General features: G+C 57.4%; 105 protein-coding genes. 66 read left to right on the top strand and 39 right to left on the bottom strand.

The annotated features are described in order from the left end of the window. Positions 1–74 precede the first annotated feature (74 nt). Entirely contained in the window at positions 75–314 is a 240-nt protein-coding gene (locus tag ABLU87_RS02930; protein ID WP_014227825.1) for a DUF1435 domain-containing protein, read from the bottom strand. A gap of 264 nt (positions 315–578) precedes the next feature. Between ABLU87_RS02930 and ABLU87_RS02925 the strand changes: the two genes are divergently transcribed. After that, positions 579–1625 carry a GGDEF domain-containing protein gene (locus ABLU87_RS02925; RefSeq protein ID WP_014227824.1) on the top strand — a complete coding sequence of 349 codons (1047 nt, stop codon included), beginning with the start codon at positions 579–581 and terminating at the stop codon, positions 1623–1625. Between the two features lie 108 nt (positions 1626–1733). Beyond that, on the top strand, positions 1734–2522 hold the full coding sequence (fhuF, locus tag ABLU87_RS02920) for a siderophore-iron reductase FhuF (RefSeq protein ID WP_025106870.1): 789 nt from the start codon (positions 1734–1736) through the stop codon (positions 2520–2522). Positions 2523–2568: 46 nt separating this feature from the next. On the opposite strand, the gene ABLU87_RS02915 is transcribed toward fhuF, so the two are convergent. Then, positions 2569–3912 carry a PTS sugar transporter subunit IIC gene (locus tag ABLU87_RS02915; RefSeq protein ID WP_025106871.1) on the bottom strand — a complete coding sequence of 448 codons (1344 nt, stop codon included), beginning with the start codon at positions 3910–3912 and terminating at the stop codon, positions 2569–2571. 340 nt (positions 3913–4252) lie between these two features. Here ABLU87_RS02915 and ABLU87_RS02910 point away from each other — a divergent pair, with 340 nt between their 5' ends. After that, positions 4253–4711: a YbaK/EbsC family protein gene (locus ABLU87_RS02910; RefSeq protein ID WP_014227821.1), complete on the top strand. Its 459-nt coding sequence runs from the start codon at positions 4253–4255 to the stop codon at positions 4709–4711. Between the two features lie 13 nt (positions 4712–4724). Here ABLU87_RS02910 and bglJ read toward each other — a convergent pair whose 3' ends face one another. The 4 genes from bglJ to pobA form a co-directional block, all read right to left on the bottom strand. Further along, positions 4725–5405 carry a DNA-binding transcriptional activator BglJ gene (gene bglJ / locus ABLU87_RS02905; RefSeq protein ID WP_025106872.1) on the bottom strand — a complete coding sequence of 227 codons (681 nt, stop codon included), beginning with the start codon at positions 5403–5405 and terminating at the stop codon, positions 4725–4727. Next, on the bottom strand, positions 5366–6088 hold the full coding sequence (locus ABLU87_RS02900; RefSeq protein ID WP_014227819.1) for a LuxR C-terminal-related transcriptional regulator: 723 nt from the start codon (positions 6086–6088) through the stop codon (positions 5366–5368). The genes bglJ and ABLU87_RS02900 overlap by 40 nt, the downstream gene beginning before the upstream one ends. A 278-nt stretch (positions 6089–6366) precedes the next feature. Then, positions 6367–7236: a helix-turn-helix domain-containing protein gene (locus ABLU87_RS02895; RefSeq protein ID WP_014227817.1), complete on the bottom strand. Its 870-nt coding sequence runs from the start codon at positions 7234–7236 to the stop codon at positions 6367–6369. A gap of 22 nt (positions 7237–7258) precedes the next feature. After that, a complete protein-coding gene (gene pobA / locus ABLU87_RS02890; RefSeq protein WP_032747826.1) occupies positions 7259–8443 on the bottom strand; it encodes a 4-hydroxybenzoate 3-monooxygenase in 1185 nt (394 codons plus the stop codon). 283 nt (positions 8444–8726) lie between these two features. Between pobA and ABLU87_RS02885 the strand changes: the two genes are divergently transcribed. The 6 genes from ABLU87_RS02885 (at position 8727) to opgB (ending at position 14464) form a co-directional block, all read left to right on the top strand. Then, a complete protein-coding gene (locus tag ABLU87_RS02885; protein ID WP_025106875.1) occupies positions 8727–9503 on the top strand; it encodes a threonine/serine exporter ThrE family protein in 777 nt (258 codons plus the stop codon). After that, positions 9494–9967, top strand: coding sequence for a threonine/serine exporter (locus tag ABLU87_RS02880; protein ID WP_004098364.1), 474 nt, complete (start codon positions 9494–9496; stop codon positions 9965–9967). Before ABLU87_RS02885 ends, ABLU87_RS02880 begins: the two co-directional genes overlap by 10 nt. 108 nt (positions 9968–10075) lie before the next feature. Then, on the top strand, positions 10076–10615 hold the full coding sequence (gene dnaT, locus ABLU87_RS02875) for a primosomal protein DnaT (RefSeq protein WP_122117898.1): 540 nt from the start codon (positions 10076–10078) through the stop codon (positions 10613–10615). A gap of 2 nt (positions 10616–10617) precedes the next feature. Next, positions 10618–11355, top strand: a complete 738-nt coding sequence (dnaC, locus tag ABLU87_RS02870; protein WP_014227813.1) for a DNA replication protein DnaC — start codon at positions 10618–10620, stop codon at positions 11353–11355. A gap of 65 nt (positions 11356–11420) precedes the next feature. Next, on the top strand, positions 11421–11915 hold the full coding sequence (locus tag ABLU87_RS02865; RefSeq protein WP_116280471.1) for a DUF2501 domain-containing protein: 495 nt from the start codon (positions 11421–11423) through the stop codon (positions 11913–11915). 257 nt (positions 11916–12172) lie between these two features. Further along, positions 12173–14464: a phosphatidylglycerol--membrane-oligosaccharide glycerophosphotransferase gene (opgB, locus tag ABLU87_RS02860; RefSeq protein WP_049102741.1), complete on the top strand. Its 2292-nt coding sequence runs from the start codon at positions 12173–12175 to the stop codon at positions 14462–14464. A gap of 53 nt (positions 14465–14517) precedes the next feature. On the opposite strand, the gene ABLU87_RS02855 is transcribed toward opgB, so the two are convergent. The 10 genes from ABLU87_RS02855 to ABLU87_RS02810 form a co-directional block, all read right to left on the bottom strand. Next, positions 14518–15468, bottom strand: coding sequence for an Rpn family recombination-promoting nuclease/putative transposase (locus ABLU87_RS02855; protein ID WP_025106877.1), 951 nt, complete (start codon positions 15466–15468; stop codon positions 14518–14520). Positions 15469–15607: 139 nt separating this feature from the next. Then, the gene (locus tag ABLU87_RS02850) at positions 15608–16618 is read right to left on the bottom strand and encodes an SIS domain-containing protein (RefSeq protein WP_183129343.1); all 1011 of its coding nucleotides are present in this window, start codon (positions 16616–16618) and stop codon (positions 15608–15610) included. Positions 16619–16635: 17 nt separating this feature from the next. After that, on the bottom strand, positions 16636–17697 hold the full coding sequence (locus ABLU87_RS02845; RefSeq protein WP_049069993.1) for an SIS domain-containing protein: 1062 nt from the start codon (positions 17695–17697) through the stop codon (positions 16636–16638). Between the two features lie 12 nt (positions 17698–17709). After that, positions 17710–18561, bottom strand: coding sequence for a PTS system mannose/fructose/sorbose family transporter subunit IID (locus tag ABLU87_RS02840; RefSeq protein WP_014227807.1), 852 nt, complete (start codon positions 18559–18561; stop codon positions 17710–17712). After that, entirely contained in the window at positions 18539–19318 is a 780-nt protein-coding gene (locus ABLU87_RS02835) for a PTS mannose/fructose/sorbose/N-acetylgalactosamine transporter subunit IIC (protein WP_025106880.1), read from the bottom strand. Before ABLU87_RS02835 ends, ABLU87_RS02840 begins: the two co-directional genes overlap by 23 nt. Before the next feature lie 18 nt (positions 19319–19336). Next, positions 19337–19807: a PTS sugar transporter subunit IIB gene (locus tag ABLU87_RS02830; RefSeq protein ID WP_014837345.1), complete on the bottom strand. Its 471-nt coding sequence runs from the start codon at positions 19805–19807 to the stop codon at positions 19337–19339. Positions 19808–19821: 14 nt separating this feature from the next. Continuing rightward, positions 19822–20244: a PTS sugar transporter subunit IIA gene (locus ABLU87_RS02825; RefSeq protein WP_025106882.1), complete on the bottom strand. Its 423-nt coding sequence runs from the start codon at positions 20242–20244 to the stop codon at positions 19822–19824. Between the two features lie 99 nt (positions 20245–20343). Beyond that, positions 20344–23109 (bottom strand): sigma-54-dependent transcriptional regulator, encoded by a 2766-nt coding sequence (locus ABLU87_RS02820; RefSeq protein ID WP_049083206.1) that lies wholly within the window; start codon positions 23107–23109, stop codon positions 20344–20346. Between the two features lie 343 nt (positions 23110–23452). Further along, the gene (locus ABLU87_RS02815; RefSeq protein ID WP_064375503.1) at positions 23453–24898 is read right to left on the bottom strand and encodes a tagaturonate reductase; all 1446 of its coding nucleotides are present in this window, start codon (positions 24896–24898) and stop codon (positions 23453–23455) included. A gap of 11 nt (positions 24899–24909) precedes the next feature. After that, positions 24910–25932: a zinc-binding alcohol dehydrogenase family protein gene (locus ABLU87_RS02810; protein WP_025106885.1), complete on the bottom strand. Its 1023-nt coding sequence runs from the start codon at positions 25930–25932 to the stop codon at positions 24910–24912. Positions 25933–26071: 139 nt separating this feature from the next. On the opposite strand from ABLU87_RS02810, the gene ABLU87_RS02805 reads away from it, so the two are divergent. Then, positions 26072–26986, top strand: coding sequence for a GntR family transcriptional regulator (locus ABLU87_RS02805; RefSeq protein ID WP_025106886.1), 915 nt, complete (start codon positions 26072–26074; stop codon positions 26984–26986). Between the two features lie 179 nt (positions 26987–27165). After that, positions 27166–28527 carry an MFS transporter gene (locus ABLU87_RS02800; protein WP_196942124.1) on the top strand — a complete coding sequence of 454 codons (1362 nt, stop codon included), beginning with the start codon at positions 27166–27168 and terminating at the stop codon, positions 28525–28527. A 3-nt stretch (positions 28528–28530) separates the two neighbouring features. On the opposite strand, the gene ABLU87_RS02795 is transcribed toward ABLU87_RS02800, so the two are convergent. Next, the gene (locus tag ABLU87_RS02795) at positions 28531–29367 is read right to left on the bottom strand and encodes a GNAT family N-acetyltransferase (RefSeq protein WP_348865965.1); all 837 of its coding nucleotides are present in this window, start codon (positions 29365–29367) and stop codon (positions 28531–28533) included. Positions 29368–29399: 32 nt separating this feature from the next. Between ABLU87_RS02795 and ABLU87_RS02790 the strand changes: the two genes are divergently transcribed. Both ABLU87_RS02790 and ABLU87_RS02785 read left to right on the top strand, forming a co-directional pair. Further along, a complete protein-coding gene (locus ABLU87_RS02790) occupies positions 29400–29933 on the top strand; it encodes a GNAT family N-acetyltransferase (protein WP_029946908.1) in 534 nt (177 codons plus the stop codon). 70 nt (positions 29934–30003) lie between these two features. Further along, positions 30004–30867: a MurR/RpiR family transcriptional regulator gene (locus tag ABLU87_RS02785; protein ID WP_014227796.1), complete on the top strand. Its 864-nt coding sequence runs from the start codon at positions 30004–30006 to the stop codon at positions 30865–30867. On the opposite strand, the gene ABLU87_RS02780 is transcribed toward ABLU87_RS02785, so the two are convergent. The 5 genes from ABLU87_RS02780 to ABLU87_RS02760 form a co-directional block, all read right to left on the bottom strand. Next, positions 30864–31466, bottom strand: coding sequence for a 2-dehydro-3-deoxy-6-phosphogalactonate aldolase (locus ABLU87_RS02780; RefSeq protein WP_048262633.1), 603 nt, complete (start codon positions 31464–31466; stop codon positions 30864–30866). The genes ABLU87_RS02785 and ABLU87_RS02780 overlap by 4 nt on opposite strands. Next, positions 31453–32325, bottom strand: coding sequence for a 2-dehydro-3-deoxygalactonokinase (locus ABLU87_RS02775; protein ID WP_122117445.1), 873 nt, complete (start codon positions 32323–32325; stop codon positions 31453–31455). Before ABLU87_RS02775 ends, ABLU87_RS02780 begins: the two co-directional genes overlap by 14 nt. Positions 32326–32335: 10 nt before the next feature. Further along, entirely contained in the window at positions 32336–33823 is a 1488-nt protein-coding gene (locus ABLU87_RS02770) for a sodium:solute symporter family protein (protein ID WP_064406246.1), read from the bottom strand. 184 nt (positions 33824–34007) lie between these two features. Further along, positions 34008–34400: a RidA family protein gene (locus ABLU87_RS02765; RefSeq protein WP_004098320.1), complete on the bottom strand. Its 393-nt coding sequence runs from the start codon at positions 34398–34400 to the stop codon at positions 34008–34010. A 10-nt stretch (positions 34401–34410) separates the two neighbouring features. Continuing rightward, positions 34411–35850 carry a D-aminoacylase gene (locus ABLU87_RS02760; RefSeq protein WP_122117444.1) on the bottom strand — a complete coding sequence of 480 codons (1440 nt, stop codon included), beginning with the start codon at positions 35848–35850 and terminating at the stop codon, positions 34411–34413. A 201-nt stretch (positions 35851–36051) separates the two neighbouring features. Here ABLU87_RS02760 and ABLU87_RS02755 point away from each other — a divergent pair, with 201 nt between their 5' ends. Continuing rightward, positions 36052–37266, top strand: coding sequence for an amino acid deaminase (locus ABLU87_RS02755; protein WP_014227791.1), 1215 nt, complete (start codon positions 36052–36054; stop codon positions 37264–37266). A 121-nt stretch (positions 37267–37387) separates the two neighbouring features. On the opposite strand, the gene hpaR is transcribed toward ABLU87_RS02755, so the two are convergent. Next, on the bottom strand, positions 37388–37825 hold the full coding sequence (hpaR, locus tag ABLU87_RS02750; protein ID WP_014227790.1) for a homoprotocatechuate degradation operon regulator HpaR: 438 nt from the start codon (positions 37823–37825) through the stop codon (positions 37388–37390). A gap of 285 nt (positions 37826–38110) precedes the next feature. Between hpaR and ABLU87_RS02745 the strand changes: the two genes are divergently transcribed. The 16 genes from ABLU87_RS02745 (at position 38111) to ABLU87_RS02670 (ending at position 53643) form a co-directional block, all read left to right on the top strand. Beyond that, on the top strand, positions 38111–38743 hold the full coding sequence (locus ABLU87_RS02745; RefSeq protein ID WP_014227789.1) for a fumarylacetoacetate hydrolase family protein: 633 nt from the start codon (positions 38111–38113) through the stop codon (positions 38741–38743). Beyond that, entirely contained in the window at positions 38740–39504 is a 765-nt protein-coding gene (locus ABLU87_RS02740) for a fumarylacetoacetate hydrolase family protein (protein WP_042944235.1), read from the top strand. The genes ABLU87_RS02745 and ABLU87_RS02740 overlap by 4 nt, the downstream gene beginning before the upstream one ends. Further along, entirely contained in the window at positions 39501–40967 is a 1467-nt protein-coding gene (gene hpaE / locus ABLU87_RS02735; protein WP_064358762.1) for a 5-carboxymethyl-2-hydroxymuconate semialdehyde dehydrogenase, read from the top strand. Before ABLU87_RS02740 ends, hpaE begins: the two co-directional genes overlap by 4 nt. A gap of 1 nt (position 40968) precedes the next feature. Then, positions 40969–41826: a 3,4-dihydroxyphenylacetate 2,3-dioxygenase gene (gene hpaD, locus ABLU87_RS02730; protein WP_004098307.1), complete on the top strand. Its 858-nt coding sequence runs from the start codon at positions 40969–40971 to the stop codon at positions 41824–41826. A gap of 12 nt (positions 41827–41838) precedes the next feature. Beyond that, entirely contained in the window at positions 41839–42219 is a 381-nt protein-coding gene (locus ABLU87_RS02725; RefSeq protein ID WP_004098305.1) for a 5-carboxymethyl-2-hydroxymuconate Delta-isomerase, read from the top strand. Positions 42220–42318: 99 nt separating this feature from the next. Then, the gene (hpaH, locus tag ABLU87_RS02720; protein ID WP_122117324.1) at positions 42319–43122 is read left to right on the top strand and encodes a 2-oxo-hept-4-ene-1,7-dioate hydratase; all 804 of its coding nucleotides are present in this window, start codon (positions 42319–42321) and stop codon (positions 43120–43122) included. 10 nt (positions 43123–43132) lie between these two features. Next, positions 43133–43924, top strand: a complete 792-nt coding sequence (hpaI, locus tag ABLU87_RS02715; protein WP_122117325.1) for a 4-hydroxy-2-oxoheptanedioate aldolase — start codon at positions 43133–43135, stop codon at positions 43922–43924. A 43-nt stretch (positions 43925–43967) separates the two neighbouring features. Beyond that, positions 43968–45344: a 4-hydroxyphenylacetate permease gene (gene hpaX / locus ABLU87_RS02710; RefSeq protein ID WP_014227785.1), complete on the top strand. Its 1377-nt coding sequence runs from the start codon at positions 43968–43970 to the stop codon at positions 45342–45344. Positions 45345–45353: 9 nt separating this feature from the next. Then, positions 45354–46244: a 4-hydroxyphenylacetate catabolism regulatory protein HpaA gene (gene hpaA / locus ABLU87_RS02705; RefSeq protein WP_122117326.1), complete on the top strand. Its 891-nt coding sequence runs from the start codon at positions 45354–45356 to the stop codon at positions 46242–46244. 362 nt (positions 46245–46606) lie between these two features. After that, entirely contained in the window at positions 46607–48169 is a 1563-nt protein-coding gene (gene hpaB / locus ABLU87_RS02700) for a 4-hydroxyphenylacetate 3-monooxygenase, oxygenase component (RefSeq protein ID WP_004128599.1), read from the top strand. A 19-nt stretch (positions 48170–48188) separates the two neighbouring features. Continuing rightward, positions 48189–48701, top strand: coding sequence for a 4-hydroxyphenylacetate 3-monooxygenase reductase subunit (locus tag ABLU87_RS02695; protein ID WP_004098296.1), 513 nt, complete (start codon positions 48189–48191; stop codon positions 48699–48701). A gap of 297 nt (positions 48702–48998) precedes the next feature. Beyond that, entirely contained in the window at positions 48999–51149 is a 2151-nt protein-coding gene (btsT, locus tag ABLU87_RS02690) for a pyruvate/proton symporter BtsT (protein ID WP_014227784.1), read from the top strand. A 109-nt stretch (positions 51150–51258) separates the two neighbouring features. Beyond that, positions 51259–51462 (top strand): YbdD/YjiX family protein, encoded by a 204-nt coding sequence (locus tag ABLU87_RS02685; protein ID WP_004098292.1) that lies wholly within the window; start codon positions 51259–51261, stop codon positions 51460–51462. A gap of 11 nt (positions 51463–51473) precedes the next feature. Continuing rightward, positions 51474–52430 (top strand): GTPase, encoded by a 957-nt coding sequence (yjiA, locus tag ABLU87_RS02680; protein WP_014227783.1) that lies wholly within the window; start codon positions 51474–51476, stop codon positions 52428–52430. A gap of 347 nt (positions 52431–52777) precedes the next feature. Then, complete coding sequence (locus tag ABLU87_RS02675) at positions 52778–53323, top strand: YfaZ family outer membrane protein (RefSeq protein ID WP_004098290.1); 546 nt, start codon at positions 52778–52780, stop codon at positions 53321–53323. Further along, entirely contained in the window at positions 53323–53643 is a 321-nt protein-coding gene (locus ABLU87_RS02670) for a hypothetical protein (RefSeq protein WP_004098289.1), read from the top strand. The genes ABLU87_RS02675 and ABLU87_RS02670 overlap by 1 nt, the downstream gene beginning before the upstream one ends. A 44-nt stretch (positions 53644–53687) precedes the next feature. Here the strand turns inward: ABLU87_RS02670 and ABLU87_RS02665 are convergent, their stop codons facing one another. Beyond that, positions 53688–55058 carry an NAD-dependent succinate-semialdehyde dehydrogenase gene (locus tag ABLU87_RS02665; RefSeq protein WP_122117327.1) on the bottom strand — a complete coding sequence of 457 codons (1371 nt, stop codon included), beginning with the start codon at positions 55056–55058 and terminating at the stop codon, positions 53688–53690. Between the two features lie 178 nt (positions 55059–55236). Continuing rightward, a complete protein-coding gene (locus tag ABLU87_RS02660) occupies positions 55237–56163 on the bottom strand; it encodes an Rpn family recombination-promoting nuclease/putative transposase (protein WP_049082909.1) in 927 nt (308 codons plus the stop codon). 208 nt (positions 56164–56371) lie between these two features. Here ABLU87_RS02660 and ABLU87_RS02655 point away from each other — a divergent pair, with 208 nt between their 5' ends. Then, on the top strand, positions 56372–57187 hold the full coding sequence (locus ABLU87_RS02655) for an AraC family transcriptional regulator (protein ID WP_064375515.1): 816 nt from the start codon (positions 56372–56374) through the stop codon (positions 57185–57187). 46 nt (positions 57188–57233) lie between these two features. Continuing rightward, complete coding sequence (locus ABLU87_RS02650) at positions 57234–57875, top strand: LysE family translocator (protein ID WP_047724601.1); 642 nt, start codon at positions 57234–57236, stop codon at positions 57873–57875. A gap of 88 nt (positions 57876–57963) precedes the next feature. On the opposite strand, the gene ABLU87_RS02645 is transcribed toward ABLU87_RS02650, so the two are convergent. Beyond that, positions 57964–58398, bottom strand: a complete 435-nt coding sequence (locus ABLU87_RS02645) for a hypothetical protein (protein WP_046877824.1) — start codon at positions 58396–58398, stop codon at positions 57964–57966. A 300-nt stretch (positions 58399–58698) separates the two neighbouring features. Here ABLU87_RS02645 and ABLU87_RS02640 point away from each other — a divergent pair, with 300 nt between their 5' ends. Together ABLU87_RS02640 and mdtM are read left to right on the top strand one after the other, a co-directional pair. Then, positions 58699–59988 carry a DUF445 domain-containing protein gene (locus ABLU87_RS02640; protein WP_074189036.1) on the top strand — a complete coding sequence of 430 codons (1290 nt, stop codon included), beginning with the start codon at positions 58699–58701 and terminating at the stop codon, positions 59986–59988. A gap of 163 nt (positions 59989–60151) precedes the next feature. Further along, the gene (gene mdtM, locus ABLU87_RS02635; protein ID WP_032719294.1) at positions 60152–61393 is read left to right on the top strand and encodes a multidrug efflux MFS transporter MdtM; all 1242 of its coding nucleotides are present in this window, start codon (positions 60152–60154) and stop codon (positions 61391–61393) included. A gap of 10 nt (positions 61394–61403) precedes the next feature. On the opposite strand, the gene ABLU87_RS02630 is transcribed toward mdtM, so the two are convergent. Both ABLU87_RS02630 and ABLU87_RS02625 read right to left on the bottom strand, forming a co-directional pair. Further along, positions 61404–62030, bottom strand: coding sequence for a ParB/RepB/Spo0J family partition protein (locus ABLU87_RS02630; RefSeq protein ID WP_014227775.1), 627 nt, complete (start codon positions 62028–62030; stop codon positions 61404–61406). Next, complete coding sequence (locus ABLU87_RS02625; RefSeq protein WP_032693014.1) at positions 62030–63241, bottom strand: DUF3440 domain-containing protein; 1212 nt, start codon at positions 63239–63241, stop codon at positions 62030–62032. Before ABLU87_RS02625 ends, ABLU87_RS02630 begins: the two co-directional genes overlap by 1 nt. A gap of 374 nt (positions 63242–63615) precedes the next feature. On the opposite strand from ABLU87_RS02625, the gene ABLU87_RS02620 reads away from it, so the two are divergent. The 4 genes from ABLU87_RS02620 (at position 63616) to ABLU87_RS02605 (ending at position 66116) form a co-directional block, all read left to right on the top strand. After that, positions 63616–63855, top strand: coding sequence for a DUF2164 domain-containing protein (locus ABLU87_RS02620; protein WP_009652824.1), 240 nt, complete (start codon positions 63616–63618; stop codon positions 63853–63855). Positions 63856–63937: 82 nt separating this feature from the next. After that, a complete protein-coding gene (locus ABLU87_RS02615; RefSeq protein WP_049082919.1) occupies positions 63938–65089 on the top strand; it encodes a double-cubane-cluster-containing anaerobic reductase in 1152 nt (383 codons plus the stop codon). An 8-nt stretch (positions 65090–65097) separates the two neighbouring features. Further along, on the top strand, positions 65098–65865 hold the full coding sequence (gene yjiL, locus ABLU87_RS02610) for a putative 2-hydroxyacyl-CoA dehydratase activator YjiL (protein WP_122117328.1): 768 nt from the start codon (positions 65098–65100) through the stop codon (positions 65863–65865). After that, positions 65862–66116: a DUF3343 domain-containing protein gene (locus ABLU87_RS02605; RefSeq protein WP_014227770.1), complete on the top strand. Its 255-nt coding sequence runs from the start codon at positions 65862–65864 to the stop codon at positions 66114–66116. Before yjiL ends, ABLU87_RS02605 begins: the two co-directional genes overlap by 4 nt. A 59-nt stretch (positions 66117–66175) precedes the next feature. Here ABLU87_RS02605 and ABLU87_RS02600 read toward each other — a convergent pair whose 3' ends face one another. The 3 genes from ABLU87_RS02600 to ABLU87_RS02590 are packed head-to-tail and all read right to left on the bottom strand — an operon-like array spanning position 66176 to position 68443. Beyond that, the gene (locus ABLU87_RS02600) at positions 66176–67279 is read right to left on the bottom strand and encodes a M20 peptidase aminoacylase family protein (RefSeq protein ID WP_049102131.1); all 1104 of its coding nucleotides are present in this window, start codon (positions 67277–67279) and stop codon (positions 66176–66178) included. A 20-nt stretch (positions 67280–67299) separates the two neighbouring features. After that, positions 67300–67767 (bottom strand): YjiG family protein, encoded by a 468-nt coding sequence (locus ABLU87_RS02595; protein ID WP_004128539.1) that lies wholly within the window; start codon positions 67765–67767, stop codon positions 67300–67302. After that, the gene (locus ABLU87_RS02590; RefSeq protein WP_014227768.1) at positions 67760–68443 is read right to left on the bottom strand and encodes a nucleoside recognition domain-containing protein; all 684 of its coding nucleotides are present in this window, start codon (positions 68441–68443) and stop codon (positions 67760–67762) included. Before ABLU87_RS02590 ends, ABLU87_RS02595 begins: the two co-directional genes overlap by 8 nt. A 312-nt stretch (positions 68444–68755) precedes the next feature. Between ABLU87_RS02590 and ABLU87_RS02585 the strand changes: the two genes are divergently transcribed. After that, positions 68756–69670, top strand: a complete 915-nt coding sequence (locus ABLU87_RS02585) for a LysR substrate-binding domain-containing protein (protein WP_025108161.1) — start codon at positions 68756–68758, stop codon at positions 69668–69670. Between the two features lie 2 nt (positions 69671–69672). Here ABLU87_RS02585 and ABLU87_RS02580 read toward each other — a convergent pair whose 3' ends face one another. The 4 genes from ABLU87_RS02580 to ABLU87_RS02565 all read right to left on the bottom strand — a co-directional run bounded on the left by ABLU87_RS02580 (position 69673) and on the right by ABLU87_RS02565 (position 72909). Beyond that, the gene (locus ABLU87_RS02580; protein WP_004098265.1) at positions 69673–70737 is read right to left on the bottom strand and encodes a DUF2955 domain-containing protein; all 1065 of its coding nucleotides are present in this window, start codon (positions 70735–70737) and stop codon (positions 69673–69675) included. Further along, the gene (locus ABLU87_RS02575) at positions 70727–71794 is read right to left on the bottom strand and encodes an HlyD family secretion protein (protein WP_032693019.1); all 1068 of its coding nucleotides are present in this window, start codon (positions 71792–71794) and stop codon (positions 70727–70729) included. The genes ABLU87_RS02580 and ABLU87_RS02575 overlap by 11 nt, the downstream gene beginning before the upstream one ends. A 6-nt stretch (positions 71795–71800) precedes the next feature. Continuing rightward, entirely contained in the window at positions 71801–72265 is a 465-nt protein-coding gene (locus ABLU87_RS02570; RefSeq protein ID WP_014227766.1) for a MarR family transcriptional regulator, read from the bottom strand. A 479-nt stretch (positions 72266–72744) separates the two neighbouring features. Further along, entirely contained in the window at positions 72745–72909 is a 165-nt protein-coding gene (locus tag ABLU87_RS02565) for a DUF1127 domain-containing protein (protein ID WP_064507003.1), read from the bottom strand. 177 nt (positions 72910–73086) lie between these two features. Here ABLU87_RS02565 and ABLU87_RS02560 point away from each other — a divergent pair, with 177 nt between their 5' ends. From ABLU87_RS02560 to ABLU87_RS02550, 3 genes are all read left to right on the top strand, one after another. After that, complete coding sequence (locus tag ABLU87_RS02560) at positions 73087–74511, top strand: PLP-dependent aminotransferase family protein (RefSeq protein WP_122117627.1); 1425 nt, start codon at positions 73087–73089, stop codon at positions 74509–74511. A 561-nt stretch (positions 74512–75072) separates the two neighbouring features. Continuing rightward, positions 75073–75984, top strand: coding sequence for an acetamidase/formamidase family protein (locus ABLU87_RS02555; protein ID WP_122117628.1), 912 nt, complete (start codon positions 75073–75075; stop codon positions 75982–75984). Beyond that, a complete protein-coding gene (locus ABLU87_RS02550; protein ID WP_004128506.1) occupies positions 75981–77324 on the top strand; it encodes an APC family permease in 1344 nt (447 codons plus the stop codon). Before ABLU87_RS02555 ends, ABLU87_RS02550 begins: the two co-directional genes overlap by 4 nt. A 283-nt stretch (positions 77325–77607) precedes the next feature. On the opposite strand, the gene ABLU87_RS02545 is transcribed toward ABLU87_RS02550, so the two are convergent. Together ABLU87_RS02545 and ABLU87_RS02540 are read right to left on the bottom strand one after the other, a co-directional pair. After that, complete coding sequence (locus ABLU87_RS02545; RefSeq protein WP_064375701.1) at positions 77608–78051, bottom strand: FosA family fosfomycin resistance glutathione transferase; 444 nt, start codon at positions 78049–78051, stop codon at positions 77608–77610. Continuing rightward, positions 78045–78953, bottom strand: coding sequence for a LysR family transcriptional regulator (locus tag ABLU87_RS02540; protein WP_122117629.1), 909 nt, complete (start codon positions 78951–78953; stop codon positions 78045–78047). The genes ABLU87_RS02545 and ABLU87_RS02540 overlap by 7 nt, the downstream gene beginning before the upstream one ends. 87 nt (positions 78954–79040) lie before the next feature. Here ABLU87_RS02540 and ABLU87_RS02535 point away from each other — a divergent pair, with 87 nt between their 5' ends. The 21 genes from ABLU87_RS02535 (at position 79041) to trpS (ending at position 97869) form a co-directional block, all read left to right on the top strand. Beyond that, the gene (locus ABLU87_RS02535) at positions 79041–79823 is read left to right on the top strand and encodes an NAD(P)H-dependent oxidoreductase (protein WP_122117630.1); all 783 of its coding nucleotides are present in this window, start codon (positions 79041–79043) and stop codon (positions 79821–79823) included. A gap of 147 nt (positions 79824–79970) precedes the next feature. Next, positions 79971–80555, top strand: a complete 585-nt coding sequence (locus ABLU87_RS02530; RefSeq protein ID WP_004098242.1) for a TetR/AcrR family transcriptional regulator — start codon at positions 79971–79973, stop codon at positions 80553–80555. A gap of 17 nt (positions 80556–80572) precedes the next feature. Continuing rightward, positions 80573–81373 (top strand): winged helix-turn-helix domain-containing protein, encoded by an 801-nt coding sequence (locus ABLU87_RS02525; protein WP_014227752.1) that lies wholly within the window; start codon positions 80573–80575, stop codon positions 81371–81373. Continuing rightward, positions 81370–81888, top strand: a complete 519-nt coding sequence (locus ABLU87_RS02520; protein ID WP_004098240.1) for a FidL-like protein — start codon at positions 81370–81372, stop codon at positions 81886–81888. The genes ABLU87_RS02525 and ABLU87_RS02520 overlap by 4 nt, the downstream gene beginning before the upstream one ends. Before the next feature lie 404 nt (positions 81889–82292). Then, positions 82293–82571 carry a BMC domain-containing protein gene (locus ABLU87_RS02515; RefSeq protein WP_004098239.1) on the top strand — a complete coding sequence of 93 codons (279 nt, stop codon included), beginning with the start codon at positions 82293–82295 and terminating at the stop codon, positions 82569–82571. A gap of 17 nt (positions 82572–82588) precedes the next feature. Further along, on the top strand, positions 82589–82873 hold the full coding sequence (locus ABLU87_RS02510; RefSeq protein WP_004098238.1) for a BMC domain-containing protein: 285 nt from the start codon (positions 82589–82591) through the stop codon (positions 82871–82873). A gap of 15 nt (positions 82874–82888) precedes the next feature. Continuing rightward, positions 82889–83167, top strand: coding sequence for a BMC domain-containing protein (locus ABLU87_RS02505; RefSeq protein ID WP_002442217.1), 279 nt, complete (start codon positions 82889–82891; stop codon positions 83165–83167). A 53-nt stretch (positions 83168–83220) separates the two neighbouring features. Beyond that, positions 83221–84816, top strand: a complete 1596-nt coding sequence (locus tag ABLU87_RS02500; protein WP_122117595.1) for an acetaldehyde dehydrogenase (acetylating) — start codon at positions 83221–83223, stop codon at positions 84814–84816. Positions 84817–84842: 26 nt separating this feature from the next. Beyond that, entirely contained in the window at positions 84843–85100 is a 258-nt protein-coding gene (locus ABLU87_RS02495; protein WP_004098229.1) for a EutN/CcmL family microcompartment protein, read from the top strand. A 15-nt stretch (positions 85101–85115) separates the two neighbouring features. Continuing rightward, positions 85116–86270, top strand: a complete 1155-nt coding sequence (locus ABLU87_RS02490) for a 1-propanol dehydrogenase PduQ (RefSeq protein ID WP_122117594.1) — start codon at positions 85116–85118, stop codon at positions 86268–86270. A 25-nt stretch (positions 86271–86295) separates the two neighbouring features. Then, entirely contained in the window at positions 86296–89682 is a 3387-nt protein-coding gene (gene cutC / locus ABLU87_RS02485; RefSeq protein WP_122117593.1) for a choline trimethylamine-lyase, read from the top strand. 56 nt (positions 89683–89738) lie between these two features. Next, positions 89739–90686 carry a choline TMA-lyase-activating enzyme gene (cutD, locus tag ABLU87_RS02480; RefSeq protein WP_014227748.1) on the top strand — a complete coding sequence of 316 codons (948 nt, stop codon included), beginning with the start codon at positions 89739–89741 and terminating at the stop codon, positions 90684–90686. Between the two features lie 12 nt (positions 90687–90698). Further along, a complete protein-coding gene (locus ABLU87_RS02475; RefSeq protein ID WP_004098223.1) occupies positions 90699–91121 on the top strand; it encodes a BMC domain-containing protein in 423 nt (140 codons plus the stop codon). After that, positions 91118–91738, top strand: coding sequence for a phosphate propanoyltransferase (locus tag ABLU87_RS02470; protein WP_014837302.1), 621 nt, complete (start codon positions 91118–91120; stop codon positions 91736–91738). The genes ABLU87_RS02475 and ABLU87_RS02470 overlap by 4 nt, the downstream gene beginning before the upstream one ends. 12 nt (positions 91739–91750) lie before the next feature. Then, complete coding sequence (locus ABLU87_RS02465; RefSeq protein WP_049078876.1) at positions 91751–92437, top strand: hypothetical protein; 687 nt, start codon at positions 91751–91753, stop codon at positions 92435–92437. A gap of 19 nt (positions 92438–92456) precedes the next feature. Further along, entirely contained in the window at positions 92457–92870 is a 414-nt protein-coding gene (locus ABLU87_RS02460; RefSeq protein WP_014227744.1) for a multidrug efflux SMR transporter, read from the top strand. Positions 92871–92887: 17 nt separating this feature from the next. Then, positions 92888–93217 carry a multidrug efflux SMR transporter gene (locus ABLU87_RS02455; RefSeq protein ID WP_004108688.1) on the top strand — a complete coding sequence of 110 codons (330 nt, stop codon included), beginning with the start codon at positions 92888–92890 and terminating at the stop codon, positions 93215–93217. 240 nt (positions 93218–93457) lie between these two features. Then, entirely contained in the window at positions 93458–93553 is a 96-nt protein-coding gene (gene tnaC, locus ABLU87_RS02450) for a tryptophanase leader peptide (RefSeq protein WP_004098218.1), read from the top strand. A gap of 123 nt (positions 93554–93676) precedes the next feature. Then, entirely contained in the window at positions 93677–95065 is a 1389-nt protein-coding gene (tnaA, locus tag ABLU87_RS02445) for a tryptophanase (protein ID WP_004128455.1), read from the top strand. A 333-nt stretch (positions 95066–95398) separates the two neighbouring features. Further along, on the top strand, positions 95399–96655 hold the full coding sequence (gene mtr, locus ABLU87_RS02440; protein WP_025108468.1) for a tryptophan permease: 1257 nt from the start codon (positions 95399–95401) through the stop codon (positions 96653–96655). A gap of 206 nt (positions 96656–96861) precedes the next feature. After that, positions 96862–97869: a tryptophan--tRNA ligase gene (gene trpS / locus ABLU87_RS02435; RefSeq protein ID WP_014227742.1), complete on the top strand. Its 1008-nt coding sequence runs from the start codon at positions 96862–96864 to the stop codon at positions 97867–97869. Between the two features lie 278 nt (positions 97870–98147). Here trpS and ABLU87_RS02430 read toward each other — a convergent pair whose 3' ends face one another. Continuing rightward, the gene (locus tag ABLU87_RS02430; RefSeq protein ID WP_048262575.1) at positions 98148–99545 is read right to left on the bottom strand and encodes a diguanylate cyclase; all 1398 of its coding nucleotides are present in this window, start codon (positions 99543–99545) and stop codon (positions 98148–98150) included. A gap of 533 nt (positions 99546–100078) precedes the next feature. On the opposite strand from ABLU87_RS02430, the gene ABLU87_RS02425 reads away from it, so the two are divergent. From ABLU87_RS02425 to ABLU87_RS02415, 3 genes are read left to right on the top strand one after another with little or no spacing between them, the layout of a single operon-like run. After that, positions 100079–101146 (top strand): HlyD family efflux transporter periplasmic adaptor subunit, encoded by a 1068-nt coding sequence (locus ABLU87_RS02425; RefSeq protein ID WP_004098195.1) that lies wholly within the window; start codon positions 100079–100081, stop codon positions 101144–101146. Beyond that, positions 101143–103872, top strand: coding sequence for a ribosome-associated ATPase/putative transporter RbbA (gene rbbA / locus ABLU87_RS02420; protein ID WP_025108467.1), 2730 nt, complete (start codon positions 101143–101145; stop codon positions 103870–103872). The genes ABLU87_RS02425 and rbbA overlap by 4 nt, the downstream gene beginning before the upstream one ends. Next, entirely contained in the window at positions 103872–104996 is a 1125-nt protein-coding gene (locus ABLU87_RS02415) for an ABC transporter permease (protein ID WP_032719924.1), read from the top strand. Before rbbA ends, ABLU87_RS02415 begins: the two co-directional genes overlap by 1 nt. 39 nt (positions 104997–105035) lie before the next feature. Here the strand turns inward: ABLU87_RS02415 and ABLU87_RS02410 are convergent, their stop codons facing one another. After that, on the bottom strand, positions 105036–105353 hold the full coding sequence (locus ABLU87_RS02410; RefSeq protein WP_014837296.1) for a hypothetical protein: 318 nt from the start codon (positions 105351–105353) through the stop codon (positions 105036–105038). Positions 105354–106017: the final 664 nt, after the last annotated feature.

The following is a 106017-nucleotide window of genomic DNA, read 5'->3' as shown; positions in this document are numbered from 1 at the left end:
TTCAGGTGTTAGTGTCCTTACGGACGTGGGGGTTCAAGTCCCCCCCCTCGCACCAATATTCTTACCCTTCCGTTTTATCCCATCAGCTTCAAATTCATTATTACCAGCATCATCCCACTGACCAGCGCCACGCATGATGGCAGCAGAACAAAGTGCCTTAGCTGACGGTGCCAAATCATCACCGCTGACATGAGCATTCCCAGCGTCACCAATCCGCGCCAGGCATCTACCGACAAATCGGCAAACCCGAGGACGGCAATCAGTACGCCAGGGATCAACACGCCCCACCCACTCCCTAAAGTTCGCTGCAACATGTTTTCGCCTCTCACAACGATAATGATAACCAATATCATATGATAATTTTTATCATTTGTCATCCCGGGAAAATAGCGCGTCCTTATTCTTTACGTTTGTGGTAATGACATACATTCATGAAGGTGATAAATTAAGCGGCAAAAAAATAATATATTAAATTATCTGATTATTTCGTAAAAACCTTATTTTGCGCACTGTTTTTTATTATTCACTTCAAACTAACATCACATTGAATTTTAACGATTAATAATGACAACTCCGACATGACTGCACAATCCTGGCGCTCCCATTACGAACAGAAATATCAGTATTCCTTACGGCTATTTTTACTGCTTAATTTAGTTTCATCCGTCTTATCCCTTGTCAGCCCGCTCTTTACCGTCATCACTTTTACATTACCCTGTTTTCTGATAGTTGCCTGCAGCACGGTCCTGCTGCTATGGCACTGTAAATTCTCTCAGCACAAAATAAATATTCCGGTTATTTCTCTGCTATTTGGCCTGCTTTGGGCGTGGCACGTTGCGCTAAAAGCAATGGTGATGGGGCCGCCGCATTTTAACTACCTGGTGATCGCCTTATTAAGCGTGTTATTTATTGGCACCATTGCTTTTTCCAGCAATATCATTGGCTTTACTTTGCACTCTTTACCCACATACCTTATCTGCCTGATTCTTGGCGGAGGAGAACAATGGCTGCGCATGTCCTGGTGCTTTCTGTTGCCTATTGCCGGTATCACCCTGCAAAGCCTTATTCAGAAACGCAGCGATGTATTCACGCAGGGGCTCATGGATAAGCTGCTGAAGGAGCGCAATACCCTTAACGATCTCAGTATGTTGGATCCGCTTACCGGTTTGTATAATCGCCGGGGCTTACAAAACCGGCTGGACACCATTCTTTCTCTCGACGGCGCCGGGCATTACGTTCTGCTACTGGACATTGATCATTTCAAAGCCTACAACGACCACTACGGGCATATGATGGGCGACCAGGCTTTGATTCAGGTCTCCGCCGCCATTCGTAACGCCGTGCGCTCGCGCGACATCGTTGCCCGCTTTGGCGGCGAGGAGTTTATGGTGCTGTTGACCAGCAGCAGTGCGGAAAACGCCCTTCAGGCCGCAGAGCGCATCCGCCAGCGGGTCTACGATCTGAAAATCCCGCATATGTTTAATGAAAGCGTCGCGACCAACGTGACCATCAGTATCGGCATGACGCCGCTGATGGATGCGGATATCGACAGCGCGCTGAAACGGGCGGACAACGCGCTCTACGAAGCCAAAAATATGGGACGTAACATTATTCTCACCAGCTAGGCCTTTACCGCGCGGCAGGCGTCGCCGCGCGGACAAATCTCTTGCCAAGCCGGTGCTGCGGCATTAGTATCAGAAATCATTATCATTTAGATTTGTATCTGGCACCCGATGGCTTACCGTTCACTCGCATTCAACAATGAGATCATCTGGCGGGCTCCGCTCCCTTCGGCTGAGCGTGAACTGGCGAACGCAATACGGGACAAAATTACCGCGTTACGTCCGCATTTGCTGGATTTTATCCGTCTGAATGAAGAAGCCCCTCATCATGCCCTCACCCTGGCTGAGTGGTCGCAGCCCGCGACGCTGAGTTCGTTAATCGCGACGTATTCTGACCATATTTATCGCAACCAGCCCGGGCAAGCCCGTGAGCAAAAACCGCTGCTATCCCTCTGGGCACAATGGTACATCGGTTTACTGGTGCCCCCTTTAATGCTGGCGCTGTTGAGTGAAGAACGCGCCGTTAGCCTGGCGCCGGAGCATTTTCGCGTCGAGTTTCATGAAACAGGCCGTGCCGCCTGTTTCTGGATTGATATCCATTCAGCAGGTACTTCCTCGGCAGAATCCGCGCAGTCCCGGATGGAAAAGCTGGTCACCACCGCTTTGCAACCCGTGGTGCAGGCGCTTGAAGCCACTGGCGATATCAATGGCAAACTTATCTGGAGCAATACGGGTTATTTGATTAACTGGTATCTCGGGGAAATGAGAACCCTGGTCGGAGATGAAAAAGTGGCCGCGCTGCGTCAGCTCTTCTTCTTCAACAAACAGCTATCAGGCGGTGAGGATAACCCGCTGTGGCGTACGGTGGTTTTACGTGAAGGGCAGCTCGTGCGCCGCACCTGCTGCCAGCGCTATCGCCTGCCGGACGTACAGCAGTGCGGGGACTGTACGCTGAAATAATCGATGGTGAAAACAAACGGGCGGCTATTCAGCCGCCCGTTTGTTTTTATGCCGTTTGCTGACTCTCTTCCGCCATGCGCTGCGCCTCTTCGGCCTCCTGCGCGAGCAGCTGTTTCTCGTACACCTTGAAGAACGGGAAGTAGATAATCGCCGAAACGCAGGCCAGGACGACCACCAGAATCGCCGCCCGGAAATCCCACCCCAGCGCCCACGCGCCGCCAATCGGCGCCGGAGCAGTCCACGGAACAACCGAAATCACCCGGCCGATAAGATCCAGCTTCATTGCCGCCCAGGCCAGTACGGCGTTAACCATCGGCGCCAGCAGGAAGGGAATAAAGAACACCGGGTTCATCACGATAGGGGTGCCAAAAATAACCGGCTCGTTGATGTTAAACAGGCTTGGCACCACGCTCAGACGGCCAATCGAACGCAGATGCGCGGAGCGGCTGCGCAGATAGCAGAATACCAGCCCCATCGTCGCCCCTGAACCGCCAATCACAATAAAGAATGTCCAGAACGCTTCCATAAAGATATGCGGCAGCGGAGCCCCCTGAGCCAGGGCCTGCTGGTTCATGCCGAGGTTAGTGAGCCAGAACATTTGCAGCATGCCGGAAACAATGGCCGCACCGTGGATCCCCGCAAACCACAGCAGGTGGCCCACCAGAACCGCCAACAAAATTGCGGGTAAGGAGTCCGCTGCGGAAACCAGCGGCTTAAAGATAGCCATAATCGCCTGAGGGATCAGCATATCGAAATGATGCTGAATAAGCAGGCTCAGGGGATAGAGCGTCAGGACGACAACCAGTACCGGGATCAACAGATCAAACGAGTTTTTGATCATCGGCGGCACCTGATCCGGCAGGCGAATACCGATATTATGCGCCTTCAGGAAGCGCATCATTTCAACGCAGTAGACCGCCACCAGAATCGCCGTAAATATGCCCGTTCCTCCCAGGCTATCTACCGGCAGGTTGCCGTTCGTTTTTGGCGCCGCCACCAGCAGGAAGGCCATGATCGACAGCATGGCGCACATAAAGGGGTCGAGCTGATTGGTTTTTTCGTAATGCTTGCCGAGGTTATAGGCGATCGCGGCACAAATGTAGATCGACATAATGCCCATCGTCATATCGAACGGCGTCAGAATTCGCCCTTCAAACTCTTTTGCCAGATCCAGCCAGGCGCGGGCAAATCCCCATGTGGTATCCGGTGAAAACGGCGGATACGCAAATACCAGCAGAAAAGAGCCGACAATCATAAACGGCATGGCGGAGATAAAACCGTCGCGGATTGCCATAACGTGGCGCTGAGACGAGATGCGTCCAGCGACAGGGCTGATGTAATTTTCTACGAAGCGAAATATCAGATTAAATGCAGCATGGTTAGCAGACATAGCAGCCCTCCTGACAGGCTAGATGAACAGGCCCAACAACGATTATCTTGCCGTTATGATGAACCCGCTTCGGCGAGAGGGTTACCCAATCGGATAGCCTGCTGGCCCGACTGCTCAACCAGGTTCGATTCATCTTCGGCTCTTTGTTATAGGTGACGCAGGGAAGTTACCTTGTCAGTATTCCTGTCTCTGTGAATAACCGCAACCGGTTACAGTAACCGGTTGCGGTGAATGTGAAGGAGATCCAGAAATTAAAAAGAATCTTGATTCTCTACCATGGATATTTACACTTTGCGAAGCTTGTGACAGATTTTTAACAAGCCTTAATCAGGAGATTCCAATGAGTCTGCAGTCCGTGCGGCAGTTTTTTACTGACCACGCCCCCGATATCGAAATCATCGAACTTACTCAGAGCACGGCCACGGTAGCGTTAGCCGCAGCGGCGCATAACGTTGAACCCGGGCAAATCGCCAAGACCCTGTCTTTAAAAATAAAAGAAAGGGTTGTTCTCGTTGTCGCGAAAGGCGATGCGCGCCTGGATAATAAAAAGCTAAAGGAAGCCTTTGGCGCTAAAGCCCGTATGCTAAGCAGCGATGAGGTCATTACGCTAACGGGACACCCCATTGGCGGCGTCTGCCCATTTGGCCTGGAAGTTCCGCTGGCTGTGTACTGCGATATCTCACTGAGGCAGTACCCGGAAGTGCTGCCAGCAGCAGGTTCAATATATAGCGCCGTTCGTATTTCACCTGAACGGTTGGCGCAGCTGACTGATGCTAAGTGGATTGACGTGTGTCTTTAACAGACCGCTGAGGTTACTGAGCAAGGCGCATCACCGTGGCATCATCATTATTCGCCGACAGGCGCATGAGTATGTCTGCCGCGCTCAGTAGTCCCATATCAGAACTGACGCCGAGCTTGGTCATGGCGTTAAACTTATGGGCCCGGATCGTTTTGATATTGCGTTCCAGCTGCGTCGCTATTTCCGGCAACGAGTAGCCATAAGACATATATCGCAGGATGGTATGTTCCGTTGGGCTCAAAAGTTGGCTATAGATACTCTGCTTTTGGCTTAACGAGCTCTCATTCGCCGGATAGCTACGATCGAGAAGCTGAAGCAAGCACTCCTGCAGCTGTAGCCGACAGGCCGATTTATTCAAAATACCGTGTAAGCGAGAAGGCGTCAGATGGCTGACCAAACGCATTTCCGCTTCATCATTAGCTAAGATAATTCTTTGCGTGTCGGGACAATAACGCGCGATCTCATGGAGAAAGAGCAAGCTTTCAAGTCGGGATCTGCGGTTACCTGAAAGTGAAAAAATAATCGCAGAAAAATCTCTCGCCTGAAACTCCCGTTTTAATGCCATCGTATCTTTAAAGAACTGAATACGATAATTCTTACCACTTTCATTAATTAATATGTGGCGAAGCGCCACTTCTGTCATCGCACATTTCTCTACGATAGCGACATATCTTGTTGTGAGGTCTTTTTCCATTCTGTTTGATCTCCATAGGCTGAATAAATATTCAGCTCCTTCATTCCCTGTGCACTATTAATCCAGGCATACATCTCTGCATTACTACGCAAAGATAAGCGGCGCATAGCACTATTTTTCTGCGCACTTATGGTTTTATTGCTCTTCTTCAATAAAGCAGCAATTTGATTAATTCCCCATCCTTTTGCAAGAAGCCTCAACACCTTACGCTCAGAAAGAGTCAGAATAACCAGCTTTTGCGGTTCTTCATCGATGCGTTCTACCTCAGGAGAGAACAACGTCTGGCTAATTCGTTCAGCGGCAAGTCCACCCGCGCGCACAACCTCAATGAGACGTTTTACCGGCTCGCTGTCCGAAATTAATGTACTTTCAGGACGCATTAATAATTGAACAGCTAACGGAAAACAGGCGTTACCTACCATAAAGACCCAGTGTATATCCCTGTATTGAGTCATTAAAGAGTAGTAATGTTCGCAAATATTTCTTGGATGCTCTATTTCACCGGACAAGTCAGCAATGACTAACACTGCACGACGCAGCTGCAGCAGGGTTAGCTCATCCTGAGAACGACAAAAACTCAATTCATAATCAGGGAGATGCTCCCCAACGATGGCTTTTAAGCCGGACTGCATAACCGGTATTCTGCTGATAATAATGCCGAACTTACCTTGTCCTGGTAACATAAACCCTCCGCTTCCTGTCGAAGACTCACCGCCGGCGGAAAAACAATTGGATGCATAATTTAATAGTCATCGTAATTATTTTGCCCAAATGAATCTTTATCATCCCTGGCGGGTGCGCGATATCGCACCCTAAAGCCAACTTAATAATGAGGAGTAACATATTGCTGTTATCCATACCAATGATTAACATTAACACAGGTAGTTGTCATCAATAAATTAGAAATGGTTAACATCGTCGTTAGATACGCTAACTTAAGATATATTAAATAAAGATTTATTTATTTTATTTTTTTCCTAAATACTTTTGGTGATTCACCGCTATAGCGGCGAAAGAAGCGAGAAAAATAGGCCGCATCAGTAAACCCTAAGTAATCAGAAAGTTGAGCGATAGTCATGCTGGTGTACTGCAGGTTGCGACGCGCCTCAAGCATCAACCTTTGATGTAAAACTCCCAGTGCGCTGCAGCCATAAAATTCATGACACAAATAATTCAAATGAGTCGCAGACACCCCCACCTCCCTGGCATACCCGGCTAATGGCATATGTTCACGATAGTGGCTTTCGATAAGGCGCGAGAAATGACGCATGACGCTCCGCTTACGTTCCGCTTTGTCCTCCGTTATGAGCTGCGGTTGATATTGCCGATTCAGCCAGACCAACAGCGCTCCCAGCAGTGAATGAAGCATCATTTCGCGCGCATCGTAATCTTCGCGGTACTCCTCTTGCAAAGCGGTAAACAGCGCCCGGATATGGCCCCGGGAGCTCTTCACCGGCACGCAACGCGGGTGGCCGAGCACATCCAGCTGACTGCCAAACTGATTTTCAAGGCTTCCGAGCAGCGGCAGCGCCAGCGACAAAACGTAGCCCTCCGTACCCGGCGAAAAGCGAAATCCATGAATACATAGCGCCGGAACCACCTGAATACAGGACTCCGTCATCACGGTCGTCGCGCCTTCGATTTCAATCTCCGCCCGCCCTTTATGCAGATACAGTAGCTGCACCAGCTCTGCGTGCTGATGCACGCGGATATGCCATTCATAAAGATGGCTGCGCTGGAGTATGGACTCACAGTGCAGAAGATCGGGCGTTGGCCAGCCCTGATCTTCGCCATACAGTTTGAAAACGGGAATGGTACTCGCTGCCTGCATCACGACTCCAGAGCCTTTTCTATTACGCCACGCGTTCCATCGGCAGACCCACATAGTTTTCAGCGATAGTGGTTAACCCGGCGCGTGATTCAAGATAGTAGCGACGATCCGCCGCCTGCATTTTTCTGTCGAACTCGCTTTGTTGCGGAAAATCATGCAGCAGACGCGTCATAAACCAGCTGAATCGCTCACCTTTCCACACCCGATCCAGCGCCAAACGCGAGTAGCTTGCTAAGAGGTCAATACGGCCATGGTGATAATACTCACGCAGGATCCGCCAAAGATAGTTCACATCGGACGCCGCGAGATTCAGCCCCTTCGCCCCGGTAGGCGGTACGATATGCGCCGCATCTCCCAGCAGAAATAGCCTCCCGTACTGCATCGGCTCCACTACATAGCTGCGCAGCGGCGCGATACTCTTCTCAAGTGAGTGACCGGTTACTAACTTATTGGTCAGCTCATCAGGGAGACGCCGCTTGAGCTCAGTCCAGAAGCGTTCATCAGACCACTCCTCCACCTTTTCGCTAAGCGGTACCTGCAGATAATAGCGGCTTCGAGTTAGTGAGCGCTGACTACAGAGCACAAACCCCCGCTCGTGGTGGGCGTAAATCAGCTCCGGGTTCACCGGTGGCGTATCGGCCAGCAGCCCGAGCCAGCCAAACGGCCAGACGCTCTCGTACTCTTTCAGCACCCCTGCCGGGATGCTCTGACGGGACACGCCGTGAAAGCCGTCGCAGCCGGCAATAAAGTCGCACTCAAGGCGGCAGTTTTCGCCATTGCTGATAAAAGAGACCGACGGTCGATCGCTTTTTGCCTCATTAATGGTGACATCGCTGACGCCATAAATCGTCGCTGCCCCGCATGCCTCCCGCGCCGCCATCAAATCCCGCGTCACTTCGGTCTGGCCATACACCATCACGCTTTTGCCTGCCGTCAGTTCCGTCAGCGGAACCGGTACGCGCTTGCCCTCAAACAAAAATTCGACGCCGTGATGGATCAGCCCTTCCGCATCCATTCGCCGGGCCGCCCCGGCTTCGCGCAGCAGTTCTACCGTTCCGCTTTCCAGAATTCCCGCACGGATCCTCCCCAGCACATACTCAGGCGTCTGTCGCTCAAGGATGACGGTCTGAATCCCGGCGTGATGTAATAACTGCCCCAGCAGGAGTCCCGACGGGCCCGCTCCGATAATCGCCACCTGTGTTTTCATCGCATCGCCTCAGCATGGTTAATTATTTGTTTGTTTTTTGTTTATTAAAAGTTTGAATTTGCATTTTTGATAACTCTGATGGGAAAAAGAAGGGAGAAACGGGTGCAAAAATTGGACTTTTCACCAATCTTGCGGAAGTGTGGCAGAGTTCAAATTTCAGGGTTCCCGTAGAGCGGGTGGTTTTTTACACATTGTTTGATCCTGACCGCTCAGCTAAAACAAGACTTCAGGTAAAAGTAACGCCAGACACTACGGCAACGGGCATCACGGACAGCAGGTATTTATGCAAGCAGATCGGGCAACTCAGCGCGCTATCACGCGATTGTGTATTCAATGTGGTCTTTTCTTATTACAACACGGCGCGGAAAGCGCGCTGGTTGAGGAGCTCTCAACCCGTCTGGGTCTGGCCTTAGGGATGGATAGCGTGGAAAGCGCCATCTCTTCGAATGCGATTGTTCTCACCACCATTAAGGATGGGGAGTGTCTGACCTCAACGCGAAAAAACACCGATCGCGGCATCAACATGCACGTCGTCACGGAGGTTCAGCATATTGTGATTATGGCAGAGCATAAGCTGCTGGATTATAAGGATGTCGAAAAACGATTCGCGCAAATCAAGCCGCTGCGCTATCCGCGCTGGCTGCTGGTTTTCATGGTCGGCCTCTCCTGCGCCTGCTTTTGCAAACTTAACAACGGCGGCTGGGACGGTGCGCTGGTCACCTTCTGCGCCAGTACGGTAGCCATGTATATTCGCCAGGTACTCACCCATCGTTCAATGCATCCGCAAATCAACTTTTGCCTCACCGCCTTCGTCGCAACGACTATCTCCGGGCTGATGCTGCGCCTGCCGGCTTTCGCCAGCACGCCGACGATCGCGATGGCCGCCAGCGTGCTGCTGCTGGTACCCGGTTTTCCGCTGATCAACGCCGTTGCCGACATGTTTAAGGGGCATATCAACACCGGTCTGGCGCGCTGGGCCATTGCCAGCCTGCTGACGCTCGCCACCTGTATCGGCGTGGTGATGGCGATGACGATGTGGGGGCTACGCGGATGGGCATAATTTTCTATCTCTACGAACTGGCGCTGGATATGATGCTGGCAGCCATTCCCGCCGTCGGGTTCGCCATGGTGTTCAACGTCCCGCAGCGGGCGCTGCGCTGGTGCGCGCTGCTGGGCGCTATCGGCCACGGCTCGCGCATGGTCATGATGACGGCGGGCTTTAATATTGAGTGGGCGACGTTTATGGCGGCACTGCTGGTTGGCAGCATCGGTATCCAGTGGTCCCGCTGGTATCTGGCGCACCCGAAGATTTTTACCGTAGCGGCGGTGATCCCGATGTTCCCAGGCATCTCCGCCTATACCGCGATGATTTCAGCGGTGAAAATCAGCCATTTCGGCTACTCGGAAGAGATGATGATTATGCTGCTGAGCAACTTCCTTAAGGCTTCATCGATCGTTGGCGCATTATCCATTGGCTTGTCTATCCCCGGGCTTTGGCTGTATCGCAAGCGTCCGCGCGTCTAGCTAATCGCGCCGCCGGGTCGCCCGCGGCGCTCCTTCCTGAGCGACCTCTATGCTACTATGTGTGCAGCTACCCCTCTCTTTTTAGTTGTTCAGAGTTGAGATTGATTTATGTCTTCACGAATATTAACTACCGATTTTAGCGGTCTGGATGACTTCATGCAGGATCACGCTGCGGTACTGGCAAAATCGGCCAGCGGCGCCGTCGCCGTATTTGCCAACAACGCCCCCGCATTCTATGCGCTGACGCCGGAGCGTCTGGCGCAGCTGCTGGAGCTGGAAGCAAAACTCGCGCGTCCTAACAGCGATATTGCGCTGGACGCGCAGTTTTTTGACGAGCCGACGGCGACCCCGGTTGCGGTTCCGATGGGGAAATTTCCGATGTACACCGACTGGCAGCCGGATGCGGATTTTCAGCGCCTGGCCGCGCTGTGGGGCATCGCCCTGAGCCAGCCCGTTACGCCGGAAGAGCTGGCGGCATTTGTCGCTTACTGGCAGGCTGAAGGTAAAGTCTTTCATCATGTCCAGTGGCAGCAGAAGCTGGCGCGCAGCGTACAGATTGGCCGGGCCAGCAACGGCGGCCAGCCGCGCCGGGACGTCAACGCGATTAGCGAACCTGATAATCACATTCCACGAGGATTCCGAGGATGAGCATGAAAAATGTCGGCGATTTAATGAAGCGCCTGCAAAAGATGATGCCAGCCCATGTCGAACCCGCGTTTAAGACAGGTGAGGAGCTGCTGGCATGGCAAAAAGAACAGGGCAAGCTGCGTTCTGAGGCGCTGGAACGCGAAAACCGGGCCATGAAAATGCAGCGAACCTTTAACCGCTCCGGCATCCGCCCGCTGCATCAAAACTGCTCGCTGGATAACTACCGGGTGGAGTGTGAAGGCCAGATGATTGCGCTGTCCCGAGCGCGCCAGTACGTCGAGGAGTTCGACGGCAATATTGCCAGCTTTATCTTCTCCGGCAAACCGGGTACCGGAAAAAACCATCTCGCCGCCGCTATCTGCAACGAACTGCTGCTTCGGGGTAAGTCGGTGTTGATTATCACCGTCGCCGATATCATGTCAGCGATGAAAGATACCTTTGGCAACCGGGAAACCAGCGAAGAGCAGCTGCTCACCGACCTGAGCAAGGTGGACCTGCTGGTGATTGACGAAATCGGCATGCAAACGGAATCACGCTACGAAAAGGTGATTATTAACCAGATCGTCGATCGCCGCTCTTCGTCAAAGCGCCCTACCGGTATGCTAACCAACAGCACCATGGACGAGATGAACAAGCTGCTCGGCGAGCGCGTGATGGACCGGATGCGGCTGGGCAATAGCCTGTGGGTTAACTTCAACTGGGACAGCTACCGCGATCGCGTAACCGGAAAAGAGTATTAAGATATTTCTGAACCCCGCCGGCGTTATAATCAGGGGATTATTCAGTCACGGCGAAGAGTACGTCTATGAAATCTGCAAAAACGTTGTTCCGCACGGCAATGGTGGCCGGCGCTTTATTGACCTTTGGCGCGCACGCCACCTCCTGGCAGGATTCGCTCTCCAGCGCCGCTAACCAGCTCAGCAGTCAGAGCGGAAGCCAGCAAAGCGGCGGTATGTCCCTCTCTTCGCTGACCGGTTTGCTCAACGGCGGCAGCCAGTCGTTGACTTCCAGCAGCATGAATAATGCCGCCGGGATTATGTCTTACTGCGCGAAACAGAAGCTGGCTTCGGTTACCAATACCGAAAACGTTAAAAATCAGGTTCTGGATAAGCTGGGTCTCAGCACGCCGGAAAAACAAAAAGAGGACACCAACTATCTTGAGGGCCTTCAGGGCTTGCTGACCAGTAAAGACGGCCAGCAGCTGAATCTGAACACCCTTGGCAGCAGCCCGCTGGCGGAAAAAGTGAAAACCAAAGCCTGCGATCTGGTCTTAAAACAGGGCGTGAGCTTCCTCTCCTGATTTTATCCTCTTAATGCCGCGTTTGGCGCGTTACCCTGGCCTGCGCGGCGGCAACGTCTGTTTTTTAACATCTTTCCCCCAAATCCCCTGGCTGACTGGATGTGAGGCAGTTCAAAAACGGCGATTTCTAAACCAATTCTGAACCACAGCACAAATTCATGACGATACAATTGCGGCAATATTGCGCTGCAATTACAGTGTAGCGTGAAAAAAGATCTATCTGGCCAGCCGACAGCTGGCGTGAATGAGGATGAGCTGTGTCAGAGTTGTTATCCATCGCCCTGTTTCTTGCTTCGGTGATGATTTACGCATTAAAAGCCGGTCGTAATACCTGGTGGTTCGCCGCCACCCTCACGGTGCTGGGCCTGTTCGTTGTTCTGAATATTACCCTCTACGCCAGCAATTACTTCACCGGCGACGGTATCAATGACGCGGTACTTTATACGTTGACCAACAGCCTGACGGGCGCCGGCGTGGGCAAATATATTCTGCCGGGCGTGGGGCTGGTCGTCGCGCTGGTCGCGGTATTTGGCGCACTCGGCTGGGTGCTCCGCCGTCGCCGGCATCATCCTCATCACTTTGGTTACAGCCTGGTGGCGCTGGTTCTGGCGCTGGCGTCAGTGGATGCCAGCCCCGCCTTCCGCCAGATTAGCGAGTTGGTTAAATCCCAGTCCCGCGATGGCGATCCTGACTTTGCGGCTTACTACAAAGAGCCGTCAAAAAGCATCGCCAACCCGAAACTGAACCTGGTGTACATTTACGGCGAAAGCCTTGAGCGCACTTATTTTGATAACGATGCGTTCCCGAACCTGACCCCAGAGCTCGGCAAACTGAAAAGCGAGGGGCTGGACTTCAGCAACACCGCCCAGCTCCCCGGTACCGACTACACGATTGCCGGAATGGTCGCCTCCCAGTGCGGGATCCCGCTGTTTGCGCCGTTTGAAGGCAACGCCTCGGCCTCGGTTTCCAGCTTTTTCCCGCAGAATATCTGCCTTGGAGATATCCTGAAAAACTCGGGTTACGAGAACTACTTTGTGCAGGGCGCTAATCTGCGCTTCGCCGGAAAAGACGTTTTCCTTAAATCTCACGGCTTCGATCATCTGTACGGCGCGGAAGAGCTAAAAACCACCGTCGCCGATCCGACCTATCGTAACGACTGGGGGTTCTACGATGATACGGTTCTTGATGAAACCTGGAAAAAATTCGAAGCGCTTTCGCAGTCAGGAAAGCGCTTTTCGCTGTTTGCGCTGACGGTCGATACCCATCATCCGGATGGCTTTATCTCCCGCACCTGCCAGCGTAAAAGCTACGATATGGACGGTAAAAAGAATCTTTCGTTCAGCGCCGTCTCCTGTAGTCAGGAGCATATCGCGGCGTTAATCGAGAAGATTAAAGCTTCGCCGTGGTTCAAAAATACGGTCATCGTGGTGTCATCCGATCACCTGGCAATGAAAAACAGCGCCTGGGACTATCTGAATAAGCAGGATCGCAGCAACCTGTTTTTCGTTCTGCGCGGCGATGAGCCCCAGCAGGATACGCTGGCCATCAAGCGTAATACCATGGATAACGGCGCGACGGTGCTCGATATCCTCGGCGGCGATAACTTTATTGGCCTTGGCCGCAGCAGCCTTTCCGGCGAGTCGCTCTCCGCCGTGTTCCTCAATATGAAAGAGAAGGTGCTGGCGTGGAAGCCGGATATCATCCGCCTGTGGAATTTCCCCAAAGAGATGAAGAATTTCACCGTGGATTCACAGAAGAATATGATCTCCTTCTCCGGCAGCCATTTCCGCCTGCCGCTGCTGCTGCGTATCTCCGATAAGCGCGTTGAGCCGCTGCCGGAAAGCGAATACTCCGCGCCGCTGCGTTTCCAACTGGCCGATTTCGCGCCGCGCGATAACTTCGTCTGGGTCGACCGCTGCTACAAGATGGGTCAGCTGTGGTCGCCGGAAGTGGCGCTCTCCACCGACTGGTGCGTCTCGCAGGGCCAGCTGGGGGGCGAACAGAAAGTCCAGCGCGTCGACAAAGCCCAGTGGCAAGGTAAAACCGCGTTCAAAGATACCCTTATCGACATGGAGCGTTATAAAGGCAACGTCGATACGCTGAAGATCGTCGATAACGATATTCGCTATAAAGCCGACAGCTTCCTGTTTAACGTCGCCGGCGCGCCGGAAGAGGTGAAGCAGTTCAGCGGCATCTCCCGACCGGAAACCTGGGGGCGCTGGTCTAATGCCCAGCTCGGCAGTGAAGTGAAAATTGAATATAAAGAGCCGCTGCCGGAGAAATTCGATCTGGTGATTACCGCCAAAGCCTACGGGCCGAATGCCAATAAGCCGATTCCGGTACGGGTGGGCAACAGCGAACAAACGCTAACGCTGGCCAATGATGTCACCACCACTACCCTGCATTTCGATAATCCGTCGCGCAGCAGTACGTTGACGATTGCGCCGCCGGACCCGCAGTCCACGAACGAGGGCAATATTCTCGGCCACTCTCCCCGTCAGCTGGGCATCGGCATGGTTGAAATCAAAGTGGTGAAAAGCGAAGGATAAGCCATCGTGCCCGGCGGCTTTTTGCGCCGGGCCGTGGTGACGGTGGGTGGAAATTAGCCATGCAGCGGCTTTAGCTCATCCGCCGACAGTCCGGTAATCCGCTGTACCGTCTCGGTATCTAAACCGTTCTGCAGCATACTGCCGGCAATGCGCAGCGCTTCCCGCCGGCTCCCTTCCTGCAGGCCTTCCTGTATCCCTTCCTGCCTCCCCTCCTGGCGACCTTCTTGCCTGCCCTCTTGCCGACCTTCCTGCTTGAGCTTTTGAGCGATAGACATCAACCTCTCCTCATAGTGTGGCAGACGGCGGGCCAACCGGCGGAGAAACACGCTCGGATCGGCGCTATTGCCGTACTGCAGCATATAATGAAACAGCACTCTTAACTGCCTGCGGTTAGTGTATCCCAGCATCACAAGGGTCGCCAACGACTCCGTAATCCCGCTGAGATCGCGCTGACGAATATGCTTTTGCATCAGCTCCAGCAGAGCGACCCGCCGGTGCTGAACGATTTCATCGTCCGGCATCACCGTTACGTCAACCAGCGGAAACGGGCAGGCGTACAGCGTCCTCGCCATCTGCGGGTCGGCAAATTCGTCCAGCCAGTTCAGGGAAAAGGGATAAGGACTGGTCGCGCCGTGATAAAAAAGCATCGGCACTACCAGCGGCAGCGTTTTGTGCCCGGCGTCGAGGTGCCGCTGCATCGCGGCAATCGCATAGCGCATCAGGCGAAAAGCCATATGGTTATCCGGCGAACTCTGGTGCTCTATCACCACATACACATATCCCAGGCCGCAGGGGGTTTGTACCGACCACAGTACGTCCGAATACCAGGCGCGCAGATCTTCATCAATAAAGCTCGCCGGCTCCAGCCGTAGGGTAGAAAAATCACACCGCTGGCGGATCGCTTCCGGCAGGTGCAGCGTGAGAAAATCATTCGCCGTCTCCGGGTGGCGAAGAAATCGCTTAAAGACCGCATCGTGCGGCGTTGAGGTCATCCGTTTTTTCATGGCCGTCCGCTTGCCTGAAAGAGAAGGAAAGCCGGACTCTACCATCGGTTTTTACTTCGTTGGTTTTGGCGATGATTTTATGGGAAGCGCCTCGGAGAATCGCGCAGCGGCCAGCCCGGCTGGCCGCCATCAGCAAAGCTTAGTAATCAAACTGACGGTAATAACGGCGGATATTAAGGTCATGCCCGGTATGGTGTTCAAAATGGGCCGCCAGCCTGTCCACCAGCAGGGTGGAAACCACGCACGGCGCCATAATCCAGCGGAAAGCCTCATCAATGCCGTTCAGCGGATAGTCGCGCGGGTCAATCACCACCAGATGGTCGGTGATCTTCTCAGCGAAGCGTTCAACGCGCTCATCCAGCGCCCGGCATTTACCCTCGCCTTTGACCAGGAACAGCGGGACCTCTTTTTCCAGCAGCTCCAGGGTGCCGTGGAAAAACTCGGCTGAACTCACCGATTTGGTCCGCTTCCACTGCATCTCTTCGAGAATACACATTGAGAACAGATAGACCTCACCCCACATTTCCGCCCCGCCGATCCACATCATATAGTCGCAGCCGTGATACTGAGCGGCGATTTTATCCGCCTGCGGATCGAACTGGCGTTTGGCCTGCAGGAGATTCTCCGGCAGCAACTCCAGCTGGCGGGCAAAACGATCGTAATCGGAAAATTCGCCGTGACGATAAATGACGCGGAAGAATAACCAGTAGAGCAGCATATATTCATATTCCACGCCGTTCTTGTGGCACATCGGAATATGCCAGCTCGCCGCCTCGGCTAATGGCGAATCGGCGTTACGGGTGATGGCCACCACGCGAATCCCCTGCGCTTTGCACCATTCGGCAATGGCTACCGACTCTTTGGTATCGCCGGACTTGGATAACGTCACCACCACCGCATCTTTATTTAATTTTTTATGTCCGCGATGGATTAATTCCGCCGCCTGCTCAAGGTAAACCGGCACGCTGGTTAATTCTTTTGCAAACTCATTTATTGCCATCATCGGCGCCAAAGAACCGCCCACCGAGGCGAAAAATAAGGCGCTACAGCCGCTCTGATAAATATCATCGGCAACGGTTTCCGCCTGTTTGCGCGCAGCGATGATCTCGCGAGCACTGGTCAGGTACTCGTCCTGATTAAAACCCAACATAGTTTTCTCCTGAATAATCAGATTTTACTTTTTAAGACGCGATCAAAATCGTCAAAAATACGTTTAGCCAGATCGATACCTTTCAGGCCGGCGGTATGCCAGGCCAGCATCTGGACGGGAACAATCAGCAGCAGCGGCGCCAGGTGATGTTCACACGGGCAGCTTAGCGCCAGCGTCTGCGCATCCTCTTCGTCGCTCAGCGTCAGCGTAAAGGCGCGGGCAATGGACGGCGCCATATAATCCCGCAGCGCCCGGCTCCGCGCATCCGGCGCATCTTCAATAAACAGCATCACATGGCGGGCATTGGCTTCCAGATAGGGGCCGTGCATATAGGCCTCAAGTTCAAAACCGCTGGAAGGCACGCGTACCGTTTCGGTAAATTTGGTTTCGAACTCCTTCGCGACGCCCACCAGCGCGCCATAGCCGGTGGCGACAAAGCGCTCGCCGCCCCGCAGCGCTTCGCCATGCCTGTCGATAAACCGCGAGGTGCGGTCAATGACATCCGGGATCGCCGCCGCCAGCCGCTGCAGTTCGGCAAGATAGCGCTGCTCCTCGGCCTCGCTGGCTTTCCCCTGGGCACGGGCAATCATCAGCGCCATCAGCAGCAAATTCAGCACCGTCGCGCTAAACCCGCGGGTGACAAACCCCACGCTCTCAATCCCGGTATTGATATCCAGTATCCCGTCGCAGGCCCGGGCGATCGGGCTTTGCGGATCGGAGGTCAGCGCAAAAACCGGCAGGCTCAATGCCTGCACCTTACGCATCGCCGCCAGCGTCGAGGCGCTTTTACCGCTCTGCGAAATCGCCACCACCAGATCGGTATGCGGATCGACCGCCTCGTAGTGCGTAAAGTTGTACGGCTCTTTAATCTCAACCAGGACGCCGAAGCGCTGCTCAAAGAAATAGCGCGCGCACAGGGCGGCGTTCAGCGACGAGCCGGTCGCCAACAGCAGAATGCGGCGCACCGGGTGCTGGCGGGCAAAGGTCTCAATCGCCGCCAGCTTTTGCCGGTAGTCGCGCAGGATCTGCGTCAGACAGGCCGATTCTTCGCTGATATAGGTCATCATCGTTGGTACCATTTTCGACTCCCGTTAAAATAAACCTATCCACGACCCCAGAATGCCCACCAGCGCCATTCCGCCGATAATAGAAAGCGGTTTAACCTTGCGCCCCAGCAGCCAGTAAACGATGCCAAAACTCACCAGCGGCAGCATGCAGGGCAGGATGTCGTTGATAATGTCCTGCACCTGGGTTTTCGCCTCTCCGGCGCCGAATGAGAGGGGGATGGTGATATCAATCATTGAGGCGGTCATCGCCCCGACCACCATCAGGCCGATAATCGACGCGCCGTAGGTCAGGCTCTCCATCATTCCGCTCTTCTGGATCCGCTGCAGTACCCCGGTACCCAGCACATAGCCCCAGCGGGTAAAGAACCAGCGCACCAGGATGTGCGGCACGTTGAACACCAGCAGAAACAGAATGGGACCGAGAATGTTGCCCTTTAACGCCAGGCTGGTGCCGATGCCGGTAGCGATCAGGCGCAGCGTGCCCCAGAAAAAGGAGTCCCCCAGCCCGGCCAGTGGCCCCATCAGCGACGCTTTGACGTTATCAATCGCGTTGGCGTCCATGTTCTTCTGCTGGCTATTCTTCTCCTCCATCGCCGTGGTGATCCCCAGCAGCAGGGTGACGATATGCGGCGTGGTATTGAAGAACACCAGATGCCGTTTCAACGCCCCGGCCAGCTCCTCTTTGCGCGGATAGAGCTTTTTCAGCACCGGAATCAGCGCGTAAACAAAGGCGAGATTCATCTGCCGCTCATAGTTCCACGAAAACTCCATCTGGAAGGAGCGCCAGAATACCCGGCGTAGATCGCGCGGCGTGATACGGGCCTCTTCCTGCGCCTGCGGTTGCAGAGTTTCTTCAGAAATCATCTTCGTCGTCATCGCTGACTCCTTGTTCTGTCGTCGTACGAGGTGAGCTCAGCGCGGTGACGTTAACCATCACCACCGCCACGATAGCGCCGAGAATAGCGATGCCGGTCACCGGGATTTTCAGGTAGGCCATCAGCACAAAGCCGAGGAAAAAGTACGGCGCGACTTTTTTATTAATCAGCAGCCTGGCGAGCATTGCGAAGCCGAGTGCCGGAATAATGCCGGTAGCGACGCTGAGCCCGTGTTTGATAAATTCCGGGATGGTATCGAGCAGGGATTTCACCGCATTGCTGCCGACCAGGAATGAGATAGTCACCACCGTGGCGAGCATCAGCGACAGCCCGAAGCCGGCAATCAGATGCATGCGCTCAATGCCGCCCGTATCCGCCCGCTCCGCGTAGCCGTCAGCCTTCTGGCTGAGCATCGGGATAAACATCCCCAGATAGACGTTTTTCAGGATCAGCGTCAGGGTAGCGATGGGCAGGCCAAGCAGCAGCGCCGTTTCCGTTCCCGCGCCGGAGGTAATGGCGAACGCCACGCCGAGAATACCGCCGGTTACCACATCAGGCGGGATCGATGCGCCGACGGAGAAAGAGCCGATAAACGCCAGCTCGAGCGTCGCGCCCATGATGACGCCGGTCTGGACATCCCCCAGCACCAGCCCGGTCAGCAGCCCGGTGACGATTGGCCGCGAAATCAGCGACGTCCCCAGGGCATATTCCGATTGCGCGATAAACGCCACCAGACCCAGTAAGAGAGCCTCTACCATAATCTGTCCTCCGCGGAGTTAAACGCATTGCGCAAAAAGCTGTTTGCGATCGTTAGGGACCTGGCGGATCTCAACTTCGACGCCTTTCCCGACCAGCTGCTGCAGTTGTTCAATTTCTTCCGGCAGTAAATTAATCGCCTTAGAAATATTTTTACTGCCCGCTTTGGCTTTTATTCCGCCGAGATTAATACTTTTTATCCCCTCGACGGCGCTGGCAATCCGCCAGGCGTCATTGACCGATTCCACGACGATAAAAAGATGATATTTATCCGTCACGCCGCTTTTTATCGATTCGATAGCGTCGTTAATATTTTTAATCACCAGTTTTACCGAAGGCGGTTTAGCGAGCTTAATTGTGGTTTTCCGCAGCTCATCTTCAGGGACATTATCGTTGGCGATTAAAATGCAATCGGCGCCGACATACTGGGTCCAGGAAAAGGCCACCTGGCCGTGAAGTAATCGATGGTCAACCCTTAATAGCGTAATCATGGTGTTCCCTCATTTCAGAAGTCTTTATCAATAGTCATCGCACTGGCAATCGTCTGATTGCAGTACTGAATGCTCTCTTTGGCGCTTGTTAATGCTTCAGAAATTAATTTCTCGGTATTTTCTTCGCCTGCGGAAATAAGTAAATCAATAATCAGCGGCAGGTTTAAACCGGACAATAAATGAAAATTAGGGCGCGATAAAAAACGCACAAACTCATTATTGACGCTACCGGCGAAAATATCCGTAATGACAATCAGCTCATCCTGGGTGGGGAAACGCGCCAGCAGCGTCTCCACCTGCTGCGTCAGATCGGCCTCCTCTTCGACGTAGGCGCAGAGAGTATAAATATCCGGCTGCTTACCGAGGATCAGCTCCACGGAGTTCAGCAAACCGTTAGCAAAGGTGCCATGGCTGGCAAAAATATAGTGTCGTTTCATCCTTACCTCGAAAGCGCATTCCACTGCTTTCTTAATTGCAACCGGCGTGCCAGAAACAGTGGCGTGCCGGTTAGCGCAAGGACGAACCGATGAAGAGTCTTAAAACTCTTGATCTTCCTGAATAAATTCCGTTTCTCGCGTCAGGATATCGTGAATGTAATACAGCTCAACGGCGGGGATTTTGACACTATATCCGTTCTCAATGACACTAAAGGCCTCGCGCAGAATAACCAGCTCGCTCTCCGGACACTGTTTGCCGGAATAATGGGATGGCGAAGCGTTACGGATCAGGCGTTCTATCAGACAGCTGATATGCACGTACAGCGCCACCTTGCGATCGTTAGGCACATCGCAGCCGGCCAGATGCTCATAGCGCAGTAAAAACTGCTCGACCTGATTGATCACTTTACCGGTATCGAGGATCGTCACCGACTCGATCACCCGGCGCAGCGAGAAATTTTTCAGGATCAGGTTATTGATCTCGCTGACCTGCTCAGCGGAGGCCAGTTCGCCGAAGATACGCATCAGCGGGCGGCTTCCTTCGCCGGAAATCAGCGAATCCAGCGAGATCCACGGCAGATCGGCGAGATGCGGATCGAGGGTGCCGACGATCGCCAGCACCTCATAGCGGCTGAGCATCGGCGCCCGCCGCGCGGGATCGGCGAGGGTTTCCACATCGCATGCCACAATATCGATGCCGAGCGTCTCAGGAATGCTGGCTTTTAACAGCGCCGACAGATTCGCCGCCGCCCCCAGACCGGTGGCGCAGGTTGTAAGAATCGCCCGCGGTTTGTCCGTTTGCGGGTAATAGAGCTGATGCTCAACCGCGAGGTCATTGCCTATCTCCCGGACGATATCTTCCAGCATATCGCCCTGCAAAACCCGCTCCCCGACGTACATCGCCATCCCGGTCGAGACGTTATTAATAATCGCCATCGGCGTGGACAGCCGGCGGTTGAAGTGGCTGTGAATGGCGTTCAGCGATCCCATGTCGACCAGGATGATCAGCCCGGAGGCCAGCGCGTGGCTCTCAATCCAGGCCATCACCTGATCGGCGATAGCCTCCGGCGTCACGTCGAGCGGCATATCGAATGACTCAAACAGCTGGCTTTTCAGCAACCGATTCGCCACGTTGGCGATGCTGCTGGCGGTGGCGTAACCGTGGGCGAGGATAACTGCCCGGATCACCTGCTGCTGGCTAATGGCGCCATTTTTCTGTAACCACAGCACCAGCAGCAGCAGGTCAATGCGTCGGGGTTCAATATCCAGCTTCAGCGCCAGCGCGGCGAGGATCTCTTCACAAAAGCGATACAGCAGCGGGTATTTCTGCGCCAGGAAATCCTCCAGCTGGCGGCTTTTCTCATTGCTCATCGTCGACTGCGCCTGGCGAGAACGATGAATCAGGTAGTGGCTCAGGGCGTAGATACAGTTGCCGTTAAACTGAATATTGAAGCGCTTTTCAAGGCGATAAAACTCCTCCCGCACCTGATGGGTTATCAGCAGCAGCAGATGCGAGCTGTTGGCATCATGATTATCGAAAATCAGCCGATCGAAGAGGGTTTCCATTTCCTCGCCCATGCTTTTTTGCGCCTCTTCCCAGACCGTTTTTTTACTCAGCACCGCCTCATACAGCGCGAGAACGCGGCACTGAGCATCATAGATCAGCCCCTGAACCGGGTCGCGCGCGCGCAGCAGCCAGACCAGGCTGGTCTGCGGTTCAATAAGCAGCGGCTCCTGCTGGCCCATCGGTTCGCTAAGCGCCGGCGTCGCGGCCATGATATTTTCCGGCAGATCGTGCAGCGTGACGTTTAGCCTCTCGCTGCCCGGAGACCTGGCCCACGCCGACGCGACGGCGTACTTGACGACATTCTTCAGCTCACCGACGTTGCCGCGATAAACGTAGTGCGTCAGCACCTGTAAAAGCCGGGGCGTCAGCTGCAGCCGGGCGGACAGCGTGCGGGCCTCCTGCCAGAAAAACTGCAGCGTTAACGCTTCTTTCTCGCCGCGGCTGCGGTTTTGTAAATCAGGCAGGCTAATGAGGATCGGGATACGACGAATAAAGGTGGTCAGAAACGTGCTGTGAATATCTTCGGTGGTGGCAAACACCAGCCGCAGCGAAATCGGCATCCCCTGCGCCGTCTCTCCCACCCGATAGATCTCTTTGCGGTCCAGCCAGGTGAAGAGCTTCTCCTGGCCCTGCGCATCGAGGCGGTGGACTTCATCGAGAAACAGCACGCCGCCGTTTGCCGCTTCAAACGCCCCGGCCTTATCGCCCTGCGCGCCGGTAAACGCGCCTTTGACGTAGCCAAACAGGTTGGCGGCCAGCAGCTCCGGGTTGCTGGCGTACTGGGCGCAGTTGAAGCAGACAAAGGGCGCATCGGGCGCCAGCAGTCCCTGGGCGATAGCAAACTCGTGCATCAGCTCCGCCATATAGCTTTTGCCGGTTCCGCTGTCGCCGACGATCAGCAGCGGCAGCCCGCCGTTGGGATAAAACAGCGCGGTTTTCATCTGTTCGATAGGCTTGCGCAGGCTACCGTCATGGCCGGTAAGCAATGAAAAATGATCCGCCTGTTCCGGCTGCCGGTCGCTCTCCGCGAGCAGCTCCGCCATACTGGCGTACTCGCTGCGGGAAAGGGGGAAAAACTGCTGGCAGAAGGCGGCCTTATGCAGGAAATAGACCGGACGGGTATTAATCTTCACCAGCACATCCTGGGCCACCAGCTGATTCAGATAGTGGCTGGCGGTGTTTCTTTGCATCGCAAAACGCCGGGCCAGGTAGCCGGCGGTGAAGACCTCGCTCAGGTTATCCGGATCAAAAAAATCGGTCTGATTTTGCAGAAAAGCCAACAGTTCCGTTTTACGCATCGCATCCCCCATCAATGCCATCATAGGTACTTAGAGCCTCTTCCAGTAGGCGTTATTGGCGCAGGCAGTTTGAACACGGCCAGCGCGGAAGAACCGGAGCGTACACGTAGTACGTGAGGATTATTCGCTACGCTCCCCCTCCAGGCCGCCCTGAGGGCGTTCAAAACTCTGCGAGTTTTGTCTGAGCACTGCCCAGGTTCAAAATGGCAAGCAAAATAGCCCTAATGGGATAGGCTCTTATGATGCGGGAAATCCACCAACCGTTGGCGCTTAATTTATTTTTTGCGGTTCAGAGCACAAAAAAAACGGCGCCCAAATCCGCGGGCGCCGCACAACAAACCGACTACAGCCGCCTCAGGGCCTCCCGCATCCCCGCGCTCAAAATGACTTCCAGATACCGCGTGACCTGTTCGGCAAGCCCCGGTATTGCCGTCAGATCTTCACCCCAGTGCCCGGTATCCTGCAGGACTTCGGTGACCAGTTCATGCAGCGGGCGGCCTTGCGCCACCTGCGCCCATCCTGCGGCAAAACGGCTTAGCCAGACATCATCATCCTGCAGCGGATACGCCTGCCCGTCGCGCTGCCCGCGATAGAAGGCGATGAGCGCCGCCAGGGCGAACGTTAGCCGCGGCGGGATTGCGCCGTGCTGGCGGATATGCGTCAGCAGCTGCGGCAGGATCCGGGTGCGAAATTTGGTCATGCCGTTCAGGGCGATAGAGAGCAGCTGATGGCGAATCCAGGGATTAAGAAAGCGCCCGGTCACGGCATCGGCAAACTGCCTCAGCTCATCGGCCGGTAAATCCAGCGCCGGAATAATCTCCTCGTCGATAGTTTGCTGCACATAATGGCGAATGGCTTCGTCCTGCATCGCTTCGCCAACGGTATCGACGCCGCACAGCCACGCCACCGGCACCAGCGCGGTGTGCGCGCCGTTAAGAATGGCGACTTTGCGCTCTTTATAGGGCCGGATATCCTCTACGAGACGGATATTGAGCGGGTAACGTTCGAGCCGCAGCGTCTTCGCCAGCGCCTGCGGCCCCTGGATAACGAACAGCCAGAAGTATTCGGCGGTATCCAGGAAAGCATCATGGTAGCCCAGCTCCGCTTCGAGCTTTTCCGCTTCCTCGCGCGGGTAGCCGGTGACGATGCGATCAACCAGCGTTGAACAAAACGTATTGGCGGTCTCAACCCAGTCGCGAAAAGCCGCGGGCAATTGCCACTCTTCGGCATAGCGCAGCACCAGCGCCTTCAGCGCTTCGCCGTTGTAGTCGATCAGCTCACACGGAATCATCGTCCATCCCTTATCCGCTGCGCCGTTGAAATGGCGGAACCGTTCGAACAGCAACTGGGTCAGCTTCGCCGGAAAGCTGACCGGCGGCTTATCGTCAGGCCGGTCTCCGGCGTGATAGCTGATGCCCGCTTCGGTGGTATTTGAAAATACGAACGCGATCGCCGGATTACGAGCCAGCGCCAGATAGCCGGCAAAATCCTGCCACGGGTTGATCTCGTTATTCACCGATCGAATAATCCGCGCCTCGCTCACCGCCTCGCCGCGTTCGTCCAGCCCGCGGATCGCCGTGGTGTAGAGTCCGTCCTGGATATTAAGCGACGGCGGAAACTCGGTGTTGATCGGGCGAATGATGGTCACGCCTGCCGCCAGATCGGTTTGCTCATTCAGCAGGTCCAGCTGCCAGTCGATAAACGCCCGCAGGAAGTTGCCTTCGCCGAACTGAATCACGCGCGTCGGGTACCGCGGCCCGGGAAAATCTTTTCTGTTTAACGATTTCATAGCCTTTCCTGCTAAAAATGAATGACGCCTTTGATAAGCTGGCGATTGTTAATCACGTCGTTTTCGTAAATCTCAGCCAGCGACCTGAAATCGTAGCGGTGGGTCAGCATCATCCCGGCGGTCACTTTCCCCTCGGCCATCAGCCGCCCGACTTTGGCAAAATCCTCTTCCGTCGCATTACGGCTGCCCATCATGGTCGTCTCTTTCTTATGAAACTCCGGGTCCGGGATCTGCAGCTCACCTTTAAACAGGCCAACAAAGATGATGCTGCCGCCGTGGCGGATTAAATTCACCGTATTGTTCATCGCCTGCTGATTCCCCGTGGCGTCGATCACCTTCTGCGCCAGCGAACCACCAAACGCGGCACACAGCCGTTCGGTGAACTGCGGGTCGGAAGGGTCGAGCGTGGCCAGACCAAGGTGCTGCGCCACGTGGTCGCGCCGCGCCGGGCTGGTATCCGCCACCACCACCTGCGCCCCGTCGGCTTTGGCGATCGCCGCCGCCCCGAGACCAATGGGGCCCGCGCCGACCACCAGCACCTGCTCTCCCGGCTGGATAGCGGCGCGACGCACCGCGTGGGCGCTGATGGCAAAAGGCTCAATCAGCGCCGCGGCTTCCGGCTCGACGTCATCCACCACCAGCAGATTTTTTACCGGCACGCAGAGGTACTCGCTAAACCCGCCGTCCCGATGTACGCCGATCACGGAAATTTTCTCGCAGCAGTTTGTCCGGCCGCTCAGGCAGGCCGGACACTGACCGCAGGCGACGTAGGGTATGACGGCAACCTGCTGTCCGCTTTTCAGATTAAGAATATTTTTACCCAGACCGATAATCTCACCGCATATTTCATGACCGAGTACGCGCGGATAGCTAAAAAAAGGTTGATTCCCTCCCCAGGCATGAATATCCGTACCACAAATCCCCACCGTTTTTATTTTAATAAGTACTTCATCATCGCCGGGAATGGGAATCTGGCGTTTTTCCCAGCGCAATATTTTGGGTTCCTGACACACTAATGTATTCATCGACGTCATAATAATTTCCTCCGTATTTGTTTGTTTAGATATCGATGAAAAACAGAGGTGAGAATAAATTCATTGCAAAAACTGTGAAATCTCACGCACAAAACTGTTTTAAATCCGGCTTTAATAGCTAAAAAAATGGAGATGCATAATGAGCCGCTCGCAAAATCTTCGTCACAACGTCATTAACCAGGTCATTAACGATATGGCGCGCGGCTTTCTTCCGTCGCCGCTGCCCTCACAAAGCGCGCTGGCGGAGATGTACAACATCAGCCGCACCACCGTGCGCCATATCCTCAGCCACCTGTGCGAGCGCGGCGTGCTGCGCCAGAGCGGTCAGGACTACCAGATCCTTCGCCAGCCGGAGATGCAGGACGGCTTCGATGGCTCCAGCGCCTCGCTGGCCGAACAGAACCGTCTCTTCGAGCAGGCGTTTTACACCATGATTAACCAGCGCCAGCTGCGCGCCGGAGAGATATTTTCCGAGCTACAGCTGGCGCGTGCTGCCGGCGTCAGCCCGGTCGTGGTCAGGGAGTTTTTGTTGAAATTCAGCCGCTACAACCTGATTGAAAGCGAAAAGCGCGGCCAGTGGAATATGAAGAAGTTTGAGCAATCCTGGGCCGAGCAGCTGTTCGAACTGCGGGAAATGCTGGAAACCCACGCGCTACAGCACTTCCTCAACCTCCCGGACAACGACGCCCGCTGGCTGCAGGCGAAAACCCTGCTTGAGCGCCATCGCGCCCTGCGTGACAGCATCGGCGACAGCTTTCGTATGTTTTCCCAGCTCGATCGCGACTTTCATTCTCTGCTCCTGTCCGCGGCTGAGAATATATTTTTTAATCAATCACTTGAGATTATTTCCGTGATTTTTCACTTTCACTATCAGTGGGATGAGAGCGACCTTAAACAGCGCAATATCATCGCCATTGATGAACATATGACTATCCTGAGCGCGCTCATCTGCCGCAGCGATCTGGACGCCAACCTGGCGCTGCGTAACCACCTGAACTCGGCGAAGCAATCAATGATTAACTCGCTCAGGCAGAGCGAATCCCTGGCTTATTAAGTACCGATTAAAAACAGAAAATGATAATCAGCAGCACAGATCTCAAAACATAAACCAGCGCCAGAAAAAAGGTTATTTATGCTGAAAACAAGTCGACTTACTTTACTGTGAAATAGGTGGGTGGGGTTTAAACCATTCGATGTCACTTGTCGTTCAAATAGAATAACCAGGAGTCAGGCGTGGAATCACGAAATATCACTATCGACCCGCAGACAACCTTTGATAAAGGAAAGGCGGAGACGATGACTGTTCCGTTAGATAATACGTTAACGCGTAGTACTCGCATTAAAAAAATTCAGACAACGGCAATGATCCTGTTATTTCTGGCGGCGGTGATTAATTACCTCGACAGAAGTTCATTGTCCGTCGCGAACTTAACGATTCGCGAGGAGCTGGGGCTCAGCGCCACCGAAATCGGGGCGCTGCTGTCCGTTTTCTCGCTGGCCTACGGCATCGCCCAGCTCCCCTGCGGGCCGCTGCTGGACCGTAAAGGTCCGCGCATCATGCTGGGGCTGGGGATGTTTTTCTGGTCGCTGTTTCAGGCGGTCTCGGGGATGGTGCACAGCTTTACCCAGTTCGTGCTGGTGCGTATCGGCATGGGGATCGGCGAAGCGCCGATGAACCCCTGCGGCGTCAAGGTGATCAACGACTGGTTTAATATCAAAGAGCGCGGCCGCCCGATGGGCTTCTTTAACGCCGCCTCGACGATTGGCGTCGCGATCAGCCCGCCTATCCTTGCCGCCATGATGCTGATGATGGGCTGGCGCGGGATGTTTATCACCATCGGCGTGCTGGGGATCTTCGTCGCTATCGGCTGGTATATGCTCTATCGCAACCGGGAAGATATCTCTCTCACCGCCGATGAGCAGGCCTACCTTAACGCCGGAAGCGTCAACGTTCGCCGCGACCCGCTGAGCTTTTCCGAATGGCGCAGCCTGTTTAAAAACAAAACCATGTGGGGAATGATGCTGGGCTTCAGCGGCATCAACTATACCGCGTGGCTGTATCTGGCCTGGCTGCCGGGCTACCTGCAAACGGCGTATAGCCTCGATCTGAAAAGTACCGGTTTTATGGCCGCCATTCCGTTCCTGTTCGGCGCCGCCGGTATGCTTATCAACGGCTACGTCACCGACTGGCTGGTTAAAGGCGGCATGGCGCCGATCAAAAGCCGTAAAATTTGCATTATTGCCGGGATGTTCTGCTCCGCCGCGTTTACGTTAATTGTGCCGCAGGCCACTACCTCTATCGCCGCGGTGCTGTTAATCGGTATGGCGCTGTTCTGCATCCACTTTGCCGGCACCTCCTGCTGGGGGTTGATTCACGTCGCGGTGGCCTCGAGAATGACCGCGTCCGTCGGCAGCATCCAGAACTTCGCCAGCTTTATCTGCGCCTCCTTCGCGCCGGTGGTGACCGGGTTTATCGTCGATACCACCCACTCATTCCAGCTGGCGCTGATTATCTGCGGCTGCGTGACCGCCCTCGGCGCGCTGGCCTATATTTTCATGGTTCGTCAGCCGATTAGCGACCCGCGTAACGGCTGAATCTCAACGCCCTGCTGGCGGCGGGGCGCTCAACGTTGCGCTCATTTCATACTGTTTTAATGCCATGGGCGTATAGCCGGCGGCGTGAAACAGCGGCGTAAAGCGCTCCGGGATGGTCACCGAGGTCCCGAGCCCCGGAAAGCGTTTGGCGAGCTCCATCAGCATTTCCCGTCCCAGCCCGCGCCCGCGGGCGGCGGGATCGACCCATAAAAACTGCAGCTGCGGCCTGCTGGTTAAGGTCGCCAGCACGGCGAAAGCCTGTTGATGTAGGCTCAGCGCCCGGCACGGCAGGGTGCTGAAGGTGAGCGGGTCCATCAGCCACGGCAGCTGGCCGTTAATCTCGGCGCCGGCCCTGCGCGTCAGCGCCAGCACGTCATACTCCTGCAATACGGATGACTCCTCGCTCGCGGCCTGCGCGCTCAGATAGCCGCACAGCCCGTGCCGCACCTCGAAGCCCAGCGATTGATACAGCGCCACCGCGGCGTGGTTGTCGCGGATAACCTCCAGCCACATCCGCCGTACGCCCTGCTCGCGCAGCGCGTCGATAAGCGGCGACATCAGCCGGCGGCCAACGCCCTTTCCGCGATACGCAGGCCGCACCGCGAACGCCGCCAGCCTGGCTTCATCGCCGCGTCGGACGACGACCGCCATCGCCGCGGGGACATCTCCATCCAGCCAGACGCAGGAATCCAGCAGGCTCAGCCCTTCGGCGCTAAAACGCTGGACAAAAACCTCTACCGATAGCGTGACGGGAACCAGGTAATCTTCGAAACAGTCGCAAAGGATCGTCGTCAGCTGCGCGACGCTGAACTGGGTGGCGGAAACGGCGGTAAGCTCCATACATTTCTCCCGGAGGCTGCTATGCTGAGGTGATGAAAACTAACACTATAACCGCCGCCGCGACGTTACGCCTGACTGAGGAGAGAGACATCCCTCTTCTGCCCGCCATTGAGCGCTCGGCGGCCCAGGCTTTTCGCCAGATCCCGGCGCTGGCCTGGCTGGCGGAAAGCGAAGTGATAAGCCCCGAGCGCCACCGGCTGTTTCTTGAAACTGACCACAGCCTGCTGGCCGTGGCCGATGACCAACCGATAGGCTTCCTGCTGAGCGAACCGCTGGACGATGCGCTGTTTATCGTGGAGATCGCCGTTCATCAGGCGTGGCAGGGACGAGGCGTTGGCCGCATGATGCTGGAGCAGGTTATAGAGACAGCCCGCCAGGCGGCGTATCCGGCGGTCACGCTCACCACCTTCCGCGATGTGCCGTGGAACGCGCCGTTTTACACGCGCCTGGGGTTTTCAATGTTAAGCGAGCTAAGGCTACCGGCAGGGCTGGCGGCGAAAAGGGAGCTGGAAACGGAACACGGCCTGCCGCCGGAAACGCGCTGCGCCATGCGCTTAGCGCTGTAGCCTCCGGCGCTGATTTCAGCGGCGGAATATGGTACAAAGTACCATTCAAAACTTACCCGTTGATACCCGTATGTCCTGGTCAATCGATATCATTTCCTGCATTACCGATCGCTTTGTGGAACTCACGGCGACCGAAAAACGCATCGCGCAGTTCATTCTCGATGATGTCGCGGCGGCGGCGGAGCTGCCCATCGCGGAGATGGCGCGCCTGACCCACACCAGCCAGGCCTCGGTCACCCGCTTTGCCCGGGCGCTCGGCTGCAAAGACGTCCGCGAACTGAAGATGAAGCTCGCGCAATCCCTGGCGGTCGGGCAGCGATTTATCCTCGATGTTCCGGACCTTGAGGGCGTGCAGGGGATCTACGAGTCGATCATCGGCGTGCTGGAAACCAACCGCCGGGCGCTGGACATTGAAGCGCTGAAGCGCGCGGTGAGCTGGCTGAGCGACGCGCGGCAGATCCTGGCCCTCGGGATGGGCGGCGGCTCCACCATCTGCGCCCAGGAGATCCAGTACCGTCTGTTTCGCCTCGGCCTGCCGGTGGTCAGCCAGAACGACGGCCTGCTGGTGCGCATGATGAGCTCGGCGGTGACGCCAAAGGATGTGGTTATCGTGCTGTCGCTGGGCGGCTATACCCAGGAAATTATTGAGAGCGCGGCGATTGCCAGGCAGTACGGCGCAAAGGTCATTGCCATCACCCCCGCCGGAACGCCGCTGGCGGAGCAGGCGGATCTGGTGCTGCCGCTGCTGGTGCGCGAAAACGACTATATCTTCAAGCCCAGCACTTCACGCTATGCGATGCTGGCGATGGTTGACGTGCTGGCCACCGAACTGGCGATGGCCAACAAAACCCAGGCAAAGGGCAGGCTGCGCCGGATTAAGCTGGCGCTCGACAGCCATCGCGGCGGCGTCGACAGGCAGCCGCTGGGCGATTAACCGCTGCGGGCGGCGGCGATAAACCTCTCCGCCTGCTGACGGGTACGCTCCACGGCCTGCCCGGCGCGATACAGATCGCTTCCCAGACCGGCGCCGGCGCATCCCGCCTCGACCCAGCTCTCCAGATTCTCCGGCGTCACGCCGCCGACCGCCAGCACCGGCACCTCCGGCGGCAGCACCGCTTTCAGCGCCCGAATATAGTCCGGGCCGAAGGTGGAAGACGGGAAAATCTTCAGCCACTGCGCCCCGGCGTCCAGCGCGCTAAACGCCTCGGTCGCGGTAGCGCATCCTGCGCAGACCCGCATTCCGCGCGCCACCGCCCGGCGGATGGTCGCCGGCTGAGTATTCGGCGTCACGATAAGCTTCGCCCCGGCATCGGCCAGAAAATCGACCTGCTCCACCTTAAGCACCGTTCCCGCGCCAATCACCGCCTGCTCGCCGAAGCGCGCGGCCATCTGCGGAATGCTCTGCTGCCAGTCCGGTGAATTGAGCGGAATTTCGATATAGCGAAATCCCGCCTTTATCAGCGTCTCAATATGCTCCGCCGCCTCAGCGGGGCGAATACCGCGTAAAATCGCTACCAGTTTAATCTTGTCCATGCATTATCCTCGCCATGCCGCCCAGCAGCGCCTCATCGCCGTTACAGCTGTTAACCGTCATTCCGCGCGCCCTCATCGCCCGGCTGTAGCGGGCATTCAGCGCCGGGTCGCCAACCAGCGTGACGCCGGAGGTACGGTAACGCTGCCCGAGGGTCGCCACCTCCGCGCCAATCAGCAGCCCGGAGAGATAGTCGCTGACCGAGGTTGCCGCCAGCGCCCCGAGTACCCGGGCAGCTCTGGCAACAAACAGTTCGCTAATCAGCGACGGCTGCGCCAGCCCTTTTTCCAGCCCCTGTTCAAACGCCGCCTCGTCCGCCTGCTGGGCCGGCAGCCCTTTGCCGATCAGCGATTGCGTCATCAGCAGATGGTGCAGTTCGCCGGTCATCGCCGTGGCAAAATGACGCACCATGCCGTCCGTCACCTGTACCCATTTGCAGTGGGTGCCCGGCAGCACGTAGCACTCCGCTGGCGCCAGCTCCATAGCCCCCAGCAGCTGCGTCTCTTCGCCGCGCATCACGTTGAACTCCCCGTCCCGGGCAATCTTGAGCCCGGGAATAATCCACACGCCTTCAGCCACGGCGCATCGCTGCTGCCCCGGCGCGTCGATCGCCGCCGGGCAGGCCACATACGGCACCGCTTGCCAGCCCGCATCGCTGCCGATCATCCCGGCCATCAGCACCGGCAGCATTTCGGCGCCGCGCCAGGGGGCCACATGCTCCGCGAATACGTCAGCGGGCGATCGTCCGTTCAGGCGGGTGATGCCCAGCGGCAGCTGCTTCGTTCCGACGCACTGGCCGTTGCGAATCAGCCAGCCGCGCAGCTGGGTAGAGCCCCAGTCGACGGCAATATAGTTTTTGATTCCCATCTGCTTAGCCCCGCGACGTATTGCGTTTGCCAATGGGTAGCGGCGGCGCAGAGGGTCGACTTTCACGTTCGCGGGTGATCGTCTCAAGCGCTTCTTCACGGCTCATGCTGCTGGCCGGCGTCACCAACGTCACCAGCACAGAGGCGACCAGGCTGGTCAGGACCGATGGAATACACGGATTGCCCCAGAAAGCCAGCCAGTCGCTGTCCATCAGCACCACTACCGAGGCTCCTGCCCCACCGGCCAGCGCGGCAACCGCGCCCTGCCAGTTAAAGCGAATCCAGAAGCGGCCAAGCATGGTACAGATAAACATCCCCGACATGATCATCGAGATCATTTTGGTGATATAGCTGATGATGTCGTTGGAGGTCAGTGCGAACAGCAGCGCCAGGGCGATAACCAGCACGAGGAACATCCGGGACAGGCGAATCGCTTTTTCCGGCGCAGGCATATGTCCTGTCGTCAGGGTATAGAGGTCGCGAAGCATAATAGAGACCGCAGCAATGGCATCAGAGCTACCTGAAGACATATTGGCCGACATGCCGGCAATCAGAATCGCCATCGCCAGTACCGGTGGCAGCACCTGCGTGGCAAACAAGAAGGCGAAACCGCTATTTTCCAGATTGGCATTCATTGTCCACACCGCCATACCGATAATCGCCGGCAGGAAGGAGAAGCCGAGATACAGCAGACCCGTGATGGTGAAGGACTGACGTACCGAGGAGACGGTCTTCGCCGAATAGATTCGCTGGCGATAAGAAGGTGTCGCCAGCACGCCGACGCCAATCACCATCGCCAGGGAGAACGCGGGGAGTATGCCCAGCTTATCAACGGCAAATAAACTTTGTGCCGCCGGATCAACCGTCTGCTGAATATGGCTCCAGCCGCCGACGTGATGTACCGCCAGAATCGCCATCAGGATAAAACCGACGAACAGAACAATCGACTGAATAGTATCGATCCAGACGACCGCAGAGTAACCGCCGATACCGACATACACCACAAAGGCCAGCGCAATAATAATTTTGGCCATATTAATATCGATACCGCTGGCCCAAGCGAGATACAGACCGCCACCTAAAATATGCGCACCGAGCCACCCGATAGAGGCAATAAAAATAAGAATAGCGACCAGGTTTTTAATAATCTTACTGCCGCCGGTGTAATAAGACATTTCTTCGCTCATGGTCATGAAGCGAAATTTACGCACCGGCGCAAATAGCCACGCCACCAGCAGGATACCGATCGCACCGCCAAGGCCATATAGCATCCCCGCCCAGCCGTTAGTGTAGCCAAACCCGACGGCACCGACGCTGGAGCCGGTGCCCACCATGGTACCGACGGTTGATCCCAGAGTCAGAATCATCGGCAGTGAACGACCACCCAGTAAAAAATCTTCGCCGGTTTTTTGCTTACGCGATACATACCAACCTAACGTAATCATCGCGCAGGCATAAATCGAAAACCAAATCAGAAATGACATATTATTCATTGCTCACATCCAGACGTAATAAATAATACTCGTACTGCTGAATATTATAAGTTGATAGAAACAATGCCTGAAAAAAGGCAAAGAGACACCGCTGGCGTCATTCTGTTTATTCAGTCTGGCGCCAATATCACATTTTTTCTTATTCCCCTCCGGGCGGAGGGGATGCCATTTTTCGCGCTCGGATTTACACGCGAGCCGCGTTATAACAGGTCACATCTACTTCGACTTTACAATCCACCACCAGGTCCGCGACGCAGCAGATACGGGCGGGCGGGTTGTCGCCAAAGAACTCGCGGAACACTTTATTGAAAGACTGGAAATAGCGCGCATCGGTGAGGATCACCTTGACGTGCACCACGTCGGCCAGGGTGTAGCCCGCTTCGGTCATGATATCCACGCAGTTCTGAATCGCCAGACGCGCCTGGTCGACAATTCCGCCTTCCACCACTTCACCGTCCTTCATCGGCGTCTGGCCGGAAACGTACAGCCAGCCCCCCGCCTCCACCGCGCGCGCGAACGGCAGATGCTGCCCGCCGGTGCCGGTACCGCCTTCTACGCCATAACGTTTAATACTCATTTTGCACTCCTTAGTTCATTTGGCGGCGCAGGAAACGCCCCGCGCGCCCGATAATCTTTTTGTCGCTGCCGTAGCTCATCACGCCGTTGACCATCACCGCCTCGATCCCCTCCGCCGGTTGTTTCGGGTCGGAGAAGCTGGCGACATCGCGCACCGTCTGCGGATCGAACAGCACCAGATCGGCAAAGTAGCCCACTTTCACCAACCCACGATCCGCCAGCTGGAAACGCGCCGCCGACAGCCCGGTCATTTTGTGGATAGCTGTGGTCAGCGGAAACAGCCGTTCATCGCGGCAGTAGTGGCCCAGGACTCGCGGGAACGCGCCCCACAGCCGCGGATGCGGCATCGGGTCGTTCGGCAGACCGTCGGAGCCGATCATGGTCACCGGGTAACGCAGCACCCGCCGCACGTCCTGCTCGTCCATGTTGTAGTAGATGGCGCCTGCGGGCCTCAGCCGCGCCGCCGCCTCGTGCAGGCTAACCTGCCAGCCGTCGGCAATCTGCCGCAGGGTTTTCCCGGCCTGCTCGGGCTGCGCTTCCGACCAGGTGATGACGATATCGAACTCATCGGTCACCTGCTTCATATCCAGCGTCGATGAGCTGGCGGAGTAGGGATAGCAGTCGCAGGCAATCTCCTGGCGCTGGCGCATCTCATCGAAGAAGGCCAGCGTCTCGCGGGTGCGGCCCCAGTTTTTCGCGCCGGCGCACTTATGATGCGAGACCACCACCGGCACGTTGCCGTGGCGGCCAATGCGGAACGCCTCGTCGAGCGCCTCCAGAATCGGCTCGAACTCAGAACGCAGGTGGGTGGTATAAATTCCCCCCTCCGCCGCCAGCTCCTCGGCCAGCGCCATCACCTCTTCGGTGGTGGACTGAAACGCGCTGGCGTAGGCTAGCCCGCTGCTCAGACCCAGCGCCCCCTGGCGCAGCGCGTCGCGCAGCTGCACCCGCATTCCGGCGATCTCGGTGTCCGTCGCCGGACGGAACAGATCGTCCATATGGTTATTGCGCAGCGCGGTATGGCCAATCAGCGTGCCGACGTTCAATGACGGCTTCGCCGCCTCCACCGCCTGGGCGTAAGCGTCAACGGTGGGGTAAACAAAGTGCTCCTGCTCGCCCAGCAAGTTCATCGGGTCAGGCACGCCGTCGCGCAGGGTCGCCGTCGCCGCGCTGATCCCGCAGTTGCCGACAATCACCGTCGTCACCCCCTGACTCAGCTTGGGCAAATAGGCTGGCATACGAATGACGTTGATGTCGTCATGGGTATGCACATCGATAAACCCGGGCGCCAGCACGCGCCCCTGCCCGTCAATCACCTGCTCCGCCGGCAGGTTCAGCGCCGGGGCCATATCTACAATCCGATCGCCCTTCACCGCCACGTCGCCGCGAAACTGCGGTCCGCCGCTGCCGTCAATGACCGTGACGTTTTTGAAAAGCCAGTTAACTTTCATCGCAATGACTCCCTTTCAACTCTGTCGACAAGTTAACCATTTACAAGGCGGAAAAACAGTGGAAAACTACGCAAAAACCAGATCAAATTGCGATACTTTTATTCACAAACAATAAAAATCACATATTAAATTTATATTTTTCAATTAATTAAAATTGATACTCAGCTTTATTCCGAGCATAAACCCTAAAAGGATAGTGTTATGAAATACCACTCCGATACGCTTATTCCGCACAAAGCCGCCGTGATGGCCGCTCCGGCAAATCTGCTGGCGGAGGAGGTCTGCCTCCCCGCCGCGCTGCTGAAAAAAACGGCGCTGGAAAATAACATCGCCTGGATGCAGCGCTACGCCGACGCGCGCGGCGTCTCGCTGGCGCCGCACGGTAAAACAACGATGACGCCGTGGATTTTTCAGGCCCAGCAGCGGGCGGGCGCATGGGGAATCGGCGTGGGCAGCGCCTGGCAGGCCAGCGCGGCGATGGCCAGCGGCGTTGAGCGCGTTCTGATGGTCAATCAGCTGGTCGGCAGGGCGAATATGCAGGCGGTATCGCGCCTGAAGGCGCATTACCGGGCGGCGGAGTTTATCTGCTGCATCGATAGCCTCGCCAACGCCCGCGCGCTGTCGGCCTTTTTCAGCGAACGGCGGCAAACGCTGGACGTGCTGATTGAACTGGGCGTGGCCGGCGGGCGCTGCGGCTGCCGCAGCGTTGAGGATGCGCAGGCCCTGGCGGAGGCCGTCGCGGACCTTCCGGGCCTTAAGCTGCGCGGACTTGAGCTGTATGAAGGGGTGTTGCACGGCGACGATCCGCAGCCGCAGGTGGAAGCTCTGCTGCACCAGGCCGCCGATTTGGCCTGCCGGATGGCGCATCTGGTTGAGGGGGAGTTTGTGCTGACCGGCGCCGGTACCGTCTGGTATGACGTGGTGTGCAATATCTGGCTGGCGGCGAAGAAACCGGCGCGGTGCCGGATCGTTATCCGCCCCGGCTGCTATATCACCCACGATCGGGGGATCTACGATATCGCGCAGAAAGCGCTGGCGGCGCGCGATCCGATCGCCTGCGATCTGGGCGGTGATTTAACCTCGGCGCTGGAGCTGATGGCGATGGTCCAGTCGGTGCCGGAAGCGGATCGCGCGGTGGTCAACTTCGGCAAACGCGACTGCGCCTTCGACGCCGGACTGCCGCAGCCGATCGCTCGCTATCGCAACGGCGCGCAGCTGTCTGCGGCGGGGATCGAGAGCGTGGGGATTATGGATCAGCACTGTATGCTGCGCCTCGCGCCGGGCAGCGACGTGCAGGTTGGCGATATTCTGGTGTTCGGCACCTCGCATCCGTGCCTGACGTTTGATAAATGGAAAACCCTGCTGCTGGTGGACGAGCAGTATAACGTGCTGGAAGAGCTCGATACCCTGTTCTGACCGGCCGGGAATTCCCCGGATGGCGGCTGGCGCCTTATCCGGGCTACGGGATGGCACCGGCCCGTAGCCCCGGTAAGCACAGCGCGACCGGGGAAATATTTCTAGCTTCACGGAAGGAAAATTACGCCTCTTCCTCTCCACCCACCCCATTCCCCAGGGCGATAAACTCCTCCAGCAGCGCGGTAAGCTGACGCATTTTTTCGACGGTAAATTGGGCTTCTATCTGGCGATAGGCTTCTTCGACCTGGGCCTGGGCGCTTTCATACAGCTTCAGGCCCGCAGGCGTCAGCGAAACGTACAGCTTGCGCTGATCGTTAACCGGTTTTAAACGCAGCACCAGGCCGTCGCGCTCCATGCGGGTCAGAATACCGGTCAGGCTCGGACGTAAAATACAGGCGCGAAAGGCCAGATCGTGAAAATCCATCGACGGATTTTCGGCGAGGATACGCACGATACGCCACTGCTGCTCGGTCAGATTGTGGCGTTTAACGATGGGCCGAAAGTGGGCCATCGCCGCTTCCCGCGCCTGCAGCAGCGCGATAGTTAACGAATCATGCATCACATACCTCTGAAATAAATCCCCAATCTGTTAATAAGTTAATAATTAGCGCTAATTCCTTATGAAGGCAACCGGTTTCTGCCTCTGAAAAGTACCAGAAGGTACAATAAAATTAATTATCTAATTGATTAACAACAAATAAAAAACATAACTGTAAATTTATTGTTAATCAGATCACAAAACATTCACTTCTGTTTGCCAAACCTTTCCGCAAAGCATAAAAGATGATCATTAACATATTAATGAATTAACTAACTTCCTAATTCCGTAGCAGAGGAGTGGTCAATGAAAGGCACCATCTTCGCCGTGGCGCTTAACCACCGCAGCCAGCTCGACGCCTGGCGCGAAGCGTTCCAGCAGGCCCCGTATAAAACCCCGCCGAAGACCGCGGTCTGGTTTATCAAACCGCGCAACACCGTTATCGGCGACGGCGAGAGCATTCCCTATCCACAAGGCGAAACCGTGCAGAGCGGCGCCACCGTGGCGCTGATCGTCGGTAAAACCGCACGCAAAATCGCCGCGGAAGACGCCGCGGCTTATATTGCCGGCTACGCGCTGGCGAACGACGTCAGCCTGCCGGAAGAGAGCTTCTATCGTCCGGCCATCAAAGCCAAATGCCGCGACGGCTTCTGCCCGCTTGGCGCGCTCGCGCCGCTCAGCAACGTCGATAACCTGACCATCATCACCGAAATCAACGGTCGCGAGGCGGACAGCTGGAATACCGCCGATCTCCAGCGCTCCGCCGCCGAGCTGCTGAGCGCCCTGAGTGAATTCGCCACCCTCAATCCCGGCGATGCGATTCTGATCGGTACGCCCCACTCCCGCGTTACGCTGCGCCCCGGCGATCGCGTACGCATTCTCGCCGAGGGCTTCCCGGCGCTGGAAAACCCGGTGATTGATGAAGGAGAGCTGGCATGAGGCAAGCACGTATTGAGTGGCAGGGACAGCGGCACGATGTCCAGGTTGATGAACGCGGGCAGGTCCAGCTCGCCAACGGCAGGTTACTTCAGGAAGGCGAGTTTCGCTGGCTGCCGCCCGCCGACGGCACCCTGTTCGCGCTGGGCCTGAACTACGCCGATCACGCCAGCGAGCTGGCGTTTACGCCGCCAACCGAGCCGCTGGTGTTTATCAAAGCGCCCAACACCTTTATCGGCCATAGGCAAGAGTCGGTGCGCCCGGATAACGTCGAGTACATGCACTACGAGGCTGAACTGGTGGTGGTGATCGGCAAAACCGCGCGTAAGGTCGCCGAAGCCGACGCCATGGCGTACGTGGCCGGATACACCGTCTGCAACGACTACGCCATCCGCGACTACCTGGAAAACTACTATCGTCCCAACCTGCGGGTCAAAAGCCGCGACACCCTGACGCCGATAGGCCCGTGGATCGTCAGCAAAGAGACGATCCAGGATCCGCATAACCTGGCGCTGCGCACCTGGGTCAACGGCGAACTGCGCCAGCAGGGCACCACCGCCGATCTGATCTTCAGCATTCCGTTCCTGATCGCTTACCTCAGCGAATTTATGACCCTGCAGCCGGGCGACATGATCGCCACCGGCACGCCGAAGGGGCTGTCGGACGTGGTGCCGGGCGATGAAGTGATCGTCGAAGTGGAAGGCGTCGGCCGCCTGGTCAACCACATCATTAGCCAGCAGGCATATGAGGAGAAGCTGTCATGAAAAAAATTAACCACTGGATCAACGGCCAAAACGTCGCCGCCGCGGAATATTTCCATACCACTAACCCGGCGACCGGCGAAGTGCTGGCGGAAGTCGCCTCCGGCGGCGCCGACGAGGTGAATCAGGCGGTGGCGGCGGCGAAAGAGGCGTTCCCGAAATGGGCCAATCTGCCGATGAAAGAGCGCGCGCGTCTGATGCGCAGGCTGGGGGATCTGATCGACCAGAACGTCCCGGAGATCGCCGCCATGGAGACCGCTGATACCGGCCTGCCGATCCACCAGACCAAAAACGTGCTGATCCCGCGCGCCTCGCACAACTTCGAATTCTTCGCCGAAGTGTGCCAGCAGATGAACGGCAAGACCTACCCGGTTGACGACAAGATGCTCAACTACACCCTCGTGCAGCCGGTGGGCGTCTGCGCGCTGGTGTCGCCGTGGAACGTGCCGTTTATGACCGCCACCTGGAAGGTGGCGCCGTGCCTCGCGCTGGGCAATACCGCGGTGCTGAAGATGTCCGAGCTATCGCCGCTAACCGCCGACCGTCTTGGCGAGCTGGCGCTGGAAGCGGGTATTCCGCCGGGGGTGCTGAACGTGGTTCAGGGCTACGGCGCGACGGCGGGCGATGCTCTGGTCCGCCACCATGACGTACGCGCGGTCTCGTTCACCGGCGGTACCGCCACCGGGCGCAACATCATGAAAAACGCCGGGCTGAAAAAGTACTCCATGGAGCTGGGCGGCAAATCGCCGGTGCTGATTTTCGAAGACGCCGATATTGAGCGCGCCCTCGACGCCGCGCTGTTCACCATTTTCTCGATCAACGGCGAACGCTGCACCGCCGGCTCGCGCATCTTCATTCAGCAGAGCATCTACCCCGAGTTCATTAAACGCTTCGCCGAGCGGGCTAACCGCCTGCGCGTCGGCGACCCCACCGACCCGAATACCCAGGTGGGCGCGCTGATTAGCCAGCAGCACTGGGAGAAAGTCTCCGGCTATATCCGCCTCGGCATTGAAGAAGGAGCGACCCTGCTGGCCGGCGGCGCGGATAAGCCCGCCGATCTGCCCGCCCATCTGAGAAACGGCAACTTCCTGCGGCCAACGGTGCTGGCGGACGTCGATAACCGCATGCGCGTGGCGCAGGAAGAGATTTTTGGCCCGGTAGCCTGTCTGCTGCCGTTTAAAGACGAGGCGGAAGGTCTGCGCCTGGCCAACGACGTGGAGTACGGCCTCGCCTCTTATATCTGGACCCAGGACGTCAGCAAGGTGCTGCGCCTGGCGCGCGGCATCGAAGCCGGAATGGTGTTCGTCAACACCCAGAACGTCCGCGACCTGCGTCAGCCGTTCGGCGGCGTGAAGGCCTCCGGTACCGGCCGCGAAGGCGGCGAATACAGCTTTGAAGTGTTCGCTGAAATGAAAAACGTCTGCATCTCGATGGGCGACCATCCGATCCCAAAATGGGGAGTCTGATATGGGAAAGTTAGCGTTAGCAGCAAAAATCACTCACGTACCGTCGATGTATCTTTCTGAACTGCCGGGTAAAAACCACGGCTGCCGCCAGGGAGCCATCGATGGGCATAAAGAAATCGGCAAGCGGTGCCGCGAGCTGGGCGTGGATACCATCATCGTCTTTGATACCCACTGGCTGGTTAACAGCGCCTACCACATCAACTGTGCCGACCATTTCCAGGGCGTCTACACCAGCAACGAGCTGCCGCATTTTATTCGCGACATGACCTATGACTACGACGGTAACCCGGCGCTCGGCCACCTGATCGCCGACGAAGCGGTCAAGCTCGGGGTCCGCGCCAAAGCGCATAACATTCCAAGCCTGAAGCTGGAGTACGGCACCCTGGTACCGATGCGCTATATGAACAGCGATAAGCATTTCAAAGTGGTCTCTATCTCGGCGTTCTGTACCGTTCATGATTTTGCCGACAGCCGCAGGCTGGGCGAAGCCATTCTTAAGGCTATCGAGAAATATGACGGCACCGTGGCGGTCTTTGCCAGCGGCTCGCTGTCGCACCGTTTTATCGACGACCAGCGCGCCGAAGAGGGGATGAACAGCTATACCCGCGAGTTCGATCACCAGATGGACGAACGGGTCGTGAAGCTGTGGCGCGAAGGCAAATTCAAAGAGTTCTGCACCATGCTGCCGGAGTACGCCGACTACTGCTTCGGCGAAGGCAATATGCACGACACGGTGATGCTGCTGGGCCTGCTGGGCTGGGACAAATACGACGGCAAAGTAGAGTTTATTACCGAGCTGTTCGCCAGCTCCGGCACCGGTCAGGTCAACGCCGTCTTCCCGCTGCCGGAAACGGCGTAAGGAGCACGCAGAATGCCGCATTTTATCGCTGAATGTACCGACAACATCCGCGAGCAGGCTGATTTACCGGGCCTGTTCGGCAAAGTGAACGCCGCGCTGGCGGCCACCGGCATCTTCCCCATCGGCGGCATTCGCAGCCGCGCCATCTGGCTGGATACCTGGCAGATGGCCGACGGCCAGCACGATTACGCCTTTGTGCATATGACGCTGAAAATTGGCGCCGGACGCAGCCTGGAGAGCCGCCAGGACGTGGGCGATATGCTGTTCACGCTGATCAAAGCCCATTTCGCCGCGCTGATGGAGAGCCGCTATCTGGCGCTGTCGTTTGAGATTGATGAACTGCACCCGACGCTGAACTACAAGCAGAACAACGTGCACGCCTTGTTTAAATAGCGTGCGGCCGGTCAGGCCCTCTCCCGCCGGGAGAGGGTGAAACGACGCCGGCTTTTATTTCCGGCGCAGCAGCACCGAATGACGTAACAGGAAGCAACTATGCTCGATAAACATACCCATACCCTGATCGCCCAGCGGCTAAACCAGGCGGAAAAACAGCGTGAACAGATCCGCGCTATTTCGCTGGATCACCCGACGATCACTATCGAAGACGCCTACGCGGTACAGCGCGAATGGGTAAATATGAAAATCGCCGAAGGCCGCGTGCTGAAAGGACATAAAATCGGCCTGACCTCAAAAGCAATGCAGGCCAGTTCGCAAATCAGCGAACCGGATTACGGCGCGCTGCTGGACGATATGTTTTTCCACGACGGCGGCGATATTCCTACCGACCGCTTTATCGTCCCGCGTATCGAAGTGGAGCTGGCCTTCGTGCTGGCCAAACCGCTGCGCGGCCCCCACTGCACCCTGTTCGACGTCTACAACGCCACCGACTACGTGATCCCGGCGCTGGAGCTGATTGACGCCCGCTGCCACAACATCGACCCGGAAACCCAGCGCCCGCGCAAAGTCTTCGACACCATCTCCGATAACGCCGCCAACGCCGGGGTGATCCTCGGCGGCCGCCCGATTAAACCCGACGAGCTGGATCTGCGCTGGATCGCCGCCCTGCTCTATCGCAACGGCGTGATTGAAGAGACCGGCGTCGCCGCGGGGGTGCTGAATCACCCGGCCAACGGCGTGGCCTGGCTGGCGAACAAGCTGGCGCCGTACGACGTCCAGCTGGAAGCCGGGCAGATTATTCTCGGCGGCTCCTTTACCCGTCCGGTACCGGCGCGCAAGGGCGACACCTTCCACGCCGACTACGGCAACATGGGCGCGATTAGCTGCCGCTTTGTCTAGGAGAAACATGATGCATAACGCCTTTAAAGACGCCTTAAAAGCGGGTCGTCCGCAGATTGGCCTGTGGCTGGGGCTGACCAGCAGCTACAGCGCCGAGCTGCTGGCCGGGGCCGGGTTCGACTGGCTGCTGATCGATGGCGAGCACGCGCCAAACAGCGTGCAGACGATACTGACCCAGCTACAGGCGATCGCCCCCTACCCCAGCCAGCCGGTGGTGCGGCCGTCGTGGAACGACCCGGTGCAGATTAAACAGCTGCTGGATATCGGCGCGCAAACCCTGCTGGTGCCGATGGTGCAGAACGCCGACGAAGCGCGGCTGGCGGTGAAAGCCACCCGCTACCCGCCGGCGGGCATTCGCGGCGTCGGCAGCGCGCTGGCCCGCGCCTCGCGCTGGAACCGCGTCCCGGATTATCTCCATCAGGCCAACGACGCGATATGCGTGCTGGTGCAGATCGAAACCCGCGAAGCGCTCAACAATCTGCCGCAGATCCTCGATGTCGAGGGCGTGGACGGCGTGTTTATTGGCCCGGCGGATCTGAGCGCCGATATGGGCTTCAGCGGCAACCCGCAGCATCCGGAAGTGCAGGCCGCCATTGAGCACGCCATCAGGCAAATTCGCGCGGCGGGCAAAGCGCCGGGGATCCTGATGGCCAGCGAGCCGCTGGCGAAGCGCTACCTGGAACTCGGCGCGCTGTTTGTCGCCGTCGGCGTCGATACCACCCTGCTGGCCCGCGGCGCGGAAGCGCTGGCGGCGCGATTTGGCGAGGAAAAAACCGCCCAAGGTTCGTCAGGCGTCTATTAATACCCGCAGTACCCTACAAAATTCCCATTAGAGGAAAATGATAATGAGCGATACATCATCTGCCATCCCGGAAAAGTTCGATCCGGCTAATCAGCACAAGCAGCTGACGGCGCAGCAGCAGTCGGTTATCAACAAGCTCTTTCGCCGCCTGATCGTCTTTTTGTTCGTGCTGTTTATCTTTTCGTTTTTAGATCGCATCAATATCGGTTTTGCCGGGCTGACCATGGGGCAGGATCTGGGCCTTAACGCCACCATGTTCGGTCTTGCCACCACCCTGTTTTACGCCACCTACGTGATATTCGGCATTCCCAGCAACGTGATGCTCAGCATCGTTGGCGCTCGCCGCTGGATCGCCACCATCATGGTGCTGTGGGGCATCGCCTCCACCGCCACCATGTTCGCGACCGGACCGAACAGTCTTTATATCCTGCGGATGCTGGTAGGCATCACCGAGGCCGGTTTTCTGCCCGGCATTCTGCTCTATCTGACCTACTGGTTCCCGGCCTTTTTCCGCGCCCGCGCCAACGCGCTGTTTATGATCGCGATGCCGGTGACCACCGCGCTGGGGTCGATCGTCTCCGGCTATATCCTGTCGATGGACGGCCTGCTGAATCTGCACGGCTGGCAGTGGCTGTTCCTGCTGGAAGGCTTCCCGTCGGTGCTGCTCGGTATTATGGTCTGGTTCTGGCTTGATGATTCGCCGTCGAAGGCCAAATGGCTGACCGCGGACGATAAAAAATGCCTGCAGGAGATGATGGATAACGACCGCCTGACGCTGGTCCAGCCGGAAGGGGCGATCAGCCATCACGCCATGCAGCAGCGCAGCCTGTGGCGGGAAGTGTTCACGCCGATCGTGCTGATGTACACCCTGGCCTACTTCTGCCTGACCAATACGCTCAGCGCGATCAGCATCTGGACGCCGCAGATCCTCAAAAGCTTTAACGAAAGCAGCAGCAATATCACCATCGGCCTGCTGGCGGCGATCCCACAGATTTGTACCATTCTGGGGATGATCTACTGGAGCCGCCACTCCGATAAACATCAGGAGCGTAAGCACCACACCGCCCTGCCGTTCCTGTTCGCCGCCGCGGGCTGGCTGCTGGCGTCGGCCACCGATCACAACCTGATCCAGCTGCTCGGGATCGTGATGGCCTCCACCGGATCGTTTAGCGCAATGGCCATTTTCTGGACCACGCCGGATCAGTCGATCAGCCTGCGCGCCAGAGCGATCGGTATCGCGGTGATCAACGCGACGGGTAATATCGGATCGGCGCTCAGCCCCTTTATGATCGGCTGGCTGAAGGATATTACCGGCAGCTTCAGCAGCGGCCTGTGGTTCGTCGCCGCCCTGCTGGTCATCGGCGCGATGATTATCTGGGTGATTCCGATGAAAGGAACGCGTCCGCGCGCGACGCCGTAAGGAGCCGCCATGTGCCAGAGCCCGATAGCCAATATCGATATTAATAAAGAGTACGATGAGAGCCTGGGGACGGAAGATGTACATTATCAATCGTTTGCCAGGATGGCGGAGTTCTTTGGCCGCGATATGCAGGCGCACCGTCACGACCAGTATTTTCAGATGCACTTTCTCGATACCGGGCAGATTGAGCTGCAGCTCGACGATCATCGCTATTCGGTGCAGGCGCCGCTGTTTGTCCTGACACCGCCCTCGGTGCCGCACGCTTTTATCACCGAGTCCGATAGCGACGGTCACGTGCTGACGGTGCGCGAGGATTTGGTCTGGCCGCTGCTGGAGGTGCTCTATCCCGGCACGCGGGAGGCTTTCGGTCTGCCGGGCATCTGCCTGTCGCTGGCCGACAGGCCCGAGGAGCTGGCGGCGCTGGCGCACTACTGGCGGCTGATTGAACGGGAATCGACGTCGCAGCTGCCGGGGCGGGAACATACCCTGACGCTGCTGGCGCAGGCGGTGTTCACCCTGCTGCTGCGCAACGCGAAGCTTGACGATCACGCGGCCAGCGGGATACGCGGCGAGCTCAAGCTGTTCCAGCGGTTTAACCAGCTGATCGACGGCCACTACCATCAGCACTGGACGGTGCCGGATTACGCCAGCGAGCTGCATCTGACCGAATCCCGGTTAACCGATATCTGCCGCCGCTTCGCCAACCGGCCGCCCAAACGGCTGATTTTCGACAGGCAGCTGCGCGAAGCCAAGAGGCTACTGCTCTTTTCCGACAGCGCGGTCAACGAGATAGCCTGGCTGCTGGGCTTTAAGGATCCGGCCTATTTTGCCCGCTTTTTTAACCGCTTAGTCGGCTGCTCGCCGAGCGCGTTCAGAACGCAAAAAGTACCGGTATCATAAGACCTTACCGGGGACGGCGCGGCGAGTTCGCAGCCGTCTGAGAGGCGGTAGCCCGGGCAAAGCGCGTCAAGCGCCGCCCCCGGGAGCAGAGCGCAGAGTCGCTGAATTTCCCGGAGGCGATGCTGCGCATCTGTCCGGGCTACAAATTCAAAACCCGCCCTGGCTTGTCGTCGGTTCACCGGGGAGCCAGGCCGGAAAATAGAAAAACCAACCCCCGATCACATAACCCAACCCCGCCTGAAAAGTACCGACCGTTGACCTAAAAGTCTCTTCACGAAAGCCGCGTTAACCGCTTCAATTGAACAACAAAAACAAAACATAAATTTAACATCGCATTCCGATTAATACTGAAGAGGTCACCTATGAAACCTGAAAATTTCCGTGCCGACGCTAAACGCCCGTTAACCGGTGAAGAGTACCTGAAGAGCCTGCAGGACGGCCGCGAAATCTATATCTACGGCGAACGCGTTAAGGACGTGACCACCCACCCGGCGTTCCGCAACGCCGCCGCCTCCGTCGCCCAGATGTACGACGCGCTGCATAAACCCGAGCTGCAGGATACCCTGTGCTGGGGCACCGATACCGGCAGCGGCGGCTATACCCACAAGTTCTTCCGCGTCGCGAAAAGCGCCGACGATCTGCGCCAGCAGCGCGACGCCATCGCTGAATGGTCGCGCCTGAGCTACGGCTGGATGGGACGTACACCGGACTACAAAGCCGCATTCGGCTGCGCGCTCGGCGCAAACCCGGCGTTTTATGGCCAGTTTGAACAAAACGCCCGTAACTGGTACACCCGCATCCAGGAAACCGGCCTCTACTTTAACCACGCCATCGTCAATCCGCCGATCGACCGCCATAAGCCGGCCGACGAAGTGAAAGACGTCTATATCAAGCTGGAGAAAGAGACCGATGCCGGGATCATCGTCAGCGGCGCAAAAGTGGTGGCCACCAACTCGGCGCTCACCCACTACAATATGATTGGCTTCGGCTCGGCGCAGGTGATGGGCGAAAACCCGGACTTCGCGCTGATGTTCGTCGCGCCGATGGACGCCGAAGGGGTCAAGCTTATCTCCCGCGCCTCCTATGAGCTGGTCGCCGGAGCAACCGGATCGCCCTACGATTATCCGCTCTCCAGCCGCTTCGACGAAAACGATGCGATCCTGGTGATGGATAATGTGCTGATCCCATGGGAAAACGTGCTGATCTATCGCGACTTCGATCGCTGCCGCCGCTGGACGATGGAGGGCGGCTTCGCCCGCATGTATCCGCTGCAGGCCTGCGTGCGTCTGGCCGTGAAGCTCGACTTTATCACCGCCCTGCTCAAGCGCTCGCTGGAGTGCACCGGCACCCTGGAGTTCCGCGGCGTGCAGGCGGATCTCGGCGAAGTGGTGGCCTGGCGCAATATGTTCTGGGCGCTGAGCGATTCGATGTGCGCCGAAGCCACGCCGTGGGTTAACGGCGCGTATCTGCCGGATCACGCCGCGCTGCAAACCTATCGCGTGATGGCGCCGATGGCCTACGCCAAAATCAAAAATATTATTGAGCGCAACGTCACCAGCGGCCTGATCTATCTGCCGTCCAGCGCCCGCGATCTCAATAATCCGCAGATCAACGAATACCTGGCGAAATACGTGCGCGGATCGAACGGCATGGATCACGTCGAGCGCATCAAGATCCTCAAACTGATGTGGGACGCCATCGGCAGCGAGTTTGGCGGCCGTCATGAACTGTACGAAATCAACTACTCCGGTAGCCAGGATGAGATTCGCCTGCAGTGCCTGCGTCAGGCGCAGAGCTCCGGCAACATGGACAAAATGATGGCGATGGTGGATCGCTGCCTGTCCGAGTACGACCAGAACGGCTGGACGGTGCCGCATCTGCACAACAATACCGATATCAACATGCTGGATAAGCTGCTGAAGTAACCGGCAGCGGGAGGTCACAATGCAATTAGATGAACAACGTCTGCGTTTTCGCGATGCCATGGCCAGTCTGTCGGCCGCCGTTAACGTCATCACCACCGAAGGCGAGGCGGGCCGCTGCGGTATCACCGCCACCGCGGTCTGTTCGGTGACCGATACGCCGCCGTCGGTAATGGTCTGCATCAACGCTAACAGCGCGATGAATCCGGTGTTCCAGGGCAACGGCAAGCTGTGCATCAACGTGCTGAACCACGAGCAAGAGGAGATGGCCCGCCACTTCGCCGGCATGACCGGGATGACGATGGACGACCGTTTCGGCCTCAGCGGCTGGCAAAAAGGCGCGCTGGGCCAGCCGGTGCTGAAAGGCGCGCTGGCGAGCCTTGAGGGCGAGATTAGCCAGGTGCAGACCATCGGTAGCCACCTGGTCTATCTGGTGGAAATCAGGAACATTACCCTGAGCCAGCAGGGCCACGGGCTGATCTACTTTAAGCGCCGCTTCCATCCGGTGATGATGGAGATGGACGTCGTGGCGTAGTTTTGCCTTCCCCTCTCTCGCGGGAGAGGGGATTACCTCGCTTCCCACCATCGTCACGGCGGGAATATTCCTGTGATCTCAATCACATATTTACGGACACCCGTTCTTATCCCCAACCGCTTACCCTCGCAAGTGACCGCTTAACCCCGGATATAACCACTCACAGATTTACCCAACTTTACGCGCGCGACGTTCTGGCAAGATGGTCCCCAGCATAGCTAATCAATGCCTCCTCAAACACTAACTAAACCCAGACGGCTTCGGCCCATTATTCATCTTATTAAGCCAGGTTTTACTATGGATACTAAAAAGTTATTCAAGCACATACCCTGGGTGATTCTTGGAATCATCGGGGCATTTTGCCTCTCGGTCGTCGCTCTGCGCCGCGGCGAGCACGTCAGTGCGCTGTGGATCGTGGTGGCCTCGGTTTCCGTCTACCTCGTCGCCTACCGTTATTACAGCCTGTACATTGCGCAAAAGGTCATGAAGCTCGACCCTACGCGCTCCACGCCTGCGGTGATTAATAACGATGGCCTGAACTACGTTCCGACCAACCGCTACGTGCTGTTCGGCCACCACTTTGCCGCGATTGCCGGCGCCGGTCCGCTGGTGGGCCCGGTGCTCGCCGCGCAGATGGGCTACCTGCCGGGTACCCTGTGGCTGCTGGCGGGCGTCGTGCTGGCAGGGGCGGTGCAGGACTTTATGGTGCTGTTCATCTCCTCGCGCCGTAACGGTGCCTCGCTGGGGGAAATGATCAAGCAGGAGATGGGTCCGGTGCCGGGTTCCATCGCGCTGTTCGGCTGCTTCCTGATAATGATCATCATCCTTGCGGTGCTGGCGTTAATCGTGGTGAAAGCGCTGGCGGAAAGCCCGTGGGGCGTCTTCACCGTCTGCTCGACCGTGCCGATCGCCCTGTTTATGGGGATCTACATGCGCTTCCTGCGCCCGGGCCGCGTAGGCGAAGTATCGGTGATTGGTATCGTCCTGCTGGTAGCGTCGATTTACTTCGGCGGCGTGATTGCCCACGACCCGTACTGGGGCCCGGCGCTGACCTTTAAAGACACCACCATTACCTTTACCCTGATTGGCTACGCGTTTATCTCGGCGCTGCTGCCGGTCTGGCTGATTCTGGCGCCGCGCGACTACCTGGCGACCTTCCTGAAAATTGGCGTTATCGTCGGCCTGGCGCTGGGCATTGTTATCCTCAACCCGGACCTGAAAATGCCGGCGGTGACCCAGTACATTGACGGTACCGGTCCGCTGTGGAAAGGCGCGCTGTTCCCGTTCCTGTTTATCACTATCGCCTGCGGCGCGGTCTCCGGCTTCCACGCCCTGATCGCCTCCGGCACCACGCCGAAGCTGCTGGCTAACGAAACCGACGCCCGCTTTATCGGCTACGGCGCAATGCTGATGGAGTCCTTCGTGGCGGTGATGGCGCTGGTAGCGGCCTCAATTATCGAACCGGGCCTCTACTTCGCGATGAACACCCCGCCGGCGGGTCTGGGCATCACCATGCCGAACCTGCACGAAATGGGCGGTGAGAACGCCGCGCTGATTGCCGCGCAGCTGAGGGATGTCACCGCACACGCGGCGGCGACCGTCAGCTCCTGGGGCTTCGTGATCTCACCTGAGCAAATCCTGCAAACCGCGAAAGATATCGGCGAACCGTCGGTACTGAACCGCGCGGGCGGCGCGCCGACGCTGGCCGTGGGTATCGCTCACGTGTTCCACAAAATCATCCCGATGGCGGATATGGGCTTCTGGTACCACTTCGGTATTCTGTTTGAAGCGCTGTTTATCCTTACCGCGCTGGATGCCGGTACCCGTGCAGGCCGCTTTATGCTGCAGGATCTGCTGGGCAACTTCGTGCCGTTCCTCAAGAAAACCGACTCGCTGGTGGCCGGTGTTATCGGTACCGCGGGCTGCGTCGGCCTGTGGGGCTACCTGCTGTATCAGGGCGTGGTCGACCCGCTGGGCGGCGTGAAGAGCCTGTGGCCGCTGTTCGGTATCTCTAACCAGATGCTGGCCGCCGTGGCGCTGGTGCTCGGCACCGTGGTGCTGGTCAAAATGCAGCGCACCAAATATATCTGGGTCACCGTGATCCCGGCCGCATGGCTGCTGCTGTGCACCACCTGGGCGCTGGGCCTGAAACTGTTCAGCACCAATCCGCAGATGGAAGGCTTCTTCTTCATGGCGCAGCAGTATAAAGAGAAGATCGCCGCCGGCGGCGAACTGACCGCGCAGCAGATTGCCAACATGAACCATATCGTGGTGAACAACTACACCAACGCGGGTCTGAGCATTCTGTTCCTGGTGGTGGTCTACAGCATCATCTTCTACGGCATCAAAACCTGGCTCAACGTGCGCAACAATAAAGTGCGTACCGACAAAGAGACCCCGTACGTGCCGGTACCGGAAGGCGGCGTGAAGACCTCTTCGCATCACTAAACCTTAATGCCGGATGGCGCTACGCTTATCCGGTCTACACAAACGAATGTTTGTAGGCCGGATGAGGCGCTAGCCGCCATCCGGCTTTATTCGTTCTCTGGGACTCACAATGTTTGGTAACTTAGGTCAGGCAAAAAAATACCTCGGTCAGGCAGCGAAAATGCTGATTGGCATTCCGGATTACGATAATTACGTCGAGCATATGCAGACTAACCATCCGGACAAACCGTATATGACCTACGATGAATTCTTTCGCGAACGCCAGCAGGCCCGCTACGGCGGCGACGGCAAAGGCGGCGTACGCTGCTGCTAATGGAGGCAAACATGGCACCGATTGCAGTCACCCTGCTCACCGGTTTTCTTGGCGCGGGTAAAACCACCCTGCTGCGCCATATCCTGAACGAACGGCACGGCTTTAAAATTGCCGTTATCGAAAACGAATTTGGCGAAGTCGCCGTCGATGACCAGCTTATCGGCGATCGCGCCACGCAGATTAAAACCCTGACCAACGGCTGCATCTGCTGTACCCGTTCCAACGAACTGGAAGACGCCCTGCTCGATCTGCTCGACAGCCGCGATCGCGGAGAAATTGATTTTGACAGGCTGGTGATCGAATGCACAGGCATGGCCGACCCCGGCCCGATTATCCAGACCTTTTTCTCTCACGATGTGCTGTGTGAACGCTATCTGCTGGATGGCGTGATTGCGCTGGTTGACGCGGTGCATGCCGACCAGCAGATGAATCAGTTCACCATTGCCCAGTCGCAGGTGGGCTACGCCGATCGTATCCTGCTCACCAAAACTGACGTGGCGGGCGACAGCGACAAGCTCCGCGAACGGCTGATGCGTATTAACGCCCGCGCGCCGATTTACAACGTCACCCACGGCGATATCGACCTGAATCTGCTGTTTAACACCAGCGGCTTTATGCTGGAAGAGAACGTGGTCAGCAGCAAACCGCGCTTCCACTTTATGGCCGATAAGCAGAACGACGTGTCGTCTATCGTGGTGGAGCTGGATTATCCGGTGGATATCAGCGACGTGTCGCGGGTAATGGAAAACCTGCTGCTCACCTTTGCTGAACAGCTGATGCGCTATAAAGGGATGCTGTGGATCGACGGCGAGCCCAACCGCCTGCTGTTCCAGGGCGTTCAACGGCTATACAGCGCCGACTGGGACCGGCCGTGGGGCGATGAGCGGCCGCACAGTACCCTGGTGTTTATTGGAATACAGCTTCCGGAAGATGAGATTCGCACCGCATTTGCGAGCCTGCGCAAGTAGTCATGTCGCATTCCCCCTCTTCTGGAGGGGGAATGCGCGGCTGAAATGTAAAATTCCGTTCTTATATGTAACAGTAGAAATGTTTTTGGAAATAATTAGAAAGCCAATTATTGCGTCCACAACCGCTTTTTCGCGCCTGTTCAGCGAATATTTAGCCAAAAGATTCAACTCACGCTCAACGGCTAAAGATTACCCATTGACTCCACAGTAAAAACAACTAACAAACAACACAAATAAATATATCTAATAACAAAATTAGCATAAAACAGCCATCACTCGCTGATTTGCAGTCATAAAAATCGATTGTTAAGGTGCCCTCCGCGTAATGTAATGATGAGGCATAAAACATGAAAAAGCTGAATATCCTTCTTCTCTCGGCGTTGACTGCCGTCTCGGGATCCGCACTCGCGATGGGCGGCACCGTTGAGCAGGGCAAGAACTTCACCAACCTGAATCTGGAAATGGGGAAATCCTCTTCTGGCCTGTATGTGGAAAGCAACTGGCTCAAAAATACCGATGACGGTACCCAGACAGGCGGCGTAGGCGCGGGTTATAACCTGGAACTCGGCCCGGTGATGTTCAATGCCGGCGCGAAAGCCATCTACCTCGGCCCTAAAAAAGGCGATAACGGCGTGGCCTTCCCCATCGGCGGCGGCGTCAACGTGGCCCTGACCGACAGCATCCATCTCTATGGTGAGGGCTATGCCGCACCGGAGGGCCTGAACAATAGCGTCAAAAACTACGTTGAAGCCAACGGCGGCGTAAGCTGGACGCCAATCACCCCAGTCACGCTGAAAGTGGGCTATCGCCATGTCAGCGTCGACGGCAAAGATGGCCGCCCGGGCCACACGCTGATTGACGGCGCCTATGTCGGCGGCGGGGTTACCTTCTGATGAACGGCCGCTTCGCCGCGCTTTGCGTTCTGAGCTTCACCGTGCTGCTATCAGGCTGCGTCCAGTACAAATGGGTGAAGCCGGGAGTCAGCGATACGGAGATGAATAAAAAGCTCACGGAGTGCGAAGCGCAGGCGCTGATCGATCTCCCCCCGGATAACGTCGTCACCGGTTCAAGCTCGGAAAAAACGGACAAAAAGAACAAGAAAAAGGATATTTCCACCAGCTATACGGTTGAGGACGCCAATGAGGGGCGCAGGGATACGCTCGTCGACAGCTGCATGTTTAAGAGCGGCTGGGATAAGATTGAAGTTCAGTGAACGCCAAAAAACCTGCCAGATGGCAGGTTTTTGTCTTCACGCCGTTATTTATGCACGACCACCAGCTTCTGATTCACAAACTCTTTAATCCCGAGATCGGAAAGCTCGCGGCCGAACCCGGAGCGCTTAACGCCGCCAAACGGCAGCTCCGGAGCGGTATCGGTTAGCCAGTTGATATAGACCATACCGGTTTCAATCCGCGACGCCATGCGTTTCGCCCTTTCGATATCCTGGCTGAATACGGCGCCGCCGAGGCCATAGTGCGAATCATTGGCCAGCTTCACCGCCTCATCGTCATCTTTCACCACGTAGATTTGCGCGACCGGGCCGAAGAACTCTTCAAAATAAGCCGGATTATCGCGGGTAATGCCGGTCAGTATAGTGGGCTCGAAAAAGCTGCCTTCCCGCTGCGCGGGTTTGCCGCCCAGATGCAGTTTCGCGCCGTTTTTCACCGCCTCGTCAACCTGTTTGGTCAACGTTTCCAGCGCGTCTTTTGAAGAGAGCGGCCCCAGCGTGGTACTTTCGTCCAGCGGATCGCCGATTTTCACCTGACGGAAGGCCTCGGTAAACTGGCTCAGGAACGAGTCGGCAATTTTTTCATGCAGGATAAAGCGCTTCGCCGCAGTGCACACCTGGCCTGCGTTGTTGAGCCGCGCCTGCACGCCGATCTTCACCGCCTTCGCCAGATCGGCGTCGTCCAGGACCACAAAGACATCGTTGCCGCCCAGTTCAAGCGTCGCTTTCTTGATGTGTTTAGCCGCCTGCGCCGCCACCACGCTACCGGCTTTTTCCGAGCCGGTCAGGGCCGCACCCTGTACGCGATCGTCGGCGATAATCTTCGCCACCTGATCCTGAGAAATAAACAGGTTAGTCCACGCGCCCTCCGGCGCACCGGCTTCGCGTACCAGGTGGGCGAAGGTTTCCGCGCAGTGCGGGACGATGCTGGCATGTTTGGCGATAACCGGGTTCCCCGCCGCCAGGTTCGGTGCCAGCACGCGCATAAGCTGATAATAAGGGAAGTTCCACGGTTCTACCGCCATCAGTACGCCGATGGGATGGTGTTCGACCCAGGCTTCACCCAGCTCGGACGGATACTTTACCGGCGCCAAAAACTGTTTGGCGTTGTCGGCGTAGTAGCGGGCAATTTGCGCGCACAGCTTCACTTCACCGCGGCTTTGCTCAATGAGTTTGCCCATTTCCTGGCTGGCGATTTTCGCCAGCTCGTCAACCCGGCCGTCGATCAGATCCGCCAGCTTGTACAGCACCGATAGCCGCTGCGCTATATCGCCTTTCGACCACGACGAATGATATAGCGCATCCGCCTTCTGCAGAGCCGCTTCCACGTCCTCGTCGCTGTGTGCCGGGTACGCTTTGATAAGCTGATTGTTTGCAGGATTCACCGTCTGATAAGCCATATCGCATGTCTCCTTGTTATCGCTGTTAACGCAGTCATAAATACCGCACAGGATATTAAGGGTAGTCGAGATAACTGAGGATGCGGCCAAACTCAGAGAGATACGGAATTTTCCCGAAATGGAACGGAGCGCGCTCTCGGCATAAATCGCCCATAAATAACAGCTCAATATCAATAAGTTAATGAGTAACAGCCCGGATATCCGCCTCCGACAAACCGGTAATTCTCAGCACCGTTTCCAGGGCCATACCTTCGGCGAGCATCGTTTGAGCAATACGCCGCGCTTCGGCGCGCTGCCCCTCCTCAACGCCCTCCAGTCGACCTTCCCGCTTCCCCTGCCTGCGCCCCACTTCACGTAACCTTTCGGCGATAGTCATGAGCTTCTCCTTATGCTGCGGAACACGCTGAGCCACTTCGCGGATAAATTTCCCCAACCGAAGCGCTTTGCCCGAGTGAATCAGGTAATTAAACAGCGTTTTTAGCTGCCTGTCATTAGCGTATCCGCTAAGCAAAATGGCCGTCAGATGTTCCACAATGCCCAGCAAATCGCGCTGACGAATATGTTTTTGCATCAGCTCCAGTAAGGCGACTCTTCGATGCTGGACAATTTCGTCATCAGGCACGACGGTAATATCCACCAGCGGAAACGGCATGGTATAAAGCTGCTTAGCCAGAGCAGGGTCGGCAAACTTGTCGAGCCAGGATAACGACCAGGGATAAGGCGTGGCGACGCCATGATAGAACAGTATCGGTACAACCAGCGGCAGCGTTTTATGTCCGTTATCCAGATGGCGCTGCATCGCAGCAATGGCGTAACGCATCATTCTGAAGGCCATATACGCATCCGGAGAGCTTTGATGCTCGATGACAACATAGATATAGCCTTCTCCCGCCGCGGTTTTCAGTGCCCAAAGAACATCGGAGTAGTATGCCCGCAGGTTCTCCTCAATAAAGCTCCCGGATTCAAGCGTCAGCGAATCCAGGTCGCAAAGCTGTCTGAGCGCCGGAGGAAGATGGATATCCAAAAAGTCGCGCGCGGTATCAGCTTGACGTAAAAACTGTTTGAAGACCGCATCGTGCGGCGTTGACGTAGTACCCTTTTCCATGGCTATCCGCCTGCGTAAAAAAATCCTGCCGCCACTCTACTGCGCCATTTTTCTCATCACACACACTGTTGCTGACCTTTACGAGCCGCGACGAAAGATATCTTCCTTCGGCTGCAAGCGAGACATTTTTGTTGAACGCGACTCGCGGTTCTCCCGCAGGATGAAGGCATGTTATAAACAGCTATCCCCCTCAGCTAAGGAGCCCACCGTGAGCCATACGCGCGATATTCAGCAAACCTTCTGGCGCGATGAACAGCTGCCCTGGCTGGAGCTGCGCAGCACCTGGCAAAGCCGTCAGGCCTATAAACGTCACCGCCATCCGCAGCTCTCCGTGGGGGCGATTATCGAGGGGGAAACGCGCTGTATCTGCAACGGGCAGGAGTATCTGCTGCGGCCGGGCGATCTGATTATTATCCCCGCCCAGGCGCCCCACAGCTGCAATCCGCGCGACGGCCAGCCGCGCAGCTACCATATGCTCTATCTCGAGCTAAGCTGGTGCTGGCGGCAGCTGGCAAACGATGCGCATCACGAGCGGCTGATAACCTCCCAGCCGGTGATTCGCGATGCCGGGCTCTTTGCCCGGTATCTGCAGATCGTGGCGTTGATGACTCAGCAAAAGACCGCCGCGCTACCCGCCAGCGTCGCCCGGTTCCTGCGCGACCTGCCGCTGCGCCCGCTCGCGCCTGTGGCGCTTAGTCAGACCAGCGCGCGTTTGTTCAGTCGTCTGGCAACCAATCTGCAGGCGCCGCCGACGCTGGATAGCCTCGCCGATGAGTTTGCGCTGCGCAAAGAGACGCTGATCCGCGCCTTCAAGCAGGATACCGGCCTGACGCCCGCCAGCTTTATCAATATCGCGCGGATTGAGTTCGCCAAAACGCGCCTGCGGGCCGGGGATAATATCGCCGATGTGGGCTACCAGGCCGGGTTTGCCGACCAGAGCCACTTTCATAAAACCTTTGTCAGCTATACCGCCGCCACGCCGCGCCAGTATGCGCAGTCCCGATCAATAACAGACAATAATTAGCGTTTACGCTGGCGTAAGGTGACCTCAGATTAATACTGAGGTTGCTATGGACATACTCGCTACGCTCTTTCCCTCCGCCTTCCCCGCGCTGGCGCTCTCCCATTTTGTCGCCCTGCTGAGCCCCGGGCCGGATTTTTTTCTGCTGGTGGGCTACGCCATCCGCTATCGCCTGCGCGGCAGCGTCGGCCTGTGTATCGGCATTGCCGCCGGAAACGGTCTGTATATTCTTCTGGCCATTATCGGCTGGGGGATCCTGCGCCAGGCGCCGCTGCTGTTTACGGTGATTGAGCTGCTGGGCGCGGCGTATTTACTGTGGATTGGCAGCCTGCTGCTCAGAAGCCGTCCGACCACGCTGGCGCTGCACGGCGCCTCGGCTTCGCGCCCGCCGCTGGTGAAACAGCTTTTTCTCGGGCTGGGTTCTTCGCTGCTCAATCCGAAAAACGCGCTGTTCTACCTCGCGCTGATGACCTCCCTGCTGGGCCCGAACGTCACGCTGGTGCAGCAGGCCGTCAGCGGAGCCTGGATGACCAGCGTGGTGTTGATATGGGATCTGTTGCTGGTCACGCTGATTGCGCTACCGTCGGTGCAGCGCCGCCTTTCCGCCGTCGTCTGGCGAGTCGAGCGCACGGCCGGCGGCGTATTGATGGCTTTTGGTTGTTGGATTGTGTGGCAGTTTATTTTTAATTAATATTGTCAACGACCCAATAAGACAAAGCCTCGTCATTTTCTTTACAAGAATAAACGAGGCTCTATTCTATCTTTCTTTTAAACAAAATTTATTCCGGGCTATTTGCCGTCAACATATCCATCGGCACAAATACCCACTGCTGCGCTTCCGAGCCGTTAAATTCGAAAAGAATAATCGGATTCCCCTGGTTCGTGCCGCGGTTGTAGCTGTCCATAACAAAGCTCGGGTTTTGTTTGCTTTTAATAAAGCGACGTGAGCTGACTAAATCCCACCGCTGCGTCGCTTTATTCCCGCGAACCTGGAGCTCAATCGCTGCGCCTGAGCCCATACGATCCCCGCAAATGCCCAGCAGCAGCTCCTCGCTGGCGGCCAGGACGATCTCGCCGGTCCTGTCATCAACCGACCACAGAATTTTATTTAACGGTGAGGACGTCGGTAAGATAACAGCCTTAGCCCCGGCTTGCTGATCGCTAATACCTAATACCATGTCTTTTTTTGCTGCATATTTAAATATACCAATCATGAAAAACTCCTTTTATAAAAGACCAGTAGCAAGAGAAATTGATTAACGTTTTCCCTGAAATAAACAATGCCTTATTTAACCTTGAATATAATGTGATTAAGATCACTTATTAATAACTAACTTAAGAAAAAACCCATGTGGGATATATATTATGAATGCATTTAAGTTTAATTATTTAAAAATAGAATTTAAGCTACGTAAATTAAATTAACCCTCATCGTCTCTCTCGTCGGAAAAAGAGGAATCCGAATGACCAGGGCGTCAAATGGCGAAGATTTTACGCATTAGCCGTCAGGCTATATGCTTAAGCTTATGGAAAAACTCGCTGAACTGAAACGCGCCAAGCTGCTGGCGCTCTCGCTGCTGCTGATTGCAGCCGCCATTTTTATCACTACCCTCGTGCTGCCGCCAACGCCATGGGTCGGTGCGCTAAAGGCTATTTCCGAAGCGGCAATGGTCGGCGCGCTGGCGGACTGGTTTGCGGTCGTGGCGCTGTTTCGCCGTATTCCGCTGCCGTTCGTTGCGCGGCATACGGCGATTATTCCGCGTAATAAGGACCGGATTGCCGATAATCTCGGCTATTTCGTTCAGGAAAAATTTCTCGATACGCCCTCTCTGGTCGCGCTGATCCGGCGCTATGAACCGGCGCTGATGCTCGGTAACTGGTTCAGCCAGCCGGAAAACGCGCGTCGGGTCGGCCAGCATCTGCTGCAGGTGATGAGCGGCTTTCTGGAGCTAACCGATGACGCGCGCATTCAGCGCCTGCTGCGTCGGGCGGTACATAAAGCGATTGATAAGATCGATTTAACCCAAACCAGCGCGATGATGCTGGAAGGGCTGACGCGCGATAACCGCCACCAGAAGCTGCTCGATTCGCTGATTAGCCAGCTGATCGCCCTGCTCCAACGCGACAGCTCGCGGGCGTTTATTGCCCGCGGCATCGTGCACTGGCTGGAGACCGAGCATCCGCTTAAAGCCAGGCTGCTGCCTACCGAATGGCTCGGCGAGCACAGCGCTGAAATGGTTACCGACGCGGTTAACACGCTGCTCGACGAAGTGAGTCAGGATCGCGCCCATCAGATCCGCCAGGCCTTCGATCGCGCGGCGCTGAAGCTGATCGACAACCTGAAGTCCGATCCGCTGATGGCGGAAAAAGCGGACAATATCAAAGCGTATCTGAAAAACGATGAGACCTTTAACCGCTATCTGGGCGAGGTATGGGCCGATCTGCGCGGCTGGGTTAAAAACGATGTTAATAGCGACGATTCACGCATTAAGCAGCGCATTGCCGAAGCCGGTCAGTGGTTTGGCGAAACGCTGCTCCACGATGAGGCGCTGCGCGAATCCCTGAACGAACATCTTGAGCAGGCGGCGCACCGGGTGGCCCCGGAGTTTGCCGCCTTCCTGACGCGCCATATCAGCGATACGGTCAAAAGCTGGGACTCCCGCGATATGTCGCGACAAATCGAGCTGAACATTGGTAAGGATCTGCAGTTTATCCGCATCAACGGCACGCTGGTTGGCGGCACTATCGGTCTGCTGCTGTGGCTGTTTTCACAAATTCCTTCGCTGCTGCATTTACATATTTAATTCAACTTTTTGTTTTTAATGTATTTCTTATATGAATACATATTAACCATTAAAAACACATGGATATTTAGGTTGACCCTAAATTTATTGCAGTGTGAAGTGCTGAAATAGTGCGCGCATAAACGACTATTTATGGCGTAGAGACTCAACAAGGAGCCCACCGATGTTGCAATGGATGACCCGTTTTTTCGCCCGCCATTCCGCCACGCTGTTCTTCCCGGCGGCGCTGATCCTGTATGACTTTGCCGCCTATCTGACCACCGATCTTATCCAGCCGGGGATTATTCACGTGGTGCGCGACTTTGACGCCGACGTGGCGCTGGCTCCCGCCTCGGTCAGCCTGTATATGGCCGGCGGCATGGCGCTACAGTGGCTGCTCGGGCCGCTCTCCGATCGTATCGGCCGCCGTCCGGTGCTGCTCACCGGCGCGCTGATCTTTACCCTGGCCTGCTTCGCGACCCTGTTCACCACCTCAATGGAGCAGTTCCTCGCCGCGCGCTTTGTTCAGGGCACCAGCATCTGTTTTATCGCCACGGTCGGCTACGTCACCGTGCAGGAGGCGTTCGGCCAGACAAAAGCCATTAAGCTGATGGCGATTATTACCTCGATCGTGCTGATCGCGCCAATAATTGGCCCGCTCTCCGGCGCGGCGCTGATGCACTTCGTGCACTGGAAAGTACTGTTCGGGATTATTGCCGTCATGGGGTTTATCGCCTGGCTGGGGCTGCTGCTGAATATGCCGGAGACCGTCCGGCGCGGCGACGTACCCTTCAGCGCCAGCGGCGTGCTGCGCGATTTCCGCGATGTTTTCCGCAACCGCGTTTTTCTGTTCGGCGCCGCCACGCTCTCGCTCAGCTATATTCCACTGATGAGCTGGGTTGCGGTCTCGCCGGTTATCCTGATTGACGACGGCGGGCTGACCACCGCCGAGTTCGCCTGGACCCAGGTGCCGGTCTTCAGCGCGGTGATTATTGCCAACCTGTCGGTGGCGCGCTGGGTAAAAGACCCGACGCGTCCGCGCTTTATCTGGCGCGCGGTGCCCATCCAGATGACCGGGCTGGCGATCCTGATCCTCGGCAACCTGCTGTGGCCGCACGTCTGGCTGTGGTCGGTGCTCGGCACCTGCTTCTACGCCTTCGGCATCGGGCTGATCTTCCCGACGCTGTTCCGCTTTACCCTTTTTTCAAACGATCTGCCAAAGGGCACCGTTTCCGCTTCGCTGAATATCGTGATCCTTAGCGTCAGCGCGCTCTCTATCGAAGCGGCGCGCTGGCTGTGGTTTAACGGCGGCAGACTGCCTTTTCATCTGCTGGGGGTGGCGGCGGGGATCGCGGCCGCGTGCTGTCTGGCGGGTTTATTAAGCCGGATACGCCAGCAGCCGGAAGCCGCGCTGGCGCAGGAGTAGCGCACATTGGCTACTCCACGGTCCAGGCTTCACTAAAGCTCTCGTCGGCGAACAGCTCCGTCAGGCCGCTGATCTGTTTCAGGCGCAGCACCTCGTCCGCATCCATACCGAGCTCTTCGCCGATGCGCCGATCGTCCCAGCCCTGGCGATGTAAATCGCGGACGATGTCGGACATCGCCGCGATCTGATGTTTGCCCCTGGCGCGATTATGGCGAATGGTGGCGGCGATGCGCTCTTTCTGCCCTTCGCGTTCGGCATTGATGAGCGTCACCGGAAGATAACCATGCAGGCGCCGGTTCAGCTCCGGGCGACTCTTACCAATCAGATGGCGATGAAAACCGTCCACGACCAGGTGCCGTCGCTGCTGGCGAGCCACCACTACCGGTTGGGTAAAACCATCCAGTTCGATAGAGCGTTCCAGCAGCTTTTTTTCCACCGTCGCCATCACGTTGGGGTTGTAGTCATTCGCCTCAACCGTTTTGGCCTCGACCCACAGCACGCAGTCCACCGGCTCGCGGCAGAAGGGACTGTGCTGGTGGATCAGGCTCTTCAGCTCGTTAATCGCTTTGATTTTCAGGTCAACATCATCAAACGACTCGAGATATTCAATCACTGTCTTAGCCACATCCGGCGACATCAAAGCGTCCTCCACTCTTTACGTTTGTTACTCACCAGCCGACAGTAGCGCTCATAGTGCTTTGGCTGCGTCGGGCTGAACGACAGCATCCGGCACCAGAAATCGTTTTTCAGCAGCGTCTTGCAGATGCGGCGCCATGAGGGAACATCGCGATAGCCGAGATCTTTTTCCTGCTCGTCGGGAATATCGACAGGGAAACCGCGGGTCTGGTACCAGTGCAGATAAATAGCGATTTTATTACGGTAATGCTCGGCGGTTTTTGCCGGCATGCTGTCGAGCAGAAAGAGCGCATACTCGCGCCAGCTAAAATGCGCCGGTTTGCGGATTTTGGTCTTCAGCGCAAAGTAGTCGCCGCTGGCGTTGGCGTAAATCGCGCCGCTGTGTGCGCCGCATACCCGACGGCACATCCGCTCCCAGGTCTCCGGCTCAAGAATGTGATAGAGCCACAGCCCGCGCCGCTGCTCGGGGCCGAAGGGCTCGCAGACGCGCATATTTTTCAGCGGTACGCCGGCGCGGTGCATCAGGTCATAGAGCGGATTGTAGGGGAGGCGCGACTTATGATTAAAGATCCAGATGTCGCGGGTCCGCCAGTCATAGAGGGGATAGCAGGTATAGCTGAACCCTTCCGGCGAGGCGGTGGTCCAGGGTTTATCTTCCTCAAAGCGCAGTTTGGTCGGCGAGGTGAGCGCCATATAGCGATGCAGCGACTCGTCGGTGCGGATGCCGATCAGCGAAGCGAGGCTGCGCCCCGCGGCCAGCCAGTGGGAAAAGGCCGGTATAAACGCTTCAAAGGTCATTTCCGGCTGATAAAAAGGGAAAAAACCGGCATCGGTGATGGCGTCATCCGGCGGTTGCCTCACCCATTCTTCCCCGGCCCGCCAGGCGACCCATTCCGGCTCATGCTGCGATACGCCGCTCACCGTGGTCATCGGCAGCGCCACCCAGTAAAAGCGGCTTACCACATCCTGATAGCGCTCTTTCATATTTTGTACGTGCTGGATGGTTAATAAATACTGCGCTTCCCAGTCCACGAACAATACCGCAAACTTTTTCCCTTTTTTACGCGCAACGGCTGCCGCCAGATGAAATAATACCGTCGAGTCTTTACCACCCGAAAAAGATAAACAGACCTGCTCGAAAGTATCAAATACCCAATCCAGGCGCATCAGAGCTGCGTCAAAAACATTCATATTCAGTTTTACGCGTTTCATCCTTCACCCCTGATAAATGAATCGCCGTCAGAATGTACTTATAGGAAAATTCCGTAAGCCAGATAACCTGAAATCAGGTTCATAGATTATTCATCCAGATACCGAACATGCTGAAAAAAGGCGAGCGCAACTAAATGTTATTCACACCATAAAAATCATATTATCTCATTTAAATTCATAAAGTTACGAGAATAACTCCTATTATCTTCGTTTTCTCGGGAGTACTGTGATCTCAGTCACAATTCTCCGCCGAGCGAGGTCATCAATATCCTTTATTGCGGCCAAAAACATCACGCCATATCGCAACTGACTCTCCGCAATCGGATATAATCAGCAGCCCCGATCCACCGTAACAATATTGATTAAGGAACGCCATGAGCGATATCGATCTCAGCCCGCCGCAACGCGACCTGCTGCGCGAGAAGCTGTCTAAATACTGCGAAGAGAATTTTGAGCTGGAACTGGAGCAATTTGACGCGGAATTCTTTGTCGACTTTATTGCGAAAGAACTGGGTCCAATGTTTTATAACGCCGGGATTGATGCGGCCATCGCCACCCATCTTGCGTGGGGCGATCGGATTCAGGAAGAGATGGATCTGAAAAAAGTCTACTAGCGGAAGATCAATAAATACACACAGTAAACAGGGTTATAATGCGACCTCTTTCATCATCTCCCGTGTACGGGGAAGGAAAACCATGTCGCTTATCACCGATCTACCCGCCATTTTTGACCACTTCTCCGCAGCCCGCCAGCAGGGTTTCCTCACGGTCATGGAGCTTAAAGAGCAAAACATACCGCTGGTTGGCACTTACTGCACCTTTATGCCGCAGGAAATTCCGCTGGCCGCCGGCGCGGTGGTGGTGTCGCTGTGCTCCACCTCCGACGAGACGATTGAAGAGGCGGAAAAGGATCTGCCGCGCAACCTCTGTCCGCTGATAAAAAGCAGCTACGGTTTTGGCAAGACCGACAAATGCCCCTACTTCTACTTTTCCGACCTCGTGGTGGGCGAAACCACCTGCGATGGCAAAAAGAAAATGTACGAATACATGGCCGAATTCAAAGCCGTGCACGTGATGCAGCTGCCGAACAGCGCCAGCGATGATGCCTCGCGAGCGTTGTGGAAAGCGGAAATTTTGCGCCTGCAGAAGGTGGTGGAAGATCGCTTTGGTACGCCGATTACCGAAGCCGCCCTGCGCGAGGCGATTATCCTCAAGAACCGCGAACGGCGGGCGCTGGCGAACTTTTATCGCGTCGGGCAGCTCAACCCGCCCGCGCTCAGCGGCAGCGATATCTTAAAAGTGGTTTACGGCGCGACCTTCCGCTTCGATAAAGCGGCGCTGATCGATGAGCTCAACGACATGGCCGATCGGGTACGCCTACAGTGGCAAGAGGGCAAACGGCTGGAGGCGCGGCCGCGTATTCTGATCACCGGCTGCCCGATCGGCGGCGCGGCGGAAAAAGTGGTGAAAGCCATTGAGGACAACGGCGGCTGGGTGGTCGGTTTTGAAAACTGCACCGGCGCGAAAGCCACCGAGCGCTGCGTGGAGGAGACGGGTGACGTTTACGACGCCCTGACCGATAAATATCTCGCCATCGGCTGCTCCTGTATTTCGCCGAACGACCAGCGCCTGTCCCTGCTCAGCCAGATGGTGGATGAATATCAGGCGGACGGCGTGGTGGATGTCATTTTGCAGGCCTGCCACACCTACGCAGTGGAATCGCTGGCGATAAAACGCCACGTGCGCCAGCAGCACGACATCCCCTATATCGCCATTGAGACCGACTATTCGACGGCGGATATCGGCCAGCTCAGCACCCGCGTGGCGGCCTTTATCGAGATGCTTTAGGAGCGCGCGTGACCATTACCGTAGGGATTGATTCCGGATCGACCGCCACCAAAGGCATCCTGCTTGAAGACGGCGTGATTCAGCGCCGCTTTCTCTGCCCGACGCCGTTTCGCCCCGCCGACGCCATCGTTGAGGCGTGGGAAACGCTCCGCGCAGGCCTGAGCGAGCGCCCCTTTTTAACCTTAACCGGCTACGGACGCCAACTGGTGGATTTCGCCGATAAGCAGGTCACCGAGATCTCGTGCCACGGGCTCGGCGCGCGCCTGCTGGCCCCGCAGACCCAGACGGTCATCGATATCGGCGGCCAGGACAGCAAGGTTATCCAACTGGACGAAGAGGGTAATCTCACCGATTTTCTGATGAATGATAAATGCGCGGCGGGCACCGGGCGCTTTCTGGAGGTGATCTCGCGTACGCTGGGGGCCAGCGTCGAGCAGCTCGACAGCATCACCGACGGTATTGAACCCCATGCGATTACCAGCATGTGCACGGTATTCGCCGAATCCGAGGTCATCAGCCTGCGTTCGGCCGGGGTGCCGCCGGAGGCGATCCTCGCCGGGGTGATCAACGCCATGGCCCGACGCAGCGCCAATTTTATCGGCCGTCTGTCGGCGCAGGGGCCGCTGCTGTTTACCGGCGGCGTCAGCCACTGCGCGGCCTTCGCGCGGAGGCTGGAGGGGCACGTGGGTATGGCGGTGCAGACGCATCCCGACGCGCAGTTTGCCGGGGCGATCGGCGCGGCGCTGATCGGCTTACGTCAGAGGAGCCGCCGGTGACGGAATATCTGTTTTTATTTCACTCAACGGTGGGGGTAGTGCGGATGCGCAAAGCCCTGCAGGCGGCGGGAGCGTCCTTCCGGGTGAAGGACATTCCGCGCCAGCTGCGCGGCGGCTGCGGGCTTTGCATTTATCTGAGCTGTGAGCCGGGCGAAGAACAGAAGTGGATTCTCCCCGGCCAAACGGAAGCCCTGTTTCGCGTCGCCGGGGATGATTATCAGCTGCTGGCTCAGTTTCCGCCGCAGGCGTAACCAGAGCGCGAATCATCGCCCGGCGGCGTACAGTGAGCACAATATCCGGGTTTGTTCCCTCAGCCCAGCAGCTGGCGAATGCAGGATTTAAACACCCGCACGCCATCCGCCAGCGCGGCGCGGTCGAAGTGCATCTCCGGATGATGCAGCCCCGGCAGCAGGTCGCAGCCCAGCCCCCAGAACCCGCCCTTCACCTGTGGACGCAGGCGCAGATAGTGGAAAAAGTCCTCGCTGCCCGGCGTACTCTTCGCCGCCGTTAAGCCGGCTTCGCCAAACGTTTCCCGGATCGCCTGGCTGACGATAGCCGTAGCCTGTTCGTCGATAATCGCGGCGGGCATCTCCTTGACGATCTGGATATCGACGGTGGCGCCGTAAGCCGCCGCGCTGCTCTCTATCGCCCGCACCACCCGCTCTTTCAGCGTCGCCATGCCGTCATTTTCCGCGCTGCGCAGATCCCAGCACACGTGCGCTTTCGCCGGCACCGAGTTGGTTACCCCCGCATCGCACAGAAAGCGCGTCGCTTTAGCGCTCCAGGTCAGCGAAGGCGCCAGATGAATCCCGTTTACCGCCTGCACCGCGTGCGACGCGGCATCCAGCGCGTTAACGCCCAGGTGAGGCCGGGCGGCATGCGCGGCTTTGCCGTGGAAATCGACCATCACCGTCGCCGAGGCGGAGTAGTACATCGCCGGCACCGCCTTGCCCATCGGACACTCCTCCAGCGGCCTGAGGTGGAAGCCGAACAGCATCTCCACGTCGTCCAGCGCGCCCGCGTCCGTCAGCGCGATCGCCCCGGTGCCCAGCTCTTCGGCGGGCTGAAAGAGTATTTTCAGCTTCCCGCGCTTCACCAGCCCTTCGGCGAGGATCTCTTCCGCGGCGGTCAACACCACCGAAGAGTGACCGTCATGACCACAGGTATGGCGAGCCTCTAAGCGGCCATCGATGATATGGCCCAGCGCATCCATATCCGCCCGCAGCGCCACGACCGGCCCCGGCTTACCGCTATCCAGCAGCGCAACAATGCCGGTGGTGCCGCCGACGTTGCGCTGAACCTGAAACCCCGCGGCTTCTAATGCATCGCCGATGTATGCCGACGTTTTGTGCTCCTCAAAGCCCAGTTCAGGGATTTGATGCAGATAATTGAAATGCTCTAAAGTTCGCGACACGTCTTACTCCTTGCCTTCTATTATGCAATCACGCGCATGACCAGCATGGCGATGACGGCATTGATAATGCTCACCGCCATCAGCAGCGGCCAATATTTTTTCGGGACATCCGCCACGCCGAGCAGGCGCCCCATGTACTGAAGCTGCGAACCCATGAGGAAAATCGCCGGGATGAGAATCGTGATATCCGCCACGTTGAGGGTGCCTTTGCTCAACAGGCTCACCGCCACGCCGGTTCCCGCAGAGGCGGAAAGCCAGGAGGTCAGCAATACGGTAATAGCTTCACCCGGCAGGCCAAACAGGCCCATCAGCGGCGCGCAGACGTGGCCGATGATCTGCATCACGCCGAGCAAATTCAGCATTTCAGCGATCACGTAGGCCATTAATACATTCGGCATCAGATTGTTGATGGCGATATTAAATCCTTTGCGCGCGCCGATAACGAAAATATCGAACGGGTTACTGCCGACTTTTGCCGAATTATTCATTTTCAAAATCCCTTTTATAAGCGGTATTCAGAACCAGACGCGTGATTGCCGCGCCGACAAATTTCAGCACAAACATTAAAAGCAGCGGAATAATGATAGGAATGGTTAACGAAGCGAAAAGCGCTGAGCCAATCGAGAAGTAGTTATTAATCAGACCGGCGCCGGAATATTGCCAGGCCCCCATAATAACCAGATCCTTACGATTTATTTTGTCGCTGTCATACAGCTCTTTGGTCAGCGCCGCCCCGGCATCGGTACTCTGTAAGTCGGTAATCAGCGCCAGGCCGGTATAACCGGGGATCCCGAGCAGCGGGCGAAGCAGCGGGGTCAGCAGCTTATGCGCCGCGCGGATCGCGCCGTAGTGGGTAAATATCTCCAGCAGCCCCAGCGCCAGCATCACCGTCGGCACCAGCGACAGGGCAAACAGGAAGCCGGCCTTGGCGCTGATGCCGCCGCTGCCGATAAAGGTGTTGGTTTCCGGCGTTTTCATGGTGCCGAACGCGCCGCCGAGGGTGGTAAAGTCAAACGCCCCCAGCCAGGCCATGCCCTCAACCTTAAACAGCAACCCGGAGAAAACTAACAATACGACGATCAGTGAAATCCAGGCTCCGGGCCCGACTTTCCACTCATTTGTCGTTTCGTCGGAGGAACATTCCAACGTTTTATTTTCACTCATACCCTGTCCTCTCACATAATGAAATGTTAGTGCGATTGTTTGCAATTTGAAATTATGTCAATTTATTGTTATTCGAATTTATTATTTTCACTGATAAGCTTTTCCATATTCCCTTAATCAGCATCATCACTATTTCTTATTCTTCAACTCCCCAAGCCTTGCCGCCTTAATTGCGCGCCGGGAATAAGCGATGAGAATTTTCCTCCCTGTCAGTTTTTGTCCGAATTACGATTATCTATAACTTGCCGGGATGATAAATACCTGTGAAAGGGTGTTATTGTTGACCACAGGTCAACAAAGGAGCGAGAAACGATGTTGCATGAGAGGCCGATGAGCTATCTGTATGAAGTCGGGATTCAGGGAGGCATTCGCCGGGCCGCCGATATGCTGGGCATCAACCCGTCAGTCATCAGCCGCCAGATAGCGCAGCTGGAACGGGCGCTGGAGCTGCCACTGCTCGAACGCCAGGGACGAAACGTGGTGCTGACCGAAGCCGGACGTCTGCTGGCGGAGGACTACTTCGAAAGCCGTCAGCGCCGGGAAAAGCTGGAAAGTCACCTGAAGGATTTACGCCATATGCGCGGCGGGACTATCTCGGTGAGGATTGGCGGCGGGCTGGTCACCACCTTTATTGAATCGGTAATGAGCACCTTTTCTCAGTCCTGGCCTAACGTGTTCGTGGATATTATTGTCGGCAGCATGCAGGAGATGCTCAACGATATCGCCAGCGGCGAAGCGGATATGGCGGTCGCCTTCGGCCCCATCGGCAACCCGGAGCTTAAACGCCACAGCTTTCAGTGGGGCCCTATCTGCGCCGTGGTCTCGCCACAGCATCCCATCGCTGCCCTGCCCGCCGTCACCATCGATGAGCTTACGCAATATCGCCTGATCGCGCTCACCGACAGCTTTGGCCTGCAGCGCCATATGAACGCCATGTTTAAAACCGCCGGACGGCAGTTTCATCCGGCCTATCGCTGCAACCTCTTTTCCACCGCCATGAGCCTGAGCCAGGCGGGATTGGGGATCTCTTTTATGACCGCATACGCCGCCCGGGAAGCAATAGCCCACGGTATTCTGACCGCGGTCCCCATCGATCATCCCATCGCCAGCAGCGCCCAGTGCCACCTGCTACGCAACTCCGACCGCCGCTTTTCCCCGGCGGCGCATCATATGTGGCGGCTGCTGCACAACGCTTTTCGGGACGCGCAGCGGGCGCTGGCGGCCTGAGCTTATTCGGTCACTACGAATCGGGTTGGCGCAAAGCAGTTCAGCAGCCGATGCATAAGGAAGACCATGGTCAGCGTAACGATCAGCGCCACGGTGACGGAAGTGATGCGGTACAGATCGCTGAACACCAGGTCCTGGTCCGGATGCAGGTTCTGGCCGAACATGATGCCGATGGTGGTAATGCTGGCGAAGCCAACGCCGGCCCCCACCTTCTCCATCACGTGCAGGCGGGCGCTAAACGCCAGGCCGAGACCAATCAGCGGCATCATCAGCACCATATGATTGCTGAAGTCGTAGATAATCAGCTGCACCACCAGGATATAAAGGCAGGCCAGCACCACCCCCACCACGCGCCAGATCGAGCTAATCACCGCGCCGCGATAGTGCATCGGGAACAGAATTAAAATCCCCGCCATTAGCGCCGACAGCGAGTCGCTCAGATCGCAGACCTGAAAGATCACAAAGATCATTGTCGCCACGCTGCCGGAGAGCAGCGATTCGTGGCGAATACGGGCAGCATCTTTTTCAATGCGCGGCGGCGGCTTGCGCGGTTCAACGTCCGGGATGAAGTAGTTCAGCAGCGCGCTGAGCGCCACCGCCATCACGCAGGCCTCCATATTGGAGAACATCAGGGTGTGCCAGTTGCTGGTGGGATAGCTCATAAAGTTGAGCATCGTGCTTTGACACACCACGCCCATCGACCCCAGCAGAAACAGCGGCCCCTGGCTCATAAAGCGAAAGCGCATCACGTACAGGCCAAACACCACCAGCGTCATAATCACCGGCCACTGCGACAGATAGCCGACGATTAATACCATTTCGACGCAGTTCACCGCTGCGCTGAACACAAACTGCCGCGCCACGTGACGGTTAAATACCGGCACCAGCGACAGCAGCATCAGCGGATAAACCACGAAAAAGACGCCGTACTGTACGTCGTAGAAGGTCGAAATGCTCAGTGCGATAGTGCCGGCCACGGCGATGCGCAGCGTCTGGCGAAAATCGTTCGCCGTGTAGACGATGTTGCCGTGCGGGGTGAAGACCCGCGCCAGGGTATTAATAGACATAGTGCAGGAAGCTCACCAGATGGATCTGCGCGCCGGCGAAGGTACGGGCGAACGGGCCATCGCTGTTATAGAGCTGTACCGTCGCGCGGGCGCCGGTGGGCAGCGGCTTATCCAGCGGCTCGTCCAGGGCGACGTGAATACGCATGCGCTGCGCGTCGCGCACCCAGCGGGTGGACTGCTCCGGCTGCGACAGCTGGCCATTGACCTCTTCCTGTCCGGCCAGAATACCGGCATCGCTGCTGGTGACGTGCGCCGGGAAGACTTTCCCCGGCAGCGCATCAAACACCACCGCGGCATCGGTATTGACGCCGGTGTGGCGCAGGCTCTTCTCGCGGAAATCAGCGACGATATCGGTCTGATTGCTCACCAGCGCCAGCAGCGGCGTGGCGGCGGTGGCGTACAGACCGGGGTTAAGCTGCAGGTTGCTCACCATCCCGTCGGTCTCCGCGCGGACCTTCGTCCAGCCGAGGTTAAGCTGCGCCTCTTCCAGCGCATTGCGGTACTTCTGCAGCGTGACGTTGCGCCCATCGTCGCGCTCGCCGCGCTGGATCAGCAGATTCTGGATACTGGCGTTGAGCGCGCTGACCGACTGCTCGCTGGTCTGCCAGGTGGTGCGCACTTTATCCAGATCCGACTGGGAAACGTTCTGCATGGTGCTCAGGCGCTGGTAGCGCTCGAAGGTCACCTTATCGTTGCGCGCGGTGTACTGGGCGGTGCGCAGGTTGGCGCGGGCAGAGGCGATCTGCGCGTCCAGCTGCTGGTTGCTGAGTTTCGCCTGTTCAAGGGCGATCTGCGCCGCTTCCACTTTATTGATAAACGGCGTCGGGTCCAGTTCATAGAGCAGGTCGCCCTTCTTCACCTGGCTGTTGTTGTGCACATAGACATGGGAGACATAGCCGGAGACGCGCGACGAGACCGGCGTGACCACGCGCATCACGGTGGAGTCCGGCGTGAGCGGGATCCAGATATCGGCAACGATAAACCAGGCGAATATGGCCAGGAAGGCGGCAATACTCACCCTTACCCAGCGGGCAAATTTCTGTTCAGGGGTCATCATAGTGTTTTAGATCTTGTTATCTTCTTCGCGGATAGTCCGCAGATTGCAGGCGATTTGATTTAACGTAGCGCTAAAGGCGGCGAGCTGCGCTTCAGGGATAGTTTCGGTGACGCGCTGTTGATAGGTCTCAATCACGCGGTTCAGCTTCTCCAGAATAGCGCGGCCTTCCGCCGTCAGCGTCAGCAGGCGTATGCGTTTGTCATAAGGCGATGTAGAACGCAGCAGATAGCCCTGCTTTTCCAGCTGCGTGAGGGTGCGCATCAGCGGCGGCAGTTCAATGCCCTGCACCTCCGCCAGCTCGCTGACCGAGACGTTATCCCCCAGCTGATGCAGCTGCATCAGCACCGTCCAGCTTGACTGGGTCAGGCCGGTGTCGGTAATGGCAGAATCAATAATCGCGCGCCACTGGCGCACCACCATCGCCATGCGCATCCCCATCGGGCGGCGGGCAAACAGGTCGTCTTCGGTCATCTTTTTTTCCTCACTTAACGGTGAGGAAAATAATACTTATCACGGTAAGTATCAAGAAACGAAGAGTGGATAAGCATGAATTGATAAATTCTGTGAATGTATCATCCCCGGTCGCGCTTGCGCTTACCGGGGCTACAGCTCTGCGCGGTCTGGTCGCCCGGACCAGGCGCGTCAAGCGCCGCCTCCGGGAAAATCCCCGGTCGCGCTCACGTTTACCGGGGCTACAGCTCTGCACGGTCTGGTAGCCCGGACAGGCGCGTCAAGCGCCGCCTCCGGGGAAATCCCCGGTCGCGCTCACGCTTACCGGGGCTACGGCTCTGCGCGGTCTGGTAGCCCGAACAGGCGCGTCAAGCGCCGCCTCCGGGAAAATCCCGGTCGCGCTTGCGCTTACCGGGGCTACAGTTCTGCGCGGTCTGGTAGCCCGGACAGGCGCGTCAAGCGCCGCCTCCGGGAAAATGCCGGGTAACAAATCGCACTTTTTAATTGATCTGATCCCGACGCAGCCCGACATCTTTTAGCTGTTCGTCGCTCATACGCTGCAATGTTCTGCGCGTTTGTTCGCGAAGCCACCATTTTTTGATCACCCGCGCCAGAAATACGAAGCCGATAAACGGCTGTCTTGCCCGATTCTCGTGAAATTCCATCCTCTACCTCCTCACCTTGCCAGAGGCTTTATCTTCACGGATCCGCGGCTAAACAATACAGATTCACAAAATACTTTTCTTTAACATACAGATTCGCTAAAACGTACAGCAGACCTCATTTTTACCGCCAATCTGTACTGGTTTATTGATCTGTATGGCGACGATCAAGGATACAGCATGACCCGCTATCAACATCTGGCCAGCCTGCTGGCAGAACGCATCGAACAGGGGCTGTATCGCCCCGGCGAAAAGCTGCCGTCGGTGCGCAGCCTGAGCCAGGAACACGGCGTTAGCATCAGCACCGTTCAGCAGGCCTACCAGATGCTGGAACAGCAGCAGCTGATCGTGCCGCAGCCGCGATCCGGCTATTTCGTGGCTCCGCGTAAAGCCCAGCCGCCGGTACCGCCGATGTCGCGTCCGGTCCAGCGCCCCGTCGAGATCACCCAGTGGGATCAGGTGCTGACCATGCTCGACGCCCGCCACGATAAATCGATTATCCCCTTCGGCGGCGGCTCGCCGGACGTCACTCAGCCAAGCCTGAAGCCTATCTGGCGCGAGCTGAGCCGGGCAATTCAGCACAACCTGAGCGAAGTGCTGAACTACGACGAGCTGGCCGGGCGTCGCGAACTGCGCGAACAGATCGCCCGCCTGATGCTCGACGGCGGATCGGTGGTCACCGCCAACGACCTGGTGCTCACCAGCGGCTGCCACAGCGCGCTGTCGCTGGCGCTGCTGTCGGTGTGCCAGCCCGGCGATATCGTCGCCGTCGAATCCCCTTGCTACTACGGCACCATGCAGATGCTGCGCGGATTAGGGCTAAAAACCATCGAGATCCCCACCGATCCGGAAACCGGGATCAGCATCGAGGCGTTAGAGCTGGCGCTCGATCAATGGCCGATCAAAGGGGTGATCCTGGTCCCCAACTGCAATAATCCGCTGGGATTTATCATGCCGGATGCCCGCAAGCGGGCGGCGCTGTGCCTCGCCCAGCGCCACGATATCGTTATCTTTGAGGATGATATCTACGGCGAGCTGGCAACCGAATACCCGCGCCCTCGCACGATCCATTCCTGGGATATCGACGGCCGGGTGATGCTCTGCAGTTCGTTTACCAAAACCATCGCTCCCGGCCTGCGCATCGGCTGGATTGCCCCCGGCCGTTATTACGATCGCCTGCTGCAGATGAAATATGCCGCCAGCGGTACCAACGTCCCCTCCACCCAGCTGGCGGCCTGTAACTTTATTCGCGAAGGCCACTATCACCGCCACGTGCGGCGGATGCGGCAGATCTATCAGCGTAATATGGAAATTTACACCTGCTGGCTGCGGGAGTTTTTCCCCTGCGGGATCTGCGTTACCCGCCCGAAAGGCGGCTTTATGCTGTGGGTCGAGCTGCCGGAGCAGGTGGATATGGTCTGCGTCGCGAAGCAGCTGTGCCGGCTGAAGATCCAGGTCGCGCCGGGATCGCTGTTTTCAGCATCCGGGAAATATCGCAACTGCTTAAGGATCAACTGCGCCCTGCCGCCGACAGATAAACATAAAGAGGTGATGGTGCAGCTGGGAATGGCGTTGAAGGTGGCGATGGAGTGGGCGCCGGAGTGAGTCTGCGCTGGCCGGTACTACCGGTTCCCCGCCGTCTGCGGGCCGGTAGCCCGGACAGGTGCGCAAGCGCCGCCTCCGGGAAACCATATCCCCCAATCCTCTGATTATCTCCCCGGTGGCGCTGCGCTGACCGGGCTACGGGTTCCCCGCCGTCTGCGGGCCGGTAGCCCGGACAGGTGCGCAAGCACCGCCTCCGGGTTCCCCTCTGTGAGAGCCCAAATACTCTGGCATTATCATCAATACCCCCACGGCATATTGCGCTAAATTACCAGCACGTAAATTTTCGCAGAGTAATCTGCTATATAAACGATTAATAGCAGTAAATAATGAAACACTGACAACCAGTAATAAGATATTGAATAGTCAAACGACTTAATAACCAGCATATAAAAACATCAAATTAAAATATACAACCGCCTGATTCACCAGCAAATATATACCATTTATTTTTGAAAAAACTGACCTGATTGCCTTCCTGTAATAATCCCGATAAATTCACTCACTCCCCCTGCGGGAAACTCTAAATATAAAAAACACAACAATATAACCGGGATGAATGTCATGAAAATTACCAAAGATCGGGTGGTTTACGCCATGTCGCGGGATAACGCTCCTGTCGCTACCGTCAGCAGCGGAAGCGAAGTGCTGTTCGAAACCTGCGACTGCTTCTCCGACCAAATCACCTCCGCCGATGCCGTGTTCAACGAGCTGGACTGGCAGCGTATTAACCCGGCGACCGGGCCGGTCTACGTCGAGGGCGCCGAGCCGGGCGATGCGCTCAAGGTCACCATCAAGCGCATTACCCTGACGAGCAATCAGGCAGTGATGGTCACCGCGCCGCAGCTGGGGGTGATTGGCGACGAGCTTGATGCCCCGAAGGTCACTATCGTGCCCATTGAAAACGACCATGCCATACTGCCCGGCAACGTGCGCGTCCCGCTCAACCCGATGGTCGGCGTGATCGGCGTCGCGCCTGCCGGGGAAGCCATCTCCTGCGGCACGCCGGATAGCCACGGCGGCAATATGGACTGCAAAATGATCACCGCCGGCAGCACCCTGTGGCTGCCGGTCAACGTCCCCGGGGCGCTGTTCGGGCTGGGCGATTTACACGCCGCGATGGGCGATGGCGAAGTCTCGGTCTGCGGTCTGGAAATCCCCGGCGAAGTGCTGGTCGAACTGACGGTAGTTAAAAACCGCCGCCTGCCGCTGCCGATGCTCGAAAACAGCGAGACCCTGTTTACCCTCGCCTCGGCGCTGAGGCTCGATGATGCCGCCGCCCTGGCCACCCGCAATATGGCGCACTTTATCGCCGACAATACCTCCCTGACGCTGGCTGAAGCGATCAGTATTCTGAGCATCGCCGGCGACCTGCAAATCTGTCAGGTGGTCGACCCGCTGAAAACCTGCCGCTACGCGTTACCCAAATCGGTGGCGAAGCAGCTCTCCCTGAGCATCGAAGGGGAGCAGGCATGAGCGTTGAACAATTTGGCTATAAGCAGGAGCTGCATCGGGCGCTGACGTTCCGCGATCTGCTGGTCTACGGGATGATATTTATGGTGCCCATCGCGCCGTTTGGCGTCTTTGGCTACGTCTGGGACGGCGCGCAGGGCATGGTGGCGCTGGCCTATCTCATCGGCATGGTGGCGATGTTCTTTACCGCCATGAGCTACTGGTCGATGTCGCGCGCGTTTCCGGTCTCCGGCTCGGTATACGCCTATGCCCAGCGCGGGATTCATCCCATTGTCGGCTTTTTTGCCGGCTGGCTGATCCTGCTGGACTATATTCTGGTGCCGTCGCTGCTCTATATCGTCAGCGCGGCGGCGCTGGCGCCCATGCTGCCGGGCGTGCCGGGCTGGCTGTGGATTGTCGGCTTTATCGCGATTAACAGCCTGATTAACCTGCGCGGCATTACCTTTACCGCACGCGCCAATAATACGATTCTGATCGCGGAGATCGTGGTGCTGTCAGTGTTCGTCGTGCTGGGGCTGATTGCGCTCTACTCCGGCGCCGGGGCGGGCCATCTGACCCTCGACCCGCTCTACAACGCCGATAAGTTCAGCCTGCCGCTGGTGATGGGCGCGGTCTCCATCGCCGTGCTCTCGTTCCTCGGCTTCGACGGGATCTCCACGCTGTCGGAGGAAACGAAAGGCGGCGTAGATACCGTGGGTAAGGCGTCGCTGGGCGCGCTGATGCTGGTCGGTTCGCTGTTTATCCTGCAGACGTGGATTGCCGCCGATCTGGCGCAGGGCATGACGTTCAGCAGCCTTGATACCGCCTTCTACGATACCGCGAATCTGGCGGGCGGCGGCTGGCTGAAGTATGTCACCATGTGGTCGACGGTGATCTCCTGGGGGATTGCTAACGCCCTGGTGGCGCAGGCCGCCGTGTCGCGTATTCTGTTTGCGATGGCGCGCGACAAGCAGCTGCCGCAGCTGCTGGCGAAAGTGCACCCGCGGCTGAAAACGCCTTACGTCAGCACCCTGTTTGTGGCGCTGATTTCGCTGGCTTCCGGCCTCTGGTTCTACGGCGATATCGATAACCTCAGCCGGCTGGTGAACTTCGGCGCGCTGATGGGCTTCCTGGTGCTGCACATTGCCGTGATAAACCATTACATCATTCGCCAGAAATCGCGCAATCTGGTGGTACACCTGCTGTTCCCGGTGGTGGGGCTGTGCATTATCGGCTTTGTGATTTATGAAATGGACGCGCAGGCCAAGGTGCTGGGGCTGAGCTGGCTGGCGGTTGGCGTGGTCTATTACCTGCTGATGCGCCTGGTGCTCAAGCGCAATGTGGAACTGAAGCTGGAAGGCTAACGCGATTTATCTCCCCGGCTTGCGCTACGCTTAGCCGGGCTACGGGTTCCCCATCGTCTGCGAGCCCGTAGCCCGGACAAGGCGCGTCAAGCGCCGCCTCCGGGAAACCGCGCGCAATGCAGCCTCTGCTTTTCCCCGGCTCGCGCTGCGCTTAGCCGGGCTACAGGTTACCCAGCCATCTGCGGGCCGGTAGCCCGGACAAGGCGCGTCAAGCGCCGCCTCCGGGGAAACAACGCGCAATACAGCCTCCACTTTTCCCCGGCTCGCGCTGCGTTTAGCCGGGCTACGGGTTCCCGGCCGCCTGTTCGTCCTCGCCAAAAAACACCATACCTTTATAGGGCTTCGCCCGGCACGCCGCCAGGCGCTGGGCGAGATTGCCAACGTGCAGCTCCAGCTTGTGGCCGTCCGGGTCGAGGAAATAGTGCGACGCGCCTTCGCTTTTATTGGTTTTCCAAACAGGAACGCCAGCCGCATTCAGACGCCCGACAACAAGCGCGAAATCCTCTTCCGCAATGCTGAACGCGTAGTGGGTGTAGTCGCTCTCCTCCGGCGAAATGACGCGCCGCTGCGGGTCCAGCGACAGGCACAGCCAGAGGTCGCCGCAGGAAAAATATGCGCCGTTATCCCAGCGCGCGCGCAGCGTCATCCCCGGAAGCTGCTGATAAAACGCCACGCTCGGCGCCAGCTGGCTGACCGCCAGGGTCAGATGGTTTAATCCGCTTAACATGGCTTTTCCTCTAATGACGTTACGATTTGCTGGCGCAGCCACCGGTGCGCCGGATCGCGGTGCCAGCGCTCGTGCCACAGCATCAGCATCTCAAACCCGGCGACCGCCAGCGGCGGTTCAACCACCGTCAGGCCGCCAGCGCCACGCACCAACCGCTCCGGAAGCACCGCCACCAGCTCGCTATTGCGCAGCGTCTCCAGCATAAACAGGAAATGTGGCACGGAAAGGACAACCCGCCGCGCCAGCCCGAGATTCGCCAGCGCGCTATCGGTCGCGGCGCTGAATCCACCGCCATCCGGCGAGACAATCACCTGCTCCAGCTGACAGAACTGCGCCAGGCTTAATGGCGACTGCAGCGCCGGGTGCCCCGCCCTGCCCGCCAGCACGTAGCGTTCGCGGAACAGCAAACGCTGATGCAGCCCGGGCGGCGCGCCGTCTCGCGTGTGAAAAAACAGATCCACTTCATCGCGATCCGCCTGCTGTACCAGCCGCGCGGGCTGTAGCTCAAACAGCGCCAGGCGGCTGGCCGGAGAGGCGATGCGCAGGGTATTGAGCACCGGCAGCAAAATCGCCGACGCCATATAGTCCGTCGCCGCCACCCGCCAGGTCTGCGCCGCCGTGGCCGGGTCGAAGGGCTGAACCGACGCCACCGCCAGCTCCAGCGCCAGCAGCGCATCGCGCAGCGGCCCGCGTAGTTCATCGGCGCGGGCGGTGGGCTGCATACCGCGCGGCCCCGGCAGCAGCAGCGGGTCGGCGAAAATCTCGCGCAGTCGCGCCAGCTGCACGCTGACCGACGGCTGCGACAGGTTGAGGCGCTGCGCCGCGCGGGTGACGTTATTTTCGCTGAGCAGAACGTTCAGCGTGCGCAGCAAATTGAGATCCAGCCCCTGCAGATTAACCATCACTATACCTGTCATTGAAGCAATTCATTTCTACTATAGCGTCGCCGACTCTACTCTGCTGCTCTCCATTGCTCTGAGGTGATTTCAATGAAAATACTACTGGTTTACGCCCATCCTGAACCGCATTCGCTTAACGGCGCGCTGAAAGATTTTACCGTCCAGCATCTGCAAAACGCCGGCCACGACGTGCAGGTGTCCGATCTCTACGCCATGCGCTGGAAGGCAGGATTTGATGCCGATGACAGCAGCGCCCCGCCGGTCGGTGAAAGCTGGCGGGCAACGCGGGATTCGCAGTACGCCTTCGCTAACGGCACGCAAAGCGCGGATATCGTGGGCGAACAGGAGAAGCTGCTGTGGGCCGATACGGTGATTTTTCAGTTCCCGCTGTGGTGGTTTTCGCTGCCCGCCATCATGAAGGGCTGGATTGATCGGGTCTACGCTTACGGCTTTGCCTACGGCGTCGGCGAGCACAGCGAAACCCACTGGGGCGATCGCTACGGCGAAGGCACGTTCGCGGGGAAACGGGCGATGCTGGTCGTTACCGCCGGCGGATGGGCGGAACACTACGCGCCGCGCGGAATTAACGGGTCTATCGACGACATCCTGTTCCCCATTCAGCACGGAATGCTGTTCTATCCCGGCTTTGAGGTGCTACCGCCGGTGGTGTTCTACCGCACCGACAAACTCGATGCACAGCGCTTCGCCACGCTGCGCGAGGCGCTGGCCCGGCGGCTGGATACCCTCTCCGAAACGCCGCCCATTCCCTTCCGTCGGCAGAATCACGGCGACTATCTGATCCCCTCTCTGAACCTGCGTCCGGAGCTGGCGCCGGGAGAAAACGGCCTCGCTATCCACGTGAAGCCTGTGTGAATCTCGGTGGGTGATATTCGCGGTGCGGCGAATATCACCACAATTCATAAGGTGAACTGTGAGCCTCCACGCAATAACGTCATCCCGCCCCGCTGCGCCCCTTCGCATATTGATAGCGATCAAGAATAATCATACCGTCTGGTCGGTATGATTCGGGCCATGAATATGGAAGCCCAACATCGTAAAAAAGATCCCGTCCGCCTGCATAAGCAACTGCTGGAATCCGCCGCCACCATCGCCGGCCGGGACGGTATCGCCTCGCTGTCGCTGAACGCCGTCGCGCGCGAAGCGGGCGTCAGCAAAGGCGGTTTACTGCACCATTTCCCCAACAAGCAGGCGCTGATTTTCGCCCTCTTTGCCCGCCTGCTGGCGATTATGGAAGAGGCGATTGCAGAGCTTATGGCCGCGGATAACGTCTCTTATGGCCGCTTTACCCGCGCCTATCTGCGCTATCTGTCGGCGCCGGAACTCACGGATACCCAGGAGAGCCGCCAGCTGATGGTGCTGTCGCTGGCCATGCCGGATGAACCGGTGCTGCGAAAATGCTGGCGCGACTGGATGCTGGACCATCTGGCGAAGGGCGATGAACTGGACAATAGCCATACCGGCACGCTGGTGCGCTATGCGGCGGACGGCATCTGGCTATCGGAATTAACCGAGGGGCGCACCATGAGCCCCGGGCACCGGCAGTCGCTGGTCAGCGATCTGACGAAGATGACGCTTCCTGCGTGAAGCATGTTGAGGCCGCGATGCGCTATAACATCCATGGCCGTCTTATTTATGATGCAATGGACGGCACGCTAACGTTACCGGGAAGCGATGAAGCGGACAGCCAGCTGTCCATCACCGCCAACGCGCTGCTGTGGTTCTTCCTGCGCCACACCGAGGTGGTCAGCCGCGATGAGGTGCTTAAAAAAGTCTGGGATGACAACGGGTTAACCTCATCCAACAGCAATCTCAATCAGTACCTGAGCATGCTGCGCAAAACCTTCCGCCACTACGATATCGACAACATTATCGTCACCGTGTCGCGCGGACTGCTGCAGCTCAATCCGGATCTCACCATCGAGAGGCTCGACGCCAGCCCGGAGCCGGAGCCGCCGCCCGCGGCAGAAGCCGAGCCAGACCCGGCCGCGGTCCCGGAAGAACAAAAGACCGTTTCCAGCCGCCACGCGCGCGGTACCTGCTGGTATCTCGCCGGCGGCTGCCTGCTCACCATCGCCCTGCTGCTGGTGGTCTGCAGTTTTCTCGGCGGCAGCACATCGCACCCCATCACCCTGACGCAAATGCGCCACAGCCAGTGCGAGCTGCTGGCCAGCGATGAGATGCTGCGCTCCGTTGCCGGAACCGCCTACGGCAAGAATTTTGATGCCGTGCGCCAGCGCCTGAAGCTGGAATGCAAGCCCGGCGAACGCTTCGTCTTCTTCTATGGCGACCGGCTGGAAACCAACGGCCTGGGCCGGGTATTCCTGGCCCACTGCGCGATGCATGAAGATAACCCGTTCAGCTACTGCGATAACTATTTTTACTATTCATGGAAACCGCAATGAGACTCGCCCCGCGCCCCTTTTTCGCCCTCTCCAGCCTGGTGTTTATTGCCGCCGCCGGGTTCTGCGCCTGGAAGCTGCTGCCGGTCGAAAACGGCGGGGTGATGAGCTGCTCGACCAAAGCGATTATGCGCTTTGAGAACATGGAGAAAGAGAACGTCAACGGCAATATCCATTTCAACTTTGCCGCCAACGGCAAAGGGTCGATGGTCGTCGAGGGCTACACCGATTCCGCCGCCGGCTGGCTTTATCTCCAGCGCTACGTCAAATTTAGCTACACCAGCAAACGCATCTCCACCACCGAGCGCCACTATCGCATCAGCAAGTGGGAATCCAGCGCCTCGTCCATCGATGAATCGCCTGACGTGATCTTCGACTACTTTATGCGCGAGATGTCCGACAGCCACGATGGCCTGTTTCTCAACGCGCAGAAGCTCAATGAGAAAGCTATTCTTCTCAGTTCTATCAACTCCCCGCTCTACGTCTGCACGCTGAAGTCCGGCAGCAAGCTTGACTAAGCTCACACCCGCTTTTCCTTCCTCGCTTTCCCGTTAGTAAAACCGCACGTTTTGCATTTAGCCTGCCGAAGAAAACGCGATCCTCTCCACACTTCATATATCGTCAAATTACCCCCGATCTGCAATAAATTATCAACTTATTAACATCAATCCGCCTCCGGCTAAATGGTGAAAAAAGCGCCACAATCGTCACTCAATCCGCCCCGCCATCGCAGCACAAATGCATAAATCAGCGCCTTAATTAACCTAAATCACAGAGCAAAAGACTAAAAATACCACTCTAGCAGATTTAAATTTCACTTCACTCGCCATTCCCTATAGTGAATCCCGAACGCCGCATCCGCGTCCTGACGCCGTTACGCGGTCGGTTTTCCGAATCACAAAACTGTTCTGGAGGAGAAACCATGGGTGATGCATTAGGGCTTATCGAAACCAAAGGTCTGGTGGCCTGCATTGAAGCCGCGGATGCGATGTGTAAAGCCGCCAACGTCGAGCTGATTAGCTATGAAAACATCGGCTCGGGGCTGGTGACCGTGATGGTGAAGGGCGACGTCGGCGCAGTGAAAGCGGCGGTGGATTCCGGCGTCGAATCCGCGCAGCGCATCGGTGAAGTGGTGACCTCGCTGGTTATCGCTCGTCCGCATAACGACATCAACAAAATCGTCATTAAACACAAGGCCTGATGGCCAGGAGAACGCAAATGGGTGATGCATTAGGTCTGATTGAAACCAAAGGGCTGGTGGCCTGTATCGAAGCGGCGGATGCGATGTGTAAAGCCGCCAACGTGGAACTGATTGGCTATGAAAACGTCGGCTCCGGCCTCGTCACCGCGATGGTGAAAGGCGACGTCGGCGCGGTGAAAGCGGCGGTGGATTCCGGCGTCGAATCCGCGCAGCGCATCGGTGAAGTGGTGACTTCGCTGGTTATCGCCCGCCCGCATAACGACATCAACAAAATCGTCTCGCATTACAAAATCATGGATTAACCGGAGAAAAACCTGATGAAAGAAGCGCTAGGGCTTATCGAAACCAAAGGGCTGGTGGCCTGTATTGAAGCGGCGGATGCGATGTGTAAAGCCGCCAACGTGGAGCTGATTGGCTATGAAAACGTCGGCTCCGGCCTCGTCACCGCGATGGTGAAGGGCGACGTCGGCGCGGTGAATGCCGCGGTGGATTCCGGCGTGGAAGCGGCAAAACGCATCGGCGAAGTCGTCACCTCTCGCGTCATCGCGCGTCCGCATAACGACATCGAAAAAATCGCGGCGCAGCACAAAGCATGACCTGACAGGGCGCGCCCCGTCTCCACTCTTTTAGTCTGATGAAGGATAGACTCATGATTGAACTGGATAACGATTTGCAGTCCCGGCAGAACGCCCGGGAGCTGGTGCGCAATGCCAAAAAGGCGCAGGCGATTCTGGCCACCTTTTCGCAGCAGCAAATCGACGCCATCGTGAAGAACGTGGCCCAGGAAGCGGCGCATCATGCCGAAGCGCTGGCGAAAATGGCCGCGGAAGAAACCGGTTTTGGCAACTGGCAGGACAAAGTGCTGAAGAACCGCTTCGCCTCGCTGCGCGTCTACGACGCCATCAAAGATATGAAGACCGTCGGTATCATTCATGACGATCCGCTACAAAAAGTGATGGACGTGGGCGTGCCGCTGGGGGTCATTTGTGCGCTGGTGCCGTCGACCAACCCGACCTCCACCGTCATCTACAAAACGCTGATTGCCCTGAAGGCCGGCAACGCGATTATCTTCTCCCCGCATCCCGGCGCCCGCCAGTGCAGCTGGAAAGCGATTGAAATCGTGAAGCGCGCGGCGGAAGCGGCAGGGGCACCTGCCGGTAGCGTCGACGCCATTAGCCAGCTGACCCTCGAAGCCACCTCAGAGCTGATGCACAGCAAAGACGTGTCGCTGATCCTGGCGACCGGCGGCGAAGGCATGGTGCGCGCCGCCTACGCGTCCGGCACGCCGACCATTAGCGGCGGCCCGGGTAACGGCCCGGCGTTTATCGAACGCAGCGCCGATATCCCCCACGCGGTGAAAGATATCATCACCAGTAAAACCTTCGATAACGGCGTCATCTGCGCCTCCGAGCAGTCAATTATCGTCGAACGCTGCATCTACGACGAAGTGCATCGCGAACTGGAAGCTCAGGGCGCGTACTTCATGAACGAAAGCGAAGCGGCAAAAATGGCGGCCCTGCTGCTGCGCCCCAACGGCACCATCAACCCCAAAGTGGTCGGTAAAACCGCGCTCTATCTGAGCCAGATGGCCGGCTTCTGCGTCCCGGCCAGCACCCGGGTGCTGATTGCCGAGCAGGCCACGGTATCGCATTCCAACCCCTACTCGCGGGAAAAACTGTGCCCGGTACTCGGCCTGTACGTCGAAGAGGACTGGAAAGCCGCCTGCCACCGCGTCGTGGAGCTGCTGACCAACGAAGGCCTCGGCCACACGCTGGTGATCCACACCCGCAACCAGGACGTCATCCGCCAGTTCTGCCTCGAAAAACCGGTTAACCGCATTCTGATCAACACCCCGGCGGCGCTGGGCGGCATCGGCGCGACCACCAATATCACCCCAGCCCTGACCCTCGGCTGCGGCGCGGTCGGCGGCGGCTCCAGCTCGGACAACGTCGGGCCGATGAACCTGCTCAACATCCGCAAAGTGGGCTACGGCGTGCGCTCCATCGATGAGCTGCGCGCGCCGGGCAGCCGCCCGGAACCGCAGCCGACCATCGTCAGCCCGGCGGCCGGCCCGAACCGCAGCATTTTCGACGATGAACGTTTTAACGCCCCGGCGACCGCAGCCCACCCGGCCAGCGCCGACGATCGCTTTGCGACTGCCGCCGCCGTCGGCGCGGACAGCGAGATTAATGAGCAAAACGTGGAACGCGTCATCCGCCAGGTGCTGGAACGCCTTGGTAAGTAACACATTGATATAAGGCGATAAAAACAATGATTCTCGCAAAGGTAGTCGGACATGTCGTCGCCACGCAGAAGTGCGATGAGCTACGGGGCAGCAACCTGCTGCTGATCGTCAAATTAGATGATGACCAGCAGCCGATGAAAGACCAGACCTGGGTTGCCGTTGATAGCGTCGGCGCAGGTATGCACGACATCGTGCTGGCCGAAGAGTACCTGGCGCTCAACAAAGAGCGCTACAAGGCCATGTCGGTGGTCGCCATTGTCGAGAACGTGTTTCGGGACGCTTAAGGAGTCAATAACCCAATGAGTGAATTTTTGCTGAAACCCCGGATTCGCTTTGGTCAGGATGCGCTTGCCATCCTGAACGAGCTGCCCGCCCGCAACGTGCTGCTGGTCACCGACCAGGCGATGGTTAAGTTTGGCCTCGCCGATCGCGTCACGCAGATCCTCAATGCGCGCGGCATCGCTTTCCAGGTCTGGGACGACGTGGTGGCCGACCCGGATATCGCCACCGTGGTGCGCGGTATGAAGCGGATGGATAACAGCTATCCGGATCTGGTTATCGCGCTGGGCGGCGGTTCGGTGATTGATGCAGCCAAAGCGGTTATTTTCGCCCTGGCGCAAACCCGTCCGGACGCTCACCGCGAGCCGCCCTGCTTTGTGGCGATCCCCACCACCAGCGGCACCGGCTCTGAGGTCACCGCCTTTTCTGTGGTGAAATCCAACGCCGAAAAGCTGGTGCTGGTGGACCCCTCGCTGCTGCCGGATATCGCCATTCTTGACCCGGCGCTGGTGGCCTCGGTGCCGCCGGCGATCACCGCCGATACCGGGATGGACGTGCTGTGTCACGCGCTGGAAGCCTATGTCTCCCTCGCCGCCAACGACTTTTCCGATGCGCTGGCGGAGAAAGTGGTGCAGCAGGTATTTCGCTTTCTGCCGACCTGCTGGCGCAACGGTGGCGACCTGCTGGCGCGGGAAAAGATGCACAACGCCTCCTGTATGGCGGGCATGGCCTTCACCAATGCCTCGCTGGGCATCACCCACAGCCTTGCCCACGCGCTCGGCGGCGTATTTCGCGTCCCCCACGGCCGCGCTAACGCCCTGCTGATGGCGGACGTGGTGGCCTGGAACGCCGATTATCACGGGCAGTGCGATACCGATGCCGCCCGCAAATACGCCCGATTAGCCCATCTGCTGGATCTGCCCGCGGCCACTACCCGCCAGGGCGTCGCCAGCCTGCTGGTCGCCATTCAGGCGCTAAAAGACGAGATGAGCATGCCGGCCGGCATTCGTGATACCGGCGTCATTGCCGCCGAATTTGAACAGCGGCTGGCGGAGATGGTCGGCCAGGCGCTACGCGACAGCTGTACCCCGACGAACCCACGCGCGCCGGACGCTCACGCACTGACCGAACTCTATCGCCGGGCATGGACCGGCAACGCCGTTCAGGGCCACTGATAACAAGATTTGGAGAACCTTACCTATGGCACACTACAGCTTAACGCCGCGCGTCAAAGTGTTGGCAGAACGTTTACTCTCACAAAAAAGCACCCTGTGCACCGAACATGCCACCACGCTCAACGCCCTTGATGGCGATATCGCCGGGGTTCCCGCCGCCGTCAAACCGGCGCGCCGCTTCTATGAACTGATGCGCCAGCTGCCGCTGTGCATCAGCGCCGACGAGCTGATCGTCGGCAACCAGACCCGCAAACCGCACGGGGCGATTTTCCACGACGAGAGCGCCGTCCGTCGCCCGTCCGCGTTCCAGTTCCTCAACCTGAATAGCGATCTCGACTCCCCGGATTACAAGCTGGTGGTCGAAAAAGGCGTACTGGCGATAAAACATCAGCTGGAAGAGAAAACCCGCGCGCTGGGCAGCGCCGTCAGCCGCAGCGGCATGGACGAAGTCAACGGCTGCCGCGCGGCCATCTACGCCTGCGATGCCCTGCTGGCGCTGGCGCAAAACCTGGCCAACAGCGCGGAACAGCTGGCCGCCGCGGAAACCAACGCTTACCGCCGGGCGGAACTGCTGGACAGCGCCGCCATTCTGCACCACGTTCCGGCGCATCCGGCGCGCAGCTTCAAAGAGGCGTGCCAGGCCTTTTATCTGTTCCAGCTGGCGCTCCAGCTCGATAACGGCAGCTACGCCGTCAACCCGGAAGGCGCCGACAAAGCCCTGCTGCCTTACTACCAGCACGATATCAACAACGGCGCGCTCTCCCCGCAGCAGGCGTATGAAATCGTCGAATCGCTGTGGTTCAAGCTGGCGGAGCTGTGCGAAGTGCGCGCCGCCTGCGCGATCGACGGTTATCCGATGTTCGACGCCCTGCTGCACGGCGCAAGCCTTGAAAACGCGCGCATTAACGAACTCTCCGACATGTTCCACAGCGCGCAGCACAACCTGAGCGCCCTGCATCTGCCGGTGCGTTTGTTCAAGGGCGTCCAGCACGTTTCCGCCGCCCCGTTTGCCGCCGCCGGCGAGACGCCGGCAGCAGAAGGGCTGACCCCGCGCATGCAGCGCCTGCGTAACCACTACCTGACCGTGCGCCCGAGCGTCTCTATCTACCGCGCGCTGGCCTTTACCGAAGTGGTCAAAGCCAACCCCGGCATGCCGACGATTCTGCTGCGCGCCAAAGCCTTCCGCCACGCCTGCGAAACCGCGCCGATTCTGATTCAGGACGATGAGCTGATCGTCGGTCATCCGTGCGGCAAGCCGCGCGCGGGCGCCTTCTCGCCGGATATCGCCTGGCGCTGGGTGCGCGACGAACTCGATACCATGAGCACCCGTCCGCAGGATCCGTTTGAGATCAGCGAAGCAGATAAAAAAACCATCCGCGAAGAGATCGTGCCGTTCTGGGAAGGCCGCTCGCTGGATGAAATCTGCGAAGCCCAGTACCGCGAAGCGGGGGTGTGGGCGTTCAGCGGCGAGACCTTCGTCAGCGACCTCTCCTACCACCAGATCAACGGCGGCGGCGACACCTGCCCGGGCTACGACGTGCTGCTGTTTACCAAAGGGATGAACGGCATTAAAGCCGACGCCGAGGCGCACCTTGCCAGCCTGAGTATGGAAAACCCGGAAGATATCGACCGTATTTACTACTACAAGGCGGCCATTGAAACCTGCGAAGGGGTGATTAACTACGCGCACCGCATCGCCGCCCGCGCCCGCGAACTGGCCGCGATTGAGCAGAACGCCCAGCGTCGCGCCGAGCTGCTGACCATCGCCGAGGTGAACCAGAACGTGCCGGCAAATCCGCCGAAAACCCTGCAGGAAGCGCTGCAGAGCATCTGGACCGTGGAGTCGCTGTTTGAAATTGAAGAGAACCAGACCGGACTGTCCCTGGGACGCGTAGACCAGTACTGCTACCCGATGTTTGAAGCCGATATCCGCGAAGGCCGCCTGACTCACGACACCGCGCTGGAGCTGCTGCAGGCGTTTATCATCAAATGCGCCGAGCTGATGTGGATGTCCAGCGAGCTGGGGGCGAAATATTTCGCCGGCTATCAGCCGTTTATCAACCTGACCGTCGGCGGTCAGAAGCGCTCCGGCGGCGATGCCTGTAACGACCTGACCTACCTGATCATGGACGCCGTGCGCTTCGTGAAGGTTTACCAGCCGTCGCTGGCCTGCCGTATTCACAACCAGTCGCCGCAGAAGTATATGGAAAAAATCGTCGACGTCGTCAAAGCAGGGATGGGCTTCCCGGCCTGCCATTTCGACGACTCCCATATCAAGATGATGCTGCGTAAAGGCTTCGATTTCGAAGACGCCCGCGACTACTGCCTGATGGGCTGCGTCGAGCCGCAGAAATCCGGCCGCATCTATCAGTGGACCTCCACCGGCTACACCCAGTGGCCCATCGCCATTGAGTTCGTTTTAAACCGCGGTCGGATGGTGCTGTTTGACAGCTATCAGGGGCTGGATACCGGCGACCTGCGCGACCTGCACACCTTCGAGGATTTCGACGCGGCGGTGAAAAAACAGATCGCCCATATCGTACGCCTGTCGGCGATCGGGACGGTCATCAGCCAGCGCGTGCACCGCGACGTGGCGCCGAAGCCGCTGATGTCGCTGCTGGTGGAAGGCTGCATGGAAAAAGGCAAAGACGTTGCCGCTGGCGGCGCGATGATCAACCACGGCCCGGGGCTGATCTTCTCCGGTCTGGCGACCTACGTCGACTCCATGGCGGCGATTCGTAAGCTGGTGTTTGAAGAGAAGAAATACACCCTCGAGCAGGTACGCGACGCGCTGCTGGCGAACTTTGAAGGCTTTGAAGGCCTGCGCCGCGACTGCCTCAACGCGCCGAAATACGGCAACGACGATAACTACGTCGATCAGTATGCGCTGGATATCACCGAGTGGACCGAGCGCGAGTGCCGTAAGTACAAGATGCTCTACTCCACCCTGAGCCACGGCACCCTGTCCATCTCCAACAATACGCCGATCGGCGAGCTGACCAACGCCACGCCGAACGGTCGCCTGGCGTGGATGCCGCTCTCCGACGGTATCAGCCCGACTCAGGGCGCGGATAAGCAGGGTCCGACGGCGATCATCAAGTCGGTGAGCAAGATGAACGTCGAAACCATGAACATCGGCATGGTGCACAACTTCAAGTTCCTCAAAGGGCTGCTGGATACCCCGGAAGGTCGTCACGGCCTGATTACCCTGCTGCGCACCGCGTCGATTCTCGGCAACGGCCAGATGCAGTTCAGCTATGTCGATAACGAAGTGCTGAAAAAAGCCCAGCAGGAGCCGGAAAAATACCGCGACCTGATCGTCCGCGTCGCGGGCTACAGCGCCTACTTCGTTGAGCTGTGCAAAGAAGTTCAGGACGAGATTATCAGCCGTACGGTCATCGAGAAGTTCTGATAAAGACACGGACGTTTTTGGACATGGATGTCCCGATCGTTTTTCTGGAGGTATGTGTGAGCGCAAAACAAGAATTAACCGGGCGAATATTCAATATTCAGAAATATTCGATCTATGACGGCGATGGGATCCGCACGCTGGTTTTTTTCAAAGGCTGCAATATTCGCTGCCCGTGGTGCGCTAACCCGGAAGGGCTGAATAGCCAGTTTCAGGTGATGTTCTCACAGGATAAATGCATTAACTGCGGCGACTGCGTCAACGTCTGCCCGGCGGGAATTCATTATCGGGCGGAAGAAAACGGCGAAATGAAGCATTTCGTCAACCGCAATAAAGACTGTATCGGCTGCCGCAAGTGCGAAGAGATCTGCACCCAGAACGCGCTGGATATTATGGGCAAAGATGTCACCGTCAGCGAACTGATGGAGATCATCATGCAGGACTACGACTTTTATATCTCCTCCGGCGGCGGCGTCACCATCGGCGGCGGGGAAATGAGCCTGCAGACCGATTTTGCCGTCGCGCTCTTTAGCGAATGCAAAAAGATGATGCTCAATACCGCCGTGGAAACGCAGGGCACCACGCCGCTGGCCAATTATCAAAAGCTGGCGCCGGTGACCGACACCTTCTTATTCGATATTAAGCAAATTAACAGCGAGCACCATAAAGCATTATTTGGCATCGGTAACGAAGGCATTCGCCGCAACCTGGAGTGGCTGGTGGATTCCGGCGCTAACGTCATTATCCGCATGCCGCTGGTTCGCGGCTATAACGACTCGTTCGATGCCATTACCGGGGCCATTGATTACGTACAAAAGCTGGCGAAGCGCGGAAATATCCGCCGCATCGATATGCTGCCGTACCACCAGCTGGGGCGCAAAAAATATGAGCGCCTCGATATGCCTTACCCCATTACCCGAGACCCAACTTATTCCGCCGAGGAGTTAGACCGGCTGGAAACGTTCTTCACGCAGTTTGATTTTGATATTCGCTTAGTCCGCCATTAACAGGAGCCGACAATGAAAAGTTTAGGCGTAATTGAAACGCGAGGGTTAGTTGCCGCCGTTCAGGCCGTGGATGCCGCCTGCAAAAGCGCAGGCGTGTCCTGCATTGGCTACCGCAAAGTCGGTTCGGGGCTGGTGAGCGTCTGCTTTGAAGGGGAGATCAGCGCGATTCACACCGCTATCGAACGCGGCGTGGCCGTCGCCGCGCTCATCGACCCGCAGGTCAAATCCCTGACGATCGCCCGTCCGGAGCGCAGCGTCGTGGACGCCCTCAGCACCCTGAAAGGCCGTCCGCCGCGCGCGGAAGCTGCCGCGCCGCTTGAGGCTGAAGCCGTCGCGCCCGCCGCTGTAGAAACAAGGGAACCCACTGAACCCGCCGCCGCGCCTGCGCCGACGGAAGATAAAAACGCGGCGATGAGGAAAGGGAAGAAGGCATGATCGACACCCTGCTCCATGAAAAAATCGCCGCCCGCCTGAGCCACGTTGCTCCGGCTATTCCGGTCGGCATCTCTAACCGCCACGTCCATCTGGCGCAGCAGGACGTCGAAGCGCTGTTTGGCAAGGGCTACGTCCTGACGCCCTTTAAGCCGCTGCGCCAGCCGGGGCAGTTCGCGGCCCAGGAGTGCGTCACCGTGGTCGGTCCGAAGGGCTCGCTCACCCAGGTGCGCGTCCTCGGCCCAACCCGCCCGGTATCGCAGCTGGAAATCTCCCGCGCCGACTGCTTTACCCTCGGCATCAAAGCGCCGGTTCGCGAATCCGGCCAGCTGGAGAACGCGGGCAGCGCGCTGCTGATCGGCCCGGCAGGCCACGTTGAACTGCGATCGCAGGTGATCTGCGCCTGGCGGCATATCCATATGTCGCCGCAGGATGCCCGCCAGCTGAACGTCGCCAACGGCCAGAAGGTTAGCGTCCGCAGCGACGGCGAACGCCAGCTGACCTTTGATGAAGTGGTGGTGCGGGTACGCGAAGACTTCGCGCTGGAGTTTCATATTGATACCGAAGAGGCCAACGCCGCCGGCTTGAAAAACGGCGCGCAGGTCACGCTCATCGGCTAACGGAGGCTCGCCATGACCGACCAACAGATGGAAGACCTGGTTGAACGCATTATCCAGCGTCTGCGGCCGCCGGTACTGGTGATGGTGACCGCCGCGGCGGGCTACCGGCACGCTATTCGCCAGCGGCTGGCCGGCTGCGGCGAGAGCCTGCACCTGGCGCTGGATAGCGGGATTGACGACGGCGAGCAGTGGCGGGCTATCGGTAAAACGCTGCCAGCGGCCGACTGGCAACAGGAGCTGCCTTCGGTCTCGTATAAGGCGCTGCTGCTGCCGTTTCTCGACTACCCGCTGGCGGCGGATCTGGTGAAGGGTTCCCTGCACGGTCCGGTTGCCCGCCGCGTGCACGATGCCCTGCTGAGCGGCCTGCCGGTGCTGGCGCTGCGCTATCACTGCGATCCCGCCAGCGAGCTTAACCAGCTGCGCGGGGCGCAGCCTGATAGCGCTTACGCCGGACATATGCAGGCCACGCTGGCCCGCCTGGCCGAATGCGGCATCGCGCTGTGCACCATGAACGAATTGCTGGAGAAGCTGGCGTCGGGTCGCGAAGCGGCGGCGCCGTCGGCGAGCGGCCCGCGGCGTTATCTCACTGTCACAGACGTGGTGAATAATCCGGCGCTGGCCTGTGCTCCTGAAGCGCAGTTGACCGATGCCGCTATCGATTTTTTAAAAAACAGAAAAAAAGAACCTTACCTTAAATAGTAAACCCGGAGTTTAACTTATGTCTTCAAAAACAAAGTGTTGGCTATGGATGCTGCTGGTTATCGTTTCCGAAACCTCAGCCACCTCCACCCTCAAAATGTTCGGCAGCAGTGAAGGGATGAGCAAAATGCTGCTGCTCGGGCTGCTGGTGCTGCTGTACTGCACCTGCTACTACTCGCTGTCCCGCGCGGTGAAGGATATTCCCGTCGGTCTGGCCTACGCCACCTGGTCCGGTACCGGCATCCTCGTGGTGTCGACCCTGGGAATGGCGTTTTACGGTCAGCACCCGGACACCGCCGCCATTATCGGTATGGCGGTTATCGCCAGCGGGATCGTGATCATGAACCTGTTTTCCAAAATGGGTAGCGAAGAGAGCGAGGAAGCGCCCGCGCAGCCGGCCGCTGCATCTCTGGACAAAAAAGTCGCCAACTAACAGAAAAGGAACCGCTTATGTTTAACCTCGGATTTTTATGGCTGGCGCTGTCTATCGGCTCCGAAATCACCGGCACATCGATGATCAAAAAGACCAACGGCTTCAGCAAGCTGGCGCCGTCGGTGCTGGTGGTCTGCGCCTACGGCCTGTGCTACTTCGCCCTCACCCGCGCGATGAGCACCATTCCGGTCGGCGTCGCCTACTCGCTGTGGTGCGGCTTTGGTATCGTCGGCGTCACTATTTGCTCAATGATCCTCTATAAGCAAAAACCGGATATCCCGGCTATTCTCGCCATGGTGCTGATCATCTCCGGCGGCATCATTATGAACGTCTTCTCCAGCATGTAAGTCCCGCCTGCGCCTTCATTGATTGCGGTGAAGGCGCTAATAACCTCACTCAATAAGCCGTTATTGGCGTAATAAAAAAACAAAAACCATCGCCTGCTAATCAATAACGCTAAAAAGACGACGAGCGTCAAATTTTTATACTCCGCTTATCGATAAATTATTTTTTGTGATTTTAATCGTGGTTATTTTCTCATTTTACCTTATTTTTATGGCATCCCTTCACCCACAGAGGACGATGTCATGACGCAAAAATCGATTTATCGCCTCATTGCCCAGGGCGGCCTGGACGACTGGTATAATTTAGATCACCGCATCTCCAACGACTTCCCTCGTTAATTCTCCGCTGCTGTTTACTCCCTAAAAAAATTAATTCAGCACTGCGTTTAGTCGCTATTTGTTGCGCTTTTTATTTGTCGCCAAATAGCCAAACGCGGCACAGCATCCCCATGGAGAAAATAAATGAAACGTATCCCTGAGCCGTTCCGTATTAAAATGGTCGAAAACATTCGCATGACTACCTTTGACGATCGCGTCAAAGCGCTGGAAGAGGCGGGCTATAACCCGTTTTTGCTCAATAGCCAGGACGTGTATATCGACCTGCTGACCGACTCCGGAACCGGCGCGATGAGCGACCATCAGTGGGCCGGGCTGATGATGGGCGACGAAGCCTACGCCGGGTCGCGTAACTATCAGCATCTGTGCGAAAAGGTCAAAGAGATTATCGGCTATCCGTATACCATTCCCACCCATCAGGGGCGCGGCGCGGAGCAGATTCTGTTCCCGAGCCTGATTGCTCGCCGCAAGTCGGCGCATCCGGTGTTTATTTCCAACTTCCACTTCGATACCACCGCCGCGCACGTGGAGCTCAACGGCGCAAAAGCCATTAACGTGGTGACGCCGAAAGCCTTCGATACCACCTCGTGGTACGACTGGAAAGGCAACTTTGATATTGATTTGCTGAAAGCGACCATCGCCGAACACGGCGCGGAAAACGTGGCGGCGATTATTACCACCGTCACCTGTAACAGCTCCGGCGGCCAGCCGGTATCGCTGGCGAATATGCGCGAGGTGTATCAGATTGCCCGCCAGAATAATATTCCGGTGGTGATCGACTCCGCCCGCTTCTGCGAAAACGCCTGGTTTATTAAACAGCGCGAAGAGGGCTACGCCGATAAATCGGTGAAAGAGATTATTCTTGAGATGTACCAGTACGGCGATATGCTGACCATGTCCGCCAAGAAAGACCCGATGGTGAATATCGGCGGCCTGTGCTGCTTCCGCGATGACGAAGATCTGTTCAACGAAGTGCGCATCCGCTGCGTGCCGATGGAGGGCTTTGTCACCTACGGCGGCCTGGCGGGGCGCGATATGGAGGCGTTGGCTATCGGCCTGGAAGAAGGGACCAACGAGGATTACCTCGCTTATCGCATCAATCAGGTGGAATACCTCGGCGAACGCCTGCGCGAAGGCGGCATTCCGATTCAGTATCCGACCGGCGGCCATGCGGTGTTCGTCGATGCTAAGCTGCTGCTGCCGCATATCCCACCGGAGCAGTTCCCGGCGCACGCGCTAAACAATGAGCTGTATCTGGAAGCGGGAATCCGCAGCGTGGAAATCGGCTCCCTGCTGCTGGGCCGCGACCCGCAAACCGGCAAACAGAAGGCGTCGCCGATGGAGCTGCTGCGCCTGACCATTCCGCGCCGGGTTTATACCAACGATCATATGGACTATATCGCTGATGCGCTGATCGCCGTTAAGGCGCGCGCCGCCACGATTAAGGGCCTGACCTTCACCTATGAACCGCCGGTACTGCGCCACTTCGTCGCCAGACTGAAACCGGTGAAATAAACCGCATCACGGCGCTCTCGCAATGAGAGCGCCATTAATTTAATTCCATCTCTTTAAGCTCAATCATTCGGGTTGCGCCGGGTAGCCGTTTTCCCGCAGCCGTTATCTGTACCCTAAATAATTCGAGTTGCAGAAAGGCGGCAAGAGAGTGACAAATTCGTCGGGAACGAATTTGACCAGCCGAAGGCTGGCCTCCGGTGAGAGGCAGGAGCCTCTCATTAACCCCCAGGAGCTTACTGAGGTAAGTGACTGGGGTGAGTGAACGCAGCCAACACATCTGCAGCTTGAAGTATGACGGGTATAATAATTATAGCCACGTGAGGAATGCACCTTATGGCTACACTATCAGTCTCAAAAGCGGTCTCAACAAATACGCCATCGCTGATTGGCGGAGCGATGATTATCGGCGGCACGATTATTGGCGCAGGCATGTTTTCTTTACCGGTGGTGATGTCCGGCGCCTGGTTTTTCTGGTCGCTGCTGGCGCTCATTTTTACCTGGTTTTGCATGCTGCATTCCGGGTTAATGATCCTCGAAGCCAATCTCAATTATCATATTGGCGCCAGCTTCGACACGATTACGAAGGATTTACTGGGAAACGGCTGGAATATTATTAACGGCCTGACCGTCGCCTTTGTTTTATATATCCTGACCTACGCCTATATTTCCGCCAGCGGTTCAGTTATTCAGCATACTTTTGCGCAGATGAACCTCGCGGTTCCCGCACGCCTGGGCGGGCTGGCGTTCGCGCTGGTGGTCGCCTTTATCGTCTGGCTAAGTACGAAAGCGGTAAGCCGGATGACGACTATCGTGCTGGGCGCCAAAATCCTCACCTTCTTTATGACCTTCGGCGGCCTGATGTGGCACGTGGAGCCCGCAATTCTGTTTAACCGCGCGGAGGTCAATGCGTCCTATCTGCCCTACGTCCTGATGACGCTGCCGTTCTGCCTGGCCTCCTTTGGCTATCACGGCAACGTCCCCAGCCTGATGAAGTACTACGGTAAAGATCCGCTTATCATTCGCCGCTGCCTGCTGCTCGGCACGCTGATGGCGCTGGTGCTGTATATCATCTGGCTGGTCGGCACAATGGGCAATATTCCGCGCCCGGCGTTTATCGCTATCGCCGAAAAAGGCGGCAACATCGACGTGCTGGTGCAGACCTTAAGCGGCCTGCTGAACAGTTCGACCCTGGACTTACTGCTGACGGTCTTTTCCAACTTCGCCGTCGCCAGCTCGTTCCTGGGCGTGACTCTTGGCCTGTTTGATTATCTGGCGGATCTGTTTAAGTTTGACGATAGTCGGCTGGGGCGGTTTAAAACCGCGCTGGTGACCTTTCTGCCGCCGATCGCCGGCGGGCTGCTGTGGCCTAACGGTTTTATCTACGCCATTGGTTTCGCCGGTCTCGCCGCCACCGTCTGGGCCGCTATCGTCCCCGCCCTGCTGGCGCGCGCCTCGCGCAGGCGTTTCGGCAGCCCGAACTATCGGGTCTGGGGTGGCAATGCCATGATTGTCCTGATTTTGTGCTTCGGCGGCGCCAACGCAATAATTCATATTTTATCCAGCTTTAACCTGCTGCCGGTTTATCGCTGAATAAAAAAGGGCTTTTACTGCCGCGGCTTTTCGTGGCAGGATAAAAAGATGAACAGAAACGTTGTCATCTCTCACCTCCGCCGTTGGTGGCTGTCTGCATAACAGGCGGCAAGATTTGACGTTTCCTCTATTCAAAGCCGCCGGAAGGCGGCTTTGTTGTTTCTGAGTGTCGCCCTTCGGCCTGATAGCATCCTAAGGAGTCACTTATGAACACCAGCCAAACGATCCTGACCGGCGACCGTCCTACCGGCCAGTTGCACCTCGGCCACTACGTCGGTTCCCTGCGCCAGCGCGTGCTGCTCCAGCACGACCACCAGCAGTTTATCCTCGTTGCGGACCTGCAGGGCCTGACCGACAACGGCAGCAACCCGCAAAAAATCAGCAGCAATATCCTTGAGGTGATGGCCGATTATCTCGCCGTCGGCATCGATCCGCAGAAGACCACCATTTGCCTGCAATCCGCCCTGCCGGCGCTGGCCGAACTCAGCGCGCTGTATATGAATATCGTCACCGTCGCCCGGGTTGAACGCAATCCGACGGTGAAAAATGAAATCGCCCAGAAGGGATTTTCCCGCTCGCTGCCGGTGGGATTTTTAGCCTATCCCATAAGCCAGGCCGCAGATATCACCGCCTTTAAGGCCGAACTGGTGCCGGTTGGCGACGATCAGCTACCGATGATTGAACAGACCAATGAGATCGTGCACAAAATGAATAGCCTGACGACGACGCCGATCTTACGGCACTGCAAAGCGCTGCTCAGCGACGTCAGCCGCCTGCCGGGCATTGATGGCAACGCCAAAATGTCGAAATCGCTGGGGAACACGCTCACCCTTTCGGCCAGCGAAGAGGAGATCCACCGTGCGGTCAGCGCCATGTATACCGACCCGAATCACCTGCGGGTCGCCGACCCGGGTCAGACAGAAGGCAACGTGGTATTCACTTATCTCGACGCCTTTCATGCTGATAAGACCTTCGTTGCCGAGATGAAAGCCCACTATCGGCGCGGAGGGCTGGGAGACAGGCAGTGCAAAAACGCGCTGGAGACCTGCTTACAGGAGCTGCTGGCGCCGATACGCGAACGCCGGGCGACCTATATTCAGGATAAAGGCATGCTGCTGGCGCTGCTGCGCCGGGGAAGCGAGCGGGCGCACGAACTGACGCAACGGACGCTGCATGAAGTAAAACGCGGCCTGGGGCTGCCGGTGCTGTTTTGAGGCGCGGCGATCTCTCCGCACTGAAATCCGCTGCCACATCTCTCCCGGGGGCGGCGCCTGAGGCGCCTTGCCCGGGCTACAGGTTCACAGCCGTCTGCGGTCAGGTAGCCGGGACAGGCTCAGCGCGCCGCCTCCGGGATGGCGCCCGACCGGAAGATATTCTGCGGTTTATTCCCCGGTGGCGGCTGTCGCCTTGCCGGGGCTACGGGTTTACTGCCGTCTGCGATCAGGTAGCCCGGACAGGCGCAGCGCGCCGCCTCCGGGAAGGACCCGGCAGCTTAGTTGCCGTCGCCTTCATGCAGCTTCACGCAGTTGCGCCCATCGCGCTTGGCGACGTACAGCGCGCTGTCGGCATCGCGCAGCAGCAGATTGTAATCCGGATGACCGGTGTGGACGGCGTAGCCGATGCTGGCGGTAATCGAAATCTCATTGTCAGCGCCAACGCTAAACGCCAGCTGGCTGATTTTTTTACGCAGCCGTTCAAGGATCGTAAAGGCTTCCGCGGCGCCGGTCTCCACCAGCACCAGCAGAAACTCCTCGCCGCCGTAACGGAAGATATAATCGCTGGATCGAATATTATCGCTGAGCAGCTCCGCAACGTGCTTAATCGCCCGGTCGCCGACCATGTGCCCCCAGCTATCATTGATCTCTTTAAAGTGGTCGATGTCGATAATCGCCACCGTCATCGGCAGTTCATATTCCATCGCCAGCGTCACTTCATGCTTGAGGACAACCGGCAGATAGCGGCGGTTAAGCAGGCTGGTCAGCGTATCCTTACCGCTTTGCATCTGCGACAGGCTGCTAAACAGCACCCCCATCTGGCTGCCGATCTGCTGGCAATGGATATGGATCCCCTGCAGCAAAGCCTGCGTGTTTTTATACTCAGAACCCTCAGTCGAGGATTTCCAGGCGGATAACAGCGCATCCACCTTGCTAATTAAGTCGGCGATTTCCTGCATTTGCGGATTTTTGTTAAAATAACGCACGCATTTATGGCGGAACCACAGGCCAAATTCAGAATCAGATAATAACGCTCCGTTAATATCGCTTTTATTATCGCTAACGATATTAAAAATAGCGGTATTTTCCCATCCGGAGAGCGAGGCCTGCTGTTTGCCATATTCCAGCGGCACGTTATCCATCAGGCTATACAGGCGGTACGCTTCTTCATTTTTCGTTGCCCGATAGTGCGACAGGGTATAGGCGTGGCACATCATTTCTACCGCCATGTTAATGGCCATGATGGCGTAGTAGATGGCGGCAACGCTGGTCTCGCGATCGAGCTGGCTATCGCGGATATTTTCAATCAGCCCGGCTTTCAGCTGGCGCGCGCCGCGCAGTACCGCCTCTGCCGGGATACCGATGCGTGAATGGATGCTGCCGATCAGGTACTGCCGCTCCGCCAGCGCCTGCAGATTTTCCTTATCGCACATCAGGATATCTTTCACCCACCCGGCCAGCGAGCTGCTGAGCCGCTCCTGAACTAAGTCATAGCTAAGGTGCCGCGCAATGTCCGGGTCCTGGAAAATAAAATCATAAAAACGGGTCGCTAACGCCTCCGCCTGCTGCCCGGCAATATTTTTAAGTACCGCCCTCACTTCCGGCGTCAGGCTGTCGTACAGCGGCAACCACTCCTTAAAAATAATCGAGATATATTTTTGGCTTTCATCTTTCATTGAATAAAGCGCTCGCCCGGCGTGAGTGTATTTTCAGGGCCGCCGATCATACAACAGTTCTCTTGGGGCAACCAGATTAAAAATGCGCCAGTCGCCAGGGAATAATATCCTCTGGTTATTAGCGCTAAGGAATAGCTTATATGTACGATGATTTAGTGAAGAACGATTAAGATTATCTGCGCCGGTATCCGGAGCATTAACCCCAATAGGCATTATGGGTAATATTGTTCCATCGCGCTCCTCGCTGTTTTTATGTTAACCCGACAACAAGACCCTGCTTTGTATATGGACATACTCATTGCGGGTGTTAGTATGACATTGACGGTAGCAATAAATATGCGTGTTTCATTTAAGGCGAGGATTGCTGATGATGACCACATTGATCGCACCTCTTTCTGACCGGTTAGCAGCGCTGCAGGCTCCCTGCGCCGGTCGGCCTTATCCCCGATTTCTCCCTTCCCTGAAGAGACGAAACTCCGCCATGCGGAGGAGAAGCGCGCACCACTCAGCCTATGGAACAAAGCGAGTCGCGTATGGACAAAATCAAACGGCGTTGGGTTGGATACGTTATTGGTTTAGCGGTGGTGATTGCCGCAGCGGCATGGTGGATGCTTCGCCCGCCGGGAATTCCTGAGGGCTTTGCCAGCAGTAACGGCAGGATTGAAGCCACAGAAGTCGATATCGCCACCAAAACCGCCGGGCGTATCGACACCATCCTGGTCAAAGAGGGGCAGTTTGTTCGCCAGGGCGACGTGTTGGCCCGTATGGACACCCGGGTACTCAACGAACAACGGCTGGAGGCCGCCGCGCAAATCAAGGAAGCAGAGAGCGCGATTGCCGCCGCGAAAGCCCTGCTCGACCAGCGTCAAAGTGAAATGCGCGCTACGGAAGCGGTGGTGAAGCAGCGGCAGGCGGAGCTGAACTCCTCGGCTAAACGTCACGTCCGCTCCAGCACGCTCTCGCAGCGCGGCGCGGTCTCCGCGCAGCAGCTGGATGACGACCAGGCGGCGGCAGAAAGCGCCAGGGCGGCGCTGGAATCCGCCAAAGCGCAGGTCTCTGCCGCCAGGGCCGCGATTGAGGCGGCGCGCACCAGCATCATTCAGGCGCAAACCCGGGTCGAGGCCGCCCAGGCGACCGAACGGCGGATTATCGCCGATATCGACGATAGCGAGCTGAAAGCCCCGCGCGATGGCCGCATTCAGTACCGCGTCGCCGAACCGGGAGAGGTGCTGGCGGCGGGCGGCCGGGTGCTGAATATGGTCGATTTATCCGATGTCTATATGACCTTCTTCCTGCCTACCGAGCAGGCGGGTCTGCTGGCGCTGGGCAGCGAAGCGCGAATTATCCTCGATGCCGCGCCGAATCTGGTGATCCCCGCCAATATCAGTTTTGTCGCCAGCGTGGCGCAGTTTACGCCTAAAACGGTGGAAACCAGCGATGAACGGCTAAAGCTGATGTTCCGCGTAAAAGCCCGTATTCCGCCAGAGCTGCTGGCGGAGCATCTGGAGTATGTGAAGACCGGCCTGCCCGGGATGGCCTGGGTTCGTCTGGATAACCAGCAGGCGTGGCCTGAAGCGCTGACGGTGAGGTTGCCGCAATGAAAACCGTCGCCCGCCTGGAAAACGTCAGCCAGCACTTTGGCGCAACCGTCGCGCTGAAGGACATTACGCTGAGCATTCCCGCTCGCCGTATGGTGGGCCTGATCGGGCCCGACGGCGTGGGCAAGTCCAGCCTGCTATCGCTGATCTCCGGCGCGCGCGTGATTGAGCACGGCAACATTATGGTGCTCGGCGGCGATATGAGCGAGGTACGTCATCGCCAGGACGTCTGCCCGAAAATCGCCTGGATGCCCCAGGGGCTGGGGAAGAACCTCTACCATACCCTGTCGGTCTATGAAAACGTCGATTTCTTCGCCCGTCTGTTCGGCCATGATAAAGCCGAACGCGACATCCGCATCAATGAGCTGCTCCAGAGTACCGGCCTGGCGCCGTTTCGCGACCGCCCGGCAGGAAAACTCTCCGGGGGGATGAAGCAAAAGCTCGGCCTGTGCTGCGCGCTCATTCACGACCCGCAGCTGCTGATCCTCGATGAACCCACCACCGGCGTCGATCCTCTCTCGCGGGCGCAGTTTTGGGATCTGATCGACAGCATCCGCCAGCGTCAGCCGGAGATGAGCGTCCTGGTCGCCACCGCTTACATGGAGGAGGCGGAGCGCTTTGACTGGCTGGTGGCCATGAACGCGGGGGAAGTTCTGGCGACCGGCAGCGCCGATGAGCTTAAAGCGCACACGGCGAGTCAGACGCTGGAACAGGCGTTTATCGCCCTGCTTCCCGAAGCCCAGCGCCTGGCGCATAAAGAGGTGATCATCCCGCCGCGCAATGCCGATGAAAGCGAAATTGCGATTGAAGCGCGTGGGCTAACGATGCGCTTCGGTCAATTTGTCGCCGTTGACCACGTCAACTTTCGCATTGCCCGCGGCGAGATTTTCGGCTTCCTCGGCTCCAACGGCTGCGGCAAATCAACAACCATGAAAATGCTGACCGGGCTGCTACCGGCCAGCGAAGGCGAGGCGTGGCTGTTTGGCCAGCCGGTCGACCCCAGGGATATCGAAACTCGCCGCCGCGTTGGCTATATGTCGCAGGCCTTCTCCCTCTATAGCGAACTGACCGTACGGCAAAACCTCGAGCTGCATGCCCGCCTGTTCCACATCCCTGATGCGGAGATCCCGGGGCGGATCGCCGAAATGAGCCAGCGCTTTATGCTGGAAGAGGTTGAAGACACCCTGCCCGCTTCGCTGCCGCTAGGTATCCGCCAGCGCCTCTCGCTGGCGGTCGCGGTGATCCACCGCCCGGAAATGTTAATCCTTGATGAACCCACCTCCGGCGTCGATCCGGTAGCCCGGGACATGTTCTGGCAGCTGATGGTCGATCTTGCGCGTCAGGACCGGGTGACCATTTTTATCTCCACCCACTTTATGAATGAAGCGGAACGCTGCGATCGCATTTCGCTGATGCATGCCGGAAAAGTGCTGGCCAGCGATACGCCGCAGGCGCTGGTGGAGCAGCGCGGATCGGCCAGCCTTGAAGAGGCGTTTATCGCCTGGCTACAGGAAGCGGCGGATGCCGCACAGCCGCCTGATGCGCAGGCTGCACCGGTTCCCGCGATGGAACATAAAGCCGAAAGCGTGGCGCCGCGTCAGGCGTTCAGCCTGCAGCGCCTGTTTAGCTACAGCCGCCGCGAAGCGCTTGAGCTGCGCCGCGATCCGGTGCGATCGACTCTGGCACTGCTCGGCACCGTGATCCTGATGTTTATTATGGGCTATGGGATCAGTATGGACGTCGAAGATCTGCGGTTTGCGGTGCTCGACCGCGACCAGACCGTCAGCAGCCAGGGCTGGTCGCAAAATATCGCCGGCTCACGCTACTTCATCGAACAGCCGCCGCTGCAAAGCTATAGCGAACTGGACAGAAGAATGCGCAACGGCGAGCTGGCGGTAGCGATTGAAATTCCGCCTAATTTTGGCCGCGATATCGCCCGGGGAACGCCGGTGCAGATTGGCGTGTGGGTGGACGGCGCGATGCCGAACCGCGCGGAGACGGTGCGCGGCTATGTGCAGGCCATGCATCTGGCCTGGCTGCAGGAGATGGCCGGCCGCCAGGCCAGCCCCAATCGCGATACCTCACTGATTTCCATCGAGACCCGCTATCGCTATAACCCGGATGTGAAGAGCCTGCCGGCGATTGTACCGGCGGTGATTCCGCTGCTGTTGATGATGATCCCGGCGATGCTCAGCGCGCTCAGCGTGGTCCGCGAGAAAGAGCTTGGTTCAATCATCAATCTGTACGTGACGCCAACCACCCGCAGCGAATTTCTGCTGGGTAAACAGGTGCCGTATATCGTGCTGGGGATGTTCAACTTCTTCCTGCTCTGCGCGCTGTCGGTCTTTGTTTTTGGCGTACCGCACAAAGGGAGTTTTCTGACGCTCACCCTCGCCGCGCTGCTCTACGTCACTATCGCCACCGGACTTGGCCTGCTGATTTCAACCTTTATGAAAAGCCAGATTGCGGCGATTTTCGGCACCGCGATCATTACGCTTATCCCGGCGACGCAGTTTTCCGGGATGATCGACCCCGTCGCCTCGCTGGAAGGACCCGGGCGCTGGATTGGCCAGATTTATCCAACCAGCCACTTTCTGACCATCGCGCGAGGAACGTTTTCCAAAGCGCTGAATCTGACCGACCTGTGGGGATCCTTTATTCCGCTGCTTATCGCGGTTCCGCTGGTGCTGGGCCTGAGCGTGTGGCTGTTGAAAAAACAGGAGGGATAATGCGCGGACTACGCAATATTTATAATTTGGGAATGAAAGAGCTACGCAGCCTGCTGGGCGATAAAGCGATGCTGACGTTGATTGTCTTTGCTTTTACCGTCTCGGTTTACTCCTCCGCGACCGTTATGCCGGGTTCGCTGCATCTGGCGCCCATCGCTATTGCCGACATGGATAAGTCGCAGCTTTCATCGCGTATTATCAATGGTTTTTACCGGCCCTGGTTTTTGCCGCCGGAGCTGATTACCGCTGATGAGATGGACGCCGGACTGGATGCGGGGCGCTATACTTTCGCCATCAATATTCCGCCGGATTTCCAGCGCGATGTTCTGGCCGGACGCCAGCCCGAGCTACAGGTTAACGTCGACGCGACGCGAATGAGCCAGGCGTTTACCGGCAATAGCTATATCCAGAATATCGTCACCGGCGAGGTGAACAGCTTTGTCGCCCGCTACCGGGACAACGGTACGCTGCCGGTTGAGCTGGCCGTCAGGATGCGTTTTAACCCGAACCTGGAGCAGGAGCGTTTCGGCGCCGTCATGGCAATTATCAACAATATCACCATGCTGGCGATCGTGCTGACCGGCTCGGCGCTGATACGCGAGCGGGAACATGGTACCGTGGAGCACCTGCTGGTTATGCCGGTCACGCCGTTTGAAATCATGATGGCGAAGATATGGTCAATGGGGCTGGTGGTGCTGGTGGTTTCCGGACTCTCCCTGATCCTGATGGTTCAGGGCGTGCTGCAGGTACCGATAGAAGGCTCGATACCGCTCTTTATGCTTGGAGTGGCCCTGAGCCTGTTTGCCACTACCTCAATCGGCATTTTTATGGGGACGGTGGCGCGTTCCATGCCGCAGCTGGGGCTGCTGATGATTCTGGTGCTTTTGCCGCTGCAGATGCTTTCCGGCGGCTCCACGCCCCGGGAAAGTATGCCGCAGGCTGTACAGGATATTATGCTCACCATGCCGACGACCCACTTTGTCAGCCTGGCGCAGGCCATTCTTTATCGAGGCGCTGATTTCTCTATCGTCTGGCCGCAGTTTCTGACGCTGCTGGCTATCGGTGGCGTGTTTTTTACTATCGCCCTACTGCGTTTTCGTAAGACGATCGGGGAAATGGCCTGAAGCAATACCGATGTCGCTCTGCCGGTCGCGGCATCGGCGCTATTTATGACGATTCATAAAGCGCCGCAGAGCCCAGGTGAATCCCATCGCCATGCTGAACAGGATAAACAGCAGCAGCACCCAGCTGACGGAAATTCTCAGCAGCGCACTTAGCGTCATAAGCGGCTGAAGATACACGGTAAACGAGTGGTCGGTGGGTTTACCCAGAAGAACCATTAATCCATCCGTTAACCAGACAAGCGCCCGGCAAACCAGCCAGATGATCGCCGGCCAGCAGAGCAGGACCAGAAAGGTAAAACGCTCCCGGATATAATGTATCAGTTGGCGCAAAGGAGGCCAGTTAATCAGAAGTTTCATTTATATTCTCATATTGCCAGCCGGTAACATGCACTATTCGTCAAAAGACGTTACCGGGTTAGCTTCCATACAGGCAATGCACCCTATGTTTTTAGCAAATTTGAATTAACTTAAACCAGATCGAGTTAACAAAGTGTTAAGGACACTAAGTCATTTCGCAGAAAAAGTCCAGCTGTTATGCCTGTGTGCTTGGCAGGGGAGAGGGTTTCGTATCTATTTGTTAACCTGATGACTTTAGAATAACTTAAGCGTTATGCGGGTAATATTCTTAATATAATTCCTATTAAATATTCAGAAACGCGTTTATCTCTATTTTTATTTTCATATAACGTTCATGCTAATTATTTTATTCACAAAATAAATTCTTTGTAGATGAGTTTTCGATAAATAATTGAGTTTAAATAGATCTATGCTATTCGCCGTCACGGCTTTCAGTGGTTTTGCCGGCAACCTCTCCGCACGATTCATCGTTCTCGTTGTGACGCCAGGTAAAGTTCAAAAAACCTTTTATTTCAAAGCGATATATACTTATTTCGCTTAAGTGCTGCGGATGCCCTATCGTGACAAAGGTCTGGTAAAGGATCCCTGCCGGGCTTTAATACGGATTTCTCAGACGACAAAAACGCAAAAAGCCCATCCGTCAGGATGGGCTCTTCACTTGTTT

Source organism: Klebsiella sp. CB_Kp196 (genome assembly GCF_040061575.1).
Taxonomy (GTDB): domain Bacteria; phylum Pseudomonadota; class Gammaproteobacteria; order Enterobacterales; family Enterobacteriaceae; genus Klebsiella; species Klebsiella michiganensis.
This window is presented reverse-complemented; position numbering and strand designations above follow the sequence as displayed.

Coding starts and splice junctions, on each gene's coding strand:
- ABLU87_RS02930 (WP_014227825.1), bottom strand. CDS start 314: ATGTTGCAGCGAACTTTAGGGAGTGGGTGGGGCGTGTTGATCCCTGGC.
- ABLU87_RS02925 (WP_014227824.1), top strand. CDS start 579: ATGACTGCACAATCCTGGCGCTCCCATTACGAACAGAAATATCAGTAT.
- fhuF (WP_025106870.1), top strand. CDS start 1,734: ATGGCTTACCGTTCACTCGCATTCAACAATGAGATCATCTGGCGGGCT.
- ABLU87_RS02915 (WP_025106871.1), bottom strand. CDS start 3,912: ATGTCTGCTAACCATGCTGCATTTAATCTGATATTTCGCTTCGTAGAA.
- ABLU87_RS02910 (WP_014227821.1), top strand. CDS start 4,253: ATGAGTCTGCAGTCCGTGCGGCAGTTTTTTACTGACCACGCCCCCGAT.
- bglJ (WP_025106872.1), bottom strand. CDS start 5,405: ATGGAAAAAGACCTCACAACAAGATATGTCGCTATCGTAGAGAAATGT.
- ABLU87_RS02900 (WP_014227819.1), bottom strand. CDS start 6,088: ATGTTACCAGGACAAGGTAAGTTCGGCATTATTATCAGCAGAATACCG.
- ABLU87_RS02895 (WP_014227817.1), bottom strand. CDS start 7,236: ATGCAGGCAGCGAGTACCATTCCCGTTTTCAAACTGTATGGCGAAGAT.
- pobA (WP_032747826.1), bottom strand. CDS start 8,443: ATGAAAACACAGGTGGCGATTATCGGAGCGGGCCCGTCGGGACTCCTG.
- ABLU87_RS02885 (WP_025106875.1), top strand. CDS start 8,727: ATGCAAGCAGATCGGGCAACTCAGCGCGCTATCACGCGATTGTGTATT.
- ABLU87_RS02880 (WP_004098364.1), top strand. CDS start 9,494: ATGGGCATAATTTTCTATCTCTACGAACTGGCGCTGGATATGATGCTG.
- dnaT (WP_122117898.1), top strand. CDS start 10,076: ATGTCTTCACGAATATTAACTACCGATTTTAGCGGTCTGGATGACTTC.
- dnaC (WP_014227813.1), top strand. CDS start 10,618: ATGAAAAATGTCGGCGATTTAATGAAGCGCCTGCAAAAGATGATGCCA.
- ABLU87_RS02865 (WP_116280471.1), top strand. CDS start 11,421: ATGAAATCTGCAAAAACGTTGTTCCGCACGGCAATGGTGGCCGGCGCT.
- ABLU87_RS02855 (WP_025106877.1), bottom strand. CDS start 15,468: ATGAAAAAACGGATGACCTCAACGCCGCACGATGCGGTCTTTAAGCGA.
- ABLU87_RS02850 (WP_183129343.1), bottom strand. CDS start 16,618: ATGTTGGGTTTTAATCAGGACGAGTACCTGACCAGTGCTCGCGAGATC.
- ABLU87_RS02845 (WP_049069993.1), bottom strand. CDS start 17,697: ATGGTACCAACGATGATGACCTATATCAGCGAAGAATCGGCCTGTCTG.
- ABLU87_RS02840 (WP_014227807.1), bottom strand. CDS start 18,561: ATGACGACGAAGATGATTTCTGAAGAAACTCTGCAACCGCAGGCGCAG.
- ABLU87_RS02835 (WP_025106880.1), bottom strand. CDS start 19,318: ATGGTAGAGGCTCTCTTACTGGGTCTGGTGGCGTTTATCGCGCAATCG.
- ABLU87_RS02830 (WP_014837345.1), bottom strand. CDS start 19,807: ATGATTACGCTATTAAGGGTTGACCATCGATTACTTCACGGCCAGGTG.
- ABLU87_RS02825 (WP_025106882.1), bottom strand. CDS start 20,244: ATGAAACGACACTATATTTTTGCCAGCCATGGCACCTTTGCTAACGGT.
- ABLU87_RS02820 (WP_049083206.1), bottom strand. CDS start 23,109: ATGCGTAAAACGGAACTGTTGGCTTTTCTGCAAAATCAGACCGATTTT.
- ABLU87_RS02815 (WP_064375503.1), bottom strand. CDS start 24,898: ATGAAATCGTTAAACAGAAAAGATTTTCCCGGGCCGCGGTACCCGACG.
- ABLU87_RS02810 (WP_025106885.1), bottom strand. CDS start 25,932: ATGACGTCGATGAATACATTAGTGTGTCAGGAACCCAAAATATTGCGC.
- ABLU87_RS02805 (WP_025106886.1), top strand. CDS start 26,072: ATGAGCCGCTCGCAAAATCTTCGTCACAACGTCATTAACCAGGTCATT.
- ABLU87_RS02795 (WP_348865965.1), bottom strand. CDS start 29,367: ATGGAGCTTACCGCCGTTTCCGCCACCCAGTTCAGCGTCGCGCAGCTG.
- ABLU87_RS02790 (WP_029946908.1), top strand. CDS start 29,400: ATGAAAACTAACACTATAACCGCCGCCGCGACGTTACGCCTGACTGAG.
- ABLU87_RS02785 (WP_014227796.1), top strand. CDS start 30,004: ATGTCCTGGTCAATCGATATCATTTCCTGCATTACCGATCGCTTTGTG.
- ABLU87_RS02780 (WP_048262633.1), bottom strand. CDS start 31,466: ATGGACAAGATTAAACTGGTAGCGATTTTACGCGGTATTCGCCCCGCT.
- ABLU87_RS02770 (WP_064406246.1), bottom strand. CDS start 33,823: ATGAATAATATGTCATTTCTGATTTGGTTTTCGATTTATGCCTGCGCG.
- ABLU87_RS02765 (WP_004098320.1), bottom strand. CDS start 34,400: ATGAGTATTAAACGTTATGGCGTAGAAGGCGGTACCGGCACCGGCGGG.
- ABLU87_RS02760 (WP_122117444.1), bottom strand. CDS start 35,850: ATGAAAGTTAACTGGCTTTTCAAAAACGTCACGGTCATTGACGGCAGC.
- ABLU87_RS02755 (WP_014227791.1), top strand. CDS start 36,052: ATGAAATACCACTCCGATACGCTTATTCCGCACAAAGCCGCCGTGATG.
- hpaR (WP_014227790.1), bottom strand. CDS start 37,825: ATGCATGATTCGTTAACTATCGCGCTGCTGCAGGCGCGGGAAGCGGCG.
- ABLU87_RS02745 (WP_014227789.1), top strand. CDS start 38,111: ATGAAAGGCACCATCTTCGCCGTGGCGCTTAACCACCGCAGCCAGCTC.
- ABLU87_RS02740 (WP_042944235.1), top strand. CDS start 38,740: ATGAGGCAAGCACGTATTGAGTGGCAGGGACAGCGGCACGATGTCCAG.
- hpaE (WP_064358762.1), top strand. CDS start 39,501: ATGAAAAAAATTAACCACTGGATCAACGGCCAAAACGTCGCCGCCGCG.
- hpaD (WP_004098307.1), top strand. CDS start 40,969: ATGGGAAAGTTAGCGTTAGCAGCAAAAATCACTCACGTACCGTCGATG.
- ABLU87_RS02725 (WP_004098305.1), top strand. CDS start 41,839: ATGCCGCATTTTATCGCTGAATGTACCGACAACATCCGCGAGCAGGCT.
- hpaH (WP_122117324.1), top strand. CDS start 42,319: ATGCTCGATAAACATACCCATACCCTGATCGCCCAGCGGCTAAACCAG.
- hpaI (WP_122117325.1), top strand. CDS start 43,133: ATGCATAACGCCTTTAAAGACGCCTTAAAAGCGGGTCGTCCGCAGATT.
- hpaX (WP_014227785.1), top strand. CDS start 43,968: ATGAGCGATACATCATCTGCCATCCCGGAAAAGTTCGATCCGGCTAAT.
- hpaA (WP_122117326.1), top strand. CDS start 45,354: ATGTGCCAGAGCCCGATAGCCAATATCGATATTAATAAAGAGTACGAT.
- hpaB (WP_004128599.1), top strand. CDS start 46,607: ATGAAACCTGAAAATTTCCGTGCCGACGCTAAACGCCCGTTAACCGGT.
- ABLU87_RS02695 (WP_004098296.1), top strand. CDS start 48,189: ATGCAATTAGATGAACAACGTCTGCGTTTTCGCGATGCCATGGCCAGT.
- btsT (WP_014227784.1), top strand. CDS start 48,999: ATGGATACTAAAAAGTTATTCAAGCACATACCCTGGGTGATTCTTGGA.
- ABLU87_RS02685 (WP_004098292.1), top strand. CDS start 51,259: ATGTTTGGTAACTTAGGTCAGGCAAAAAAATACCTCGGTCAGGCAGCG.
- yjiA (WP_014227783.1), top strand. CDS start 51,474: ATGGCACCGATTGCAGTCACCCTGCTCACCGGTTTTCTTGGCGCGGGT.
- ABLU87_RS02675 (WP_004098290.1), top strand. CDS start 52,778: ATGAAAAAGCTGAATATCCTTCTTCTCTCGGCGTTGACTGCCGTCTCG.
- ABLU87_RS02670 (WP_004098289.1), top strand. CDS start 53,323: ATGAACGGCCGCTTCGCCGCGCTTTGCGTTCTGAGCTTCACCGTGCTG.
- ABLU87_RS02665 (WP_122117327.1), bottom strand. CDS start 55,058: ATGGCTTATCAGACGGTGAATCCTGCAAACAATCAGCTTATCAAAGCG.
- ABLU87_RS02660 (WP_049082909.1), bottom strand. CDS start 56,163: ATGGAAAAGGGTACTACGTCAACGCCGCACGATGCGGTCTTCAAACAG.
- ABLU87_RS02650 (WP_047724601.1), top strand. CDS start 57,234: ATGGACATACTCGCTACGCTCTTTCCCTCCGCCTTCCCCGCGCTGGCG.
- ABLU87_RS02645 (WP_046877824.1), bottom strand. CDS start 58,398: ATGATTGGTATATTTAAATATGCAGCAAAAAAAGACATGGTATTAGGT.
- ABLU87_RS02640 (WP_074189036.1), top strand. CDS start 58,699: ATGCTTAAGCTTATGGAAAAACTCGCTGAACTGAAACGCGCCAAGCTG.
- mdtM (WP_032719294.1), top strand. CDS start 60,152: ATGTTGCAATGGATGACCCGTTTTTTCGCCCGCCATTCCGCCACGCTG.
- ABLU87_RS02630 (WP_014227775.1), bottom strand. CDS start 62,030: ATGTCGCCGGATGTGGCTAAGACAGTGATTGAATATCTCGAGTCGTTT.
- ABLU87_RS02625 (WP_032693014.1), bottom strand. CDS start 63,241: ATGAAACGCGTAAAACTGAATATGAATGTTTTTGACGCAGCTCTGATG.
- ABLU87_RS02620 (WP_009652824.1), top strand. CDS start 63,616: ATGAGCGATATCGATCTCAGCCCGCCGCAACGCGACCTGCTGCGCGAG.
- ABLU87_RS02615 (WP_049082919.1), top strand. CDS start 63,938: ATGTCGCTTATCACCGATCTACCCGCCATTTTTGACCACTTCTCCGCA.
- ABLU87_RS02595 (WP_004128539.1), bottom strand. CDS start 67,767: ATGAATAATTCGGCAAAAGTCGGCAGTAACCCGTTCGATATTTTCGTT.
- ABLU87_RS02590 (WP_014227768.1), bottom strand. CDS start 68,443: ATGAGTGAAAATAAAACGTTGGAATGTTCCTCCGACGAAACGACAAAT.
- ABLU87_RS02585 (WP_025108161.1), top strand. CDS start 68,756: ATGTTGCATGAGAGGCCGATGAGCTATCTGTATGAAGTCGGGATTCAG.
- ABLU87_RS02580 (WP_004098265.1), bottom strand. CDS start 70,737: ATGTCTATTAATACCCTGGCGCGGGTCTTCACCCCGCACGGCAACATC.
- ABLU87_RS02575 (WP_032693019.1), bottom strand. CDS start 71,794: ATGATGACCCCTGAACAGAAATTTGCCCGCTGGGTAAGGGTGAGTATT.
- ABLU87_RS02570 (WP_014227766.1), bottom strand. CDS start 72,265: ATGACCGAAGACGACCTGTTTGCCCGCCGCCCGATGGGGATGCGCATG.
- ABLU87_RS02565 (WP_064507003.1), bottom strand. CDS start 72,909: ATGGAATTTCACGAGAATCGGGCAAGACAGCCGTTTATCGGCTTCGTA.
- ABLU87_RS02560 (WP_122117627.1), top strand. CDS start 73,087: ATGACCCGCTATCAACATCTGGCCAGCCTGCTGGCAGAACGCATCGAA.
- ABLU87_RS02555 (WP_122117628.1), top strand. CDS start 75,073: ATGAAAATTACCAAAGATCGGGTGGTTTACGCCATGTCGCGGGATAAC.
- ABLU87_RS02550 (WP_004128506.1), top strand. CDS start 75,981: ATGAGCGTTGAACAATTTGGCTATAAGCAGGAGCTGCATCGGGCGCTG.
- ABLU87_RS02545 (WP_064375701.1), bottom strand. CDS start 78,051: ATGTTAAGCGGATTAAACCATCTGACCCTGGCGGTCAGCCAGCTGGCG.
- ABLU87_RS02540 (WP_122117629.1), bottom strand. CDS start 78,953: ATGGTTAATCTGCAGGGGCTGGATCTCAATTTGCTGCGCACGCTGAAC.
- ABLU87_RS02535 (WP_122117630.1), top strand. CDS start 79,041: ATGAAAATACTACTGGTTTACGCCCATCCTGAACCGCATTCGCTTAAC.
- ABLU87_RS02530 (WP_004098242.1), top strand. CDS start 79,971: ATGATTCGGGCCATGAATATGGAAGCCCAACATCGTAAAAAAGATCCC.
- ABLU87_RS02525 (WP_014227752.1), top strand. CDS start 80,573: ATGCGCTATAACATCCATGGCCGTCTTATTTATGATGCAATGGACGGC.
- ABLU87_RS02520 (WP_004098240.1), top strand. CDS start 81,370: ATGAGACTCGCCCCGCGCCCCTTTTTCGCCCTCTCCAGCCTGGTGTTT.
- ABLU87_RS02515 (WP_004098239.1), top strand. CDS start 82,293: ATGGGTGATGCATTAGGGCTTATCGAAACCAAAGGTCTGGTGGCCTGC.
- ABLU87_RS02510 (WP_004098238.1), top strand. CDS start 82,589: ATGGGTGATGCATTAGGTCTGATTGAAACCAAAGGGCTGGTGGCCTGT.
- ABLU87_RS02505 (WP_002442217.1), top strand. CDS start 82,889: ATGAAAGAAGCGCTAGGGCTTATCGAAACCAAAGGGCTGGTGGCCTGT.
- ABLU87_RS02500 (WP_122117595.1), top strand. CDS start 83,221: ATGATTGAACTGGATAACGATTTGCAGTCCCGGCAGAACGCCCGGGAG.
- ABLU87_RS02495 (WP_004098229.1), top strand. CDS start 84,843: ATGATTCTCGCAAAGGTAGTCGGACATGTCGTCGCCACGCAGAAGTGC.
- ABLU87_RS02490 (WP_122117594.1), top strand. CDS start 85,116: ATGAGTGAATTTTTGCTGAAACCCCGGATTCGCTTTGGTCAGGATGCG.
- cutC (WP_122117593.1), top strand. CDS start 86,296: ATGGCACACTACAGCTTAACGCCGCGCGTCAAAGTGTTGGCAGAACGT.
- ABLU87_RS02475 (WP_004098223.1), top strand. CDS start 90,699: ATGAAAAGTTTAGGCGTAATTGAAACGCGAGGGTTAGTTGCCGCCGTT.
- ABLU87_RS02470 (WP_014837302.1), top strand. CDS start 91,118: ATGATCGACACCCTGCTCCATGAAAAAATCGCCGCCCGCCTGAGCCAC.
- ABLU87_RS02465 (WP_049078876.1), top strand. CDS start 91,751: ATGACCGACCAACAGATGGAAGACCTGGTTGAACGCATTATCCAGCGT.
- ABLU87_RS02460 (WP_014227744.1), top strand. CDS start 92,457: ATGTCTTCAAAAACAAAGTGTTGGCTATGGATGCTGCTGGTTATCGTT.
- ABLU87_RS02455 (WP_004108688.1), top strand. CDS start 92,888: ATGTTTAACCTCGGATTTTTATGGCTGGCGCTGTCTATCGGCTCCGAA.
- tnaC (WP_004098218.1), top strand. CDS start 93,458: ATGACGCAAAAATCGATTTATCGCCTCATTGCCCAGGGCGGCCTGGAC.
- tnaA (WP_004128455.1), top strand. CDS start 93,677: ATGAAACGTATCCCTGAGCCGTTCCGTATTAAAATGGTCGAAAACATT.
- mtr (WP_025108468.1), top strand. CDS start 95,399: ATGGCTACACTATCAGTCTCAAAAGCGGTCTCAACAAATACGCCATCG.
- trpS (WP_014227742.1), top strand. CDS start 96,862: ATGAACACCAGCCAAACGATCCTGACCGGCGACCGTCCTACCGGCCAG.
- ABLU87_RS02430 (WP_048262575.1), bottom strand. CDS start 99,545: ATGAAAGATGAAAGCCAAAAATATATCTCGATTATTTTTAAGGAGTGG.
- ABLU87_RS02425 (WP_004098195.1), top strand. CDS start 100,079: ATGGACAAAATCAAACGGCGTTGGGTTGGATACGTTATTGGTTTAGCG.
- rbbA (WP_025108467.1), top strand. CDS start 101,143: ATGAAAACCGTCGCCCGCCTGGAAAACGTCAGCCAGCACTTTGGCGCA.
- ABLU87_RS02415 (WP_032719924.1), top strand. CDS start 103,872: ATGCGCGGACTACGCAATATTTATAATTTGGGAATGAAAGAGCTACGC.
- ABLU87_RS02410 (WP_014837296.1), bottom strand. CDS start 105,353: ATGAAACTTCTGATTAACTGGCCTCCTTTGCGCCAACTGATACATTAT.